Raw genomic sequence first — 115,343 nt, 5'->3', positions numbered from 1 at the left:
AAATCATTGTCAGCCAGCTTTTAGAAGTAAAGGGATGAATCCTGAATTTTTTAAATACAATAAAAATTTTAGATGTATTGTAAGCTGCAAAAGCTATAAAACTTGCAATCGCTGCTCCCTCAACTCCAAATTGAGGTATAAAATATAAATTAAGAACAAAGGCCACAATAACCAGGATCACTCCTACTCCCAATACAATTCTATAATAATCTGAATTAAATAAAATACTGTTGTTATTCCCTAAGAAATTATCGTAAAGTTTGACTAAAGAGATAAGTAGAACTACTAAAATGCTAACGCTATATTCCTCGGGAATCAATTCATACAAAGAATTCACATTGGTGATGATCCAGATAAAAATGAGTCCGCTAATTATAAGAAGATTCAAGGAGCTCTTTTCATAGAGTTCTTTCAGGCCAGACCTGTCCTTTTTATTAAGCATTTCAGCGGTAAGAGGATTCGTAATCTGGTGCATTGCTTTTTGCGGAACAGAGATCACTGTAGCGATATAAACAGCGATTCCATAAATTGCGACATTCTCTATTGGCAAATAATGCTCAATCATTACTTTATCCAGGTCTAACAGAACGGTAGCTACAGATGCTGCCAAAAGAATGAGTGAAGAGTATTTTACAACGGGAGCTATATTTTTAGGGAATTTGAAGCTGAATTTTGGCCTGTGCAGGGAAAAAGCATACATAGCCATTAGTATGGTTCTAATAACAAATACCGCAGAGATTCCATAAATAAAAAACTCTACACTAATCCATCTAAAATAAACTCCAAATAATAGAATACTAATACATAATCTATGAAAAACTTCCTTCATCAAATTTCCGAAAGCGCTTTTATAATAGATCTTTGACCATGAAAAGAAGACTTCAAAATACGAGGTAGCCATGGCAATTAAAAATATCAACCAGATAAAGGGTTGTACGAGGTCATTTTCACCTTTGAAATATTCGAGCAGATAATTGTAAAATAACAGACCAAAGACACCAATAATCAGTCCTGCAATTGCAGGTGTGATCAGAGCAAAATTCAGGAGTCTATCCTGGTCTCCCCGGGTTTTATAGGATGTAAAGAATTTAATCAAAGTACTATGAACACCAAATACCAGGAATGGCCAGATAAGATTTGCTGCTGATAATAGGTAACTAACCAGACCATAATACTCCTTCTCAAGGAAATAAGTAAACAGGAATAGTGTATTAACCGCCCCAATCCCGAACCCGATATACGTGGTCACCATGTTCTTGAAGGACTGATTTATTATGATTCCCATTTAGACCTGCTTAATAAGTTGTGCCAAAGTTTCTGAAAGTGACTTACGATGATATTTTTCAATATGATGAGAGGTATTCGCTGGAATATTGTCTTTAAATTTCTGAAATAGTCCTTCTATATGGCTTTTAATTCCTGAAGTATCATTATAAGCAAAGAATTTTCCAGATTCGGTTTCTGAAATTATTCTTTCTGCATCCCAGTTTTCGGGACCAATCGCTAAAATTGGTCTTTTCGCGGCCAGGTATTCAAAGATCTTACCGGGTATAATACCTCTGGTCTCTTCAGCATCTATCTCAATCAATAATAACAGGGAAGCTTGTCTTTGTAATTTCACTGCCTTTGAATGACTCACATATCCCTCATTCCTCAAATATTTATGAAGCCCATATTTTTTAAGGCTCTCTAATACATCTTCACTAAGCTTTCCGGCAAGTCTTAATTTAAAATTACTCCTGAATTCTTCCTGCTCTTCTATAAGTTCACTTAAAACCCTCCAAAGATTTTCAGGATTTCTACCAGATAATAAAGAACCTATATGGGCAAGTTCAAATTGTTTGTTTTGGTATGTCTTTTCCGTTAATTCGGTGTCAAAACCATTAGTGATTACGGTTATTGGTTTTGTGGTCTTTTCTTCAAACTCTTTTTTCGTAGTAAAACTGGTAGTAATAATATGATCTGCAGTGTTTAAAACTTTTTTTTCAAGAGCCTCATGTTTTTTTCGTGACTTCTTATTCAATTTCAGTTTTTCATGATAACCTATCTGCGTCCAGGGGTCACGAAAGTCTGCTATCCAATTTACTTGCAAACTTTGTTTTAACTTTAATCCAATTAAATGAAGACTATGCGGAGGACCGGTAGTAATAATAGCATGATAGTCTCCTTTTTCAATTTCTTTTTTTAAAAATTCTACGGAAGGTTTGATCCAGAATTTACGTGCATCCGGGATAAAATAATTCCCGCGAATATAAAGCATTGCCTTTTGAAGTATGCTCTGATTTTCTTCCTTCTGAATTATTCCCGAACTAATAGTTTCAGTATCCTTTTTAGAGAAAATCTGGGCAATTGAATAAGGCTCAAAGATATTCTGTTTAATCACTTCTATCCCCTCTGGAATCTCCTTTTCAAAACTTTTATCGATAATTGGGTAACTAGGGTTCTCAGGAATATATACTACCGGCTCAATATCAAAACTCCCTAAATATTTAACAAATTTAAGCCAGCGTTGAACACCCGGGCCTCCGGCCGGTGGCCAGTAATATGTTATAATAAGAACTTTCTTCATTCAATAATAAATGACAGGATCATTTTCTTTTTTTCAATTCATAACCAACTCCTCCAATAATAACAAGTCCTATTAAGATTGAACTTATCAAGGCGATCCTACTTCCGGTTTTTACTACTTCAGGTTCAAATTTAAAAACAACCTCGTGATCTCCTGCTGGAACGTTCATCCCTCTTAGTACATAATTTACCTGAACATGAGGAACAGCTTCACCATTAATATAAGCCTGCCAGCCTGGTTGATAATAGTTTTCAGAAAAAACTACAAACTGATTAGAAGCCGCTGAAAATTCATATTTCAATTTATTTGGCTGGTATGTTACAAGTTCAATTTTAGCCGTTTCATCAAATTTAAATTCTTCTGAAACATCTGCTCTAAACCCAGAATTAACTACAGCGGTAGTCCTAAGATCGGTATCCTTAAGGCTTAGAATTTCTTCATCCTGATTCTCCACCCATTTTATGTCTTTTACCAACCATGCATTTCCAAAGGCTTCAGGGTTTTGCTGTGCCTGCACGCCATTCTCTGTAGGAACAATGAAATACTTCACATTCAACATGCTCAATATTTTCATATTATTCTGAGAAATATAAAAGTCGAATAAATCCTGGATTCTACCAGGTTTCGCGGCATGATATCCTCCAATCGCATTATGATAATAAGAGGTTCTACCAGTATTAAAAGGATCTCCGGAAACATCAAACACCCTATAATGGGTCTTATCTTCGAGAATAGCAGCATCAGCTTCCAGTTTTTGAAAAGGCTGTTCCATTTCTCTGGCCTGAACAAAGTCATCTTCATTTACGTAACGCTTATCAACCCCAATAAGATCCACTAAAATTAAAATTATCAATCCTCCAATAACCATATTCCGGTTCACTTTAGACTTTAAATAGGCCAAAATTAACCCGGCAGCGATTAGGACAAATATTAATGATCTTATTACGTCTGATGTGAAAATACTTTTTCTATCCTCTTCCAGTGCATTCATAAAATCCATCCCGAATTGTTTGCTATACGTAGCATCACTTGCCCCAGCAAAATCAAAAAGCACAGACTTAAAGAGAAAAAAAACTAAAAGTAATCCTCCAGTAATGATCGAGGACCATTTTAAAGCATACAGTTTTTCTTCAGATTTAATTTCTTTCAGAAATAATTTATAAAGTCCGAGTACAGCTAGTAGCGGTAAGCAAAGTTCAAGTATAACCTGTATAGAAGTAATCGCTCTAAACTTATCATATAATGGCACGAATTCTATAAAAAAACGTGTTAGAAATTCGAAGTTTTTACCCCAGCTTAATACTAAAGCCAAAATACTTCCGCCAACGATCCACCATTTTAATCGTCCCCGTATTAAAAAGAGTGCGAATACAAAAAGAAAAATTACAGTAGCTCCTATATATGCCGGAGCTCCAACATAAGGTTGATCACCCCAATAAGTCGGAGCATTTTCCGTAAAACCGGCTGCCTGGGTTGGTGATGCACCAATTTCTATCAATGCATCATAAATATTCGAATCTTTTCCTATATTTTCAGAACTTCCACCTCCCATAAACCTGGGAACCATGAGATTAAAACTTTCTAAAATTCCATAGCTGTAAGAAGTAATGTATTCATAGCCTAAACCTGATTTTTCTTTTGGACCTCCATTTGGCTGAATGCTTAATTCTGATTCTCCTCTTGTACTGAATTGTGCATATTCACTGGTAGCCATAAGATTTGTAGCATTCGCAGCAATGGCAATAATTACGGCCACAACCATCACTCCTAGTGATTTGAAATACTTTGGAAGTAACTTTTTTTGATAAGCATCAACCAGATATGCGATTCCCAGAATGATTACTAATAGCAATAAATAATAGGTCATCTGAAAATGATTCGCCTGAATTTCGAGGGCCATTGCCACTGTTAGCAATAAAAAACTCCAGATATTCCTGTTTCTGAAAATTGAAATGATCCCCGCGAGAACCATCGGCATATATGCTATCGCATGTGCTTTGGAATTATGTCCTATTCCCAGGATGATGATAAGATAGGTAGAAAACCCAAATGCTATAGATCCCAGAAATGCCAGTTTATAATCTACCTTCATACATAGAAGAAGAATATAAAAACCTATAAAATAAAGGAATAAGTAATCTGCCGGTCTGGGTAAGAACCTTAATAAACTGTCCAGTTCTTTAACGTAATTATGAGGATAGTATGCCCCTAATTGATAGGTTGGCATACCGCCAAAAGCTGCATCTGTCCAGTAGGGCTCCTCCCCGGTTTCAGCTCTAAAATCTTTTTGTTCCTGAGCCATCCCGATATATTGAACAATATCGCTCTGGAAAATCTCTTTACCCTGTAGTACGGGATTAAAATAAAATAATGATAATAAAATAAAACCTGCCAATACAAGCAGATGAGGTAAGAATTGCTTCAATTTAGCCATTAATCGGATCTTTGATTTTAACCACAATTTTGTGCGAAACAAAGCCAAAATAGTAAGCTTTGTTAAAATCCGAAATTAATCAATTTCTTCGTAATCGATATATTCACCAACATTTTTATTGGATCCTTTATTCCCCTTAGGTTTCTTGTCTATACTTACTTTTCCTTTTTTTTCCTGAGTACTTTGATCACCTCCAAATTGCTGATTGAATTGCTTTTCAAACTTACGCCCCATTTTTCTCATAAAATATTTCAAAATAAGCGGTCCGAAGTAGCGGAATAATATTTTCAAACCAAAGTATACTAATAAAACGATGAGTACCGTTTTTAATACTCCAGATAATGATGCTTCTAACATTCTTAAGCTTTTTGCAAAAATAAAAATAAGCCGCCACAATCAGGGAAGCTTCAGCTATAAAATTATAATAAATCTTATATCTTTGAGACAATCAACCCGAATTAGCATGCGTAGATCAGCGATATTTAGCCTATTACTATTGGTAATAACCTCAAGTCTTCATGCTCAGTATACTGAAACTATCAACTCAAACAGGCCAGGACAATCACAGGGTGCTTTTGCGGTAGGTACGAATGTTTTGCAGGTAGAAACCGGCCCTTATTTTGGTAATGATGATCATGCCGGCCTGGGTACTGATACCGATATATGGGGAATAGATTATCAATTACGTTATGGCCTTCTTTTTGAAAGACTAGAGCTTAATATCTCAGGTTCTTTTGAAAATCAAGATATCACCAGAAATTTTCTTGGAGTCACCAGTGAAGGAACCATTCGAAACTTTAAAACCAATAGCATAGGTGCAAAATACCTGGTATTTGACCCTAATGTTAGTCTGGCAGAAGATAAACCTAATTTATATAGCTGGAAAGCCAATCAGCGTTTCAAATGGAAAACTCTAATTCCTGCAGTTTCTATCTATGCAGGTGCCAACTTTTCTTTTGGTGACAATCCTTATCTATATGAAGGTGAAGGAAAATTTAGCCCAAAAGCAGCGATTATCACTCAGAACAATTGGGGAAGATGGGTGCTGGTTTTGAATCTTATAGCAGATAAGCTTACTGAAGACTTTAGAAGTTATGTAGGCATCGCTACCGTAACCCATACTGTATCCCAGAATTTTGCGGTTTTTGGTGAGTACCAGGCAATTAAAGGCGATATTTATGTTGATGATCTTGCTCGGGCAGGAGCTGCTTATTTAGTTGGTAAAAATCTACAATTTGACGTTTCAGGTCTTGTTAATTTTAAAGAAACACCTTCGAGGTGGCAAGTTGCCGCCGGAATTTCATATAGACTGGATTTACATAAAGTAGATGAGTTTTTAGAAGAATCTAACGAAGGAAATAAAAGAAGACAAAGAAGTAAAAGACTGGATGATAAAATTGAAGAAGGAGATACTGATGATGGGGGTGGTTCTAATTAATAGTAGAGTATAAAAAAAGGCCGGTTTTGAACCGGCCTTTTTTTATGATATAAGTTAACTTTACTATTTATTAGACATCGCTGCTTCAACAGAAGCAGATAGTCTTTTATAAGTTCCGTTTTCAAGTCTTTCACGAATCGCTGAAAATGCTTTTACTGTATCCTCAACATCCTGAATTGTGTGAGTAGCTGTAGGGATCATTCTTAAGAGAATCAAACCTTTTGGAATAACCGGATAAACAACGATGGAACAGAAAACTCCATGATTCTCACGTAGATCTTTCACCAAAGCCATTGCTTCAGGAATACTTCCTTTTAAATATACCGGAGTTACACAACTTTGTGTGGTTCCAATATCAAAGCCATTATCCTTTAATCCGTTTTGAAGTGCATTCACATTTTCCCAAAGCTTTTCCTTAAGCTCTGGCATGGTTCTTAGCATTTCAAGTCGCTTTAAAGCTCCCACAACCAATTGCATTTGCAGTGATTTTGCAAACATTTGAGATCTTAGATTATATTTGAGATAATCCATGATCTCTTTATCTCCTGCAATAAAAGCTCCTGTGCTAGCCAGTGATTTGGCAAAAGTTGCAAAATAAACATCTATCTCGTCCTGAACCCCCTGTTCCTCACCTGCTCCGGCTCCTGTTTTACCAAGCGTTCCAAAACCATGAGCATCATCTACAAATAATCTAAAATTATATTTTTTCTTAAGCTCTACAATTTCTTTAAGTTTACCCTGCTCACCTCTCATTCCAAAGACGCCTTCAGAAATTAAAAGGATACCACCGCCAGTCTGTTCTGCAATCTTGGTAGCTCTTTTAAGGTTCTTCTCGATACTTTCCAAATCGTTATGCTTGTAGGTAAACCTCTGACCTAGATGCAATCTTACTCCATCAATAATACACGCATGTGCATCTACATCATAAACGATTACATCCTGTTTAGAAACCAAAGCATCTATGGTAGAAACCATTCCCTGGTATCCAAAATTAAGGAGATAAGCAGATTGTTTATGTACAAAGGAAGCAAGTTCATCCTGCAGCTTTTCATGAAGATCTGTATGACCGCTCATCATTCTTGCACCCATTGGATATGCAGAGCCATATTCTGCTGCTGCTTCTGCATCTACTTTACGAACTTCAGGATGATTGGCCAATCCCAGGTAATCGTTAATACTCCATGTAATTACTTCTTTCCCACGAAATTTCATTCGGTTAGAAATTGGTCCTTCAAGTTTTGGAAAAACGAAGTATCCTTCTGCCTGCTCGGCCCATTTACCTAGTGGTCCTTTGTCTTTGTAAATTTTATCAAATAAATCCTTCATCGGTCATTTTTTAGACGAGCCGCAAAAATACTGAAATTTGGCTCAATTCTACAAAGTAAATTATAAACATCGAAATCTAGTAAAAACAAAAGCATCCTACAAAAAATAGGATGCTTTTGTTAATAAGTGTTAACAAAGTATTATTTAATTACTTCGATAGTTTGTGATGTAGTTTCCTGTTCTGTATCAAAGAATCCTTGCTCATTCATCCAATCATCGCTATAGATCTTACTCATATATCTGGAACCGTGATCTGGAAAAACTATAACTACATTCGAATTTTCATCAAATTCTCCTTCTTCCTGGTATTGTTTCAAGCCCTGCATTGCCGCTCCACTGGTATAACCAACGAAAAGACCTTCCGTTCTTGCAATTTCCCTTGCAGTATGCGCTGCATCTTCATCAGAAACCTTGGTGAATTTATCTATGACATCAAAATCTGTAGCCGACGGGATAAGATTTTTCCCCAAACCTTCAATTCTATAGGGATAAATCTCCGCTTTATCCAACTCACGGGTTTCGTGATATTTTTTTAAGACTGAACCAAATGCATCTACTCCAAGAATTTTAATCTCGGGATTCTTTTCTTTTAAGAATCTAGCAGTTCCAGAGATAGTACCCCCTGTTCCGCTACACGCCAGTAAATGTGTGATTTTTCCTTCAGTTTGTTTCCAAATTTCAGGACCTGTAGTATGAAAATGGGCGTCTATATTCAATTCATTGAAATACTGATTGATATAAACGGAACCTTTTATTTCTTTATGTAATCTTTTAGCAACTTCGTAATAAGATCTAGGATCGTCTGCGGGAACGTTGGCCGGACAGACATACACCTTAGCTCCCATTGTTTTCAGCATGTCTATCTTATCTTTTGAAGATTTCGAGCTTACCGCTAAAATACATTCATACCCCTTGATACAACTCACCATTGCTATACTGAAACCAGTATTCCCAGAAGTGGTTTCAATAATGGTATCTCCGGGTTTTAAGATGCCTTTACTCTCAGCTTCTTCTATTATATGAAGTGCTATTCTATCTTTGGAGGAGTGACCAGGATTAAAAGCTTCTACTTTTGCAAAGTATTGTCCCTTAAAAGTACTGGTAATCTTATTTAGGTGAATTAACGGAGTATTACCAACTAACTGTAATACGTTGTCATATACCTTCAAATCTTCTCTCATAAATCGAAGTTCTTTTATAAAATAATTTTAAAAGTAGTACTCTCAAAATCGTTCAAATTTAAGGCAAATTTTTTAATTATTCGTGAATGCCTTCCAATTCCAATAAGAACGCGTATTCTTCAGCTACTTCTTTTAAAGCTTCAAATCTTCCAGAAGCACCTCCATGCCCTGCATCCATATTAGTATGTAAAAGCAAAATATTATCATCGGTTTTCAGTTCCCTTAATTTGGCTACCCACTTTGCAGGTTCCCAGTATTGTACCTGGGAATCATGAAGGCCTGTTGTAACTAACATATTAGGGTAGTCCTGTGCTTTTACATTATCATAAGGTGAATAAGATTTCATGTACTCGTAATAATCTTTGTTATTAGGATTTCCCCATTCATCATATTCTCCTGTAGTTAGTGGAATGCTATCATCAAGCATTGTAGTAACCACATCTACAAATGGTACTGCGGCGATCACTCCGTTATATAAATTGGGAGCCATATTAACAACCGCTCCCATAAGTAGCCCTCCGGCTGATCCGCCCATGGCATAAAGGTGGTTGGCTGAAGTATAATTTTCTTTGATGAGGAATTCTGAAACATTCACAAAATCTGTAAACGTATTCTTCTTTCTAAACAATTTTCCGGCCTCATACCACTCTCTTCCAAGATACTCACCCCCGCGTATATGGGCTATTGCGTAAATAAATCCTCTATCCAGCAAACTCAGCCTTACAGTTGAGAAATAGGGGTCTATCGTGGAACCGTATGAACCATAGGCATATTGAAGTAAAGGACTACTTCCATCTTTTTTGGTGCCCTTTTTATAAACTAAAGAAATCGGGATCCTGGTTCCATCATTGGCAGTTGCCCAAAGTCTTTCAGAAACATAATTATTCTTATCAAAATTCCCTCCCAGGACTTCCTGCTCCTTCAGCACATTCTTATCTCCTGTCTTCATGTTATACTCCACTACTGAAGTTGGTGTAGACATGCTGTTATAGGTATACCTCAACAGGTCAGTTTCAAAGTCCGGATTTATAGAAGTATATGCCGTGTAGGTCTCATTATCAAAAGGAATATAAAATTCCTTGTTATCGTTCCATTTTATGATCCTTATTTTATTAAGACCATTGGTTCGCTCACTAACTACAAGGTACTCCTTAAAAATATCTATGTCTTCCAGTAAAAAATCCATTCTATGCGGAATCACATCTACCCAGTTTTCCATACCGGTATTATCTACCGGTGTTTTCATTAACTTAAAATTGGTCGCTTCATCTTTATTCGTAACCACATAGAAATGTCCGTCAAAATGGGATATACTGTATTCCAATCCTCTCACTCTGGGCTGAAACACTTTAAAGCCTTCCTCCGGCTTATTAGCGTCCAGGAAACGATATTCCGTAGTTAAAGTACTGTGAGAGCCAATAATGATATATTCCCTGGACTTCGATTTATAAACGTAGGTATTAAATGTCTCATCTTCTTCTTCATACACCAGCTGATCTTCTTTTTGATCGGTACCAAGAATATGCTTATAGATTCTGAAAGACCTTAAAGTTTGGGGGTCTTTCTTGGTATAATAAAGTGTTTTGTTATCATTGGCCCAGGTAGAACCTCCCGTGGTATTTTTTATTTCCTCATCATAGATCTCTCCTGTTTCGAGGTTCTTGATCCTGATCGTGTATTTTCTTCGGCTTAACGTATCTGTTCCAAATGCTACCAGTTTATTATTGGGCGTAACATTAAGGCCGCCAAGGCTATAATAATCAAAACCTTTCGCCATTTCATTTACATTGAACATGATCTCCTCTGGCGCATCCTGAGTTTCCCTTTTTCGGGAATAAACAGGATAATCAAATCCTTTTTCAAACCGGGTTATATACCAGTAACCGTTCAATTTATAAGGAACAGATTGATCATCTTCCTTTATTCGTGATTTCATTTCTTCAAACAAGGATTTCTGAAATTCCTTCGTATGCGAAGTCATCTGATCATTATAGTCATTTTCGGCCTTCAGATAATCTATCACCTCCTGATCTTCACGTTGATTCATCCAGAAATAATTATCTAGACGCACATCACTATGCATCTCGAGTTTTTTGGCGATTTTCTTTGCTTTCGGGGCTTGAATGTCTTTTTTCAAATTCTTATTATTTTGAGCGGTTGCAAATGTAACGCATCCTAATAGAATAAGGAATACTCTTTTCATAATGACTGGTTTGATCTGGTAATTTAGTAAATTTGAAGTCATAATTTTAAAATTGAAAATAATATGTTTGGAGATATGATGGGCATGATGAATAAATTGAAGGAAGCCCAGGAAAAAGTAGAAGCTACAAAAAAGAGAATGGACACGGTTCTTATAGATGAACAATCCAATGACCGATTATTAAAAGTAACCATCACAGCGAATAGGGAAATAAAAAATATCTCTATAGATGATCAATTACTTGAAGATAAAGAACAGCTGGAAGATTACCTGGTTTTAACCATGAATAAGGCTATTGAAAAAGCTACGGGTATTAATGAAGCTGAAGTTGGCGCTGCCGCTAAAGATGGAATGCCAGATATTCCTGGTATCTCAGATATGATGAAATAATTTTTTTTAGAAAAAAACAAAGCCCGGAAAAATGATTCCGGGCTTTTTTATATTTAGAGCTTAAAGTTTAACTTTAAGCTTCTCCCCTTGCGGGATAATCCTCTTTTAATACAAAAGAGATCGACTTAAGCAATTCATCAAACTTGGGTCTGGCAAACGGCATAGACTGTATACTCGAGGAATATAAGGTATTATCAGGCCTTATGAGAAACAAGGCTGGTTCTAAGAACACATCCGGTTCAGCATCCTTTATACCTTCAGAAACGAATAGATCCCATTTCCTACCATCTTCAATACTAAAATCATAACCAATATTTAGATTTTGAATATCCCACTCTTCTACTGTTTTTTGAGCAAGCTCTTCTTTGTTGGAACTCACACAAATAACATTAACTCCTTTATCTTTGAAATCCTCGATCTTAGTGTTTAATTCTTCCAGATATTTTTTACATACGGGGCAATGAATTCCGCGATAAAAAATCAGCATGGTAAAATTCTTAGGTTCGTTATCGCGAAGATTCCATTTCAAACCTTTTGTGGTTTTTACAATTAATTCTGGAACTTCCTGTCTCGGTTTTAAATTCTTCATAATTCAGTTTTTCTGAAAATTAAATGAATTTAAACCCAACCCGTATTAAAGACCTGCCAATATTTAGTTAAGCTTTTTTTAATTACAGGTCTATATTCTGAAGTGTTTTCAGGAAATATTGATGCATCTCTTCAGAATAGTCCAGATGCGTCACAATCCTTAATTTACCCTGCCCCATATTGCTTATTCTTATATTATTTTCTGACAGCTGATCCATAAATTCTGGTTCTTTATCAGCATCGTTCAAATAAAAGATAACTATATTGGTCTCTGTAGGCTCTACTCTTTTAACATACGCCTGATTTTTTAGAAAATTTGAAATTTCCAATGCTCTTTCATTATCCTTCTTAAGTTTTTCCAGGTGATTATCCAGCGCATAAATACCGGCTGCAGCCATAAATCCTACCTGGCGCATTCCGCCACCCAGAACTTTTCTTACTCTAATTGCATTTTTCATAAGTCGGCTATCACCAATTAATACAGATCCCATTGGTGTGCCCAGCCCCTTGGACAGACAAACTGATATGGTATCGAAAAGCTTACCATAATCCTTTGGACTCTCGCCCGTCTTAACCAGCGCATTAAAAAGTCTTGCACCATCCAGATGAAATCCAAGTTCATTTTGGTTGCAAACCTGTCTTATCTTCTTAACTTCTTCAAGATCATAACAGGCACCTCCTCCTTTATTGGTCGTGTTTTCAAGACAAACTAAAGTTGTTAACGGACTATGATAAAAGTCTGGAGGATTAATGTTTTCTTCCACCTGTTCAGCAGTGATCATTCCCCGGTCTCCATCTACCAGTTTACAGGAAACACCGCTATTAAAAGAAACTCCCCCGCCTTCATAATTGTAAACATGGGCCCATTTATCACAAATCAACTGTTCTCCCGGCTGTGTATGAAGTTTTATAGCCGCCTGGTTTGCCATACTTCCTGTTGGAAAAAACAAGGCTTCGTCTTTCCCGAACATTTCTGCAAGTTTCTTCTCCAGCTTATTAATCGTTGGATCCTCTTTATATACATCATCACCAACTTCCGCAGACATGATAGCCTGCAACATTCCTTTAGTTGGCCTGGTAACCGTATCACTTCTAAGATCTATCTCTTTCATTCTAAAAAAATTTACTGAACGCTAAGGTAAAAACTTAAAGATTCTTTTCTCTATTCCAGATTCAATAATATTTCTCAGTATTTACGAGTAAAAAAATCACTAAGGACATATTTAGAATTCAATATAATTCACAATGTTTTGTTTAAATGAATGAATTCCAGTGGATTAATTTGTATTTTAATACAAATCATATTCATGAAAAACTCCAGTGAAAATCCCACTTTTAGATCTTATAACCGTGACCCTAAACTTTATGACGAAATCTTTGATGAAAATGATAACGTAAGGGAAACCTATAAAACCTTATTCGATCTTTATAGTGAACATTCTGCTCGGGATTTTGGCAGATTAAATAATAAAGCCAAAGCCTCTTTTTTCAATCAGGGAATTACGTTTCAAGTTTATGGAGATCATGAAATCAAAGAGAAAATTTTTCCTTTCGATCTATTCCCGCGAATTATTGATTCAGAAGAATGGGAACTGATTGAAAAAGGTGTACTCCAGAGAAGTAAAGCTTTAAACGAATTTTTACGCGACCTCTATCACGATAAAAATATTATTAAAGAGGGAATCGTACCTTTAGATCTTATTAGTTCTTCGGTGAACTATCTGGATCAAATGAACGGATTTAATCCCCCTGGAGGCATCTACAACCATATTTCCGGAACCGATCTCATCAAGCATTCTGACGGTAAGTATTATGTGCTGGAAGATAACATTCGATGCCCATCTGGAGTAAGTTATGTGGTATGCAATAGAACAGCCTTAAAAAGAGCACTTTTTGGTGTTTTTAATCATTACCAGGCGTACTCGGTGACCAATTATGCTGAAAATCTGCTGGAAATTCTGGAAAGTGTGAAGCCACAGGGTGTTGATGTGCCTAATTGCGTGGTAATTACTCCCGGTATTTATAATTCAGCATATTACGAACATTCTTATCTCGCGAAAGCCATGGGAGTTGAGTTGGTTGAAGGAGGTGATCTTTTTATTAAAAATGATTTCGTCTATATGAAAACCATCAACGGGCCCCAAAAGGTAGATGTTATTTACAGACGTATAGATGATCAATTTTTAGATCCATTAGAGTTTAAGCCAGACTCTGCGCTAGGTGTTCCCGGCCTAATGGCCGCTTATAAAAAAGGTCATGTTTGTCTTGTGAATGCACCGGGAACGGGGGTAGCCGATGATAAAGCCATTTACACCTATATGCCAGAAATTATTAAGTATTATCTTAATGAGGAACCTATTTTAAACAATGTTCCTACCTATCATTGCAGTAGGCCTGATGAGTTAAAATATGTTCTTGAGAATATTTCAAATCTCGTGATCAAACCTGTAGATGAAGCCGGCGGATATGGGATTTCCATAGGAAACCGACTTATACCGGAAGAAATTGAAGAAGTAAGGGAAACAGTTAAAGCAAGTCCCAGAAAATACATAGCTCAGCCCATCATGTCACTTTCGGTTCATCCCACTTATATAGAGGACAATGAGTGTTTCGAGCCAAGACATGTAGACCTAAGAACATTTACGTTATTGGGTGCAGACAAAGATTTTGTACTTAAAGGAGGGCTCACCAGAGTAGCTCTCAAAAAGGGAAATTTAATCGTTAATTCTTCTCAGGGTGGAGGTTCCAAAGACACCTGGGTTCTAAAAAACAATAAATAGTTTATGTTAGCACGAGTAGCCAATAATTTATTTTGGATGGGGAGATATATAGAACGTTCAGAGCATATAGCCAGATATTTAAACGTGAATTATTTTGCGTCCCTGGACGCTCCAAATGAACTTTCTCAAAACCGTCAATTTGTTCTTCAGTCTATGCTTTTCATGGCTGATGATTTTAGCCGAACAGAAGCTGAGCTTAAAGAAGCAGAGGTATTATACGATATTGGCCTGAATCCGGAGAAATCTTTTTCTATTATTAACTATGTAAAGCTCGCCCGGGAAAATGCAAATAGCGCACGAGATCTCATTTCTACGGAATTATATGAATCTATTAATAAATTCTATCATTTTGTACTCAACTATCCAGTTGATAATTTTCTTAAAAGAGGCCTCTATGATTTTACGGTTCAGGTAGCCGAAAGTACTTCGGTTTTGAGAGGTAAAATTAGAGGCACCTTACTACATGATGAAGTTTATGCCATTATTATGTTGGGAATTAATATTGAAAGAGCTACACAGATCATCCGGATCATAAATTCCAAATTCAAGGATGCGGTAATTGCGCAGGGAAGTTATGGAGATACCCTTAAGAATAGTTACGAATGGACTACCCTTTTGAAATGTGCAGAATCTTACGATATGATGAGAAGATTCTACAGGCAAACTCCCACCAGCATTACTACCCTGGAATTTTTAATTTTAAATACAGATTGCCCAAGATCTGTAATGAATAGTTTGAACGAAGTTTGCAAACATATTATGGTGCTCAGTACTGAAAAACATCCTTCTAAACACTCCTCCGCCTTTTTAATAGGAAAAGTAAGAGCCAAATACCAATATAAAGTCATCGAAGAAATTGAAAGTGACCTGCAATCGTTTATTGAAAATATTCTGGACGATCTAAATAACATTGGCCTTAAGCTACAAACCGAATATTTTAATTATTAATTCATGAAAATGGACTTAATTTGAAGCTCTTAAATTTCTGTGATGAATCTGGACTATAAAATAAATTATACGGCAAAAAACACCTATGAAAATCAGACCAGTGGTGCTCTTTGGCAGTTTTTGATCATTCCGGAAGATAATGAATCTCAGGAATTGATAGCAGACAACTTCAGTAATTCCTTAAATATCCCTGTTGAAAATTCTATTAATGGCTATGATTTTAGAACCTACAGAATTAGAACCAGGGCAGCTTTTGAAGAAATAGAATTCACTGCCAACTTTCATCTTACAAAAAAAGTAGTGAACATCTTTGAAAAGCTTACTCAAGGGTTTTCAGAAACCGAATATCAACACTTAAGGTCACTGGAATTTATGGCTGGCAACGATGTGTTTCTTCGCCAAACCGATTTAACCACCTTGCATCAAAAAGTAGATTTTCAGTTTGATGAAAAAATTAGCCTGTTGGAAAATCTGCAAAATTTGAATTCATGGATAAAAAATGAATTCACTTTTAAAGCGAACGTTACCGACATTGATACCGATTTGAATCATATTCTTGAAATTAAACAGGGAGTTTGCCAGGATTTTACACATCTGTTTATCGCCATAGCTAAACAATTCGGAATTCCTTCCAGGTACGTATCAGGTTATTTGCATCAGGGGAACGGTTATTTTGGAGACTCACAAATGCATGCATGGGTGGAATGCTGCCTGCCCGATAGCGGATGGGTAGGATTTGATCCTACAAATAATCTAATTGCGGCTGAAAACCACATTAAAGTAGCTCACGGAAAAGACTATTCAGATTGTCCACCACTAAAAGGTGTGGTTTTTTCTTCTGGCAAGAACGAAACCGAATATACTGTATCGGTTTCTGCACAGCAACAACAACAGCAATAATTAACGATAGGTTCCAATGGGTGAACCATCGGGAATCTTTGGAACATTCAACTCCAACTTAAAATCCTCCGGCTTTTCCCTGAACATTTTTATAGTTCTATACATTTCTTTTGAAACTACATCCCCTTTCCCTTTTAACCAGTTAGACAGTTCGTCAATTTTCTCATTGGTAATAGCCCTTACTAACGGAGTGGATTTTTCATTAATAGCCAAACTCAAAAGATGCTTAAAAACAATAAAATTGATCGTATTCTGAACATTTGATTTATAATTTCCAGTCACATTCGCTTTTATAGTTTCTGAAACAATATTATCCAAAACATACTCTAACCCTGGTAAATTAGTATTTAAACTATGTTGCTGGATAAGTCTTTCTGCTCTTGCCGGGTGCATTAGAAAGGTGAGTGTCATCTCACTTGCTGTTGCAGGAGCTCCCATTGCATCAAAAGCTACATCGGTATTACTTTTAAAAGATTCTCTGTCCCTTGAATAACCAAAAGCACGTGGAGGGAATAATTCTAATTTATCCTCTGGAATAGCAAGCTCTTCAGCAGATAAAGTTTTTAAAATAGTCTTTAATGCCTTTTCCTGCATTTTCCCATCAACGTGTTCTACGATCTTATTGCTTCCGCCTTTTACGGCATATTCATATTGGAGTCCGCCAACTAATTTCACAGCCGCTTCGGTTTGATAACGATGGAAAAAATAAAGCGGCACAAACACATCTTCCAAAACAGAATAAGCTTCACCAGTCCTGATATTTTCGACTGAAAAATTTTCAATCGCCTTTTTTCTAATCTTTAAAATATTTTCAAGCTCTTCCATTGCATTCTTCCCATTATCCCACAAATGAGCCAGTGCATTCGCTCCTCCTGATGCTCGAGCATCTGAATCTGTAATAAAAATAAGGCCCTCAGTTCTCGCTTCTTCCAAAATCGAATTAAGATAATCCTTTTCATTTCTGTCTTCAGGAATATCGCTATAACTATAATTAACCGTAACCTTATCCCATTTGCCAATTCCTGTATCATAAGCATTGGAAAATTTAATTTCACCATTATCCAGTTCAAACTGAGGATGGGGATAATCCATTACCGAAGCCCTATCTTCTGTACTGGCAGCAAAATTATGTGCAAATCCAATGGTATGGCCTACTTCGTGTGCCGATAATTGACGAATTCTGGCCAGAGCAAGTTCCATCATGGGGTCATGATTTAAATCACTTTCGGCAAACGGCCTATTCATCATAGCCTGGGCGATCATAAAATCCTGACGAATTCTCAAACTGCCAAGACTTACGTGACCTTTAATAATTTCACCAGTTCTTGGATCTACCACACTGGCTCCATAACTCCAGCCTCTAGTAGATCTGTGCACCCACTGTATCACATTGTATCTTACATCCAGAGGATCTGCATCTTCCGGTAACATTTTCACCTGAAAAGCATTTTCATAACCTATTTCTTCAAATGCCCGATTCCACCATTTCGCACCCTCCAGTAATGCCGATCGTACCGGTTCCGGAGTACCGGGATCCAGGTAATAGACAATAGGTTCTACAGCTTCGCTAATTTCGGCTTCAGGAGCTTTCTTCTCTAAACGATGCCTTATAGCATAACGCTTTTTAATGGGTTCATATACTGGAGAAGCATAATCCATATAAGAAATAAAGATGGCGCCGCTTCTGGGATCGAATACTCTCTTCTTATAATTATCATCGGGTAATTTCACGAAAGAGTGATGCTGGGTGACACTAATATTTTTAGCATCGGGTACGACTGAATTTATAGTTCTGCCCTTGGGATCTCCTTCAAAAGTTAGCATTGCTTCAAATTCCACATTTTCAGGAAAAGCCTTGGTTCGGTTTAACGCTAAAGCACTTTTTGATTTTTCCAGCTTATAAGTTCCATATTCACCTTTTTTCAGTTTATCTGACACAGCATGTGCATCCTGCATTAGAAATGGTGTGAAATCAATAATATAAGTATCGTCTTTTGTTTCTTTGATCTCAAATCCGAACAATACAGATTTTGCAAAAGCTTCAGAAACACTTTCCTTTTCAGCTTGATTTTTAGTGATCGCCCTGTAGTCCTGATTTGGCTGAACCAGCAGTAATTTATTCCCGGCTTTCTGAAATTTCACCACCGCGGTACCTCCAAGCTGTCCTCTATCCAAACCAATGTCGTTCGAGCCAATCCCGGTAGTAAGAAAATGAGTGTATAAAAATTCCTGATCCAGACTATCTACTTCCAGGTAGATTTCATCTTCTTTTTCGTTATAATGAAAATTGAAGTAGCCATCATATTTTTTTAAATCCTCCTTTTTTTCCAGAAATTGAGCATTTGCAACAAGGGAAATACTGATTGCCAGAATTATAAATAGATTAGTGCGCATTTAGTTAGTTTTTAAAGCTTTCTAAAACTATAAAATAATCGTTAAATACTTTTCCGAAACTCCCTTTAATTCTATTTTTACGACAAATCGACCAAGAATGATTACAATAGAAAATATACGAGATCTTAAAGAGCGCCTGGTTGCGTTAAGGAGGTATCTTTGACATTGATGCCAAAAAGATTGAAATAACCAATATGGAGGAGAAAACCTTTGCTCCTGATTTCTGGAACGACCCAAAAAAGGCCGAACAGATCATGAGAGAGGTGAATTCTGAAAAAAGTTGGGTTGGAGATTATGAAAAGGCTGAAACTCTTGTGGAGGACCTTGAAGTGATCTATGAATTTTACAAGGAGGAAGAAGCAAGCGCTGAAGACGTTAAGCAGAGACATAAATCTTCAGTAGATCTTATTGAAGACCTTGAATTCAAAAATATGCTATCAGAAGAAGGTGATAGTATGAGCGCTGTTCTTCAAATAACAGCGGGTGCCGGTGGAACTGAAAGCTGTGACTGGGCAGAAATGCTTATGAGAATGTATCTCATGTGGGCTGAAAAGCGAAAATATAAGATTCGTGAACTCAATTACCAGGCTGGTGATGTCGCTGGTATTAAAACCGTAACCCTCGAAATTGAAGGAGAATATGCTTTTGGCTGGTTAAAAGGTGAGAATGGAGTTCATCGTTTGGTGAGGATTTCACCATTTGATTCTAATGCGAAAAGACACACTTCTTTTGCTTCGGTATATGTCTATCCTTTAGTGGACGATAGTATAGAAATAGATATCAATCCATCAGATCTTAGTTGGGAGACCATGAGATCTTCTGGTGCCGGAGGGCAAAATGTGAATAAAGTTGAAACCGCCGTAAGATTACGTCACGCCCCTACGGGAATTGTCATAGAGAATTCTGAAACCAGATCGCAGCTTGAGAATAAGAATAAGGCCATGCAGCTTTTGAAGAGTCAATTATTTGAGATCGAGCTTCAAAAGAGACAGGCTCAACGCAGGGAGATAGAAGATTCTAAGATGAAAATAGAATGGGGATCACAAATTCGAAATTATGTGATGCATCCCTACAAACTTGTAAAAGATGTTAGAACTGCTGAAGAAACGGGGAATGTAGATGACGTTATGAATGGTGATATTGATGCTTTTCTAAAATCTTTTTTAATGATGATGGGCCAACGGAACGAAGATTGATAAGTTTATCTCTCGACTTTTAAAATTTGATTTAATTGATTATTTTAAAAACGAAAAAATTATAGCATGTTAAAGATCTATCATAACGCAAGATGTACAAAATCCAGAGAGGGATTGGAAATTTTAAAAAATTCTGGTAAGGAATTTGAAATAATAGAATATCTTAAAGAACCTGTTGATGAGAAAGAATTGGAAGATCTAATTAAAAAACTGAAAATCACCCCAATTCAATTGGTTCGTAAAAATGAAAAAATCTGGAAAGAGGAATATAAGCATAGAGACCTGAGTGACCGTGAAATAATTACGGCAATGGTTAAAAACCCTAAGCTTATTGAAAGGCCCATAGTCGAGACCGACAACGAAGCCGTAATAGGCAGGCCACCTTCAGATATTCAAAAACTGCTTTAAAGGAAAAAGAATGAAACTTCAACACAGAATTGCTTTGATGAGTGTCGCAGCCGCTGCTGTGGCTGGTTTCGTCTATTCACAAATACACATTCACGAAAAAAACCGCAAAGAGATACGGGATGTAGCCAGGGAGCTGGCTCTTACCTGGAAATCTCAACTTGATCTTAATCCTGAACAAACAGAACTTCTTGAGGACTCAATTATTGAGTATACCATTAAGAAAAATGAGATCATCAATTCTAGTTTAGGTAATATGCAACAGATCAATAAATTGAAAACAATTCAGAAGAATGAGCATAGAAATTTAAAAAAGTTCCTGGATGACCTACAATTTGAAAACTATGTTCTCCTAAACAAAGAAATCACAAGAAAGTCTTGATTTACGGAGGTTTAGGTGCGCATAAAAATTCCCTGTCATATTCATTAACATACTATTAACCTGGATAGGTTAAACCATTTCAATTCCCATTGGTCATAAAAATAAAAATTGATAATGACCATCCGAAAAATCTATGCGTTTAGCCTAATTCTGAGTTTTCTCAGTATTTTTACTTTTAACACCTACGCTCAGGCACCTGCTGAGGTTGTAAAATATACAATTACGGGAAAAGTAATTGATGATGAGCTGGAAGTTCCTCTGGAATATGCTACTATCTCTGTAGAAAATGTAAATGACCCTTCAATGATCAATGGAGGGGTTACCGATATTAATGGAGAATTTGCTGTAGATGTAAAAGAGGGAACCTATAATATCGTTGTAGAGTTCATATCCTATGAATCGAAAGAATTCAATAATAGAAAAATAAGTGGTGATTTAAATTTAGGAACCATTAAGCTGGGGATGGGTTCAGAAAACCTGGATGAAGTTGTGGTGCATGCCGAAACTACACAGGTAGATGTTAGACTCGACAAGAAAATATATAATATTGGAAAAGACCTTACTACCGCCGGTGGAACCGTTAGCGATGCATTAAACAATGTACCCTCTGTTACTGTAGATATTGATGGAGCTATTAGCTTAAGAGGAAATGAAAACGTAAAAATTCTTATTAATGGAAAACCTTCAGCGATGGCAGGTTTTGGAGATACTAATGTCCTGAACAATCTTCCGGCAGATGCTATTGAAAGGGTGGAAGTAATCACCTCTCCTTCTGCCAGATATGACGCCGAAGGTACGGCAGGTATCTTAAACATTATTTTAACACAGAAGAAAACACTTGGTTTTAATGGTTCTCTTACGCTTAATGCCGGTACTCCTGCGAATGCTGGCGCTACCGCGAATTTAAATTATCGCACTGAAAAATTTAATCTATTTACGACCACAGGGGTACGATATTTTGATGCTCCCGGTGGCGGATTCTTTGATACCCGTTATTTTGAAAATAGCCAGACTGAATATTCAAGAATCTATGAAGACAGGGATATTGAGCGTTTGAACAGGAACTTTAACACCAATTTCGGGATGGAATATTTTCTTAATGATCAGTCTTCCATTACAGGTACCATATTTTATCGTGGTGGTGAAGATGTAGATCTTACTACAAATACTACAGACTACTATACCCTGGAAGACGGACTCGCCTTACAAACTACTCGTAGGGAAAAGGAAACTGAAAACGATAATTCCTGGCAATTTGCTCTTAATTATATCAATAATTTTAATAATAAAGGCCATAAACTTACGGCAGATTTTCAGTATGAAATTGATAGTGAAACGCAGTTTACTACTATTAATGAAGAAATAGATTCAAATTCTGGAAATATTGATTACCCCCTTATTGGAGAAAATATTAATACAACAGAAGACCAGAAAGAATATTTAATTCAGGCAGATTACGTGTTGCCAATTAATGAAGATTCTCAGTTTGAAGCCGGCTATCGAGGAAATTTTGAAAACGAAATCACTGACTATACTTTATTCCAGGAAGATGTCACCACGGGAGAATTTGTTTTCAACGAAACACTTTCCAACGTATTTGATTATACTGAAAATGTAAACGCTGTTTACACACAGTACGGGAGTAAATTTGGAGATCTTTCTTTCCTTCTGGGCCTTAGACTGGAAAACACGCAATTAAAGGGAGATATAGAAAGTGAGTTAACCGAGGCTCAACTTGAAGAAGCTTTTGGAATCCCAATAGACACCAATTTTGATAATAATTATTTAGGCCTGTTCCCTACCGTAAATCTTATTTATGAAGTTGCAGAAGAAGAAAACATCACCCTGGGATACAATAGAAGGATCAACAGGCCAAGAGGTTGGTTTATTAATCCATTTCCTTCCCGTAGCAGTACAAATAATGTTTTTCAGGGGAATCCAAACCTTACACCGGCCTACTCAAACGCTTTTGATCTTGGTTATCTGAAAAGGTGGGAAAAACTTACCTTAACATCTTCAATTTATTATCAGCATGAGACAGATTCATTTGAAAGAATTGAAGATAACGTTGCAGGAACTAATGTTGTGAGAACCATTCCTGTAAATTTATCAAGCAATGATCGTACTGGAGCTGAGCTGGGGATATTATACAATCCTGAAAAATGGTTAAGGCTTAATAGTAGTTTTAACTATTTTAGATTTAAAACCGAAGGAGATTTTAATGGTCGAAGTTATGATGCTGAAAACAATAGTTGGTTTGCACGATTTAGCTCCAAAGTAACCCTACCAGCAAAAATAGATTGGCAAACCAATGCATTTTACCGGGGTGCCTATGAAAGTGTACAGGGAAACCAAGAAGGAATCTTTACCCTTGACTTGGCATTCAGTAAAGATATTTTTAATGAAAATGCGACGCTCTCACTTAATGTAAGAGACTTGCTTAATTCTAGAAGAAGAGATTCATACACCTTAACCGATACTTACGAGAGAGATAGTGAGTTTCAATGGAGACAGGGACAAAATTTCACGGTTTCATTGATCTATAGATTTAACCAACAGAAACAACGTGAGAACAGAAGAGGCGATAGTGAAGATTTTGAAGAAGGAGAATTCTAATTTCTGAAAATATAAAGCATAAAAAAAGGGACTAAAAATAGTCCCTTTTTTTATGCTTTTTCCGCTTTAGCTTTCTTTCGAGCTTCGCGTTTTTCTTTAATCAACTCTCCAACAGAACCACCTATCCAGTAAGGAAGGAATGCCATTAAAAAGATCATAAGCCAGAAACCCATTGTTAATATTGCTAGAAAAGCTAAGAAACCAAGGTATTGATCGAATTCGAACATAACAGTCAAAGTTTGATTTGAATCTGGCCAAAGATATGAAGTCTACCCCGCTTATCACAAAAAATCACTTAGTTTTTTATGCATTTTTACGGAAGTTGTTAATTCCTTAATTATAATGAGTTGTGAATTATGGCCTGTAAACGAGCCTGAAATCTCCCTCAATAGCTCCAAAAATTTCTGCTAAAGTATTCCTGAGCTCCTTACAGGAAATTCTACCTTCTATAAACTTATCTTCATTAGAGGTAATTTCGATGAAATTTGAATTGAGATTCAGTGCCCCTTTCGGCTGAACCATCCATTGTTCAGAAACAGAAGGTCTTTCATATTTAATCCAGCTGTTATTATAAATATGGTCGCCAATATAGTATTTCCCCACTCCGGTATAGTTCTCTACCAGGAATTCCATAACATCCCCCTCTGTAGAAATTACCCTAACATACAGGTTCACACTACCTGCGGTTCCAAATCCTCTTGTAAAATGCAGAGAAGCAATATTCTCATCTGCATTAAAATCCAATCCATTTACATTTGCTGTCAGGTATTGACCTGATGATTCTATCCCGTCGTCATTGGTATTACAACTTATAATTCCGAAGAAAAACACCATTGAAACGAGATAGTAAAAATATTGCTTTTTCATCCCTCTATTTATTTAGTTAAAAGTTCTACAAAATTAAGTTTTTTCATCCCTCAACAGTAAGGGTTTTTCCCCCTAATTTTTACATAAAAAACTTATTATTAATATTTTACATAACTAAAGTTGTTTAATTCACTATTTATAGTAACATTAATATTTTACGCCTTTAAAGTGGTTTTTTAAATTTTCCATGCTTATATAAAAGAACTTTTAACCGTTTTAATTTTAAAGATTTTTTAGTTTAAAGAAAAATGCTAAACCTTAACTTTGCGCAACAATCAACTTTTGTATTATGGATTACAGAATAGAAAAAGATACGATGGGGGAAGTAAAAGTTCCTTCAGATAAATTATGGGGAGCGCAAACCGAACGTTCAAGAAACAATTTTAAAATTGGTCCCGCCTCTTCTATGCCTTTAGATATTATATATGGTTTTGCCTACCTTAAAAAAGCAGCTGCATATACTAATTGTGAACTGGGAGTTCTGCCGGTAGATAAAAGAGATCTTATTGCTCAGGTTTGTGATGAAATTCTCGAAGGGAAGCATGATGATCAATTTCCGTTAGTGATCTGGCAAACAGGTAGTGGTACTCAAAGTAATATGAATGTGAATGAGGTTATCGCCAATAGAGCGCATCAAATTGCCGGTAACACCATTGGTGAAGGAGATAAGACATTGCAGCCAAATGATGATGTAAACAAATCCCAATCATCTAACGACACTTTCCCTACAGGTATGCATATCGCGGCCTATAACAAGGTAACTAAAGTGACACTTCCGGGACTTCGTAAACTAAGGGATACTTTAAAGAAAAAATCGGATGAATTTAAAAACACCGTTAAAATAGGTCGTACCCATTTTATGGATGCCACTCCCCTAACCCTGGGTCAGGAATTTGGCGGTTATGTTGCTCAGCTTGATTTTGGAATCAGAGCTTTAGAAAATACACTTCCGCATCTGGCTGAACTTGCTTTAGGAGGTACTGCGGTGGGTACTGGTTTAAACACTCCAAAAGGTTATTCTAAAAGAGTCGCTGAATTCATTGCAAAATTTACAGATATGCCTCTGGTTTCAGCTGGAAATAAATTTGAAGCATTAGCAGCTCATGATGCTTTTGTTGAAACTCACGGAGCACTAAAACAGTTGGCGGTTTCTTTAAATAAGATTGGAAACGATATAAGAATGCTGGCTTCCGGACCTCGAAGCGGAATTGGGGAAATAAATATTCCTGCAAATGAACCTGGATCTTCAATTATGCCAGGAAAAGTAAATCCAACACAGTGTGAAGCTTTGACCATGGTTTGTGCTCAGGTAATGGGTAATGACACAACTATTAGCGTTGGTGGAATGCAGGGTCAGTTTGAATTGAATGTATTTAAACCGGTTATGGCAAATGCCTTATTACAGAGTGCTGAATTATTAGGCGATGCATGTATGTCTTTTGAAGAGCATTGTGCAGCAGGAATTGAGGCTAATGAGAAAAGAATCAAAGAACACCTGAATAATTCTTTAATGCTTGTAACTGCCCTCAATACTAAGATCGGGTATTATAAAGCGGCTGAAATAGCCAATACAGCCCATAAAAACGGAACTACGCTTAAAGAAGAAGCTGCAAATCTTGGTTATGTAACCAATGAACAGTTTGATGAATGGGTAGACCCTAAAGATATGGTTGGGAATTTGAAATAGTTTTCTTACCTATTTGATAAGAAAGCTCTGCAATATGCAGGGCTTTTTTTATGTTGATAAGCAAACAAAAATTTAAATATGTCGCTTTTTTACAATTAATATTACTGTATAAAAGATAATTTTAAAGTTAGTAAGTATTAATTAAAAATAAGCTTTATGAAAATCACAGAAATTGCACCAGACCTTTTTAGAATCTCCATCTATATTAAAGAGTTGAACCTACAATTCAACCATTTTCTTATAAGAGATGAACAACCTATGCTTTATCATGCGGGAATGAAGCAATTATTTCCAATTTTAAAAGAAGCGGTTTCGACATTAATAGAACCTAAAGAAATAAGATGGATTGGTTTTAGTCATTTTGAAGTGGATGAGTGTGGAGCCTTGAACGAGTGGTTGCAAATTGCGCCTAATGCACAACCGGTTTGCAGTGAAGTTGGGGCGCTAGTAAACATGAGTGATTTCTCTTTAAAGCCAACCCATGCTATGGCAACAGATGATGTTCTTAGTACTGGTAAATACAGCTATCGTTTTATACGGACTCCTCACCTACCGCATGGATGGGACGCGGGAGTACTATTTGAAGAAACAAACAAGACTCTTTTGTGTTCAGATTTATTCCATCAGAACGGTGATCAAAAGGCTCTCACAAATAACGATATCCTGGGATTACATAAAAACTCCATGCTTGAATTTGACAACGGACCTTTAATGGGATATACTCCGTATACCAAACACACCAAGGGAATTATAGAAACCCTGGCCCACTTGCAGCCAAAGACTCTTGCAACCATGCATGGCTCCTCATTCAATGGTAATTGTGAACAGGCATTGTTGGATCTGGATTCAGTATTGAGGGAGGTTTGGGAAGATGATAAGATTCCGAGTCAAATGAAATAATATGTTTTTTGTAATTTACAACTAACTAACTGATCTTTAGATATATGATTTCTGTAAAAGAAATAAAACCTTCGCCGAGTCTAAGACCCTACGTGGAGTGTTATTCCTACGGAACTTACAATACAAATGCAGAGCCGGAAGCCTCCCTTCAAATTGTACCCAATGGATGCCTGGAACTTATAATTCATTTGGATGATAAACATTGCCAGATGATGACTTCAGAGCATAGTTGGGATATGTCTCCAGATTATATGCTTATTGGATTATTAACTAGGGTTTATGAAGTTAAATTTCCGCATCCTGTTCAGGTTTTTACTATTAGGTTTAGACCTGAAGCTCTTTATAACCTCTTCGGAATTCAAGGTGTAGAAATGACCGATAGCTATCAGGATACAAATCTTTTATTCGGACAGGTATTCAAAGAATTCTGTCACCGGATTAGAGAAGAAAAAAACCTCAATCTGTTAGTGCAAAGAACTGATAAGTTTTTGAATAATATGCTGGAACGTTCTATAGCCAATTCAGATTATATCCTTAAAGCAGCTAATATTTTACGCCACTCTCAAATTCCCAATATAAAAGAACTCTCCGGCAAGGTCTATATAAGTCAGAGACAATTGGAAAGAAGATTTAAGGAAGTGATCGGTATAAGTCCAAAGAAATATTTGAAAATCATCAGGATCAATCGGGTCATGAAATTAATGGAGGAAAATGTACCCATGGATCTTACCAGCATGGCTTATCATTGTGGGTATTATGATCAGTCCCATTTTATCAAAGACTTTAGACAAATCACCCACCTAAACCCAAGCATTTTTCGCAAAGAGCGCAAAGATTACATCGTGCTAACCAGTAGGAAAAGCAGTTAAACTTTAATTTATCAGGCCGAATTCAAATTTTTTAAATAGTCCCCGCATTTTTTTCAATTTCTTTCTTAGCTTTTTTAGCGTAATGTTTCTGGTATTTCCAATAAGATACAGCCCCAAGAATCGCAACACCTCCAAGTGTATAGTAAACAAAAGTTGGCGTAATTACCTTATCTCCGCTCGCGTAGGAATGTAGTCCACTTAGATAGAAATTTACCCCGAAATAGGTCATCATTATGGATGCATAAGCAATGACCGACATAAAGTTGAAAGTCCATCTTCCTCTCAAGCCTGGTACTAATCGCATATGAATTACAAAAGCATATATCATAATACTAATTAGTGCCCAGGTTTCCTTTGGATCCCATCCCCAATAGCGACCCCAACTTTCGTTAGCCCACTGTCCTCCCAGGAAGTTTCCAATGGTTAACATTACCAAACCAACGGTCAAAGCCATTTCGGTAATAATTGTGATCTCACGAATATTTAGTAAAATTTTCTTTTTGTTGGATTCGGTGGTAAGCGTCATTAGTAATAGAGACACTACTCCTAATATCATTCCCAGGGTTAACGGGCCATAGCTCCCTACAATTACAGAGACATGTATCATTAACCAGTAGGAATCCAGCACTGGCTGCAAATTGGCAATTGCTGGATCTGTCCAGTTCTGGTGCGCGCTCCACAAGACCATAGCGGTTACAAAAGCGGTAGAGGCAATTGTTAAATTAGATTTTCTTCCGAAAGCCAGACCAAAGAACATAGTAGCCCAGGCTACATAGATCATAGATTCGTAAGCATTACTCCAGGGAGCGTGTCCGGATATATACCATCTTACTCCTAGACCAGCAGTATGCAGTGTAAACAAGATGGCAATAATTGCGATGCTCACGTAAATTAAACTCCGGATAAATTTATTATCCTTGAAAATTCTGGTAATTACGAATATGAGCATGAAGATCCCCGCCAGCATATACATCCAGTAGAGATTTTTAAAAATATTATACTTGTTATAAGTAATCTCCGCATCTATTTTTTCTTCGGAAGGCATTACCTCCGCACCAAATTTTTGCTGATAGCTTTTAATACTTTCCAGATATTGATTGGCTTTAGAATAATCACCTGTTTCGCGTCCTGAACGCAATGCATTGATGTACAACGGAAGGATCTGTTTCGTATAGACAGAATCCATGCCCTTTAAATTGGCCTCATCAACTTCTTTATACGAAACCCATTTATTATTCTCATCTCCAGGAACAGGAAATATCTTCAACACTTTACCTTGAAGGGCCCGATAAAATAGAGTTACTTTTTTATCCGTATTAATAAAATCCTTTTGAAATTTATTCGGAACAGCGGCTCTGTATGCTTTATCCAAGTGCCCTGAAAGCTTATATTCCCCGGTATTGGTAAAGAAATCGGTTAAGGAAAGATATTTTCTTCCTTCTTCCACTCCAAGCAGCTTATGAAGACTATCATTATGTTTCTCTACAAATATGATTGGAACATTGTACCATACTGTAGGGTTTTCTGTAATGGAAATCAGTACCTGATCTGAGCTTAATCCTTCATATTTATCAGATTTACTAAGTTTCCGAAGCAATTCTGAAGAATAGGTATTTGCAGGTTTCATTCTTCCTCCGGCATCCTGAATAATCAGTCTTCCGAATTGAGCGGCGTGCTCTTCACTTGCAACATTAGCTTTAATGATACTATCCATTTGAGCCTTGGCGGTCTCATCATGCATATGATTATCATCCTCCTGAGCATAGATTCCTGAAGAAAGTGATAAAAATACAGCGATCAGGCTTAGCGCTTTTTTCTTCGCTTTTACTTTATCCAGCATCTTTTTAAGATTTCCAAATCGTGAGCCTTTATCAAATAGAATAAGCATTAATCCTAAATATAAAAGAGTATAACCTATATAAGTGACCCAGGTTCCCCAGTAATCATGATTTAAAGAGAGCACCGTTCCTTTTTCATCAGGATCAAAACTGGACTGGAAAAATCGATATCCTTCTTTATCCAGAATATGATTCATATAGATCTCGTAAGGTTCAGGCTGTTTTCCCTCTTCAATAATTTCAACCTTACTTTTGAACGATGCATAACCGGGAGTTTCCCTGTCGGCAGTTCCGGGATATTTTTCTGCAATAAAATCATTAAGTTTTAATGCAAATGGCAATTCTTTCTCAATAGAACCGTACTTCAAAAATATTTCCAGGTCTCCAAGGTTAATTTGAGCCGGATCGGCAACTGTTCCCATTCCCCCTAATAAAGTCACAGTTTCAGATTCTCCATTGGCAGTGACCTTCAAGGTAACCGCATCAAGATCCTGTTTGGTCTTTGGATTGGTAGGCACCACATCATATTCTCCTTTAATTACAGGCTCTGGAATTACGAACTGCATCGCCCCAATATTATAAAGAGATCTCAGCATTAAGGCCTGGGTAGAATCTTTTACCAGCTCGCCCTGCTTTTGATCTGCCATACGCATATAAGTACCTTCAAAAGGAGAATCAATTATATACTTACCTTCATCATCAACCTGAATATTAATAGCTCCGTCCTGAGGACTATTCAGCGTGAACAGTGTATTATGTATATTACTTACCTCACCTTCCTTAAGATAATGATCATGTCTTTGACCTTCTCCCGCTTCTACAATCTTCAGGTAATTCTCTCCGTCTTCGGTTGGAACCAAAGCTTCTTCAGCTCCATGGATAAAATTAATTACTTCAAACTTCACCGGATTTCCATTAAAATCGGTATTCAGTACATAATCATTCTCCACTTCCGGCCCGAAAAGCACATCCTCTTGCAGTACCCTTCTACGCGGCTGCCCATCAATCTCACCATCTACAAAAAAGGTAAGATAGCTTTCAGTACTCAAATAAATATTAGTGGTCTCGCCTTCCCTAATGGGCATAATACCTTCATAACTGATATAACGGGTAATAAATGCACCAATTAGGATAAGGATGAATGAAAGGTGCAATAGTAAACTACTCCACTTTTCCCTTTTATGAAGGTTATATCTTTTAATATTCCCTATGAAATTTATTAAAAGAAAAAGCATAATGGCTTCAAACCACCACGTATTATAAATTAAGATTCTTGCCGTTTCAATACTGTACCAGGTTTCTATAAGTGTCCCCATGGCCATGGCAATTGCAAAAAGGATAAATAAGACGGCCATTATTCGGGTAGAAAAAAGGATAGAGGCTATTTTTTTCTGCATGGAAGAAGTGTCATTTTAACGGCTGCAAATTTAACGATTTATTATCAGTTTTAAAGGCTAATCTCAATTCATTCTGAAGTCTACAAATGTTAATTTTACCTGCTTGAAATTTTTGGTATTTTAGCCGCATGATCAAAGTGGTAATTATTGGTGCTGGCAATGTTGCAACTCACTTGTACCAAAGCTTTTCAAAATCCAAGCAACTGGATGTCATTCAGGTTTTTAACCGAAATAAACAGCATCTGTATTTTGTGGAAGATCCTACAAAAAGAGTATCATCTTTAGAAGCGATCCAGGAAGCAGATCTTTATCTAATTGCTATTAGAGATGAGGCCATTGAAGAAATCGCTGAAAAACTTGATTCAAAAAATGGAATTGTTGCTCATACTTCAGGTAGCCAACCTCTCACTATATTATCAAAATTTGAGAACTATGGCGTTTTTTACCCCCTCCAAACTTTTTCGAAAAACAAAGCTGTTAATTTTCGAGAAATCCCACTTTGCCTGGAAGCCAATTCAGAAAAGAATTTAAATTTTCTAAAAAAGATCGCATCCAGAATAAGCGATCGGGTTTTTGAAGTAAATTCAGACCAGCGTAAGGCACTTCATGTTTCCGCCGTTTTTATTAATAATTTCAGTAATCACCTATTTACACTGGCTGCCGATTTCTGCAAAAAAGAAGAACTTCCATTTGATATTTTAAGACCACTTATAAAAGAGACGGTAAATAAGCTGGAAAGCCTGGATCCATATTCAGCTCAAACAGGGCCTGCCCTTAGAAATGATCAAAAAACAATAGCGGCACATCTGGAAATGCTGGATGAAGACCGAAAAAAAATCTATACTATTTTAACCGAATCTATTCAGAACTTACATGGAAAAAAGCTATAAAGAACACCTAAATCAAATAAATACATTTGTTTTCGACGTGGATGGAGTATTAACTGACGGATCCATACAAATTTCTACAAAAGGAGAACTTCTTAGAACCATGAATACAAAAGATGGTTATGCCATGAAAATGGCTCAGAATGCTGGTTATACCGTATGCATTATCAGCGGGGGGAAAAATGAAGGCGTGAGACAACGTCTTCGTGATCTTGGAATCACCGATATTTATCTTGGAATTAGTGATAAAGTAGAGCAAATGGATGAATTCTTTGATATTTACAATATAAAACCGGAGCAGGTGCTATATATGGGAGACGACATTCCAGATTACTACCCCATGAAACTGGTTGGATTGCCATGCTGCCCGCAGGATGCGGTACCTGAAGTGAAAGATGTTTCTTTGTATGTATCCCACAAAAAAGGCGGTGAAGGATGTGTTCGTGATGTTATCGAACAGGTGATGAAAGTTCAGGGAAAATGGATGGATAAAAATTCCTGATTGAATGCTACATTATCTTAAGCTTATTAGAGCGGGCAATCTCATTTTTATCGCGCTTACCATGTTTCTTATCAAATATGGATTATTTGAACCTTTTGGAGTTGCGATCACTTTAAACCTTTTCGGTTTCTCTATGCTAGTGCTGGCGGTAGTTTGTGTAGCTGCATCAGGTTATGTGATCAATGATATTTATGATATCCCGGCAGATCTTGAAAACAAACCTTCTCGTGCTATTATAAATCACCATATTTCAGAAAAGACTGCCTATAGATTATTCTTTATTCTGAATATTATTGGAGTTGGATTAGGTTTCTACCTTTCAAATATGATAGGTAAACCTGGGTTTTCAGCATTTTTTATCCTGGGTTCTGCCGCATTATATATTTATAACTCTCAGCTTCAGCAAACGGTTCTAGTTGGTAATATTCTGGTAAGTCTAATTGTAGGGCTTATTCCTGTTGGTGTTGGCCTTTATGACCTTTTACCCGCAATCACGCCGCAAAATCAGCAAACCCAGTCGGTGATATTTTCAATTTTAATAGACTATTCCATTTTTGCTTTTTTGGTGAATTTATTGAGAGAGATCATAAAAGATCAGGAAGATATAGACGGCGATTACAATGCAGGTTATAAAACACTTCCTATAACCCTTGGCAAAAAGCGAACAAACAGGATTCTTCTTATTCTTGGACTTGCGCCATTGATTTTTTTAATCTATTATATCTATCAATACCTTTTCGAAAATATAGCAGCGGTGGTTTATGCGCTTTTTTTATTGGTAGCTCCACTCCTTTTCTTTCTGGTGAACATTTGGACTGCTGAAAAAAAATCTGAATATACCAGGCTTAGTCTTATTCTGAAATTCGTTCTTTTCTTCGGGTTAATCTCCATTGGTTTACTGCAATTCATTTTACTCTAAATATATGCTACAAGAACTACTGAAAGATCACGAAATCATCCTGGCATCGGGATCACCAAGAAGACAACAATTTTTTGAAGATCTTAATATCCCGGTAAAAATAGACGTTAGACCTGTAGATGAAGTGTTTCCCGAACATTTAAAAAGGGAGAAAATCACAGATTTCCTTTCGGCACTTAAAGCGGAAGCTTTTAAAAATGAACTTAAAAAACATCAAATTTTGATCACGAGCGATACTATCGTTTACAATGATGGCGAGGCGCTGGGAAAACCTAAGGATCATGCTGAAGCCGTAAGAATAATCAGTTCTCTTTCAGGAAAAAGACATGAAGTGATCACCTCCGTTTGCTTTACTTCAAAAGATTCACAGAAGATCCTGAACCATACCACCAAAGTTTATTTTTCAGAATTGAGCATTGAAGAAATTGAATATTATGTTACCAACTATAAACCATTTGACAAAGCTGGAGGCTACGCAATACAGGAATGGATTGGACTTATTGGTATAAGAAAAATTGAAGGCAGTTATTTTAATGTGGTAGGACTTCCTACGTACGAAGTTTATAAGACTTTAAAAGAAATGCTTAACTCCTGAAATTTGTAACTTTAATAAAAAATATGTTTCGGTTTCTTACTATTTGTCTTTTTGCTGCACTTTGTTTTTCCTGTGGAAATCCTTCCGAAGAAAAAACCGAGCTAAAACTTTCTACTGAATTTAAAGATTACTGGTATTCAGGCGAAGCCGAAATCACTTCGTATGATCTGGAACAGGCAAGATACGGTGAAATAAGAGAAGGTGAAGCAGTACTCATTTATGTAACGGAAGATTTTCTACCAGATGAACAGGTAAAAGCCAATACTAAAAACGAGGAGAACATTTCTGTATTAAAATTAAACGCAACCAAAAATTTTATCACAGGGATATATCCTTATAGTGTTATGCAAAGCAGTTTTTATCCTCTAAATGGGGAAGAACATGCTTTAAAAGTTTCAACATCTATACAGGAATGGTGCGGACAGGTTTATATGCAGCTCAACAATCGCAAGAATTTTAATTTAACCAGTCATTCTTATTTTGCAGGAGAAGCAGACCAGGAAATTGAAATTGAGAAAATTCCTCTGGAGAATGAGATATGGAATCGTCTTAGAATTGAACATGACAAACTCCCAACGGGAGAATTTAAAATGCTTCCATCTTTTGAATACCTGCGATTTAGCCATCAGCCAGTAAAAGCATATAGCGCTTCAGGAGAATATTTTACTACAGATGAATTTAATGTGTACCAATTGACCTATCCTGAATTAAAGAGGGAACTTAAAATATACTATAGCAGGACCTTTCCGTTTACTATAGAAAAATGGGAAGAATCCTATCCTTCTGGATTTGGTGAGAACGCCCAGGTTTTAACAACAAAAGCAATCAAAAAACAACGTCTAAAAAGTGATTATTGGAATAAAAATTCTAATAAAGACCTACCTTTACGGCAAAAATTAGATTTAAATTAATGTACGAGATCCTATTTTCTTACAGGTATGAATTGAGTTATACGGCAGGTATACTTATTCTTCTTTCGGTCATTCAGTTCCTTCTGAAAAAAGCAGCTAATAAGGTTGGTAAAAAAAGTGAAATCAGCCTTACCAGGACGCGGCTTATGTTTAAATATATCAACATACTCATCCTTCTAGTAGCGGCATTCCTTTTGGCTATTGCCTGGGGAGTTGGTTTAACCGAATTATCCCTGATATTTTCTTCGGCCTTTGCAGTAATTGGGGTTGCCCTATTTGCAATCTGGTCTATTCTTAGCAATATCACCTCAGGGGTGATCATGTTCTTTTCATTTCCCTATAAAATTGGAGACACCATTAAAATTCATGATAAAGATATGCCCATTGAAGCAGAAATTGAAGACATTAAGGCGTTTCACCTCCATCTAAGAACCTCAGAAGGAGAATTAATTACCTACCCCAACAACCTTATTCTTCAAAAAGCTGTTTCACTGGTTCAGGTTCAGGGAAGACATGATGATGGCAAGGAAGCTCTTTAAAATTAAAAGAAGCCGAAAATATTCACCGGGGAGCATTGAAAGTTTTTATATTTGGGAAAACCGTAAGTTCATGCGCAAGTTATTTTTTGTCCTGTTTCTTCTATGTTTTTGTGTTGGAAAAGCACAGGCACCGGAAAAATGGAGTTCTTCTGAAATTTACAACCATATAAAAAAACTGAACTTTTTGGGTTCAGTTCTCTATATCGCCGCGCATCCGGATGATGAAAACACCAGGCTTATTTCCTATTTTTCTAATGAAAAGAATGCAAGAACTGCTTATTTATCTTTAACCAGAGGCGACGGCGGTCAAAACCTCATCGGTCCGGAATTAAGGGAGCAATTAGGTTTAATTAGAACACAGGAGTTGCTTGCAGCCAGAAAAATAGATGGAGGGCAGCAATTTTTTACGAGAGCTAATGATTTTGGGTATTCAAAAACTCCGGCAGAAACTCTGGAGATATGGAATAAAGATGAAGTTTTAAGTGATGTGGTATGGATTATAAGAAAATTCAGGCCAGATGTAATCATTAACCGATTTGATCACCGCACTCCCGGCAGTACCCATGGTCATCATACTTCTTCGGCAATGCTCAGTTTTGAGGCCTTTGAAATGGCTGGAAACAAGGATGCCTATAGCTCACAATTTGAATATGTTGATGCATACCAGCCTCAACGCTTGTTTTTTAACACTTCACCCTGGTTTTATGGTGGCGATGAAGCATTTCAGGAAGCAGATAAATCTAACTTTTTAAGCTTTGATACCGGAACCTATTTTCCTATCAGAGGTTTATCAAATCCTGAAATTGCATCCCTAAGTAGAAGTCAGCATCGTTCGCAGGGGTTTGGGAGTACGGGAAGTCGTGGAAAACAGATGGAATATCTGGAATTACTAAAAGGTGATTTACCGGAGAAAGATTCTGGCATATTTGGAGGCATAGATACTTCCTGGAATCGTATAAAAGGCGGAAAGGCAATTTCCGAAATTTTAAAAAGTGTGGAAGATAATTTTAATTTTGAACAGCCTTCCAAACATCTACCGCAATTATTAAAGGCATATAGTCTAATTCAGGATCTTGAGGACGATCACTGGAGGGAGATCAAAACTGAAGAAATAAAAGATATCATCTATGCTGCATCGGGGCTGTATCTTGAGGCTATAGCTGAAAAAGCAACGACAACACCTTCCGAAGATTTACAAGTACGACTGGAAGCCATAAACAGGAGCGATGAAAACATCCAGTTAAGCTCTGTTGAATTGACTCCTAATAATTCTAAAATTCAACCTGACGCAAACCTATTAAACAATGAAGGTTGGGATAGCAATATGATTTTCAGAATCCCTTCTTCCGCAGAGTTTACAACTCCATACTGGTTGAAGGAAAAAGGAAGCATGGGAATGTATGCAGTGAAAGATCAAAATTTACGGGGTCTTCCAGAGACACCGCTAAACACTAAGGCAACCTTTAATATCAACTTTAATGGTGTGAAAATTGATTTTCATAAACCGGTAGTTTATAAATACAATGACGAGGTGTTTGGTGAAACCTATAAAAACTTTGAAATAGTCCCTGCAATTACACTGAATTTCAAGGAAGATGTATTGATATTCAATAATTCTGAAACAAGGCTTGTAGAGGTGCTGATTACTTCCAACAAAGCGAATATTAATGGTGAACTGAATTTACAAGCGGGTACAGGCTGGAAAATAGAACCTGTTAAAACAAATTTTTCTATAGCTCAAAAAGGAGGTAATGCCAGTCTTACGTTTAAGATAACACCTCCCAAAACTCAGAGTGAATCCAGTCTTACTACCGTAGCCACTGTAAATGGCGAAAAGTATAAAGAAAAACTGGTCGAAATAAATTATGAGCATTTTCCTGATCAAAATATTATTATGCCCGCCAGTCTAAAACTGGTAAAGCTTGATATCGAAAAGAAAGGTAAGAATATAGCATATATTGAAGGCGCTGGCGATGTAGTACCAGAAAGTTTGGAACAAATTGGATACGATGTAACAAAAATATCTCCGGCCTCCATTTCAAGTGATTACCTGAAAAGTTTTGATGCCGTAGTGATTGGGATCAGGGCTTATAACATCGTTGAAGAATTAAAATTTAAACAAAATATTTTATTCGATTACGTAAAACAAGGCGGAACGATGATCGTTCAATATAACACCAGTCGCGGATTACTTCTGGATAATCTAGCTCCATATCCCTTAGATCTTTCAAGAGATAGAGTCACTGAAGAAAATGCAGAAATCACTTTTCTTCAACCCGATCATATGGTATTAAATTCACCTAATAAATTAACTAAAGCTGACTTTGATGGATGGGTACAGGAACGCGGACTCTATTTTCCCGACAGCTGGGATGAAAACTTCACCCCTATACTTAGCATGCATGATAAAAATGAATCTCCTAAGAATGGTAGCCTTTTGGTAACTAAATATGGTGATGGCTTTTATATTTATACAGGCATCAGCTTTTTCAGGCAGTTTCCTGAAGCTGTCCCAGGGGCGTTTAGACTATTTGCTAATCTAATCTCAATAGGTAAATAATGGATACACCAGAAAAGTATCATTGGAAGAAAAGTTATAGCCTTGTACTAATCGCAAACGCACTTTACATTCTGGCGTTTTATTTAATAATGAATTTTTTCGCCTGATATGCAATTAATAGACTGGATAATCCTTACAGGAACCATTGCCTTTATTGTTTGGTATGGCGTTTATAAATCTCGTGGTAGTAGAAATGTAGAAGATTATATTGGAGGTGGTAAAAATGCGAAATGGTGGACAGTTGGATTATCTGTCATGGCTACACAGGCCAGTGCGATCACCTTTCTTTCCACTCCTGGCCAGGCCTTTCATGATGGGATGGGCTTTGTACAATTCTATTTTGGATTACCCATTGCCATGGTCATTATATGTATGGTCTTTATTCCTATTTATCACAGGCTTAAAGTATATACTGCCTACGAATATCTTGAAACCAGATTCGACAGAAAAACCAGGACACTTACTGCCATCTTATTTCTTATACAAAGAGGGCTTGCAGCCGGGATCACCATTTTCGCACCGGCAATAGTCCTTTCTGCTGTTCTGGGCTGGAACCTCACCTATCTTACTGTAATAATAGGAGTTTTAGTGATCATATATACCGTTTCCGGCGGAACCAAAGCGGTTAGTGTGACCCACAAACAACAAATGGCTGTGATCTTTACGGGAATGGTCGTGGCATTTTTTATTATTCTAAGTTATTTACCAGATTCTGTAGGATTTACCAATGCGCTCGAAATTGCCGGCGCCGGCGGTAAAATGGACATTCTTGATTATTCCTTTGATTTTGAAAACCGTTATACCCTGTGGAGCGGTCTTATAGGAGGAAGTTTTCTTGCCCTCTCCTATTTTGGGACAGACCAAAGTCAGGTGCAGCGATACCTCACCGGTGCTTCTGTAAGGGAAAGTCAGATGGGAATGATCTTTAACGGATTATTAAAAGTGCCACTTCAGTTTTTTATACTTCTGGTTGGAGTAATGGTATTTGTATTTTATCAGTTTAATACCGCTCCTTTAAATTTTAATCCCGCGGCCACAGAAACGGTTCTCAACTCTAATTATGCCGAACAGTATAAAGATCTTATGCTTCAGCATGAGGAGATTCAACTGGAAAGACAAAATCTTGGGTTAAATTATGCCGAGAATAAATCTCAAATGAGCCAGTCTGAAATTGCAGATTTCGAAAAAGAATATAACAGGCTGGATAAAGAACAAAATGAAATAAGGGAGCGTTCAAAAGAATTTATAGACGCTTCAGATGAAGAAGCTGAAAGTAATGACAAAGATTATGTGTTCATACACTTTATTCTAAACAATCTTCCTAAAGGATTTATTGGACTTTTACTTGCAGTAATTTTATCTGCAGCCATGTCTTCAACTGCTTCAGAATTAAATGCGCTGGCATCTACTACAGTAATTGACCTTTATAGAAGAAACCATAAAGAAGCAAGGACCGAAGAACATTATCTAGCCGCTTCAAAATGGTTCACTTTAATGTGGGGGCTTATTGCTATAGCATTTGCAAGTCTCGCAGATCTCTTTGACAATCTTATTCAGCTGGTCAATATCATTGGAAGCCTTTTCTACGGTAATGTTCTGGGAATATTCCTGCTGGCATTCTTTATTAAAACTGTAAAAAGCAATGCAGTATTTATAGCAGCCATTATTACCCAGGCAGTCGTCCTCCTGGTATTTAAACTTGACCTTATGCCTTATTTATGGCTTAATGTTCTTGGCTGCCTGTTGGTGATAGCACTGGCATTTTTAATACAATTATTTAAATCTGGAAATTCTGATTTACGTAAAATATGAAGAAAATAAAATGGGGTATTATAGGTCTTGGAAAGATTGCAAATAAATTTGCTGAAGGACTCACTTCGGTTGAAAATGCTGAATTATATGCCGTGGCAAGCAGAGATATTAAAAACGCACAGGATTTTTCAAAAACATATCAAACTAAAGTAGCATACGGGTCTTATGAAGAGTTGATGAACGATGAAAATGTAAATGTGATCTATATTGCCACTCCGCATGCATTTCATCGTGAGCTTACTTTACGATGCATCAACCACGGGAAGGCGGTACTTTGTGAAAAGCCTTTTGCTATGAATGCTCAGGAAACTGAAGAAATGATAGCTCTTTCCAGGGTAAAAAAAGTCTTTTTAATGGAAGCGCTCTGGACCAAGTTTTTACCGCATTTTCAATATGTTTCTAAAAAAATAGAATCGGGTGAATTTGGGAAAGTACTATCAGTTAAAGCAGACTTCGGATTTCCTGCAAAATTTGATAAGTCCAAAAGACTGTTCAACAAATCCCTTGGAGGTGGAAGCCTTCTGGATATTGGGATCTACCCGGTTTTTATGGCTTACAGTATTTTAGGGAAACCCATTAATATCAAAGCCAATGCTCAATTTGCTGAAACTGGTGTAGATACAGAATGTAGTATCACCTTCAACTATCCCAATGGAGTGAAAGCAGATCTTTTTTCGACATTTAAAGAGAAAACTCCCACTATTGCTGAAATAAAACTGGAAAAAGGAACGATTATTCTTAATTCAAGGTTTCATGAGCCTACCACAGTTACAATTATTTCTAAAGCTAAGAGTGAGTTAAAAGAATTTGGAGTCGAAGCCAATGGCTATAATTTTGAGGCGGCTCACGTTACTGAAATGCTTCAGCAAAGAAAAATCGAGAGTGATATTTGGAGCCTTGACAAAACTAAAGGTCTTGCAAGTTTACTGGATAGTATTCGTAACGAAATAGGTTTAGAGTACTAAAGAAAAAAGGTTTTCTAAAATCTGTTACGTCATCCTGAACTTGATTAGGATCCCAAGAGAAGCTGAATTAAATTCAGCTTGACGATTTGAGAAATTAGAAAACCTTTCTGTATAAGTGATTTTAGAAATTATTTACTTCCTCCCCACTCTGCAATAGATTCTTTATTCATTTTCACGTAATCAGCATTATTAGCTTTTTCAGCTGAAGCCATAGACTTTTTAGCCGTCGCAATCGCTTCCTGCTTCTTGCCCATTTCAGCTTCGATCAAAGATTTTCTTCTTAACATCCAGAAAGCCTGGTCACCAGCCATTTCTGTAGCTTTAGACACCCATTTATAAGCCTTTTCAAGATCTTTTCCTGCTTCATGATAATATGTACCCGCAGCAAAATAATCGTTGGCATTAGGGCCGTTCATTACTTTCTCAATACTAGCCATTGTTTTAGTATCTGTGGGGACTTCCATTTTCAACATGGCAATAGTACTTTCCCAAATAAAGTTCAAGCTTGCTGAATCATTTTTAAGATCGTCAACAACAATAGTAAAAGTTTCCATTGGCATTGGCATTTCCATAGTTTCTGCAGTTGCTTTTAATGCAACTTTGCTTTCATCCCATTTTTGTGGTGCTCCCCAATTATCTGTTGCAGAATAGAACATTACCTCCCATGAGTCTTCAGAAGGAACCGTATATATTGCGTACGAGCCTTTTTTTAGTTCCTTGCCATTAATTTTCACATCGTCACTAAATGTGATCTTTGTATTAGCATTGGCACCTGTTCTCCAAACTTCTCCGTAAGGCACCAGGTCTCCAAAAATAGTTCTGCCTCTCATTCCCGGTCTGGAATATTCGATCGTAACATCGGTAAGTCCAACTTTTTGTTCGAGCTTTCCAAAAGGACTTGGCTGCGGAGCTTCAATTTGAGCGTTTACTGAAAATGAAAGGCAAAGAATGACTGCCAGTGATAGTAGTTTTTTCATGTTATTTAATTTAAGTTCTGGTAAATATAACAAGAAGCAATGTTATTAAATACTATTATTAAAATTTCAATCTTATCAGTTTATATTTTGTTTAACTATTTTAATTTTACTTTAAACAAAATGAACTGTAATTTTACATCAAAGCAATAAAATGAAGATCTACACATTACGAAGTGTGCAAAAACTACCTATCAGCCCGAAGAAAGCCTGGGATTTTCTTTCAGATCCTGAAAATTTAAAAGTGATAACTCCAGATTATATGGGTTTTGAAATACTTTCAGGAGCTGACAGACCAATGTTTCAGGGACAGATAATCCAGTATATCGTTACTCCCGTAGCCGGTATTAAAACCAAATGGGTTACAGAAATAACCCATGTGAGAGAGGGAGAATACTTTGTAGATGAGCAAAGGTTTGGGCCTTATGCACTTTGGCATCACAAACATTTTATTAAACCCGTCCCCGGCGGAGTGGAAATGGAAGATATTATAGATTACAAATTACCTTTTGGAGTTTTAGGCCAGATGGTCCATCCTTTCATGGTTAAACCAAAGCTTAAAGAAATTTTTGATTATCGAAGACAGAAACTCACAGAGCTTTTTGGAGAGTTTAAAGAGGAGTCAGATAGTTCAAAAACTTTAAAACAAGATATATTAAATTAAGAACGATGAAAAAGAATATTTTATTAATAGGTGGTTCTACCGGAATTGGTTATCAGATTGCAGAATTGCTAAATGATAATAATAATATTTTTATCGCTTCCAGAAGCAATGCAAATCTGGATGCTAAAAAAGTAACGCACTTAGAATTTGACGTTTTGAAAGATAATATTGCTGATCTTGACTTACCAGATACTATAGACGGACTGGTTTACTGCCCGGGAAGCATTGACCTTAAACCTTTTAAAATGATGAAACCACAAGATTTTGAAAAGGAAATGAATCTGAATTTCTTCGGATTGGTGAGAAGCGTCAAAGGTGTTCTCGAGAAATTGAAAAATTCTAATCAGGCAAGTCTTGTTTTCTTTAGTACAGTTGCCGTAAAAGTGGGAATGCCTTTCCATACTAATGTGGCAGCGGCCAAAGGAGCTATAGAAGGATTTGCAAAATCTTTGGCTGCTGAATATGCTCCGAGTTTTAGAGTGAATGTGATCGCCCCTTCTCTAACCGATACCCCTCTTGCAGAAAAATTATTGTCTAACAATGATAAGAGACAAAAAATGGACCAGAGACATCCTTTAAAAAGAGTTGGCGAACCTAAAGATATCGCCAATTTAGCAGCGTTCTTATTGAGTGATAACAGCACATGGATCACAGGGCAGGTTCTTGGTGTTGATGGAGGACTTTCAACTATAAATAGTAATTAATGAGCAAGAACGTAAATGTTTTCTGGTTTAGAAGAGATCTTAGGCTGGATGATAATGCAGGTTTTAAAGCGGCACTTCAGGATAGTTTACCAGTCTTACCTATTTTCATATTTGATCCTGAGATCCTTGAAAAATTACCCGAAAATGATGCACGGGTAACTTTTATTTTCGATGAACTTCAGAAAATGAGAAATGAACTTCAGGATAAATATGGAAGCTCTATCGCTATATTCCATGGGAATCTCGAAAGAATATTCAAGTCACTAATTTCGGATTATAGGATTGAAAAGGTTTTTACAAATAGAGATTATGAACCTTATGCTAAGGAACGCGACAAGAAAATAGCGCAACTTTTATCAGAAAATAATATCGATTTTCTTGATTTTAAAGATCAGGTGATATTTGAAAAAGACGAAGTGGTAAAAAAAGATAGTGATCCCTATGTAGTTTATACACCATACAAAAATCTATGGAGGGATAAATTCAGTAAAATAGATCTGGATTTTCACTATACGAAAAGGTATATGGACAATCTTTATGAGAATTCAAGATTGCCAAATTTGAGCTTAGCCGATATAGGTTTCAAAAAATCTTCACTAAAAGTACCGGATTATAAGTTAACACCTGGTCTTATAAAAGATTATAAGGATAAACGAGATTATCCAGCGGTAGAAGGTACTTCCCGTTTAGGACCTCACTTAAGGTTTGGAACGGTGAGTGTGCGCCAAATGGTTCGGGATGCGAATAAAGAGCAAAACAAAACTTTTCTGGACGAACTAGTATGGCGGGAATTTTTTATGCAAATACTTTTTCATTTTCCAGATACGGTCACAGATGCTTTTAAAAAAAAATATGACCGTATAAACTGGAGAAACAATAATGAGGAATTTGAATTATGGAAACAGGGTAAAACAGGTTATCCTCTAGTTGATGCCGGAATGCGCCAGTTAAATGAATCAGGTTTTATGCATAACAGGATCAGAATGCTCGTTGGGTCATTTCTCTGCAAGCACCTGTTGATAGACTGGCGTTGGGGAGAAGCTTATTTTGCTGAGAAATTACTGGATTATGAAATGTCATCCAATGTTGGAAACTGGCAGTGGGTGGCTGGTAGCGGTGTAGATGCTGCACCTTATTTCAGGATTTTTAACCCAACCACGCAAATTGAGAAGTTCGACAAGAATAAAGATTATATTAAGGAGTGGGTTCCGGAATATGGCACTGATGACTATCCTGAAAAAATGGTAGATCACAAAGAAGCCAGGGAAAGAGCACTCAAAACCTATAAAGAAGCTGTTAGTAATTAACTAAGTAGCTTCCTTGCTTTTTCAAGATCTTCGGGAGTATCTATCCCAATACTTTTTACACTGGTTTCTACCATCTTTATCTTTTTACCATATTCCAGGTACCTTATGCATTCTATCTTTTCCGCAGCTTCCAAAGGCAGCATTGGTAAACGGTAAAAATCCATCAAGGCTGATTTTCTGAAAGCATAAATCCCGATATGCTTGAAATAAGTGACATTCGCGGAAGTATCTCTGGGATACGGAATTGGAAATCTCGAAAAGTAAAGTGCAAAATCATCTTTCCCGGTAATCACCTTTACATTATTAGGGTTGGTAATATCGTCGCTATCTTTCAATGGTGTTTTCAAAGATGCCAGATCTATTACTTCAGCCCCTTCCTGTTCAAAAACCTCGAGCAATTTTGCCAGACTATTTTTATCTATAAATGGTTCATCTCCCTGAACGTTCACCACAATATCTATTTCCATTTTCTCAACAGCTTCAGCAATACGATCGCTTCCGCACTCATGCTCTTTATTACTTCTTATTACCTGTCCGCCTTCGTTTACTATCTCATCAAAGATCTTATTACTATCTGTAACCACATAAACTTCATCAAAAAGACCTGTATTTACCGCAGCTTCATAAGTACGTACAATTACCGTCTTACCATTAAGATCTTTCATTAATTTCCCCGGAAATCTGGAAGCTTTATAACGTGCAGGGATCATGGCTATGATCCGGTTTTTAGAAGTTTCTTTCATTTCAATTTTTCAGTAAAAATAGTAATTAGTTAGCTGTGAAAAAATCATCTCCAAAACCTATGAGATATAATTTATCCTGTGCTCTTGTCATGGCGGTGTAAAGCCATCTCAAGTATTCCTTTCCTACGCCATTTGGCAAATATGGCTGCTCGATAAATACATTTTTCCATTGTCCCCCTTGTGATTTATGGCATGTGATCGCATAGGAAAATTTTATTTGAAGCGCATTAAAGTATTTATTATTCTTAATATTCATAAACTGCTTGTACTTAGAACGCTCATTAGCATAATCCTTCTTTACCTCTTCGTATAATTTATTTGATTCATCATAAGTAAGCGAAGGTGTATTGCTGGTTAAAGTATCCAGCATGATCACAGTTTCAAAAGGTCTCATTTTTGGATAATCTACCATTTGTACCTGAACTTCAGCAAACCGGAATCCATAAAGTTCCTTGAATCCGAAGATCTCCAGAACCTTCACAATATCTCCATTAGCAATAAACCCAGCTTCACTGGTAGGTTTTACCCAGAAATAATTGTTCTTCACCACCATTAAATAATCACCAGCGGAAAGTTCTTCTTCCTGAAAAAGGATCCTGGATCTAATTTGCTGATTGTACATATTCGCTCGTTTATTAGAACGAACAATAATACTTGTATCCTCATGCCCGTCTGAAGTATAACAATCCTGGATGGCGTCCATGATTTCATATCCGTCTATCAGCCTAATTACATCTTTATTCTGAGTAAGTTCAAATTGAAAACTTTCATAGAACTCTTCCTGCAAACTTTCCCGGATAAGAGTCGCATTATGCAAAATATCGCTTTCTTCACTCTGCCTAACTACTTCATCCAGTTCAATAAAAGATACCTGCTTATTGTAATTGAATTCAAGCTTTTGTTCTTCCAGCGCCGGGCTCAGATCCATCTTTACCGGAGGTAACTGCGCAGTATCTCCAATAAGGATTAACTGGCAATTATGTCCCTGATACACATATTGAATAAGATCATCCAGCAAAGAGCCATTTTCAAATAATTTTGAATTTCCCCCATCGTCTGAAATCATCGATGCTTCATCGACAATAAACAATGTGTTTTTATGTTTATTTGGCTGAAGTGTAAATTGAACCCCTCCTCCACTCGATTTCTTAGGAAAATATATTTTTTTGTGAATAGTAAAAGCTTCTTTTTTAGAGTAATTAGAGATTACCTTGGCCGCCCTACCCGTAGGTGCCAGTAAGACACCAGATTTCCTTATCTTCCATAGATTCTTCACCAGCGTACTTATGATGGTTGTTTTTCCAGTTCCGGCGAATCCCCGGAGTAAAAAGAGCCTGTCTTTCCCTCCACTAACTACAAATTCAGATAACATTTGCAAAGCGACATCCTGTTTATCTGTAGCTTTAAATCCTAGATCTTCGATTAATAATTTAAAAAAGGAATCTGGAGTGATTTTTTCCATAGAAAGTGCATAAAATCTCAAAGATAAGAATGGATTTTTATGGCAGAAACTTTTACGAATAAAAAAAAGTTGTAGATTTGCGTGTAACCAATAACCTTCAAATTAAAACATAAACTATTAAAGCATGAGATTTGTAATACAGATACTTCTTTGGTTGGTGATTATCTTCCTGGCATATCTTACTTTCAACGCGGTTTACGAACCACTTCAATTTAACAAAGTAAAGGAGAAAAGATACACTAAGGTGATTAAAAACCTTAAAGACATCAGAAACGCCGAATTAGCACATCAGGAAGTAACCGGGCAATTCCAGGGAGACTGGGATAAGCTGGTAAGGTTCCTTGATACGGCAGAATTTGCTATTACTCAACGTCGTGATACTACACTTCTTGATGAAGAATACAAAAAGACCTATGGTGTAGATCAATACATAGAAAAAGTGATCATTGATACGCTTGGATTCGTTCCAGTAAAAGATTCTTTATTTAAAGGAAATGAAGAAAGATATCGTACAATGATGAATGTACCAGTAGAAGGTGTAGATGAGAAATTTGAACTTAAAGCAGGTACGATCACTAAAGGAGAAAATAAAATTCCGGTGTTTGAAGCCCGAATCGCCAAAGCTGTTGTTCTTGGAGACCAGGATAGAACACTAGTTCTTCAGGAAAACGAAGTACAGTCTGTTGACGATGTTAACGGTCGTTATATTAGTGTTGGTTCCATGACCGAAGTTAGTACCAGTGGTAATGGATTTGACAGGTATGGTGGAGAAAGAGACAACTAGAGAAAATACACACAATAAGAAATTGTCCATTCAGGTTAGCTTGAATGGACTTTCTTTTTGTATGCTGGATCTACAGGATAACACGATAAGTTATTTTAAAAAGGTCCAATTTGAAAAGCAACTGGATCCTGTTAAAGTATTATCCAGAATAGAGCTTGCTTATGAGCAAGAGGAGAAATTGAATCAACCTGTAGACGAAGTTAAACTTCTGTATACCAACAGCCTTTTTACGCTGGTACCAGAAGAATTATTTGATGAAGACCATGCTGCAAGCTTTCTAAAATTCAATACAAAAATTCTTAAGACCGATTTTATTGCTTTTGATAAGATTCAAAAGGATATTGTGAATGTCTATATTCCATACGCGAATATCAACAACTATTTTTTTGATAAATACGGAGAATTTGAATATCGTCACAGTTTAAGTGTCCTTATTGATTCTCTACTTAGTATTCCAAACCAAAATTCTGCACCAAAAGTCTATTTACATTCCCATCTTAATACTTACCAATTGGTAGTTATTGAGCATAGTAAACTAATCTTTGCAAATAGTTTTGAATACGATACCAAAGAAGATTTTCTTTATTATCTGTTATTTACTGCGGAACAGCTTAATTTAGATCCACATGAATTTGAACTGATCATGTTTGGGGATATCTCGAAAGATTCTGAAGAATATAAAATGGCCTGGAATTACATCAAAAATATTTCATTTATGGGGCCATTTCATTCTTTTCAATTTAACACTGAAAACAAACCGGAAGAAGAACGCTCTGAGTATCTTTTAATCCAATCTCTATAATGCGAATTATCTCAGGAACTCATAAAGGAAGAAGAATAACAGCTCCGTCAAAATTACCTGTACGGCCTACTACAGATGTTGCCAAGGAAGCTTTATTTAATATCCTGAATAACCACTATCATCTTCAGGATCTCAGCATTATTGATCTTTTTTCGGGTACAGGAAACATCGCTTATGAATTTGCTGCCCGGGGTGCTAAAACTATTACTGCTGTAGATGCCAATTTTGACTGTGTGAAATTTATCAAGAAAACTTCTGCAGAACTTGACTTCCCTATCACCACCATCAAAAGTGATGTATTTAAATATCTTGAAAAAGTATCAGTAAAAGCGGATATCATATTTGCAGATCCTCCTTATAATTTTGATGATAAGAAGTTTGCTAAAATAAGTGAGCTGGTTTTTCAAAATAATATGCTAAATGAAGATGGACAGTTAATTATTGAACATTCTAAACACACCGATCTTTCAGAGCTTGAAAACTTCAGGGAAAGTCGCAAATATGGTGGTTCTGTCTTTAGTTTTTTCGAATAATTGACTATCTTCAGTTATGACCCAATCTACTAAAGAACTTGAACTAAGTTTCACAAATCTTGTTTTCTATGAATCGATGGTTATTTCAACCATAAAAGAAGATCTAATCATTGAAAAGGAGCATATCGAAAAACTCCGTGAGATCTGTATCAGTCATTTTAAAGATAGAAGCTTTGTTTACATTACTCACAGGAAGTATAATTATAATGTGAACCCTGTGGTGTATATTGATCTTATTCAAATAAATAAACTGAAAGGCATCGCAGTAATTAGCGATAAAATTGAGAAATTAAAGACTGCTAATTTTGAGAAGAACTTCTCCCCCGTTCCTTATGAGTTATTTCAAAACAAGGAAGAAGCAATTATTTGGGCAAATGGCATCATTTCTGCTAATTGAAGTTAGATGAAATATTTCCCAATTATTTTTAGCTGCTTTTTTATTTTACAATCCTTTCAAATGCTTAAAGCCCAAAATTATCAACTGGTTTGGAGTGATGAATTTCTCGATACCGGAAAACCCGATCCTGAAAAATGGAATTATGAAACAGGATTTATAAGGAATCTGGAGGAACAGATCTACACCAAAAGAAAAAAGAATGTTCTTATCAAGAACGGAAAGCTGGAATTAATTGCCAAAAAAGAACATTTCAAGAATAAAAGATTTGATCCTAACATAAAAAACTATCGCATAAATACTGAATCTTCCAACTACACCTCTGGCAGCATCAACACTAAAGACAAATTTGAATTCAAATATGGACGTGTAGAGGTACGTGCAAAATTACCTGAAGGCAATGGGGTATGGCCTGCTATCTGGATGCTGGGAGCAAATTTTGAGGAAATTGAATACCCATACGCCGGGGAAATTGATATTATGGAACATGTGGGTGTAGAACCCAATGAGATCCATGCGACCGTACATTACCCCTGGGACAATCCTCAGGGAATCAAATCTAGCGGGGGAGTTAAAGCAATAAGCAATCCTTCAAAGAAATTTCATGTGTATTCTGTTAACTGGACTTCAGAAAAAATTGAGTTTCTTATTGATAATTCCCTGTACTACAGTTTTGATATTGACCAGGCAGGTAGTAAAAACAATCCTTTTAGAAAGCCATTTTATCTTATTTTAAATCTTGCCCTGGGCGGTAATTGGGCGGGAGAAGTAGACAAAGAGATCTTTCCTCAAAAATTCCTTGTAGATTACGTGCGGGTTTATAAACAAATTGAAGAATAAAAAAGCAGGCCTGTAAGCCGGATTCTGTCATCCGATAATTGATCGGACTCCTTATCATTTATCTGAAATTAGCGTTACCGCTAATTTTTAGCTGCCTACCCTCCGGCAACGGACGAGCGATCCTTAGATACCGGTATACATGGCATTGCACCGCATAGAGTTTACCTGGTTTCACTACAGCTTAACCTGTACATTCTTTCTGTTGCACTTGTCCTGATCTCACGACCGATGGGCGTTACCCACTATGCTGCTCTACGGTGTCCGGACTTTCCTCTCCGAAATAATGTCGGAACGATAAGGCGGCCTGCTTCCCGACAAATGTAAGTTAATTTATGTTGATTTCTTCCCGTATTTGTTCATAAATAAGCATCTCTACACTGGCGTTTAGACTTGTGATTTTTATATTTGTAATTCAAATCTTTTGGATGGAGCATTTCGTAGTATCGGCAAGAAAATACAGGCCGCAAACCTTTAAAGATGTTGTTGGCCAACAGGCAATCACAAATACCCTGGCAAATGCCATAAACAACAATCACCTGGCCCAGGCACTGTTATTTACAGGTCCGCGTGGGGTTGGTAAAACTACCTGTGCCCGTATTCTTGCGAAAATGATCAATCAAAAAGAAACGCAGGATCCAGATGAAGATTTTGCATTCAATATTTTTGAACTGGATGCCGCTTCCAATAACTCTGTAGATGATATTCGTAATCTAATAGATCAGGTACGAATTCCGCCTCAGGTTGGGAATTACAAGGTCTATATTATAGATGAGGTTCACATGCTTTCAGCTTCCGCGTTTAATGCCTTTTTAAAAACTCTGGAAGAGCCGCCAAAACATGCGATCTTTATTCTTGCAACTACAGAAAAACATAAAATTATACCAACGATACTCTCTCGTTGTCAGATCTTCGATTTTAAGAGAATCACCGTCACCGATGCTAAAAATTATCTAGGACACATCGCCCAGCAGGAAGGTGTAAATGCCGAAGATGACGCATTGCATATTATCGCGCAGAAAGCTGATGGTGCTATGAGGGACGCTCTTTCTATCTATGACAGAGTGGTTAGTTTTAGCGGAAATGATCTTACAAGACAGGCCGTAACCGAAAACCTGAATGTGTTGGATTACGACACCTATATGCAGGTAACAGACCTGATTTTGGAGAATAATATCCCACAGTTACTCGTAAATTACAATGATATTCTCTCCAGTGGTTTTGATGGTCATCATTTTATAGCCGGGCTTGCCTCGCACTTTAGAGATTTATTGGTTTGCAAAGATCAAAAGACCATTGCCCTACTGGAAGTTGGGGATCAAACAAAAGCTAAATATTTTGAACAGTCTCAAAAAACTTCACATCAATTTTTACTGGAAGCTATAGAACTTGCAAATTCCTGTGATCTAAAATATAAGAGCAGTCATAATCAAAGATTATTGGTAGAGCTTTGCCTGATGCAACTTGCATCGATTAGCTTTGATTCAGAAAAAAAAAAGTCTGATCGCAAGATAGTTCCTGCTTCAAACTTTGAACAGGAAGCTGTGAGTATTCCTACAGAGAAAAAAACTCTCGTCAGAGAAAATGAACATGATAATTCTTCTCCTTCAGAAGAAATTCCACTTCCTAAACCAGATGTTTCAAAGGAAAGCTGTACTGATGAGAAAGAAGATATTTACTATTCAGAAGACCGTCCCGCAGATACAAGCACAATAGCACAAAATATTCAGGATACTGAAGCGGCAGATGATTCTAAGACATCCATCCCTCATGAAAATGAAATTCACGAACCGAAGAATGAAGTCTTAGCCAAAAATGAATCAGTTCCAGACAAGCAAAACAAGAGTAAGGAAGTAAAAACTTCAGCAGAAAAAGAACCGGAACAAAAAGCTTTTCCTGAGATTAAAAGAGAAAAAGTTTCCGGGCTATCTATGAAGAGTATTGGCAAGAAAAAAGAACTTGCTGAAAAGCAAAAGGCGATGATGCCTGTAGAAAAAGTGATGGATGATTCTTTTAGTGAAGAAGATCTCGTACTCCAATGGAAAAATTATACCGATAAATTAAAGAGGAAAGGAGAAAAGATACTTGCATCTATTTTTGAATCACAAACTCCTACACTTCAAGGAAAAGATATTCATCTTACTTTTCCCAATGAGACCATGAAACTGGATCTTGAAAGAGAAGAAAACAGGCTCATGGCGTATTTGAAAGCCCATTTAAGAAACACGCATATTCGTCTACATATCCACGTAGATGAAGCAACTTCCAGGAAATACGCTTTTACACCACAAGAGAAATACGAGAAACTTAAGGAGGCAAATCCCCTTTTAGATAAACTTAGGGCAACTTTTGATTTAGACGTTTAGATATGTTAGGACTAAAATTACCTACAGACCCAAGATGGGCTGATATTGCTGAAAAAAATATTGAAGACATCCTTGTAGATCATGCTTATTGTGAGCAAAAAGCAGCATCAACCGCAATTTCCTTGATTGTCACTTACCCTGAATATTCAGAATTAGTAACTGCTATGACTGCGTTAGCCCGAGAAGAGATGGGGCATTTTAAAATGGTTCATGATCGCATTCTCAATATGGGCTTCACCATGGGACGTGACAGGAAAGATGAATATGTATTGAAATTACGTGATTTCTTTCCAAAAGGTGGGAGTCGAACCACACAAATGGTTCATCGTTTATTAATTGCAGGTTTAATTGAAGCCAGGAGTTGTGAACGCTTTAGACTTCTATCTGAAGAACTGGAAGATAAAGAACTTGCAAAATTTTACCGTGATCTTATGGTGAGCGAGGCAAACCATTATACGATGTTCCTCAAATTTGCCAGGCAGTACGGAGATCGCGAGATCGTAGATCAAAAATGGCAGGAACTCTTAGAGTTTGAAGCAAAGATCATGAAAGATCTTGGAAAAGACGAAAGCATTCACGGTTAGGCCTTCTTTTTCCTATTTGATTCGTTGTATAAAGATTTTATGATCCCATCTGCAAGACCAATTTGAGGGACATGTATCCAATTTGCTTTGGCCCATTTCATAGAATTAACATAGATCCTGGATGCAGGAATAATTACATCTGCCCTATCATTCTTTAAGTCCAACTCTGTAATTCTCTCTTCATAAGTGTAAGAATTCAACTTCTCATCGTAATCTTTAAGATATTTGAGGCTTAAGGGTTTCCCTACCTTTTTTCCGCTCGTTTTGAAAATATTGTTGATGTTTCCTCCGGAACCAATCAGATCTATTTCTTCAAAATTTCTGGTGGTTTCCTTTACCCATTGCTGCATCTCTTCCCAGGTCTTATGTTCTACAAGATCTTCCATCATCCTTACGGTACCCACCTTAAAAGATCTTGAGGCCACCGTTTTACCATTGCTGTACATGGTATACTCGGTACTACCTCCCCCCACATCTACATAGAGATAATTACAGTCATTTTGAATAAGCGCATGAAGATCTGTTGCTGCAATAATAGCGGCTTCGTGACTTCCATCGATGATCTCAATATCTAACCCAGATTTCTTCTTAATAATTTGCGCAATTTCATCCCCATTTTGTGCTTCTCTCATTGCTGAAGTGGCACAGGCCTTATATTTTTCAACACCATGAGATTTCATAATTAAATTAAAAGCATGCATGGTATCTATCATTCTTGTGGTATTCTTTTCAGATACCTTCTTTTTTAAGAATACATCTGCTCCCAACCTAATTGGAACCCTAACAAGAGAAGTCTTTCTAAAGTTAGTTTCCATACCTTCTTTTTCTGTAATGGTAGACACTAAAAGTCTAACGGCATTGGAACCAATATCAATTGCGGCGTATGTTTTTTGTTTTATCATTACTCGTTAATATCAATTTTTTTTAAATAATAATCATATAAAGCGAACTGTGAGCGCAGTTTTGGTTCTTTGTTATCCCTGTATGGATTTTCCATACCACGGCAATGGTTTCTTGCTTTCACGTTATCGCTCCAGCTAATTTCAAATGTTTCCATAAGTTCTTGCTTGATATCTTCATCATAAATAGGGCAAGAAATCTCTACTCGCTGGTCAAGGTTTCTCGTCATAAAATCTGCGGAAGAAATATAAACCCGGGAATCATCATTATTCTCAAATATAAAAACTCTGGGATGCTCCAGAAATTTATCCACGATGCTTATAGCTTCAATATTTTCACTTAAGCCTTCAACACCGGGAACCAGACAACATATACCACGAATAATTAGTTTTATCTTCACTCCCGCTTTACTGGCCATATATAGCTTATCTATTACGCCATTATCTGAAAGACTATTCAGTTTTAGACGAATCCCAGATGGCTTGCCATTTTTAGCATTATCAATCTCATTTTGAATAAGATTATAAATTACATTCCTGGTATAGTGAGGAGAAACAATAAGATGTTTGTATTTATTTACCTTGTAATTGGTTTCAAAAAAGTCAAATACCATATTGACTTCCTTCAGAATAGAAGGATCGGCAGTAAATAAAGTATAATCTGTATAAACCCTGGAAGTATTTTCATTAAAGTTCCCGGTACTTATAAAGCCATATCTTTTAAGTTTACCTTCTTCTTCCCTTTCAATAACGCAGGTCTTACAGTGAACTTTGAGACCGGGAACTCCAAAGATAAGTTTTACACCCTCCTCCTGCATCTGTTCTGCATACCGAATATTTGCAACTTCATCAAATCTTGCTCTAAGCTCGATTTGAACAGTAACTTTTTTACCATTTTTAACCGCATTAATAAGCGAACTGGCGATATGTGATATTTTTGCGAGCCGGTAAATCGTGATTTTTATTGTCTTAACCTTAGGATCTAAAGCTGCTTCTCTCAAAAACTTAACAACATAGGCAAAGCTCTGGTAAGGTGTATAAAGCAAATAATCCTTTTCGGCAATTCCTTTTAATACACTTGTTTGAAGAATTAACCCGGGAATGGGCAATGGCTCCCTCACTTCATAATAAAGATCTTCTTTTCCTATACTTGGAAAATCCATATAATCCCTGCGGTTATGATATCTACCGCCAGGTATAATACTATCAGTAGAATCAATCCCCATCTTATTCATAAGGTAGGTGAGCGTATCACTGTCTATGTTCTTATCATAAACAAATCTAACAGGGTCACCCTTTATCCTGTCTTTTACACTATCTGAAATCTTCTCGATGAAACTTTTACTAAGATCACTATCCAGGTCCAGCTCTGCATCTCTCGTAATTTTGATCATATGAGCCGAAAGGCTTTCATATTTGAAAATATTGAATATGGTATTTAGATTATACCTAATGAGATCATCTAATAGTATTATAAACTGTTCTCCATTTTCTTCCGGCAATACCACAAAGCGTTCTATATTTCTTGGGATTTCAATTAAGACATACCTTTTTTCTTTTGGTGGTTTATTAAGGATTTTTGCAATTCCCTGGGCAGGCTCGGTTTCATCTGTCATAACCATTTTTACCGCTAAATAGGCCGCGCTATCCTTTAATGAAGGCATTTCAGGAAGATCATTCAAAATTATAGTTACCAGAGCCGGACTCACCTTACTAAGGAAAAAGTTTTTAATGAATTCCTGCTGACTTCCGGTTACCTCATTTTCCTTTATAATATTTATGTTATGACCTCGTAGCTTAGTTTGAATGTCTTCAAGAATTTTTAAACTTTCAGACTGCTGATCGATCACAATTTTGGTAATCGCTTCAAGAAGTTTACTGGCTTTTATTCCGCCTAAAACACTTTTCCCAGCTTTTCCGGCAAGGTCAATACGTTTAACCGTGGCATATCTAACCTTGAAAAATTCATCAAGATTATTGGAAAATATTCCGAGAAACCTAAGCCTTTCAATTAAGGGGACTGTTTCATCTGCGGCTTCCTGTAAAACTCTGGCATTAAAAGATAACCAGCTTAACTCTCTGTTTATATAACGTTTCTCGGCCATAAAGGTCTATCGAAGATTTTTAGGCAATAAGGTTAAAATTGTTTTTCCCTTGCGTATCTGGTCCCAGGAGTCTACTTCAAAATCTATCACGCACAAACCTGTGGTAGGAAGATTATCCAGCTTTTTATCTCCCAGAGAATTCACAAGAATTGTCATGGCAGGATTGTGCCCGAATACAATTAGTTTATCTCTGCTATTATCACAGGTCTTAATTTCAGACAGTAATTCGTTTTGATTGAAAGTATACAGGTCTTCCTTTACTTTAAAATCTATATCTTTAATTTTCAATCGCTCTTTGAACAATTTAGCTGTTTCGTGTGCTCTTACCGCATAACTGGTCCAGAAAAGCGCACCAGGTTGATAAAAATGCTGAAATGCACTTAAAACAAGCTCAGCATCATTATAAGCCCTTTTCTTTAGTGGTCGCTTATGATCTGGAAGGTTATTATCCCAGCTGGATTTACCATGTCTAACTAAAATTAATCTTTTCATAATTACGGTGCCAGTCTTTCAATTTTCCAATTATTTTCTTCTTGAGTAAACAGTATCCTGTCATGTAAGCGATTTGCTCTACCCTGCCAGAATTCAAAACTTACTGGTTTAAGTAAAAAACCACCCCATTCCTTAGGTTTAGGGATTTGTTTATTTTCATATTCTTTTTCCAACCTGGTAAGTTTATCTTCAAGATAATCCCTTGATGGAATAACCGAGCTTTGATTAGAAGCAAGAGCTCCTAACTGACTTCCTCGCGGTCTGGATTGAAAATATTCCTCAGACTTTTTATCTGAAATTTTCTCGACTATCCCCTGTATGATAATTTGTTTTTCTAAAGAAGGCCAGAAAAATGAGATACAACATTTGGGGTTTTCTAGTAGATCCTTTCCTTTGCTAGAATTATAGTTTGTAAAAAAGGTAAAACCATCAATCCCGTAACCTTTAAGCAATACCACCCTGGCTTTAGGAAAACCATTTTTATTAACAGTAGAAATACTCATGGCATTGGCTTCTTCTACATGAGAAGATGTATCGGCTAAATGAAACCATGATTTAAATAAATCATTTGGATTCGCAGGAATATCTTCTTCAAGAAGTTTTCCTTTCTCATAAGATTTACGATAAGCTTTTAAATCCTTTTGCATTTGATCAAGGTAAGTTTACTGCAATTTACAAGTTTAAATTTCAAGGCAGAAAAAAACTATAAGATACTTAAAGATAAAATATTCCATTTTTCCATACTATTCTATAAAACAATTAAAAAAGTAGTCTTTTAACTACCAATTTTATCGTATAAAAAATCCTGTACGAATTGACCTCATTTTTACATTTTCTAGGGGAAATCCCTTATTTAAAATTGTAATTTCCTACAAAATTAACAAACTTTATAAGTATATTTCCTTCAAATTGAGGTATTTACAAGTATAACACTATGTTTCTCATCGACTTTTAATTGAAATTCATCTAATATTAATTCAGAAAATCCTTTGAAACATTTATTTATGATAATTTTACATCATAACACTAATTAAAAGTTACCCCCCCACTTCTAATGGTAATCTATATTTATTACCAGTTTTTATAACCTACCTTTTTTACGATTCCCCCCCGGATCTTATTTATCGCCAAAAGCGGTATCTCTTAAACTTTCCTATAAAACTATGTACCTCAGGTACATTGGTATATGTTGTTCCCAAATCACATTATCGCTAATATGACGATGGTATAAAATTATTTAAAAGTCTAAACATTATAGATATGATTTGGAAAACTACTATTACATTTTTAGCTGCATTATTTCTTTCTATAGGAATTTATGCCCAGACCTGCCCTCAGAACAATGTAAACGTTCTTAGCGTTGAGTTCAGGAAATCTGATGGAACTCCTTTTACACCTAGTGATGACTATCCAATAGGTACAGAAGTGGATGGCCAGATATTTGCGACCTTTGGAGGAAGCACCACAAACGCATACTCCCTAGGTGTTAAATATAAAATTTACGTCAATGACATTGTTGATACTGAAGTCGAAGAGTGTCTTTTTGAGAAAGAAGAAGTGATAAAAAACACACCAGTTTTTATTAGCAATTTTACCTGGAGTTGGGGTGATAAACTTGAGATTAAGGACATTTTTATGAGATGGCAAACTGGTAACTCATTAAATAAAACTTGTCCGGATCTAGGTCCTGGAGGAAGTAATTCTCAGTGTTATGGAAATGATCCTGGCTTTTTAGTTAGAACGCCACTTGTTGCGAATTTCTCTTATAATCAGGACTGTAACTCAGAAATAGTTTCGTTTACCGATTTAACCACTGGAGGTTATCCTCCTGCATCGGGTTACGAATATACGTGGATATTCAAAGATGAAACTGGGACTATTATTTTAGGAGAAATTGAGGACGAACAAAATCCTTCGTTTGATTTTGAAGCCTCAGGAACTTATGAAGTTACTTTAGAGGCCTATGATGGTAATCTTACTAAAACTGAAACTAAAACTGTTATTGTATTTGAACCAGGTGATGCTTCAATCTCCTATGAGGATTCTCCATATTGCTCTATTGATGGTACCGCTTCTGTAACTCAAACAGGCGTTAGTGGTGGAACTTACGAAGGTTCTTCGCCTAACCTAATTATTGATTCAACAACTGGGAAAATTAATCTTTCTTCCAGTTTAGCTGGAACTTATACCGTTACTTATTACTTTAGTGATAATGACTGTGATTATTCAACAAACACCTCCATAACAATACAAGATCCTAGTGCTCCTACTGGAGAAGCAACTCAGGATTTCTGTGCTATCGACACTCCAACTGTAGCTGATCTTTCAGCTACCGGAACCAATATTAAGTGGTATGCAGAACAAGGTGATGAGAACGCACTTGATGCTACTACCGCTCTTGTAGACAATGAAGATTATTTCGCTACACAAACTGTTGAGGGTTGTGAGAGTGATGAGTATCTGCAAGTAATTGTTGATATTGCGGATCCTAGTGCTCCTACTGGAGAAGCAACTCAGGATTTCTGTGCTATCGACACTCCAACTGTAGCTGATCTTTCAGCTACCGGAACCAGTATTAAGTGGTATGCAGAACAAGGTGATGAGAACGCACTTGATGCTACTACCGCTCTTGTAGACAATGAAGATTATTTCGCTACTCAAACTGTTGAGGGTTGTGAGAGTGATGAGTATCTGCAAGTAATTGTTGATATTGCGGATCCTAGTGCTCCTACTGGAGAAGCAACTCAGGATTTCTGTGCTATCGACACTCCAACTGTAGCTGATCTTTCAGCTACCGGAACCAATATTAAGTGGTATGCAGAACAAGGTGATGAGAACGCACTTGATGCTACTACCGCTCTTGTAGACAATGAAGATTATTTCGCTACACAAACTGTTGAGGGTTGTGAGAGTGATGAGTATCTGCAAGTAATTGTTGATATTGCGGATCCTAGTGCTCCTACTGGAGAAGCAACTCAGGATTTCTGTGCTATCGACACTCCAACTGTAGCTGATCTTTCAGCTACCGGAACCAATATTAAGTGGTATGCAGAACAAGGTGATGACAATGCCCTTGATGCTACTACCGCTCTTGTAGACAATGAAGATTATTTCGCTACTCAAACTGTTGAGGGTTGTGAGAGTGATGAGTACCTGCAAGTAATTGTTGATATTGCGGATCCTAGTGCTCCTACTGGAGAAGCAACTCAGGATTTCTGTGCTATCGACACTCCAACTGTAGCTGATCTTTCAGCTACCGGAACCAATATTAAGTGGTATGCAGAACAAGGTGATGACAATGCCCTTGATGCTACTACCGCTCTTGTAGACAATGAAGACTATTTCGCTACTCAAACTGTTGAGGGTTGTGAGAGTGATGAGTACCTGCAAGTAATTGTTGATATTGCGGATCCTAGTGCTCCTACTGGAGAAGCAACTCAGGATTTCTGTGCTATCGACACTCCAACTGTAGCTGATCTTTCAGCTACCGGAACCAATATTAAGTGGTATGCAGAACAAGGTGATGAGAACGCACTTGATGCTACTACCGCTCTTGTAGACAATGAAGATTATTTCGCTACACAAACTGTTGAGGGTTGTGAGAGTGATGAGTATCTGCAAGTAATTGTTGATATTGCGGATCCTAGTGCTCCTACTGGAGAAGCAACTCAGGATTTCTGTGCTATCGACACTCCAACTGTAGCTGATCTTTCAGCTACCGGAACCAATATTAAGTGGTATGCAGAACAAGGTGATGACAATGCCCTTGATGCTACTACCGCTCTTGTAGACAATGAAGATTATTTCGCTACTCAAACTGTTGAGGGTTGTGAGAGTGATGAGTACCTGCAAGTAATTGTTGATATTGCGGATCCTAGTGCTCCTACTGGAGAAGCGGTTCAAACTTTCTGTTTTGATGGAGGCGCAACCGTGGCTGATTTATCTCCTTCTGGTAATAATATCATGTGGTATATGAACGATGCTACTGATATTTCTCTGGATTCTGATATTGTTCTAACAGATGGTGAAGATTATTATGCTTCCAAAATTATAGATGGTTGCGAAAGTGTAGAGAGATTAATGGTTGTGGTTGAAATACTTCCAGAAATTGAACTTTCTGCTGAAGCAACTTCAGTAACCTGTAATGGTGAGGCTGATGGAATGATTACAGTTACCAAAGATGATTCCGTAACTTTCGAAATTTTCAGTTCTGAAAATCAGAATGTAACCGATAACAATGGTTCACTTGAAGCAGGATTTTATACCATAGTTGGTTCATTAGCCAGCGCACAAACAGATGTAGTTTGTACCAATGAAATAATTGTGGAAATCGAAGTTCTAAATAATGTTGATCCTGAAATCACTGTACCTGAAACTTTAACTCTTGAAATCTGTACTTCTGAAGAAATTACTACTGAAAATGCAAGATTTCCACTAGATACTGATGGCTCTGAAGATATTAAAGATGTATTTGGAGCTACAGGATATACCGCTAGCGATGACCAGGAATTGGTTAGCGTCACGTATACTGATAATATTCAGGATAATGGAGGATGTTTTCCAACCGTTATCAGAACTTTTTATGCTACCGATAATTGTGGTGGTCAGGCATCAGCTTCCATAACACTAATTCTTGAAGATAATACTGATCCAACGTTCAACGAAACACTTCCTGCTGAGACTTTAACTGTAGAATGTGATAGTATCCCTGAGGCTGCTACCTTAACAGCTAATGATAATTGTTCTGGTGAAATTGAAGTTACTTATTCTGAAACCTTTGAAGGACGTGATGATGAATGCGCAAATGAGTATACTATTATTAGAAACTGGTTCGCTAAAGATTGTTCAGGTAATGATGTTTCTTTTACGCAGACGATTACTGTAGAAGACACTGTTGCTCCGGAATTCAACCAGGAAACTTTACCTGCTGCGGAACTCACAGTAGAATGTGATAATGTTCCAGCTGCAGCAACTTTGACTGCAACCGATAATTGTTCAGGCGCTCTTAATGTAACTTATACTGAAGAATTTTCCGGACAGGATGATGAATGTACTAACGAATATATTATTACAAGAACATGGTTCGCGTCTGATTGCGCAGGTAATGAATTAGAACACGTTCAGGTTATAGCTGTTGAAGATACAGTTGCTCCGGAATTCGATCAGGAAACTTTACCAGCTGCAGAACTAACAGTAGAATGTGATAACATTCCAACAGCAGCAACTTTGACTGCAACCGATAATTGTTCAGGCGCTCTTAATGTAACTTATACTGAAGAATTTTCCAGACAGGATGATGAATGTACGAACGAATATACTATTACAAGAACATGGTTCGCGTCTGATTGCGCAGGTAATGAATTAGAACACGTTCAGGTTATAACTGTTGAAGATACAGTTGCTCCGGAATTCGATCAGGAAACTTTACCAGCTGCAGAACTAACAGTAGAATGTGATAACATTCCAACAGCAGCTACTCTTACTGCAACCGATAATTGTTCAGGCGCTCTTAATGTAACTTATACTGAAGAATTTTCCGGACAGGATGATGAATGTACTAACGAATATACTATTACAAGAACATGGTTCGCATCTGATTGCGCAGGTAACGAACTGGAATACGTTCAAACTATTACCGTAGAAGACACTATTGCTCCGGAATTTAATGAAACAATTCCTGCGGATATGACAATGGAATGTGAAAACCTTCCTGAGGTACCATCCATTACGGCAACCGATAATTGTGCAGAAAACGTAGAAGTTAAATTTTCAGAAATTTCTACAAAAGAGAACGAAACAGATAAAGAATATACAGTGACTCGTACCTGGATCGCTACCGATTGTGCTGGAAATGAAACTTCTGAGAATCAAATTTTTACAATCCAGAATACTGGTGCACCATCGTTCAATGAGAACCTTCCTTCTGATGTAACAGTGGAGTGTGATGCTGTTCCGACTGCTCCTGTTCTTACTGCTTCAGATAATTGTGTTAGTGAGGTTACGGTAGATTTTACTGAAGAAATTTCAGGGAAAGATGACAATTGTCCAAATGAATATACTATCACCAGAACCTGGACTGCTACAGACGATGCGAATAATGAGATTAGCCATATACAGACGATCAATGTGATAGATACCGATGCGCCGGAATTCAATGAAGAATTGCCATCAGAAGAACTAACTGTAGAATGTGATGCTGTTCCTGCTGCGGTAACTTTAACTGCTTCAGATAACTGCTCGGGATCACTAGAAGTATCTTTTGATGAACTAATTTCTGATAAAGATTCTGACGCTGATAATAACTATACAATCACAAGATCTTATATCGCTACTGATTGTGCTGGTAATGAAGTTTCTTTTATACAGATAATCACTGTTGAAGACATTTCTGCACCCGTAATAACTGCATGTCCAGAAGCTATAACAGTTTTTGCTGATATGGGTGTTTGTTCAGCTTCTGAAGTTGAACTTGGAATGCCAACAGCTACCGATAATTGTGATACTGAATTAACTTATGAAAATGATGCTCCTGAAGTATTCCCGTTAGGTCAAACAACGGTGACCTGGACTATTACAGATGCTTCTAATAATTCTGTTCAGTGTGAACAAATTGTAAATGTAACTGATGATGAGGCTCCGGTAATTACCGAGTGTGCTTCAGAAGTAAATATATCAGCTGATGCTGGTGTATGTGATGCCTCTGAAATTGATCTTGGAATGCCTACTGCTACCGATAATTGTGATACTGAATTAACTTTCGAAAATGATGCTCCTGAAGTATTCCCATTAGGCCAAACAACGGTGACCTGGACTATTACAGATGCTTCAAACAATTCAGTTCAATGCGAACAACTTGTAAATGTTTCTGATGATGAAGCTCCTGTTATTGAAACTATTGCTGATATTAATATTGATAGTGATCCTGCTGTTTGCGGAGCTGTGGTAGAATTTGAAAGTATTATCGCTACAGATAACTGTGAAGTAGATACTATAGAAGTAACTGAAGGTCTTGAATCTGGTTCAGAATTTCCAATTGGGACTACCACGGTAACTATTACCGTGACAGATATGTCTGGAAATACCACTACTACAAGTTTTGATGTCACCGTTACCGATGCCGAAATGCCGGAAATATCATGTCCTACTAGTATTACTGCCACCACTGAAACTGGAGAGTCTTACGCCATTGTAAACTTTGATAATGCAACGGCAACTGATAATTGTGAAGTAAGTGTGGAACAAACTGGCGGACCGGTTTCCGGATCACAGTTCCCAATTGGGACTACAACGGTAACATTTACTGCAACTGATGCCTCTGGAAATAGTACGGAGTGTAGTTTTACAGTAACTGTAGAAGATAATGAAGATCCAAGCCTTGACTGTCCATCAGATATTGATGAAGGAGTAGATGGTGGAGTATGTGGTGCTATAGTTGAATTTGAAACTCCTGCTGGTTTTGATAATTCTGGTGATGTAACCGTAACTCAAACAAGTGGCCCTGCTTCAGGGGAACAATTTCCTGTTGGAGCAACTACTGTAGAGTTCACTGCAACAGATGCCGCCGGTAACTCTGCTACCTGTAGCTTTACCGTTACAATTGCAGATGATGAAGCTCCGCAGATAAGTGACATGGATGATATCACCGTGAATAATGACTCTGGTGTTTGTGGTGCTGTTGTAAACTTTGAAGATGCTACAGCTACCGATAATTGCGCAGTGGAAAGTATTGTGATGACTGAAGGCCTTATTTCAGGATCTGAATTTCCGGTTGGAGAAACTATTGTTACTTATACCGCTACAGATACTGCAGGTTTAACTGCAACAACTAGCTTTACCGTTACAGTAGTAGATAATGAAGCTCCTTCCATAGAATGTCCGGAAAGTTTTACAGTGAATGTTGAATTCGGAACAACTTCAACAATTGTTACTTATGATGCCTTAACGATCACAGATAATTGTGGAGAAACTACCACAACCATGACCAGCGGAATCGCTTCAGGTGAAGAGTTCCCTGTTGGAGAAACAGTGATCTCTTATACAGTGACTGATTCTAATGGAAATGAAGCAACCTGTCAATTCACCGTAACGGTTGAAGAAGACCCTGCTCCTGCTCCTCCGGCTGCTCCGTCGGTGAATGTTGCTCAGGCTACTTGTAGCGAACCAACGGGAACTATTACTGTAGATACACAGGAAGGCCTTTCTTATAGTATTGATGGAGAGAACTACCAGACTGAAGGGGTGTTTACTAACCTTACACCTGGCACCTACGATGTAGTTGCTCAGGATGAATTTGGTCAGTTATCAGATCTTACTACGGTAGTTATCGAAGAGCCTGTTGCTCAGGAAATAACTACAGTTCAAGGGGAAAGCATTTGTGATGACCAGGGAGAATATGACCTATTCGACCTTCTAACCGGTGATTATGATGAAAGCGGAACCTGGATAGATACAGATAACTCTGGTGCTTTAAACGGTAATATATTAGATCCGTCAGTGCCTGCACCTGGCTTCTACACCTTTAAATATGAAATTGAAGGAAACTGTCCTTCGATTACCACAGTAACTTTAGAAATAGATGATTGTATCGTATTACAATGTAGCGTGCAGGATGTTAGAGATAGTATTTCTAAAGCGGTAACTCCAAACGGAGACAATAAGAATGACTTTTTTACCGTAGATCTTGATACTGGCTGTGGATTCACTTACGATGTTAAGATATTCAACAGATGGGGAGCTAAAGTCTTTGATGCTCAGAATTATCAGAACAACTGGGATGGTTATTCAGATTCATCTTTCACAAGCTCAAATCAATTACCTTCTGGAACATACTTCTATGTTCTGGAGATCAGAGAAGGAAACTTCGAGCCAATTCAAGGTTATATTTACTTAGGAACTAAATAAAAAAGGGAAACCATGAAAAAAGTTTATCTAATTATACTAATACTATTTGTTGCGGCTCCAGGTTTTTCGCAACAGCTCCCTCAGTTTACGCAGTACATGTACAATACAATCTCTATAAACCCGGCATATGCAGGTAGCAGGGATGGATTTTCTATCACAGCATTGAATAGAAATCAATGGGTTGGTGTAGATGGAGCTCCGGTCACTCAAACCTTATCTATTAACTCTCCTTTGAGAAATGATAAGATAGGTCTTGGGCTATCTGTAATAAACGATAAAATTGGAGATGAAAACACCACCTTTGTCTATGGAGATTTCTCTTATAGAGTAGATCTTAGTGCCGATTTAACCTTAAGACTTGGTTTAAAAGCCGGCGCATACTATTATGGCCTGGATGATCCTACTTTAGGAGATGATCCCTTCTTTTCTGATGAGTTTAATCGCTGGACTCCAAATTTTGGAGCCGGTGCTTACCTTTCATCTCAGAACTGGTATCTTGGATTTTCTGCCCCTAAGTTAATTAATAAGGATAATAACCGTCAGGAAGAGTTCAAGGCTCTGGAACAGGTTCATTATTACTTAACTTCGGGCTATGTGTTTGACCTGAGCGACAGTTTCAAGCTAAGACCTTCAACACTGGTTAAAGCTACAAAAGGGGCTCCGCTTTCAGTAGATCTAACAGCGACAGCCATTTTCAATGAAAAGTTCTTTTTAGGTGCCAACTATAGAATTGATGATGCGGTTGGAGCTTTTCTGGATATTCAATTATTCCCGGGTTTCAGAGCTGGGTATGCCTATGAGTATTCAATATCAGACATACAACCATACACCTCTGGATCGCATGAATTCCTGCTAATCTATGAGTTTAGATTTAAGAATACCAGGTACAAATCACCCCGTTTCTTTTAACTTAAAGCCTGTTCATTATGAAAAATTTTTACTATCTATTTTTAATACTTCTTTCCTGTTCGCTTAGCGTACAGGCACAGAGTGGAAAGCAAAAAAAGGCTGATAGACTTTACAAGGATTTTGCCTATTTAGAAGCAACCGACGTCTACAAGGAACTTATCGAGAATGAATACAATATCACCTATAATTCAACCAAATTAGGGGATTCTTATATGATGCTTAGAAGTCCGGAGAATGCGGTTCATTACTACGGCGATGTGATTGAAGATACCACCATCTCTCCTGAATATTATTATAAATATGCTCAGGCACTTCGGGGAGTTAAGCGATATGACGAATCTAAACAATGGCTTAGAAAATATCTGGAAAGTGGCAAAGGATCTGACCAGATCCAGACCATGCTTAATAAAGACGAATATAAAAGTAGAGCTACTTACAAAGTTCAGCCTTCAGAATTTAATTCAGAAGTGAGTGACTTTGGTGTTTTTGTGAAAGATGAACAGGTTTACTTTGTCTCTGCCAGAGCCAAGGATGAAGCTGTAAAAGAGAAAACTTATAGCTGGAATGGAGAACCATTTCTTGATATTTATGTGATGGACAAGTCCTCTGGAAATGTAAGTCCTATTGGTGGCGATGTAAATACAAAGCTACATGACGGTCCTGCCGTGATAAGTCCGGACGGGAGTACTATCTATTTTACCAGAAATAATTACCTGGACAATAAAGAAGGGAAAAGAGATAAAGAAAAAACCAATCACTTAAAATTATATTCAGCGAAAAGTGCCGGAAATGGATGGGCAGATGTTAAGGAACTGAGCTTTAATAGCAGCGATTATTCAGTAGGGCATCCTTCCCTTTCTCCAGATGGAAAAACACTTTATTTTACATCAGACATGCCAAATGGCAATGGAGGGACTGATATTTACAAAGTTTCTGTTGATGAAAACGGGAACTTTGGAACTCCTGAAAATTTAGGTGAACCTGTAAATACCGAATTTGACGAGACATTTCCATTTATGGATACAGACGGTACATTATATTTTTCCTCTAATGGACATGCTGGTTTAGGCCTGTTCGATATCTTCAGATTTGAAGATGGGGAAGTTGAGAACCTTGGGGAACCGGTGAACAGCAGCATGGATGATTTTGCATATTTCCAGGTATCAGATTCCAGAGAAGGATTTATCTCTACCAACCGTGGTGGAGGTAGTGATGATATCTATGTTTTCAATAAACTAAATCCCTTAATTGTTAAGGGGCAGGTAACTGACGCCGTAAATGGAAAGCCGATTTCAGCGGCAACGGTAAGGGTAATGAATAAGGAAAATGAACAGATCGCTTTTCTTGAAACGGATGAAGAAGGAAATTACCAGACTGAAGTTGCCAGGGATAAAATTTTCCCGCTCGAAGCCAAAGAAATAAAGTATAAAACCTTTAATGGAGAGTTGAGCACAATGAACACCGATGAAAAAGATGAAATGATCTATGACATTCAGTTAAATCCTATAGAAGATGTAGAATACCTTGCTGAAATTGATAATATCTATTTCGACTTTGATAAATCTGCCATAAGGCCAGATGCCGCAAAGGAGTTGGATAAGCTGGTAGACCTTATGCAAAATCAATATCCAGAGCTGGTCATTGAAATTGGTTCCCATACAGATCGCAGAGGAACCAATGCGTATAACGAGAAACTTGCTGAAAGAAGAGCTAAAGCTACCTACGATTATCTACTTTCTAAAGATATTTCAGAAGATAGAATAAGCACCTATAAAGGCTACGGAGAAACTAAGCCGGCTATAGATTGTGAACGCTGTTCTGAAAAAGATCATCAATTAAACAGAAGATCTATGTTTAGTGTAGTGAAAATGGATTAAAATTCTAACTAACCCAGGAAAGAGGCTATTAGAAAACAGAATAATTATTAAGATTAATTTAATCGACCCCAACAAATCGATTGAAAAGAAAAAGGTTCAGCCTCTAGCCTGAACCTTTTTCGATTTAGAACATGTCGTTCCTTCATAAGATATAAGAGAAATATCTCAAAAAAATTATCCATCCTACCTGATTAAAGTAAATTGTATTCTATCGAATAAAAACTCCAAAACCTTCTGAAAAACAGCAAAAAACAGGGGATTACCCCTATATATCCAATTCAATTCCTACAAATTTATCTGCTTTTTTGTAGGACAAGACATCAATTTTCAATCACCTGTGTTTAAAAAAACATGCCTTTTGTCGATTAATAAGGTGTTTTGCCTAATATTTTACAAAACAGCCATTTATAAGTATTTTTTGAAATAGTTTTACCTACATAACGTCCTTGTAGAGTCACCCCCACGCTTCTCTAGGTAATCCCCTCTTTTTTACCCGATGTTATTATCCCCATATTTTTAATGGAAGAAGTATGTTCTATCCCCAAAGGAATTGAACAATGTAAGCAGGAATCCCCACGGTCTTTTTGCTTACAGCAAAATCGAAATTAATTACCCCCGCAAGGGATTTTAAAAAATAAATGTTTAATAATAAACATTAGCATATGGTTGGAAAAATTACTTCGAAAATTGGAAATCACGCAAAGTTTGCCAGGTTTTCAGAAACTATTTTTATAACTGCACAAAAGAAATATTCAATTCTTATTGTGTTTTTAATGATTTTTTCTGTTTCCAATGCCCAGCTAATACCAGTATTAACTCCAGATGGAGGAGTAAATATTGATGGAAAGTTAACTGCTGGCCTTATTTCGGGAGATTGGGTTCCCAACTACAATACTATAACCAATTCTTATAATCCGGATCTCAATAATTATATTTTCAATACCGATGGTACCGCGGTAAATCCCGCTACTACTCGTTTATTCCGAGATTCATATAACGATAGATATGACAATATATTTCAAAGTACTAAAGTGCAGGAAAATCCTGCTATATGGAAAAGAACTACATCTGAGATCCAGAACAAAAGTGATATCCATAATGCTTTTTATCATATTGCCACAGACATTACTGGCCAGGACTGGTTATTTGTAGGTAGCGATAGACTTGGTACAACTGGTACTGGATATATAGATTTTGAGTTTTTCCAGAAACCTGTATATGAAGATCCCGATAATGCAAATAAATTTGTTACCGAAGGACTGGATGGTGGAAGAACAGTAAATGACATACTTTTATCTATATCATATGACAATGGTGGAAACAGTCCTACAGTAGATGTATACATCTGGTTACCTGACGGGTCTGGGGGGTTTAATTATGTAAAACAAGCAGTAAATAGCTTAGAGGCTTATGGTGCTACCAATGCTTCTGAAGTAAAAGTGCCTTTTGGTGCTTTTAGTACATTAAATTACCAGCCCTACCAGTTCGTGGAAGCAGCAATTAATATGACTGCAATTATGAGTAAGGTAGTTACGAACGGTCCATGTATAGGGGTGACAGTAGAATCTTTAATAGTAAAAACAAAATCTGCTTCTGAACTTACTGCTGATGCTAAGGATTATATAGGGCCAAAACCGGTGGACCTTGTATTTGGCGGAGCCAAAATTGAGTACAACCCCCTTGTAGTTTGTAATTATTATGATAAAGTATTACCCGACTTTTCTGGTGTCGAGGGAGGGATATTTTCAGCGAATTCCCCCGATTTAAAGATAAACGAAGAAACCGGAGAAATTAATGTTCAAAAAAGTACACCCGGTGATTATATTATTACTTATAGTTTTATCAGTTATGGTTGTCCTAAAACAGTAACCGCACCATTTACGGTCGTACCTGTACCGGCAGAAAAACCTACGATTACTAGTGTAACTCAACCATCTTGTGAATCTACAACTGGCCAACTTCGTGTTGAAAATCCAGACTCAGAACTTACCTATTTTATCAGAGATGAAGATGCCGCTAATCCTGAAGTAGCAGGTTCTAATGGTGAGTTCACCAATATTGAACCTGGGAAATACCACTTATACTCCAAGACTTCTTATGGTTGTGTTTCAGACACTGAATCATTTGAAATCAAAGCTTTTACCGATGGGGAAGATCCTGCATTCAATACTATTTCAGATAATATTAAGAAAGAAAATGATCCAAAAAATTGCGCTGCTTTAATTGAAGTTATAGATGTAGAGTTTAGTGATAACTGTCCAGGCACTACCCTATCCTGGACCTTGGTCAATGATGCAGATAAAGTATTAATTGCACAGGGCACTGGGCAATTTGGAACCTACAATTTTCCAGTAGGAAAAAGTGTTTTAGAATATACCCTTACAGATAAAGCAGGAAACACCAAAACAGATAAATTAAATATTGAAGTTGTAGATACTGAAATCCCTGTGATTTCATCTGAAAACATAGAGCAAAATGCTGAGCCCGATAGTTGCCAGGCTATTATAAATATGCCGTCAGTTGCTGCAACAGACAACTGTGAAATAAAAGAATTGAAAGGTACCAGGGATGATGGACAAGCTCTTTCTGCACCCTATCCAGTAGGTACAACCACAATCACCTGGGAAGCAGAAGATATACATGGAAATAAGGCTGATCCAGTAGACCAAATTATCGAAGTAATTGCCACAAAACCGGAAGATATTGTTACCAATAAAACGATTTGTTCAGGAGAGACCTTTACATGGAACGGGGTTGATTACACCACAAATCAAACGGGTACTAGAGTCGCGGGTGCTAATGAATGTACTGCTGATCAGGTATTGAACCTTACGGTAACTCCGAAACCTGAAACGGTAACCACTACAGAGACTATCTGTTCCGGGGAATCGTATACATGGGCAGCTAATAATGAAACTTATACAACAGATCAAAACATCACCATCTCCAATGACGGGTGTACTGCTGATCAGGTATTGAATCTTACGGTAACTTCAAAACCGGAAACGGTAACCACTACAGAGACTATCTGTTCCGGGGAATCGTATACATGGGCAGCTAATAATGAGACTTATACAACAGATCAAAATATCACCATCTCCAATGATGGGTGTACTGCTGATCAGGTATTGAATCTTACGGTAACTTCAAAACCGGAAACGGTAACCACTACAGAAACTATCTGTTCCGGGGAATCGTATACATGGGCAGCTAATAATGAGACTTATACAACAGATCAAAATATCACCATCTCCAATGATGGGTGTACTGCTGATCAGGTATTGAATCTTACGGTAACTCCGAAACCGGAAACGGTAACCACTACAGAAACTATCTGTTCCGGGGAATCGTATACATGGGCAGCTAATAATGAGACTTATACAACAGATCAAAATATCACCATCCCCAATGATGGGTGTACTGCTGATCAGGTATTGAATCTTACGGTAACTTCAAAACCGGAAACGGTAACCACTACAGAAACTATCTGTTCCGGGGAATCATATACATGGGCAGCTAATAATGAGACTTATACAACAGATCAAAATATCACCATCTCCAATGATGGGTGTACTGCTGATCAGGTATTGAATCTTACGGTAACTCCGAAACCGGAAACGGTAACCACTACAGAAACTATCTGTTCCGGGGAATCGTATACATGGGCAGCTAATAATGAAACTTATACTTCGGATCAAAACATCACCATTAACAATGATGGGTGTACTGCTGATCAGGTATTGAATCTTACGGTAACTCCGAAACCGGAAACGGTAACCACTACAGAAACTATCTGTTCCGGGGAATCGTATACATGGGCAGCTAATAATGAGACTTATACAACAGATCAAAATATCACCATCTCCAATGATGGGTGTACTGCTGATCAGGTATTGAATCTTACGGTAACTCCGAAACCGGAAACGGTAACCACTACAGAAACTATCTGTTCCGGGGAATCGTATACATGGGCAGCTAATAATGAGACTTATACAACAGATCAAAATATCACCATCTCCAATGATGGGTGTACTGCTGATCAGGTATTGAATCTTACGGTAACTTCAAAACCGGAAACGGTAACCACTACAGAAACTATCTGTTCCGGGGAATCGTATACATGGGCAGCTAATAATGAGACTTATACAACAGATCAAAATATCACCATCTCCAATGATGGGTGTACTGCTGATCAGGTATTGAATCTTACGGTAACTTCAAAACCGGAAACGGTAACCACTACAGAAACTATCTGTTCCGGGGAATCGTATACATGGGCAGCTAATAATGAAACTTATACTTCGGATCAAAACATCACCATTAACAATGATGGGTGTACTGCTGATCAGGTATTGAATCTTACGGTAACTCCGAAACCGGAAACGGTAACCACTACAGAAACTATCTGTTCCGGGGAATCGTATACATGGGCAGCTAATAATGAAACTTATACTTCGGATCAAAACATCACCATTAACAATGATGGGTGTACTGCTGATCAGGTGTTGAACCTTACGGTAACTCCGAAACCGGAAACGGTAACCACTACAGAGACTATCTGTTCCGGGGAATCATATACCTGGAGTGCCAATGGAGAGACTTATACTTCGGATCAAAACATCACCATTAACAATGATGGGTGTACTGCTGATCAGGTATTGAACCTTACGGTAACTCCGAAACCGGAAACGGTAACCACTACAGAGACTATCTGTTCCGGGGAATCGTATACCTGGAGTGCCAATGGAGAGACTTATACTTCGGATCAAAACATCACCATTAACAATGATGGGTGTACTGCTGATCAGGTATTGAACCTTACGGTAACTTCAAAACCGGAAACGGTAACCACTACAGAGACTATCTGTTCCGGGGAATCATATACCTGGAGTGCCAATGGAGAGACTTATACTTCGGATCAAAACATCACCATTAACAATGATGGGTGTACTGCTGATCAGGTATTGAACCTTACGGTAACTTCAAAACCGGAAACGGTAACCACTACAGAAACTATCTGTTCTGGGGAATCATATACCTGGAGTGCCAATGGAGAGACTTATACTTCGGATCAAAACATCACCATTAACAATGATGGGTGTACTGCTGATCAGGTATTGAACCTTACGGTAACTTCAAAACCGGAAACGGTAACCACTACAGAGACTATCTGTTCCGGGGAATCGTATACATGGGCAGCTAATAATGAGACTTATACAACAGATCAAAATATCACCATCTCCAATGATGGGTGTACTGCTGATCAGGTATTGAATCTTACGGTAACTTCAAAACCGGAAACGGTAACCACTACAGAAACTATCTGTTCCGGGGAATCGTATACATGGGCAGCTAATAATGAAACTTATACTTCGGATCAAAACATCACCATTAACAATGATGGGTGTACTGCTGATCAGGTATTGAATCTTACGGTAACTCCGAAACCGGAAACGGTAACCACTACAGAAACTATCTGTTCCGGGGAATCGTATACATGGGCAGCTAATAATGAAACTTATACTTCGGATCAAAACATCACCATTAACAATGATGGGTGTACTGCTGATCAGGTATTGAATCTTACGGTAACTCCGAAACCGGAAACGGTAACCACTACAGAGACTATCTGTTCCGGGGAATCATATACCTGGAGTGCCAATGGAGAGACTTATACTTCGGATCAAAACATCACCATTAACAATGATGGGTGTACTGCTGATCAGGTATTGAACCTTACGGTAACTCCGAAACCGGAAACGGTAACCACTACAGAGACTATCTGTTCCGGGGAATCATATACATGGAGTGCCAATGGAGAGACTTATACTTCGGATCAAAACATCACCATTAACAATGATGGGTGTACTGCTGATCAGGTGTTGAACCTTACGGTAACTTCAAAACCTGAAACGGTAACCACTACAGAGACTATCTGTTCCGGGGAATCATATACCTGGAGTGCCAATGGAGAGACTTATACTTCGGATCAAAACATCACCATTAACAATGATGGGTGTACTGCTGATCAGGTATTGAACCTTACGGTAACTCCGAAACCGGAAACGGTAACCACTACAGAGACTATCTGTTCCGGGGAATCATATACCTGGAGTGCCAATGGAGAGACTTATACTTCGGATCAAAACATCACCATTAACAATGATGGGTGTACTGCTGATCAGGTGTTGAACCTTACGGTAACTTCAAAACCTGAAACGGTAACCACTACAGAGACTATCTGTTCCGGGGAATCATATACCTGGAGTGCCAATGGAGAGACTTATACTTCGGATCAAAACATCACCATTAACAATGATGGGTGTACTGCTGATCAGGTATTGAACCTTACGGTAACTCCGAAACCGGAAACGGTAACCACTACAGAGACTATCTGTTCCGGGGAATCATATACCTGGAGTGCCAATGGAGAGACTTATACTTCGGATCAAAACATCACCATTAACAATGATGGGTGTACTGCTGATCAGGTATTGAACCTTACGGTAACTCCGAAACCGGAAACGGTAACCACTACAGAAACTATCTGTTCTGGGGAATCATATACCTGGAGTGCCAATGGAGAGACTTATACTTCGGATCAAAACATCACCATTAACAATGATGGGTGTACTGCTGATCAGGTATTGAACCTTACGGTAACTTCAAAACCGGAAACGGTAACCACTACAGAGACTATCTGTTCCGGGGAATCATATACCTGGAGTGCCAATGGAGAGACTTATACTTCGGATCAAAACATCACCATTAACAATGATGGGTGTACTGCTGATCAGGTATTGAACCTTACGGTAACTTCAAAACCGGAAACGGTAACCACTACAGAAACTATCTGTTCTGGGGAATCATATACCTGGAGTGCCAATGGAGAGACTTATACTTCGGATCAAAACATCACCATTAACAATGATGGGTGTACTGCTGATCAGGTATTGAACCTTACGGTAACTTCAAAACCGGAAACGGTAACCACTACAGAGACTATCTGTTCCGGGGAATCGTATACATGGGCAGCTAATAATGAGACTTATACAACAGATCAAAATATCACCATCTCCAATGATGGGTGTACTGCTGATCAGGTATTGAATCTTACGGTAACTTCAAAACCGGAAACGGTAACCACTACAGAAACTATCTGTTCCGGGGAATCGTATACATGGGCAGCTAATAATGAAACTTATACTTCGGATCAAAACATCACCATTAACAATGATGGGTGTACTGCTGATCAGGTATTGAATCTTACGGTAACTCCGAAACCGGAAACGGTAACCACTACAGAAACTATCTGTTCCGGGGAATCGTATACATGGGCAGCTAATAATGAAACTTATACTTCGGATCAAAACATCACCATTAACAATGATGGGTGTACTGCTGATCAGGTATTGAATCTTACGGTAACTCCGAAACCGGAAACGGTAACCACTACAGAGACTATCTGTTCCGGGGAATCATATACCTGGAGTGCCAATGGAGAGACTTATACTTCGGATCAAAACATCACCATTAACAATGATGGGTGTACTGCTGATCAGGTATTGAACCTTACGGTAACTCCGAAACCGGAAACGGTAACCACTACAGAGACTATCTGTTCCGGGGAATCGTATACATGGAGTGCCAATGGAGAGACTTATACTTCGGATCAAAACATCACCATTAACAATGATGGGTGTACTGCTGATCAGGTATTGAACCTTACGGTAACTCCAAAACCAGAAGATATTATCACAAATGCAACCATCTATTCCAATGAAACCTATACATGGTTAGCTAATGGAGAGACTTATTCAACTAATCAATCAGGACTTAAATTAGTTAATGATGGATGTACAGCAGATGAAATCTTAAACCTTACCGTAAAATATATTCCAGTAGCTAACAATGATTTAACCAGTACTACTGAAGACAATCCTGTAACTATAACTGTTTTGGGTAATGATACTGATCTTGATGGTGATGAGCTAACTGTGGTTAGTGTAACTCAACCTAAAAATGGTTCGGTTGTGATCAACCAGGATGGAACGGTAACTTATACTCCAGATCCAAATTTTGTAGGGGAAGATGAATTCACTTATACTATTGAAGACGAAGACGGATTAAATGATACTGCAACGGTAACCGTAACTGTGAATCCTGTAAACGATGCGCCGATAGCTAATGATGATTCGGCTGAGACAGACGAAGATACCGAAGTAGTGATCGCTGTGCTTGACAATGATACTGATCTTGATGGTGATGAGCTAACTGTGGTTAGTGTAACTCAACCTGAAAATGGTTCGGTTGTGATCAACCAGGATGGAACGGTAACTTATACTCCAGATCCAAATTTTGTAGGGGAAGATGAATTCACTTATACTATTGAAGACGAAGACGGTTTAACCGATACTGCAACGGTAACGGTAACTGTGAATCCTGTAAACGATGCGCCGATAGCTAATGATGATTCGGCTGAGACAGACGAAGATACCGAAGTAGTGATCGCTGTGCTTGACAATGATACTGATCTTGATGGTGATGAGCTAACTGTGGTTAGTGTAACTCAACCTGAAAATGGTTCGGTTGTGATCAACCAGGATGGAACGGTAACTTATACTCCAGATCCAAATTTTGTAGGGGAAGATGAATTCACTTATACCATTGAAGACGAAGACGGATTAAATGATACTGCAACGGTAACCGTAACTGTGAATCCTGTAAACGATGCGCCGATAGCTAATGATGATTCGGCTGAAACGAATGAAGATACCGAAGTAGTGATCGCTGTGCTTGATAATGATACTGATCTTGATGGTGATGAGCTAACTGTGGTTAGTGTAACTCAACCTGAAAATGGTTCGGTTGTGATCAACCAGGATGGAACGGTAACTTATACTCCAGATCCAAATTTTGTAGGGGAAGATGAATTCACTTATACCATTGAAGACGAAGACGGTTTAAATGATACTGCAACGGTAAAAGTAACTGTGAATTCTGTAAACGATGCTCCGGTAGCTAATGATGATTCTGCTGAGACGGACGAAGATACCGAAGTAGTGATCGCTGTGCTTGACAATGATACTGATGTGGATGGTGATGAGCTAACTGTGGTTAGTGTAACTCAACCTGAAAATGGTTCGGTTGTGATTAACCAGGATGGAACGGTAACTTATACTCCAGATCCAGATTTTGTAGGGGAAGATGAATTCACTTATACCATTGAAGACGAAGATGGTTTAACCGATGCTGCAACGGTAAAAGTAACTGTGAATCCTGTAAACGATGCTCCGGTAGCCAATGACGATTCGGCTGAAACGAAAGAAGATACCGAAGTAGTGATCGCTGTGCTTGACAATGATACTGATGTGGATGGTGATGAGCTAACTGTGGTTAGTGTAACTCAACCTGAAAATGGTTCGGTTGTGATTAACCAGGATGGAACGGTAACTTATACTCCAGATCCAGATTTTGTAGGGGAAGATGAATTCACTTATACTATTGAAGACGAAGATGGTTTAACCGATACTGCAACGGTAAAAGTAACTGTGAATCCTGTAAACGATGCTCCGGTAGCCAATGACGATTCGGCTGAAACGAAAGAAGATACCGAAGTAGTGATCGCTGTGCTTGACAATGATACTGATGTGGATGGTGATGAGCTAACTGTGGTTAGTGTAACTCAACCTGAAAATGGTTCGGTTGTGATTAACCAGGATGGAACGGTAACTTATACTCCAGATCCAGATTTTGTAGGGGAAGATGAATTCACTTATACTATTGAAGACGAAGATGGTTTAACCGATACTGCAACGGTAAAAGTAACTGTGAATCCTGTAAACGATGCGCCGATAGCTAATGATGATTCTGCTGAGACGGACGAAGATACCGAAGTAGTGATCGCTGTGCTTGACAATGATACTGATGTGGATGGTGATGAGCTAACTGTGGTTAGTGTAACTCAACCTGAAAATGGTTCGGTTGTGATTAACCAGGATGGAACGGTAACTTATACTCCAGATCCAGATTTTGTAGGGGAAGATGAATTCACTTATACTATTGAAGACGAAGATGGTTTAACCGATACTGCAACGGTAAAAGTAACTGTGAATCCTGTAAACGATGCGCCGATAGCTAATGATGATTCTGCTGAGACGGACGAAGATACCGAAGTAGTGATCGCTGTGCTTGACAATGATACTGATGTGGATGGTGATGAGCTAACTGTGGTTAGTGTAACTCAACCTGAAAATGGTTCGGTTGTGATTAACCAGGATGGAACGGTAACTTATACTCCAGATCCAGATTTTGTAGGGGAAGATGAATTCACTTATACTATTGAAGACGAAGATGGTTTAACCGATACTGCAACGGTAACCGTAACTGTGAATCCTGTAAACGATGCGCCGATAGCTAATGACGATTCTGCTGAAACAGATCAGGATGTACCGGTTGAGATCACAGTACTTGAAAATGATTCAGACGTTGACGGTGACGACCTAAAGGTAATAAGCGTAACTGACCCGGAAAATGGTTCAGTTATGATCAATGAAGACGGAACTGTAACTTATAGTCCGGATGATAGTTTTACTGGTGAAGATTCGTTTGAGTATACAATTTCTGATAGTAATGGAGGAACTGATACTGCTATAGTAACTGTAAATGTAAATGATACTGAAGGCCCTGAGATCTCTTGTCCAAATAACATGAATCTGAACAACGATCCTGGTGTATGTGGAGCTATTGTAGCATTCACTATCCCGGAATTTACTGACAACTCTGGCTCTGCGACCATAGAACAAACAGCTGGACCAGCTCCTGGAGAGCTATTCCCGGTTGGAATTACAACGATAACTTTTGTGGCGACAGATGGCTCTGGAAATTCTACGATCTGTAGCTTCGACGTTATAGTGATAGATAATGAAGCTCCGGTTCTTGAAGAGATAGCTGATATCACTATGGATAATGATGATGGAGTTTGTGGTGCTATAGTTAATTTCGAAAGTGTAAAAAGTACAGATAATTGTGAAATTGGAACAATAGCAATTACTGAAGGTCTTGAATCTGGTTCAGAATTTCCAATTGGAACTACCACGGTAACTTATACTGTCGCTGATATTAATGGTAATATTTCTACTGAAAGCTTTACAGTAACTGTAAACGATAATGAGGCTCCAGTAATTAGTTGTCCGGTTAGTAAGATCGTGAGCACTGAAACTGGAGAGTCTTACGCCATTGTAAACTTTGATAATGCAACGGCCACCGATAATTGTGAAGTAAGTGTGGAACAAACTGGCGGACCGGTTTCCGGATCACAGTTCCCAATTGGGACTACAACGGTAACATTTACTGCAACTGATGCCTCTGGAAATAGTACGGAATGTAGTTTTACAGTAACTGTAGAAGATAACGAAGATCCAAGCCTTGACTGTCCATCAGATATTGATGAAGGAGTAGATGGTGGAGTATGTGGTGCTATAGTTGAATTTGAAACTCCTGCTGGTTTTGATAATTCTGGTGATGTAACCGTAACTCAAACAAGTGGCCCTGCTTCAGGGGAACAATTTCCTGTTGGAGCATCTACTGTAGAGTTCACTGCAACAGATGCCGCCGGTAACTCTGCTACCTGTAGCTTTACCGTTACAATTGCAGATGATGAAGCTCCGCAGATAAGTGACATGGATGATATCACGGTGAATAATGACTCTGGTGTTTGTGGTGCTGTTGTAAACTTTGAAGATGCTACAGCTACCGATAATTGCGCAGTGGAAAGTATTGTGATGACTGAAGGCCTTATTTCAGGATCTGAATTTCCGGTTGGAGAAACTATTGTTACTTATACCGCTACAGATACTGCAGGTTTAACTGCAACAACTAGCTTTACCGTTACAGTAGTAGATAATGAAGCTCCTTCCATAGAATGTCCGGAAAGTTTTACAGTGAATGTTGAATTCGGAACAACTTCAACAATTGTTACTTATGATGCCTTAACGATCACAGATAATTGTGGAGAAACTACCACAACCATGACCAGCGGAATCGCTTCAGGTGAAGAGTTCCCTGTTGGAGAAACAGTGATCTCTTATACAGTGACTGATTCTAATGGAAATGAAGCAACCTGTCAATTCACCGTAACGGTTGAAGAAGACCCTGCTCCTGCTCCTCCGGCTGCTCCGTCGGTGAATGTTGCTCAGGCTACTTGTAGCGAACCAACGGGAACTATTACTGTAGATACACAGGAAGGCCTTTCTTATAGTATTGATGGAGAGAACTACCAGACTGAAGGGGTGTTTACTAACCTTACACCTGGCACCTACGATGTAGTTGCTCAGGATGAATTTGGTCAGTTATCAGATCTTACTACGGTAGTTATCGAAGAGCCTGTTGCTCAGGAAATAACTACAGTTCAAGGGGAAAGCATTTGTGATGACCAGGGAGAATATGACCTATTCGACCTTCTAACCGGTGATTATGATGAAAGCGGAACCTGGATAGATACAGATAACTCTGGTGCTTTAAACGGTAATATATTAGATCCGTCAGTGCCTGCACCTGGCTTCTACACCTTTAAATATGAAATTGAAGGAAACTGTCCTTCGATTACCACAGTAACTTTAGAAATAGATGATTGTATCGTATTACAATGTAGCGTGCAGGATGTTAGAGATAGTATTTCTAAAGCGGTAACTCCAAACGGAGACAATAAGAATGACTTTTTTACCGTAGATCTTGATACTGGCTGTGGATTCACTTACGATGTTAAGATATTCAACAGATGGGGAGCTAAAGTCTTTGATGCTCAGAATTATCAGAACAACTGGGATGGTTATTCAGATTCATCTTTCACAAGCTCAAATCAATTACCTTCTGGAACATACTTCTATGTTCTGGAGATCAGAGAAGGAAACTTCGAGCCAATTCAAGGTTATATTTACTTAGGAACTAAATAAAAAAGGGAAACCATGAAAAAAGTTTATCTAATTATACTAATACTATTTGTTGCGGCTCCAGGTTTTTCGCAACAGCTCCCTCAGTTTACGCAGTACATGTACAATACAATCTCTATAAACCCGGCATATGCAGGTAGCAGGGATGGATTTTCTATCACAGCATTGAATAGAAATCAATGGGTTGGTGTAGATGGAGCTCCGGTCACTCAAACCTTATCTATTAACTCTCCTTTGAGAAATGATAAGATAGGTCTTGGGCTATCTGTAATAAACGATAAAATTGGAGATGAAAACACCACCTTTGTCTATGGAGATTTCTCTTATAGAGTAGATCTTAGTGCCGATTTAACCTTAAGACTTGGTTTAAAAGCCGGCGCATACTATTATGGCCTGGATGATCCTACTTTAGGAGATGATCCCTTCTTTTCTGATGAGTTTAATCGCTGGACTCCAAATTTTGGAGCCGGTGCTTACCTTTCATCTCAGAACTGGTATCTTGGATTTTCTGCCCCTAAGTTAATTAATAAGGATAATAACCGTCAGGAAGAGTTCAAGGCTCTGGAACAGGTTCATTATTACTTAACTTCGGGCTATGTGTTTGACCTGAGCGACAGTTTCAAGCTAAGACCTTCAACACTGGTTAAAGCTACAAAAGGGGCTCCGCTTTCAGTAGATCTAACAGCGACAGCCATTTTCAATGAAAAGTTCTTTTTAGGTGCCAACTATAGAATTGATGATGCGGTTGGAGCTTTTCTGGATATTCAATTATTCCCGGGTTTCAGAGCTGGGTATGCCTATGAGTATTCAATATCAGACATACAACCATACACCTCTGGATCGCATGAATTCCTGCTAATCTATGAGTTTAGATTTAAGAATACCAGGTACAAATCACCCCGTTTCTTTTAACTTAAAGCCTGTTCATTATGAAAAATTTTTACTATCTATTTTTAATACTTCTTTCCTGTTCGCTTAGCGTACAGGCACAGAGTGGAAAGCAAAAAAAGGCTGATAGACTTTACAAGGATTTTGCCTATTTAGAAGCAACCGACGTCTACAAGGAACTTATCGAGAATGAATACAATATCACCTATAATTCAACCAAATTAGGGGATTCTTATATGATGCTTAGAAGTCCGGAGAATGCGGTTCATTACTACGGCGATGTGATTGAAGATACCACCATCTCTCCTGAATATTATTATAAATATGCTCAGGCACTTCGGGGAGTTAAGCGATATGACGAATCTAAACAATGGCTTAGAAAATATCTGGAAAGTGGCAAAGGATCTGACCAGATCCAGACCATGCTTAATAAAGACGAATATAAAAGTAGAGCTACTTACAAAGTTCAGCCTTCAGAATTTAATTCAGAAGTGAGTGACTTTGGTGTTTTTGTGAAAGATGAACAGGTTTACTTTGTCTCTGCCAGAGCCAAGGATGAAGCTGTAAAAGAGAAAACTTATAGCTGGAATGGAGAACCATTTCTTGATATTTATGTGATGGACAAGTCCTCTGGAAATGTAAGTCCTATTGGTGGCGATGTAAATACAAAGCTACATGACGGTCCTGCCGTGATAAGTCCGGACGGGAGTACTATCTATTTTACCAGAAATAATTACCTGGACAATAAAGAAGGGAAAAGAGATAAAGAAAAAACCAATCACTTAAAATTATATTCAGCGAAAAGTGCCGGAAATGGATGGGCAGATGTTAAGGAACTGAGCTTTAATAGCAGCGATTATTCAGTAGGGCATCCTTCCCTTTCTCCAGATGGAAAAACACTTTATTTTACATCAGACATGCCAAATGGCAATGGAGGGACTGATATTTACAAAGTTTCTGTTGATGAAAACGGGAACTTTGGAACTCCTGAAAATTTAGGTGAACCTGTAAATACCGAATTTGACGAGACATTTCCATTTATGGATACAGACGGTACATTATATTTTTCCTCTAATGGACATGCTGGTTTAGGCCTGTTCGATATCTTCAGATTTGAAGATGGGGAAGTTGAGAACCTTGGGGAACCGGTGAACAGCAGCATGGATGATTTTGCATATTTCCAGGTATCAGATTCCAGAGAAGGATTTATCTCTACCAACCGTGGTGGAGGTAGTGATGATATCTATGTTTTCAATAAACTAAATCCCTTAATTGTTAAGGGGCAGGTAACTGACGCCGTAAATGGAAAGCCGATTTCAGCGGCAACGGTAAGGGTAATGAATAAGGAAAATGAACAGATCGCTTTTCTTGAAACGGATGAAGAAGGAAATTACCAGACTGAAGTTGCCAGGGATAAAATTTTCCCGCTCGAAGCCAAAGAAATAAAGTATAAAACCTTTAATGGAGAGTTGAGCACAATGAACACCGATGAAAAAGATGAAATGATCTATGACATTCAGTTAAATCCTATAGAAGATGTAGAATACCTTGCTGAAATTGATAATATCTATTTCGACTTTGATAAATCTGCCATAAGGCCAGATGCCGCAAAGGAGTTGGATAAGCTGGTAGACCTTATGCAAAATCAATATCCAGAGCTGGTCATTGAAATTGGTTCCCATACAGATCGCAGAGGAACCAATGCGTATAACGAGAAACTTGCTGAAAGAAGAGCTAAAGCTACCTACGATTATCTACTTTCTAAAGATATTTCAGAAGATAGAATAAGCACCTATAAAGGCTACGGAGAAACTAAGCCGGCTATAGATTGTGAACGCTGTTCTGAAAAAGATCATCAATTAAACAGAAGATCTATGTTTAGTGTAGTGAAAATGGATTAAAATTCTAACTAACCCAGGAAAGAGGCATTCCGGACTTATTCCTGTCTCCCCCTATTGCTAGTTGTTTTTAGCTCAGAAGTGGACAGGAGGTTTTCAGATAGCCTCTTTCTATATTACCATAAAAATTAACCAGAATCGATAAGGGATAATTATTAGAAGACAGAATAATTATTAAGATTAAATTAATCGACCCCAACAAATCGATTGAAAAGAAAAAGGTTCAGCCTCTAGCCTGAACCTTTTTCGATTTTATTACGTAGGTATTAGCAGTATACGTTTCAATATTAGCTCATTAGTGATTTAACACCTTTTGGCATAGTTCCTGAACCTTATACAAAAAACTTGACAATTTTCCCCGGAAAGTCCTGCTAAAACTATAGAATAATGAAATTGAAAAAATTATTGATCCTGAATATCGTTCTGTTATTTGTTCTTACCGCCTGCACCAAAGATGAGGATGTAATTGAGAACACTCAAACGAGCACTGACAACACAACCAGTTCAACAGAGAATGGAGAATTAGAGGTAGAAAGTTTTATCTATAACGGATTGAATGAAATTTATTTATATAAAGCTGATGTTCCGGAACTGACCAATAACTACTTTGATTCTGCAAGTGATAAAAACGAGTTCCTGGCAGGTTCTTCTTCTCCGGAAGATCTTTTTGATAATCTCACCCCCTCTTTCGATCGGTTTAGTTTTATAACCGATGATTATAATAGTCTGGAAGAACGTTTCCAGGGGATGAGTGGAGCTACTGGAATAAAATTTGGTCTTGGGCAAATCTCCGGTACCTCAAATGTTTTTGGAATCATAAGATATGTGTTACCAAATACCTCTGCTTCTGAAGCTGGCTTAAAAAGAGGAGATATTTTCACTGAAGTCAATGGACAAAAGTTAACCTCCTCCAATTTTTCAAGGCTTATCGATAATGAAAGTTTTACCATAAATGTAGGATCTGTAGAGAATAATCAAATTGTACTTACAGATAAGCAAGTGACACTGACTGATAATGTTTATACCGAAAATCCCGTATATATTTCAAAGACATTCGAAATCTCAGGGAAGAAGATCGGCTATCTCATGTATAATAGTTTTATTGCTAATTTTGACGGGGAGCTGAATAATGCTTTCGGAGACTTTAAGTCGAATGGAGTAACCCACTTAGTACTGGATCTAAGATATAACGGCGGTGGTTCTGTAGAATCTGCAAAAGCTCTTTCTAGCATGATCACCGGCCAGTTTAATCAAAAGGTTTTTATAAAAGAACAGTGGAACTCTAAATATCAGCAGTTCTACGAAAACCAGAATCCTGAAGCATTAATTAACCGTTTTAATGATAAATTAAGAACTGGTGCAGTTATTAATAGTCTGGAACTTTCAGAGGTTTACATACTCACCTCGGCTTCCAGTGCCTCTGCCAGTGAGCTTATTATTAACGGGCTGGAACCTTACATAAACGTAATACAAATTGGAGATCGTACGGTAGGAAAATTTCAGGCATCTGTCACACTATATGATAGTGATGACTTTGGAAAGGAAGGAGCCAGTAAAAATCATAACTACGCCATGCAGCCACTGGTCTTTAAATCTATTAATGCGGAAGGAAAATCAGATTATGTAAATGGTCTTGAACCAGATATCACTTATATAGAGAATTTAAATGATTTTGGAGTATTAGGTGAACCTACTGAACCTTTATTAGAAAAAGCTATCAATGATATTCTTGGACGTTCTCAAAGTAATAAATCTTCTATCCAGAGGTTAGATTTTAAACCTTTAGGCGAAAGCGGAATGAATTCAATAGAATACCAAAGAATGTACATAAACGAGCTTCCTGATGCGGGTATTTAAATAGAGGAACGAAAAACCATTGAAAGTTCAGGTTTAATGCCTGGACTTTTTTATGCTTATTAAATTCTAAAGATCATTTCTAAAATTCAGGGCTGTTTTATTGACTTACCTTTAAGTCTTAAATTCTCAAATGCCAATTTTGTTAAGTAGATTTAAAATTACAAGGCAGTCTGAATACAGTATAAAAAAAAAAGGGTCAGCCTCTAGCCTGAACCCTTTCTTTCAATTTGGGGGGAAAACAAAACTTAACGTTACTATTTTTTGATGAACATATTGGTGAAATAATTTTTTCCATCTGCATCCTGTCTAACAGAAATTCCAAAATGTGAATAATCACCTTCTACATTCTCTCTGTGTCCTTTACTTTTTAACCAGGCGTTAACTACCGCTTTTGCATCTTTGTAGCCATATCCTACATTTTCTCCAACTGTTTTAGCTCCAACCTCCTGTATTAAAAATGATGCCCTCTCAGAAAAATTATCGTGACTTACCACACCTTCCTCAATCATATACTCATTGTGCCCTTCAGATTCAATAGAAATATTCGGTATTACTTTTAGCTCTCTTAGCCCAATCGCTTTTCTATAAAGGTTTAGCTCCTCTAAGATCTCTATTTCAATGGTGCTATAAGTATAATCTGCTCTCTCTGTAACAACTTGGTCGTAAGAAGAGATTTCTTCTCCTAGGCTATCTTTTGAACACGATGTAAGAAACAACGCACACATGATTAGCATGGATCCTGTTAAAGTAATTTTTTTCATAGGTTGAAATGTTAGATTCAGGGAAGATAAATCTACATCTTTTATCGATTAAAAACATATTCAACACAATAATTACTTAATATTTTGCTATTTTTAACATATTCTGTAGGAATTTACGTCCTTAGTCTTGATTCTTAGCAGATTAAAGACATTTATATTTAAGAATTAAATGGTGTTATTCAACGACTATTTCCTTTCCATCATCGGCTAAAATGATATCCTGAAAAATTTCTGAAGCTTCGATACGGAATAATTCGATATTCTCATATCTCGTTGAATAATGACCAAGAATAAGCTTCTCAGCCTTTGCGGCTTTAGCGATGGTCGCAGCCTGTTTTGCAGTGGAATGTTTGGTAGGAAAAGCAAGTTCTGCCTGATCTTCCAGGAATGTAGACTCGTGATATAAAACCGTGATGTTCTTTATTAAGGGTACAAGCTCCATATCAAATACCGTATCGCTGCAGAAGGCGTATGATTTTGGAGGTGGGGGATCTGCAGTTACCAATTGGTTCGGAATAAGCTTTCCGTCTTCTGAAATGACATCTTTACCTTTTTTAAGACTTTTAAAAAGACTAAAATCAATATTATGTTCTTCGGCTCTATCTATTAATAATTTCCGGTCTCCTACTTTCTCCTTAAAAAGAAAACCATTTGTATAAACCCTATGTTTAAGAGGTAGTGTGCTAACACTAACCTTGGAATCTTCAAATAAAACTTCCGGTTCTTTAGAAGTTAGTTCGTGAAAAATAAGCGGAAAATTAGTCCAGGAATTTGCCAGCTTTAACTGTAGCGTTATAATCTCTTTAATTCCTTTAGGACCATAAATATGCAATTCAGAATCCCGGTTAAGCAATCTAAACGTTGATACCAGACCAATCAGACCGTAAAAATGATCACCATGAAGATGAGAAATAAAAATATGCTTGATTTTTGAAAATTTCACTTTATTACGCCTCAGCTGAACCTGCGTGCCTTCACCACAATCTATCAGGAATAAGTGATTTTTAATTTCCAGGATTTGGGAAGTTGGATTGGTAAAACTGCGGGGCGTGGCTGCATAACAACCCAGAATGGTAATTTTCATTCAATCTACATTTTCAATTTTAGGGCAAAACAGATCTTTAAAACCCAAGGTCTCTCTGGATCTCATCCATCTGGATCATATCTTCAGCTTCAAGCAGTGTAGGTACCACAACCAGTTCCTCTGGTAATTCATCTATGCCAATAACATCACTCACCAGCACAAAACTTTTGTTTTCCTGTCTGTGAATATTCGAGATTTCAAGAAAAGCTAATAAATGGTCTCCTTCAATATCTCTATACTCTCGAAGATCTATCACCACATTGTCATTCTTAAGATCATCATGATTCTTTGTGAGTTCTGAAGAAAACACAGCTAAAGAATCAGTATCATTTTCAATAAGCAGAAAATTTTCTTTTTTGGAAGTCTTCATATATAAATACTTAATTATACTTCTCTTTTAGAGGATGTCACTATTGTTTGATCTTAGAGGCTAACAGATAAATTACAGCCATTCTAACTGCTACGCCGTTTTGAACCTGATCTAATATGATCGCATGATCTGAGTCTGCAACATCACTAGTGATCTCCACTCCCCTGTTTATGGGTCCGGGATGCATTACTACTATTTCCTTATTCAGGTTATCCAATAAGCGTTTATTCAAACCAAACTGCTTTACATATTCGCGGGTACTTGGAAAGTAGCTGATATCCATGCGCTCATTTTGCACCCTAAGCATGTTGGCAACATCACACCATTCTAAAGCAGATTTTAAATTCATCTCCACTCCTACTCCCAGGGATTCAATATGTTTTGGAAGTAACGTTTTTGGGCCACAAACTTTCACTTCAGCTCCCTGAAGTTTTAAGGCGAAAATATTAGAAAGCGCTACCCGGCTATGTAAAATATCTCCCACAATCACGACTTTCTTCCCTTTTACATCCCCTAATCTTTCCCTGATAGAATAAGAATCAAGTAAAGCCTGCGTAGGATGTTCATGCGCTCCATCACCTGCATTAATGATACTTGCGTTTACATGTTTAGAAAGAAAAATACCTGCACCAGGATTAGGATGGCGCATTACCACCATATCCACCTTCATAGAAAGGATATTATTAACAGTATCAATAAGGGTTTCCCCTTTCTTTACAGAAGAGGAGGCCGCAGAAAAATTAATAACATCTGCACTCAAACGCTTTTCTGCAAGTTCAAAAGATAACCTCGTCCTGGTACTGTTTTCAAAAAATAAGTTGGCAATGGTAATATCTCTTAATGAGGGTACCTTTTTAATAGGCCGGTTGATGACCTCCTTAAAATGATCGGCTGTTTTGAAGATAAGCTCTATATCTTCAGGTTTCAGGTATTTAATTCCCAATAAGTGATCTACACTTAATTCACTGCTCATTTCTCTTTTATTTTGAAATAAGGTAAACGGCATCTTCGCCATCGTTCTCCTTCCAGCTTACCTTTACTTTTTCTTCATTAATGGCATCTACCTGCCTCCCATTGTAATCTGGCTGAATGGGTAAATGTCTGCTAAACCTTCTGTCTATTAAACTTAAAAGCTCTATTTCACTCGGTCTTCCAAATGACTGAATTGCTGTCAAGGCTGCGCGAATACTACGCCCGGTATATAAAACATCATCAATAAATACCACGCGTTTATCTTCTACCACAAAATCGATTCTGGTTTTATTAGCTTCTAAGGGCTTTTCGCCTCTTCTAAAATCGTCCCTGTAAAAAGTAATATCTAACTGGCCGGTCAAAATATTTTCCAGACCATATTCCTCTTTTAGTATTTTTTCTATTCTATTTGTCACAAAGATCCCTCTGGGTTGGATACCAACGAGCACGGTATTATTGAAATCTGTGTGTTTTTCTACCAATTGACAAGCCAAACGATGTAGAATAATGTTGAGTTGGGTAGCGTCTAGTAGTACTTTCCGGCTCATAAGACTATTTGTAGATTGCAACAAAAGTAATGTTTTTTTTGGATTGATTTATAAAGCCCGACTCCCATCTCAGGTAAATTCAACTTTCTGCTACGAGCTATCATTCGAAAATCATAATAACTAATTTCAGGACTTAACTTGCACCTTCACTTTATCTCTTAAAAAGGTAATTATTTCTTTTTCAACTATTTTAGTATCCTTAGATTTTATATCACTACCAATAAAATGAGTGCCTGGTGTTTCCAGAGGTTTTAAAACTTTTAAAGAATCTGGTGTTGAAAACAACGTATGAGCGGCTTCATAAACGCTAACTTCTACATGCTGATCTTCTTCTATAAAATTTTTATGATAATATAATGTAAGAACAGGGCATTTCACATTTTTGAAAGTTTCTGGTAGCATTGTGGTCTCTACCAGAACCTGAAGATCTACTAAAGCTTTAGAAGGGTAAATAGTGTCCCAGTATTGTTTAGCTATTTCCTGCTCATGCTCAATTTTTTTGTTTTTTCCGAACGATATGAGATTCGCTATCTCATATCCCCAGGATGTATTTAAAACAAAGGTGCCAGGCTGATCGTCTTCCATGTTTGGGGATAGATTAATTAGGGCATGTACCATTTCTGGAAATTCTGCAGCCAGTTTTAGTGCAAGGGTCCCGCCCGTAGAAGTACTCATAATAATAACTTTATCTCCAATTTTTCTGCCAATTTCAAGAGCTTCTTTCGCCGATTCCCATGCGTGTTCTCCTGAAAAATTATCTAAAGAAGCCGGTGGTTTTAATCCATGTCCGGCCCATCTTGAATAGAAAATATTGGCGTGAAGAGAATCGGCTATATTTTTATTTACAGGATAACCATCTTTATAACTTCCAGCGAAACCGTGTAAATAAACGATGCTATATGTCGTTTTCACCGGGACGTTATTCTGCCAAACAATTCTTGCCCGATTGTCATTTCTTACTGGCATAGAATCTTCAGTCTCAGCAATAAATTGCTCTAAATCCTTAAGATTAGAAGGCAAATCTGGCAATTCATTAGTATACTTTGGTGTTGGAGGCACAGGACCAGAGAAATAGGTGATTGTTAGTGCCAGGATCAGGAATAATATTATCCAGTATCTTTTTTTCATACGTCAATGATAGGGAATTTATGACCCTTCGCAACCAAACTTTTGTGAAAACGGCTATTTCAGTAAAATACCTTGAAATAATAGAGAAAACTTGAAGTGAGTAGTGAATCGGAATTTATAGACTTTATTAAGTCTTTCTAATTTTAAATAGATTTAGGTTTAACCCAGTAACTTAAATATGACGCTATGGTGAGCCATTTCATGTATGGATAAGTCCTACAAATACTTCTGAATTTCTTAATGAAAGCTCTGCGCTCAACGGTGATCAAAATGATCCAGCTTCTTCTTTTAACCCTCAATCAACAGATTAGAAATAGTAGTCAAAATAATCATTTTCAGTACTTAGTCTGAAATATTAAATGAGATGGCCATCGACCCTTGCCTTACCCATTTCAATATATTTTCAGTTTAAAAATAAAAGAACACATATTTTAAACTCTTAGAAGAATTCAATTTTATGAGAGCTGGAAAGATTAGAAAAAAAATAGACCCGCAGTAAGTGCGGGTCCATTCAGTTTTCAAAGCAATTATTCCTCCTGGTTAATAAATAAACTTGCAATAGCAACAGCCGTTTCTCCGGAAATAGGTTCATCAAAAGACTGAGAAGCTGCAATTGCATCAAAAGCAGTTATTGCAGTTAAATCCACCCCGGCTTGAACAATTAATTCTTCCCCATCATAAACCGGTTGAGTTGCTAAAGGCATATCCTCTCCTCTCTGATCCAGAGTTATCCAACCTTCCAGACCTCTAAGCCTCCTTATTTCTGAAGCATGTCTGGCTTCTACAGAATGTATTTGCAATGCTGGTTCTAAATAGGGTGTTCCCTGTAAGTTACCCGCCTGGCCCTTGTATGCCCGCACACCGGTATCTTCAAATGCCTGTGCTAAAGCCAGTAATTGTGCATAAGCATTTGGATTATCCTGATTAAAAGGATCAAACATACCGCCTGCTGTAAAATCAAAAGTCGGAGAAGAAGTGTCTACTCCGGAATCGTCAAGAACAGATTTTAGCAAAGCCACATGAGCATCTTCATGTTTTGAAATTTGCATATATATATTTTCAGGTTTTCCAGAGGGCAATATGCCAGATTCTAATGCCAGCATATAAAATTCTGCTTCCAGATACTCTAATGTGAGTGCTAGTCGTAATGGTGGGCCATGCTTTTTAGTTCCCTGAGCATAGGAAGTACTGGTTGCCATTCCAAAGGGCACTGAAGCTAAGGCCGCCTTTTTTCCTAACGAACCTAAAGTTCCTAACATATATCTACGTGATGACTTACCTGTCGAAAGGCTTTCTGTGGTAAAACCTTCTAAAAAATTTATAATATTCATAATTTGTTTTTTAATGTTACTAGATTATTTCTTTGGTAGTGCACTCGCCACTATTTTATCTACAATAAATCCTGTAGCGTTTACTTTGGAAATCACATCCTTTGGTTCAGCAGCAAGATCAAGTCCGGTTACGGGATCTACTACATCATCCCCTGCGAATGCAAAATCATCCATTAGATATACCGAACGAACTGCAGAAGCATGCCTGGCTTCTACCGAAACAATTTTCCCCGCTATAAGTAAATAATCTGTATTTTCAATAAGATCTCCAGCGCCATTATAAGCCGAAACTCCCGTATCTTCTAAAACAATACTGGTACCCAGAACTGAATCCCTATCACTGAAATCTACCGAAGAAAAATCGAACTCCAATTCAGGAATTCTTTTACTTGGTTGAATATCAAAAGAGCTTAGCACGGTTTGAAAAAATTCCCTGTGAATAACTTCATGCTTATAGATATCTTCCAACATTTTCTTCTCTATCATGGATGCGCTTGCCCAATAGGCCCCGTCCAGAACCTGAGTGTAGAACTCAGCTTCTAATTGCTCTAGCACATAAGCATAATTAAGAATACCTATATCCCCTTTCCCAAGATTGTAGACCTTTTTATTTTCAAATCCTTTGGCGTCGGCAACATTTAAAATTTCCGCATCCTCTGCACTATCCGGGTCGCAAGCATAAAATAATACACTGGAGCCCGCAATTAAAAGGCTCCCAGTCTTAAGAAATTTTCGTCTGGAATTTACCAACTGGAAATCGGTTTGTGTAAGCCCGTTAGAATTAACTGGTTTTTTCATAATTAAAATATTTAGTGGTTAATAATCTCATCTATATAAATACTTACGAATCAATCAGTTAAAAAGTTTTTGAATATTCATTATTTAACTTTTTTTAATAAAAAATATGCGTTTTAAAAGTGAATATTGTACTACATCTTCAAAACCAAGACTTCACTGACAACTTTTTCTTACGTGAATTCGGAAATCTAATTTGGAGCATAACCAATATTTTAATTGTATTTTAAATAGATTTCGTTTTACTTGTAGAACAATAAGATGCCCAAATCTTAAAACTTACAGAATGACTTATGACGTTATGGATAGGGTTTTCTCCTTAATTAGGGAAAACCAGGATTTATTTGAGTTTACTCAAGTAAATGCAATGGATGGTTTTTTAATCTTTCAACCTTCTTCTCCCGATAGAATCTGGTTAAATCCAAAATTACGTTCGGTATTGGGGTATTCTTCAAAAGATTTTGAGAAAGAAGAATTCACTTCAGATTTTCTCGACAAAGAAACTACAGCCTTAATCAATAATATTGAAAAAGGAAAAACCCGATTATTCTTAAAACACAAACAGGGATTTAAACTTCGGCTCTCTGTAAATGTGCAGAAGATTCAAGATCAGGATTTCCAGTACTTGATATTAGGCTTCAATCAAACAAATCAATCTCCAGAGTTAAAATATAACCTCCTTCGAAAAATTAATCGATATGAGAAAATAATTGAAGGGGCTGAATTAGGCAACTGGCAATGGAATATTCAAACTGGTGAAACCATATTTAGCGATAAATGGGCAGAAGTGCTGGGTTACAACATTGATGAGCTGAGGCCTACTTCCATTAAAACCTGGGAAAGTCTTAGCCATCCTCAAGATCAGGAAAAATGTAACAGGGAACTTCAAAAACACTTTGAAGGTAAAACCGACTACTATCTTACCGATGCCAGAATGAGGAATAAACAGGGAAATTGGGTGTGGGTAAGAGATAAAGGCAAAGTGGTTAGCTGGACCAAGAATGGCGAACCAGAGTGGATGACAGGGTTTCATACTGATATAACTGAAGAAAAAAACCGCCTTGAAATTAAAAGATTATTTATAGATCAGGCTCCCAGTGCAATAGCCATGTTCGATAGGGAAATGGAATACATTGCAGCTTCTAACAAATGGCTGGAAGATTATCATATTACTGACAGACAGGTTATAGGAAAATGTCACTATGATATTTTTCCAAATATCTCAGATGAATGGAAAGAAGTACATCAAAAATGTATGCTTGGGGAAATTCACAGTAAAGATGAAGATTGCTATTTCTATCCAGATGGCACAGAACAATGGATAAGCTGGGAAATAAGACCATGGTATACAAGCGATCATAAGATTGGCGGTATTCTAATGCATACTGCAGATATTACCCCTATGAAACTTGCCGAAAGAGAAATGTTTAAAAGGCAACAACTAATAGAAACAGTCCTGGAAAGTATAGATGTTGGTATTGTAGCGTGTGATCAAAATGGCAGCCTGAGCCTATTTAACAGAGCAACAAAAGACTGGCATGGATTACCCTTAAAACCTATTCCTCAAAATGAATTATCAGAATATTATGGGTTATTCAATATAGAAGGCACCAAGGCTTTAGATCACTCTGAAATCCCATTATTGAAAGTTTTGAATCATGGTAAGCTTGAAAATGATGAAATCATGATCAAGCCTAAAATAGGAAAAGCACGAAAGGTTTCAGTAAACGGGTCTCAACTATTCGATGAAAATGGAAAAATTGCAGGTGCAGTTATTGCCATGCACGACATCACTAAAAGAATTGAAGCAGAAAACAAACATAAAATTAGTCAGGAATCCTTCCGGGGAAGTTTTGAACATGCGGCCATAGGAATGGCTATTGTGAATCCCGACGGAAAGTGGGTTCAGATAAACAACAGAGTTTGTGATATTGTAGGGTATAGCGCTACTGAGCTAAAAGAACTAAATTTTCGTGACATTACACACCCCGAAGACCTGGACCTGGATCTAAAACTTCTCAATGAGCTAATAGAGGGTAAGAGAGAGTTTTACCATATGGATAAACGCTATTACCATAAGGATGGGCATCTCGTTTATATTAATCTGGCAGTTTCACTTGTGAGAAATGATAAAAATAAGCCTCTGTTTTTCGTATCACAGATCACAGATATTTCAAATGAAAAAATTGCGGAGGCTAAGCTTAGAAAAACGCTTGCAGAGCTTGAAGGTCTTTTAGACTCCAGTACCCGGGTTAGCATGATAAGTATAAATCCCGAAGGGACTATTACAGCTTTTAATAAAGGAGCTGAAAACCTTTTAGGATATTCCAGAGAGGAAATGATCGGGAAGCGTACCACAGAAGTTGTTCATTCAAAAAAAGAATTAAAAGCCAGGTCTTTAGAATTTGAAGAAAATTATGGTGAGCGATTTGAAGGAGTAGAACTTTTAAAAGCAATGGCTTTAAAGGGTGGTTTTGACACCAGGGAATGGCTATATAAGCCGAAAAATGGTGCTATGTTTCCGGTACAATTAACGCTAACAGCCATTAAAGATCAAAATGAGATCATAGGGTATCTAGCAGTTGCCACGAATATTTCCAAATTAAAGAATGCAGAAAGAGAACTGTCAAATATCTTAGAATTGACCAAAGATCAAAATGACAGGTTAAAGAATTTTGCTCATATCGTCTCACATAATTTAAGATCTCATTCCGGTAATTTTGGAATGCTTCTGGACCTCTTTGTAGAAGAATATCCCGACCAAAAGCGAAACCAGATCATTGAGATGCTCTATAAATCTTCTGATGGTCTTAAAGAAACAATAGAACACCTAAACGAAGTCACTGTAATTAACACTTCTGTAAGTGAAACACTTGTAAAAATAAATCTGCGGAAAGAAGTAGATAGAGCATCAAGCTCTGTTGCTGGATTGATCAATAATGCTCATCTGGAAATTATAAATAAGGTCCCTGCCGACTGTAACATTTTAGGAGTTAAAGCTTACATGGAAAGTATTTTGTTGAATTTCACAACAAATGCAATCAAGTATAGGTCTACAGATAGAGATAGCTTTATAAGTTTCAGCATACAGAAAAGGAAACAACATATTCAGCTAATTATTGAGGATAATGGTCTTGGGATCGATCTGAAAAAACATCGCCAGAAACTATTCGGCATGTATAAAACCTTTCATAAGCATAAAGACTCCCGGGGTATTGGTTTATTTATCACTAAAAATCAAATTGAAGCTATGGAAGGCAGCATTGAGGTAGAAAGTGCTGTAGATCAGGGAACTAAATTCATTATAAATCTAAAGAAAGGATGAGAAAAGTTGATATTGCATGTATTATTGATGATGATCCAATATTTGTATTTGGAACAAAGAAGATCATGAAACTAGCTAATTTTTGCGACAATTTTATGGTATTTCATAACGGTGAAGATGCCATTAAACATTTAGAGCCTATAATTAAATCTAACCAGCCTTCTTTACCAGATGTAATTCTTCTGGATCTAAATATGCCTATTATGGATGGCTGGCAATTTCTGGATGAATTTACAGCAATTCCATGTACAAAAGAAATAATCATTTATATAGTTACTTCTTCCATAGACCCTCATGATGTAGCGAAAGCCAGTGAATATGATAAAGTAAGCAATTACCTAATTAAGCCTATTAGTTCCCAGAAACTTCAAGAACTTCTTGTAGAGGCAGAGTAATTATAATACCAAAAACAAAAAAACCTCCTTAGTTTCCTAAGGAGGTTTTTACTTTATAAATATCAGGGAAGATTACTTCTTTCCTTCCATTTTGTCTTTCAACGCTTGAAGATCAGCATTAACATCACCAATAGTAGTGGCGTTATCTTTGTTCTGCGAAGCTGATTTCTTAGCAGCCTGCTTAACAATTTTTTGCTCTTCTTCTTTGTGAATTACCATGTGAGAAGCTACCACTCTCTTAAATTCTTTATTGAATTCAATAATCTGGAATTCTGCTTCTTCACCTTTTCCTAGCTTGCTTCCGTCTTCTTTTTCAAGATGTCTCTGCGGAATGAATGCTGTAATATCTTCATTGAAATCTATAGTAGCACCTTTGTCTACGATCTCAGTGATCGCTGCAGTATGCTTAGTTCCAACTCCAAAATCAGCTTCATACTTATCCCACGGATTATCCTCGATCTGCTTATGTCCAAGAGAAAGTTTTCTTCCTTCAACATCAAGTTCAAGAACCACTACTTCAAGCTCATCACCTACGTTAGTAAATTCTGATGGGTGCTTGATCTTCTTAGTCCAGGAAAGATCAGAAATATAGATAAGTCCGTCGATTCCTTCTTCTAGCTCTACGAATACACCAAAGTTAGTGAAGTTACGAACAATACCTTTATGCTTAGAACCAACAGGATATTTAGTAGTAATATCTGTCCATGGATCCTGGCTCAATTGCTTGATACCAAGAGACATTTTTCTATCTTCTCTATCTAAAGTAAGGATCTGTGCTTCTACCTCATCACCAACATTTACGAAATCCTGAGCCGAGCGCAAGTGCGTACTCCAGGACATTTCAGAAACGTGGATAAGACCTTCAACACCTTCAGCAACTTCGATAAATGCACCGTAATCTGCAATTACAACTACTTTACCTTTTACATTATCACCTACTTTAAGTTCTTCGCTAAGTGCATCCCATGGGTGCTGGCTCAATTGCTTAAGACCTAACTGAATTCTAGACTTAGACTCATCAAAGTCAAGAATTACTACGTTCAATTTCTGATCAAGTTCAACGATCTCATTTGGATGGTTGATTCTAGACCAGCTAAGATCTGTAATGTGTACAAGCCCGTCAACACCTCCAAGGTCAACGAATACACCGTAAGAAGTAATGTTCTTAACAGTACCTTCAAGTACCTGACCTTTTTCAAGCTGACCGATGATCTCTTTCTTCTGCTCTTCGATATCTGCTTCGATAAGCGCTTTGTGAGATACCACAACGTTTTTGAATTCATGGTTAATTTTAACCACTTTGAATTCCATGTTCTTACCAACGTAAGCATCGTAATCTCTAATTGGCTTCACATCGATTTGCGATCCTGGAAGGAAAGCTTCGATACCAAATACGTCTACGATCATACCTCCTTTGGTACGACATTTAATGAATCCATTCACTACAAGACTTTCATCGTGTGCTGTGTTTACTCTTTCCCACGCCTTGATCACTCTCGCCTTACGGTGAGAAAGGATCAACTGCCCGGTAGAATCTTCGCGAACGTCGATTAACACCTCAACATCATCTCCTTCTTTAAGGTCTGGATTGTAACGAAATTCATTTAGAGAAATTACACCTTCACTTTTCGCATTGATATCGATAATTGCATCACGATCTGTAATATTAATTACTTTTCCTGTTACAACTTCATCATCTAAAGTGTCAACGAAATTTTCTTCAACTAGCTTTTCAAATTCTTCCAGCTTCTCATCGTCGATAGGATCAATTCCTTCTTCGTAATTGTGCCAGTTAAATTCTTTAAGAAATTTTTCAGGATTGTCCTGTTGTTTTTCTTGTTCAGGTTGAGATTGAGAATCCATACCTGCTACGTCCTGAACATCAACATTCTCAGTGTTGTCCTGAACTTCTTTGTTTTTTGTTTCTTCAGCCATTACTGACTTTAAATTTGTATTCTGAGTTTCTTCGGAAATCTTTCAGCAAAACAGAAACTACAGAAGTTGTTTATAGTTTTGATTTTCAATCCTTTTTGGATTTCCGGTGTTCTGCCAAAAAGGAGTGCAAAAATACGTAACTAAACAAAAATCCGCAACTAATAATTAAATTAATTGCGGATCCTAATTTATGGATATAAGATTCTAAGAATTAACCTCTTTAATCCTTTTCTTTGCAATCTTTAAAATTTCTTCAAACTGGTCATCTAAACCTATATTTGAATTATCAAACTCCATCGCATCATCAGCCATTCTCAAAGGTGAATCTTCTCTTGTAGAATCCATAAAATCTCTGTCTTTAACGTTTTGGAGGACCTCGTCATATTTCACATCGTCACCCCTACCCATTAATTCATCATACCTTCTTTGAGCTCGTTGTTCGGTAGAAGCGGTCATGAATAATTTCAATTCAGCATCTGGAAATACCACGGTACCAATATCACGGCCATCCATCACCACTCCTTTGCTTTTTCCCATTTCCTGTTGTTGCTCTACCAGCATTTTTCTAACCTCGGGAATCGCAGATACCTTACTTACCTGCTGGGAAACCTCCATATATCGTATTTCTTTCTCTACATTTTCATCATTCAAATACATATGACCATAACCAAGGTCTTCATCAAATTCAAATCGTAAACTAATAAACGGTAAATGTCTAACAATAGCTTCTTTATCTATATTTCCTTTAGAAACAAATATTTTCCGCATCATATATAGGGTAACTGCCCTGTACATCGCTCCTGTATCTACATAGATATATCCCAGTTCTTTTGCGAGGCGTTTGGCAACCGTACTTTTTCCTGTTGATGAAAATCCATCTATAGCAATTGTGATCTCTTTATCCATGTAATTTAATTTCTAATGCAAAAGTAAATTTTTATAAAATCAATTCTATGTATTCATAAAAAAGCCCCTTATCGGGGCTTAGTTTTATAAATCCTTGGCATTTTTAACGCTTTGATCTGTAATTGCGATATCTATCACATCGCTCATCTCTTTCACGTAATGAAAAGTTAGACCTTTAACGTATTCCTCTTTGATCTCTTCAATATCACGTTTATTATCTTCACAAAGAATGATCTCTTTAATTCTTGCTCTTTTCGCCGCAAGTATCTTTTCCTTGATTCCTCCAACAGGCAATACTTTTCCTCTAAGGGTGATTTCCCCTGTCATAGCAATACTTTTTTTCACCTTCTTCTGAGAAAAAAGTGAAACTAAAGAAGTAAGCATCGTGATACCTGCGCTGGGACCATCTTTTGGTGTGGCTCCTTCCGGCACGTGAATATGTACATTATACTGGTCAAAAATGGATGGAGTAATTCCAAGTCTCTCTGCATTGGCTTTTATATATTCCATCGCGATGGTAGCAGACTCCTTCATCACCTTACCAAGATTTCCGGTAATACTCAGGTTTCCTTTTCCTTTAGACAGGATAGATTCTATAAAGAGAATATCCCCTCCTACCTGTGTCCAGGCCAATCCGGTAACTACGCCGGCAACGTCATTATTTTCATACTTATCACGCTCCATTTTAGGACTTCCTAAAATTTCAATAATATCTTCATCGCTGACCTTGATACTATACTCCTCCTCCATCGCAATATTCTTAGCTGCATAGCGCACCACTTTTGCGATTTGTTTCTCCAGGGCACGAACCCCGGATTCACGGGTATATCCTTCAACTATTTTTTCCAGTTGCTTCTTTCCTATTTTTAGGTGATCTGAATTTAGACCATGTTCCTCAAGCTGCTTAGGCAATAAATGTCGCTTAGCGATTTGTACTTTTTCTTCAATAGTATACCCCGTAACGTTAATGATCTCCATACGATCTCTTAATGCAGGCTGAATAGTACTTAAAGAATTACAGGTTGCTATAAACATTACCTTGGAAAGGTCAAACCCCATTTCCAAAAAGTTATCGTGGAATTCAGAATTTTGTTCCGGATCTAATACTTCCAGCAACGCAGAAGACGGATCTCCTGCATTACCAACACTTAGCTTATCAATCTCATCCAATACGAAAACAGGATTGCTGGTCCCCGCTTTCTTAAGACTCTGGATAATTCTACCAGGCATCGCACCTATATAAGTCTTTCTATGTCCTCTTATTTCAGCTTCATCACGAAGTCCACCAAGAGAAATTCTAACATATTCTCTACCCAGTGCTTCTGCCACAGACTTACCTAAAGAGGTTTTACCAACTCCCGGAGGTCCATAAAGACAAAGAATAGGAGATTTCATATCATTTCTCAGCTTTAATACAGCGAGGTATTCTATGATACGCCTCTTTACATCATCTAAACCATAATGATCCCGGTCCAGGATCTTTTTAGCCCTTTTTAGATCAAACTTATCCTTGCTGAACTCATTCCATGGAAGATCCAGAAATAAGTCCAGGTAATTTCTTTGGATAGAATATTCAGCCACCTGCGGATTCATTCGCTGCATCTTAGCGAGTTCTTTCTCAAAATGATTCTGAACATCTTCACCCCATTGCTTATCCTTAGCTCTATCGCGCATTTCAACAATCTCTCCTTCATGCGAAACACCACCCAATTCTTCCTGTATGGTTTTCATTTGCTGATGCAGAAAATACTCTCGTTGCTGCTGGCTCATATCGCTCTGCACCTTACTCTGAATATCATTCTTGAGTTCCAGTTTCTGGTTCTCGGTATTCATATGTTTCAGTGTAGAAAGGGCACGTTCCTTAAGATCGTTCATCTCCAGAAGCTTCTGTTTCTCTTCTACACTAAGATTCATGTTAGAAGAAACGAAATTGATCAGGAAAGAATTACTTTCTATATTCTTAATAGCGAAAGACGCTTCCGAAGGAATATTCGGGCTCCCCTTTATAATTTGCAAGGCTAGATCTTTTATAGAATCGATAATTGCAGAAAACTCAGCGTTATCCTTTTCCGGTCTATTGTCCGGTACTTCAGTGATCGTAGCATTCATATAAGGTTGCTCCGTCACCACCTCAGTGATCTGGAAACGTTTTTTTCCCTGAATAATCACCGTAGTATTCCCATCAGGCATTTTTAACACCCTAAGAATTCTCGCCACTACCCCAACCTTATTGATATCTTTAGAAGTTGGATTCTCAACCTCCTCGTCCTTTTGAGATACCACTCCAATGGTCTTACTTCCATTGTTTGCTTCATTAATCAACTTAATAGAAGCATCGCGACCTGCAGTAATAGGAATTACCACACCAGGAAACAACACAGTATTTCTAAGGGGAAGTATAGGTAGGGTTTCAGGCAGATTTTCTCGATTTATTTCCTCTTCATCTTCAGGTGTCATTAGAGGGATCAATTCAGCATCTTCATCAATTCCCTGTAGTGACAAACTGTCAATATTACCAAACTTTGTTTTTGCCATAATTATTTTTAAGTCAAACTGTCATCAAAATTAATATTCGTTAATTTTGAGTAGTTATTTAAAAGCCCTGATAAATAAGGCTTTCAGTTTTATTTCAGATTTTCTATTTCAATGATTCAATTCCTATGCCACGCTGAAAAACAAAATAATTCCTGAAAAGTGTAACATTTATAAAACAAGTCCATCTTTATTACAGAAACCAAGTTTTAATTGACACCAACCATCATACATATTAAAGACCTGGTAGATCGTTGTCGTCATGGCGACCAGCGAGCTCAAATGGAAATTTATGATCGTTATTACAAAGCTATGTATAACACAGCTTATCGCATAACGGGTCATTCTGCTGAGGCGGAAGATATTATGCAAGAATCTTTTCTAAATGCTTTTACCAAAATTGAAAGTTTTAAGGAAAATTCAACTTTCGGGGCCTGGTTAAAACGAATTGTTGTTAACGAGAGTATTACGGCTTATAATAAGATTGGGAAACTGGGAGAAGTAAGTTATAATGACGAATTAAAAAATGAAGTTGATGATATCCCCGCTTTAAATGACGATGATAAAAACAATGCTAAAGTTCGATTAATCCTGAAAAAGATCAAGTCTCTTAAAGAGAATTACAGGCTTGGTTTAACCTTGCATCTTATTGAAGGATACGATTATGAAGAAATTTGTGAAATAATGAATATTTCTTACGCCAATTGCAGGACGATGATTTCCAGGGCGAAGGAGAGCTTAAGAAAGAAATTACAGGATCATGAAAAATAATGACTTTGACAAACTTTTCGATCATTTGAATTTTGATATCGAAGAGCCACATGCCGGCCACAATGAGCGTTTTTTCAAAAAGCTTGACAATTCGCATTCCAGGCTGAGTGAATCAGAAGGAAAAATAAGAAAGCTCTGGACACCAATTATAGCTGTTGCTGCAAGTTTTCTCCTGGCATTCTTTTTACTAGGTGATTTTATTGGCCAGGAAAATTCTGCTAAAAACTCAAACCTAGCAAGTATTTCGCCTGAAATGAAACAAACCCAGGAGTTCTATACAGGTTTAATATCTAAAGAGCTCAATGCTTTAGACGCTGAAAAAAGTCCTGAAACAGAGGTCATTATCAACGATGCCTTATTACAAATGGATAAACTGGAAAAAAGATATGAAGCTCTTAGAAAAGATCTGGTAAACAGCGGAAAAGATAACCGGGTTATTCAGGCAATGATCCATAATTTTCAACAACGTATAGATCTTTTAAACGATGTTTTGTCCCAAATTGAAAATATTAAAACACTAAAGAACCAAAATCATGAAAGCACTATTATCTAGTATATTAATCTTTGCGGTGCTGGCACCCGGCTTACCTTATTTTGATAGCAATAAGACTGCCAAAACCTGTATAGTAACTAATAATGAGTTTAAAGGCAAACACACGAAAGAGAAAAAGATTAAAAAAGAATTCAATGTAAGTGCCAACTCAAATCTTAGCATAGATAACGCCTATGGAAATGTAGATATTACCACCTGGGATGAGAATCGTGTTGTTATTGAAGTTATTATCAAAACGAATGGTAATGACAAGGATAAAGTCGAAGAAAAGCTGGAAGAGATCAATGTAGATTTTGATCAGTCTTCTTCTGGAGTTAGTGCGAAAACCAAATTTTCTAAAGAGGAAAAATCCTGGTGGAAAAGTTTAACCGGTGGTTTTGATAATGTGAACATGGAGGTAAATTATATTATTAGAGCTCCTATAAAAAACAACCTGGATATCGACAATGACTATGGCGGCATTTATATTGATAAAACTACCGGAAATGCTAAAATCTCCTGTGATTATGGGAAAATGGATATTGGCGAATTAAGAGGAAGATCTAATTATTTAAATTTCGACTATACCAGAAGCAGCCATATTGGATATGTAACCAATGCTGAAATCAACGCCGATTATTCAGATTATGAAATTGAGGAAGCGGAACAATTGATCATCAGTGCAGATTACTCTAAATCTAAGATCGGGAAAGTTTCAAAAATGACTTTCAACTGTGATTATGGAAGTATTGAAATTGACAAGGTAAAAGTACTGGAAGGAAATGGGGATTATCTTACTACAAAGATCAATCGTGTTTTTAGTGCTTTAGATGTTAACTTAAATTACGGTTCACTTTCCGTAGAAAAGTTAATTAAAGGAATTCGTAAAGTAGAGATCCATACAGATTATGCCGGGGTTAAGATTGGGTATGACAGGGAAATGAGTTTTCAGTTTGATGTTAGAACATCTTATGGCGGAATTAACGGTCTGGACGAGCTCGAGGTTGAGAAAAGAGATCAAAAAAATAGCAGCAATTCAGTTTCCGGATATTATGGATCTCAGAATAGCGATTCTCAAATCAATATTTCTACCAGTTATGGTAGTGTAAATTTTAGTAAACAATAATCATCCATCAAATAATCCAATTATGAAAAAATTATTTTTATTTCTAACGGCTTCTCTACTATTTATAACTACTGCCTGTGCGCAATGGAATAGTGAAAGAATAAGAGGAAACGGAGACATGGTCACAAAAACCAGAAACGTAGGTTCCTACGATGGTGTGCAACTGGTAGGCTCCATGAACGTTGAGTTAATCTCTGGAAGTGAAGGGAATATCAAAGTTCAGGCTGAAAGTAATCTTCAGGAATTTATTACAACTGAAGTGAAGAACGGAAGACTTAAGATCTCTACCAAAGAAGGTTTTAATCTTAATCCAAAGGATGATATTCTTATTATCGTACCCGTAGAAAGTATAGAAGAGGTTTCAGTTACTGGTTCTGGAGATATATGGACCAAAAACAAGCTTAAGGCTTCCAACATGAAAGTACAGGTAACCGGTTCTGGAGATCTGGTTCTTGACCTTGAAGTTAAAGATCTAAAAGGAATGGTCACTGGTTCTGGAGATGTGAAATTAAGAGGAAAGAGTCAGAATTTTGAATGTACCGTCACTGGAAGTGGAGACTTTGAAGCTTATGATCTACAGGCAGAAAATGTGGAAGCCAGAGTTTCAGGTTCAGGAGACATAATGGTGTATGCCAGCAATTCTTTAAAAGCATCTGTTTCAGGCTCAGGAGATATCGTATACAAGGGAAATCCTGCAAAACAAGACTTTAAAACTCATGGGTCTGGAAGTGTATCTTCCCATTAATCAAATTGAACAGTTCTAAGAGGCTGTGTGAAAGGTTTAATTATCGTCAGGCTGAACTTGTTTTAGTTGATAAACAAGTTTAGTAAATTAAATAAATAGATCCTGAAATAAATTCAGGATGACGATTAACTAATTTCATACCGCCTTTTCTTATCCCTGAACTGTTCGCTTTGGCACTCTCATTAATAAGATTACCCCTGCGATAAAGAAGATTACCAAAAATAAAATTGCATTTCTAACGCTGCCGGTTACCTGGGCTACATAACCATATAAGGACATTCCTATTACAATTCCAATTTTTTCAGCTACATCATAAAAACTAAAATAACTTGCAGTATCCACGGCATTTTCAGGCAACATTTTTGAGTATGTAGAACGAGAAAGCGACTGTATACCTCCCATTACTAATCCTACTGACGCTGCTGCAAAATAAAATTGCACCGGTGTTGTAATAAAATAGGCATAACCACAAATTGCAATCCAGATAAGATTGATGAAAATAAGGACTTTTACATCTCCATATTGTACCGCCAATCTTGAAGTTAAAGTGGCCCCGGCCACAGCAACTAACTGTATTAAAAGAATACTTACAATAAGGCCGGTGGTTGGGTCCTGATCTCCCCATTCCAGCTCTTCGATTCCAAAATAAGTAGCGATAAGCATAATTGTCTGTACTGCCATACTATATACAAAGAAGGCAAGTAAATATCGCTTCAGGGTTTTGTTATGTTTAATAGATTTCCAAATACCTCTAAGCTCTTTGAACCCATTAAACAACACATCATTAGTAAGCTTAGCCTTCTTATTTCCTTTTGGCAGGTAATAATAGGTATACTGACTAAATACGATCCACCAGATACCCGTCAATACAAAAGATAACCTGGTTGGCAGACCTTCATCTTCAAACCCGAACCAGTCATATTTCAGAATCATTAACAAACATAAAATAAGCAAAATAACGCTTCCAACATATCCAAGGGAAAAACCTTTTGCGCTGGCCTTATCCTGCTGTTCTGGATAAGCTATATCTGGCAAATAAGAATTATAGAACACAAGGCTAGACCAAAAACCGATAAGGGCTAAAAAGTAACAAAGAAGACCAAACCATAAGTAATCAAGGCTGAACCAAAACAAACCTATGCAGGAAAAAGCACCTAGATAGCAAAAGAACTTCAAGAAGTTTTTCTTATTTCCAATATAATCTGCAATCCCTGATAAAAACGGACTCAAAAAACTAACAACCAGAAAAGCTCCAGCCGTAACATAACTTATAAGCGAATCATTGTTGAAATCGATTCCGAGAAAAGTAACTGTATCACTTACTTTATTACCATCACTATCTTTAATAATGGTAAGGGCTCCATAAAATATTGGAAAGATGGCGGAAGATATAACTAAACTATAAACTGAATTTGCCCAATCATAAAAAGCCCATGCATGAATAAGCTTTTTACTTCCTTTTGGTAGTTGCTTCATGCACTAAAAATAAAAAAAGCCACCGGATTTGGTGGCTTTTCATTCTTATTTTTAAGATATCTTATTTAAAACTAGTAGTACCGTATTTTTTTGCTTCTGCAATAGCCTCTGGTGCCCATTTTGTAAGATTATTGATTCTTGTTTGAGTTGAAGGGTGAGTACTTAAAAACTCAGGTGGAGCCTGTCCGCTGCTATTTGCCTGCATTCTTTTCCATAATTCAGGAGCTTCTCTTGGATCGTAACCTGCAATGGCCATCATGGTAAGACCAACTCTATCAGCCTCAGCTTCATGACTTCGGCTAAATGGTAACATTACCCCAACCGTAGTTCCCAAACCATATGCCTGTGCAAATATCTGTTGTGTTTGCTGGCTTCTACCGCTAACAGCAACAGATCCTGCAACAGCACCAAGTTGCTGTAATTGTGCTGCACTCATACGTTGAGCACCGTGATCTGCAAGGGCATGAGCAATCTCATGAGCCATAATAGTTGCAAGTCCATTTGTATTCTTAGCTTCATCAAGTATCCCGGTATATACAACTACTTTTCCTCCTGGCATGGCAAATGCATTTGCCTGATCGTCTTTCACAAGATTAAATTCCCATTTAAAATCATTCATAAATCCCTGATAACCGTTAGCGTTCAGGTAACGTTCGGCAGCCACTACAATATCTTCTCCAAGCTTTTTAACCTTTCTTGAATCTTCGGTACCGCGTACTACTTCGGCTTCATCTAAAAATTGATTGTACTGTTCAAAAGACGCAGGGAATAACTGGTCATTAGATACAAAATTCAGGTTCTTCTCCCCGGTAAACGGATTGGTTTTACATGCTACTACTAAAAGAAGCACACTTAACCATAAAAAGGTATTTCTAATTTTCATGATCTATTGGTTTTAGGTACATAAAAGTACAAAAGCAGGAAGTATCTCTGCTGATGGTTTAAGTATGATTTAACACTAAACAGATATTCAAAAACGATACCATTGTTGATATTTGCAGTATTAACAAGGCTTAGAAAGCTTACTTATACTTATGTTATAAAAATTAAAATAAATTGAGGAATTCTTAAATATGACTAAAAAAACTAAAGATAACACCCCTGTACAAAGACTTCTGGTGCCTTCTTACATCTTAGCAATTTCAAAATTGCTAACTAAAGTATCTCCATTCCTGGCTAGTAGATTCGCTGCCAGACTTTTTTTAACTCCCTTCAAATACCAACTTCCAGAAAGGGAAAGAAATATGGATTCCAGTTCTATTCAGGAAAAAGTAATGGTACCCTCAATGAACCGTGAAATTGTTACTTATGAATATGGAAGTAGTGAGAAGAAAATATTGCTTGTACACGGCTGGAGTGGCAGAGGAACTCAATTAGCAAAAATCGCTGAAGAATTAGTGGTCAAAGGCTACAAGGTTATTAGTTTTGATGCTCCTGCGCATGGTAAAACAGAAGGTAAAATAAGTATGATGCCATTCTTCATTAAAGCCGTTCACTTTTTAGACGATAAATATGGACCTTTTGAAGCAATTATTGGACACTCTCTGGGAGGCATGTCTTCTCTAAAAGCTATTAGTAATGGATTACAAACAAAAAAACTGGTAATAATTGGAACTGCAAATAATATTACAGAGATCACCAGACATTTTGCTGATAACATGAAAATGAATCATAAAGTAGCTGCAAAAATGAAAAAATACCTTGATGAAAGATTTGATGAAGATATGGATTCGTTATCCGGAGCCATATCTGCAGAAAATGTAAAAACTCCAACACTTGTTATTCATGATAAAAGCGATGTAGATGTTAAAATAAATTCGGCTTATGAAATACATGAGGCGTTGGAAAATAGCGAATTATATATAACCGAGGGACTGGGACATAGACGTATTTTAGGAAACCCGGATGTAATTAACAAAATATCAACTTTTATCACGGCACAATCTTTGTAATTTTAAGAAAAAGAATATTATGAAAAAGTTATTGCTATTTACCTTCCTCTCAGCTTTTTTAATTAGTTGTAATGGAAATGCGCAAAAAAAATCAAATAAGGATTCCGCAGAAAATTATGAAGTAAATAAAACAGAAGCAGAGTGGAAAGAAGAATTATCTTCAGAAGAATTTGCTGTGCTTAGAAAAGCAGGAACTGAAAGGCCTTTTTCCAGTGAGCTTAATGATATTAAAGAACCGGGAACTTTTGTTTGTGCCGCCTGTGGAAATGAACTTTATGAGACAGAACATAAATTTATGAGTGGAACCGGATGGCCAAGTTTTGACAGGCCAATTGAAGGTGGTGTTGCTTATGGCAGTGATACTAAATTAGGCTACCAGAGAGATGAAGTACATTGTAGTAGATGTGGAGGGCACTTAGGTCATGTATTTAATGATGGTCCCCGGGAAACTACTGGAAAAAGACATTGTATTAATGGTGTCGCGATGAATTTTATTCCTCAAAAAAAATAGAATGAAAAAATACAAAATAGAAAAATCTGAAGAAGAATGGAAAAAGGAACTTTCTCCAGAGCAATATAGAGTATTAAGAGAGAAAGGTACCGAAGCTCCAAATTCAGGAAAATACAACCTTCATTTCGAAAAGGGTGAGTATAAATGTGCAGCCTGCCATGAAAAACTTTTTGAAAGTAACTCTAAGTTCGAAAGTGGTTGTGGATGGCCCAGTTTTGATGATGCTATAGAAGGTAAAGTAGAATATATTCAGGATAAAACTTTCGGGATGATACGTACAGAAATACTTTGCTCCAATTGCGGAAGTCATCTTGGCCACGTTTTTGATGATGGTCCTACAGATACCGGTCAACGCTACTGCGTAAACTCGGCAAGTATAGAATTTAATAAATAACTTAATCTAAATTATTATGAAAAGAATATTATCCCTAATAGTACTAACAAGTTTGTTTTTTATCTCATGTTCTTCAGATGGTGAACGAGGCCCTCAAGGCCCTCCGGGAGAAGATGGAGTGAATATTGTTGGGCAGGCTTTTGAAGTAACCGATGTAAATTTCAATGCACCTGAATATTCAATTTTTGCTGAATTTCCTGCAAGTATAGAAGTACTTCCTTCAGACAGTGTGTTGGTTTACTGGCTGGAAGATGTAGATGATAATGGAAATGATATCTGGAGTTTGATCCCTCAAACCATTTATTTTGATGACGGTCAATTCCAGTATACTTACAATCATACAGATTTTGACGTTAATATATTTTTACAGGGAAACATTGACCTTGCAACACTTGGAGATCGTTATGCACAAGATCAGGTTTTTAAGGTGGTAATTTTGCCTGTAGATTATACCGCAAATGCAACTATTGATGTTAGTAGCTACCAAAGTCTTAAAAACACTGTAAACATTAAGGAATCCAATATTAAAGCAACAGCTCGACAATAATTCCTTATGCTAATCAATAAAAAGTCTGTATCTAAAAAATACAGGCTTTTTTTTATCTCTTTATCCTGTCTATGTAACTTTCAGTTTAGCCTTAAATTCCTTAAATTCGCAAACTCTATAACCAGATTCAAAATATTCCGAATATGAGTAAATATGATATTATTGTTTTAGGTAGTGGCCCGGGTGGTTATGTAACTGCAATCCGCGCTTCTCAATTAGGTTTTAAAACCGCCATTGTTGAAAAGGAAAGTCTTGGAGGAGTTTGCCTTAACTGGGGTTGTATTCCTACGAAAGCACTATTAAAAAGTGCCGAGGTTTTTGATTACCTGAAACATGCTGAAGATTATGGTTTGAAACTTGAAAAAGCCGATAAGGATTTTGGCGCAGTTGTAAAGCGAAGCCGTGATGTAGCCAATGGTATGAGCAAAGGTGTTCAGTTTCTTATGAAGAAGAACAAAATTGATGTTCTGGAAGGATTCGGAAAATTGAAATCTGGAAAGAAAATAGAGGTTACCGATAAGAAAGATAAGAAAACAGAATATCAGGCAGATAATATCATTATTGCCACCGGTGCTCGATCCAAAGAGCTTCCAAATCTTAAGCAGGACGGTAAAACTGTAATTGGTTATCGTGAAGCAATGACGCTGGAAAAGCAACCAAAGAAAATGATCGTAGTAGGATCTGGAGCTATTGGTGTTGAGTTTGCTCATTTCTATAATGCGATGGGAACAGAAGTAACCGTGGTAGAATTCCTTCCTAATGTGGTGCCCTTAGAAGACGAAGAGGTTTCCAAGCAATTTGAAAGAAGTATCAAAAAGGCGGGAATTAAAGTGATGACCAATTCTTCTGTAGAGAGCGTTGAAAAGAAGGATGGAAAAGTTATTGCGAAGGTAAAGACCAAAAAAGGAGAAGAAAAGCTTGAAGCTGATGTAGTACTTTCTGCAGTAGGTATCAAAACGAATATTGAAAATATAGGTCTTGAAGATCTTGGGATCAAAACAGAAAAAGATAAGATCGTAGTTAACGATTTTTACCAGACCAACGTTTCGGGAGTTTACGCTATTGGAGATGTAGTGCATGGCCCAGCTCTTGCTCACGTAGCTTCTGCTGAAGGTATCCTTTGTGTTGAAAAGATCAAAGGCATGGATGTCCAGGCATTGGATTATGGAAATATCCCGGGATGTACCTACGCTACTCCAGAGATCGCTTCCGTTGGAATGACTGAAAAGCAGGCGAAAGAAGCCGGCTACGAACTTAAGGTTGGAAAATTCCCTTTCTCTGCCTCTGGTAAAGCTAAAGCTGCTGGAAAATCTGACGGATTTGTAAAAGTAATCTTCGATGCTAAATACGGTGAATGGTTAGGTTGCCATATGATTGGTGCCGGCGTAACGGATATGATCGCTGAAGCTGTTCTGGGTAGAAAACTGGAGACGACAGGTCATGAAGTATTAAAAGCAGTTCACCCTCACCCAACCATGAGTGAAGCCGTTATGGAAGCTGTTGCTGCTGCCTATGATGAAGTGATTCACTTATAGTAGACAATAGACGTTAGACAAAATAAAAAATCCTGCACTCTTTTAAGTGCAGGATTTTTTATTTTTTGTCATTTCGACCTTAGGGAGAAATCTCTTCTGTAAGTAGCTCTAAATACATTCTGTAATCATGTATAGATATATAATTAGATCTCTCAGTCGCCATGCTCTTTCGAGATGACAACTCAAAATACATTCTATAATTTCGGGATTAGATCACAAAAACAAAATTCTGTATCCCAGGATTCTTTATCACCTTGAAAACAGTTATCCTCCTCCTTCTCTGCCGGTTTGTAGGATTTCTTTACCTTCTCCCCTATTTCAAATTCAACAGGCGAATTAAATATGGGTCCGTCAAAAACAAAGGTGTGAAACTCACCATTTTCACCACAGGGGTCAACATCTGTCGGGAGTTCATTCACAAAGTCAATATCTATTATTCTGCCGCAGAAAGAATCTTCAAGATATTTAGAATTCGTGCAGACCACAATCGCCTTAAAACCAAGATCTATAAATTCTTTAATAAGCCCTTTCGTATCTCTTCCCCATAGTGGGAACACCGCATTAAGGCCTACCAATGCTAATTGTTCTTCCCGGTAATTTTTGAGGTCTTCTAGAAAGATATCTCCAAAAACACTATGCGAAAAACCATCGGCTTTGAAAGAATCTGTGGCTTCTTTCATTTTTTGGTTATAGTCCTCCATACTGGTTTCTGACCCTAATTCAGAAATTTCAATAGGCAAGCCTAATTTTTCTGCCTGTTTTAGAAGGAGCTCTTTTCTCACTCCATGCATGGTCACTCTGCCTACATCTTTATTTAACGTTGTAAGCAGTTTTTCAACCTTATACTCATCCTGACTATTGGTGTAATAAAGTGCCAGAGCAGCATCTTTTCCGCTGCTCCAGTTTAAGTAAGCCTTATTCATTCTTATCATTTAAAAAACTCTGAATGGCCAGATCATAACTTTGTAACCCAAAACCAACGATAATTCCTTTAGCAACTGCTGAAATATAAGATTTATGACGAAATTCCTCGCGGGAAAAGGTATTGGAGATATGAACTTCTACCACTGGGGTCTCCACTGCTGCAACAGCGTCACCAATACCAACCGAGGTATGAGTATATGCGGCAGCATTCAGGATAATTCCATCAAAATCTTCGCGAGCATTGTGAATCATATTGATCAATTCTCCTTCAATATTAGTTTGATCATACGACAGCTCAATATTTCTGAATTTGAACTGCAATTCAGAAAAATAGTTCTCAAAACTTTTATTTCCGTATTTCTCTGGCTCGCGTGTTCCCAGAAGGTTTAGGTTTGGCCCGTTGAGTATTAGTAGTTTCATAAGGTAAATGTATTAAAATTGAAATGAAAAATATAGAGCTCAAAACTGGATATAAAAAAAGCGAAGAATTCATCTCCGCTTTTTTCAGTTATACTCTTGAATATTTTCTAGAACTGAAATCCAACACCCAATTGAATTCCATTATTCTTAATAGCATCATCATCAAAATTATCGCTATCAAACGCATCGGTAAATCCAAGCACGTATCTACCATTTAAAAAGAATCCGTTATTGAATTTATATGAAGCACCTACCGCTCCGCCAAATTCAAAAGTACTGGCAAATTCAGAATCTGTTTCGAAATCTAAAGTATTGCTTTCAAAATCATATTCTTCCTGTACAAGAAAGTTAAAAGATGGTCCGGCTTCAAGCGCCAATCCATCGATCAAATAAAATTTTGCAATCAGAGGCACCTGTACATAATCTAACTGGTACTCCCCTTCCAGACGGTCACCTGCAAAAACTCTCGTTGCTTCCGTTCCCTGTGTAGAGTACAATACCTCAGGCTGAACCGAGAAACGATCGCTTACCGGTATCTCTGCTAACACCCCCAGGTGAAAACCTGTTCTACTGTTATTATCTTCAAAACCATCAGAAGTCATATTAGTGAAATTCACTCCACCCTTAACTCCAAAATTCCAATATTCCTGCGCATTAGAAGATGTGCTTAATCCAATAATCGCAATTGCTACTAATAAAAATGTCTTTTTCATCATTTTCCGTTTTTGTTTGGGTCAAAAGTAGGATACAGCCTGTTAAAAAAAAGTTAGCCAAACTTAAAGTATTATTAAGACTGCTACTTTCGAATTAGTATCTTTAACATATGAAATGGGAAATGGCGCTAAAGGACTATCAGAACTACCTAAAGCTTGAACGCGGACTTTCAGCAAATTCTATTGATAATTACAGCCTCGATGTCACCAAACTGATCAATTATCTTCATGTTAATAATATTGAAGTAAGTCCGGTAAAAATTTCAGATAAAAGTATTCAGGAATTTATATACAGTGTTTCAAAAAATATAAATGCAAGGTCCCAATCCAGACTAATTTCTGGCCTTAGAAGTTTTTTCAGTTTCCTGGTATTTGAAGATTACAGAAGTGATAATCCGTTAGAATTAATGGAATCTCCAAAAATTGGACGAAAATTGCCAGATACTATTTCAATTGACGAAGTAGACCGGATCATCGCTGCAATAGATCTGAGTAAAAATGAAGGTGAGAGAAACAGGGCAATTATTGAAACCTTGTACGGATGCGGGCTCCGGGTTTCAGAGTTAATAAATCTGAAGATTTCAGACCTATTCTTTCAGGAAGGTTTTATAAAAGTAACTGGAAAGGGTGACAAACAACGATTTGTGCCAATTTCTGAATACACTGTAAAATTTATCAATATCTACAAAAATGAAGTTAGAAATCATCAGGACATTAAACCTGAAGCAACAGACACACTTTTCTTAAACCGAAGAGGAAACGGACTCACAAGAGCCATGATCTTTACCATCGTTAAAAGACTTACTGAAGTGGCTGGTATCAGGAAAAAGATAAGTCCGCATACTTTTAGACATTCTTTCGCTACTCACCTTTTGGAAAATGGAGCCGATCTGAGAGCGATTCAACAAATGTTAGGTCATGAAAGCATTACAACCACCGAAGTTTATGTTCATGTAGACAGATCGCATCTTAAAGAGGTCATGGAAGAGTTTCATCCCAGGAGATAGGCTATTAAAATTCTGCTAAATCAATCTCGTTCTTTTTACTAGAGTATCTTAATTCTTAACTTCATAAAAAATTAAATTATGAAGAAATTGAAATTTGAGAATGGTGATACTTTAGATGCCATAGGTCTTGGAACCTGGAAATCTGAAAAAGGAGAAGTTACCAAAGCTGTAAAAATAGCACTAAATAATGGTTATAAGCATATTGACTGCGCTGCAACCTACGGAAATGAAGCTGAAGTTGGTGAAGCCTTTTCTGAAGTATTTAAAAAAGGAGATATAAAAAGAGAAAATATATGGGTGACTTCCAAGCTTTGGAACAATGCCCATAAGAAGGAGGACGTGATTCCTGCTTTGAAACAAACCTTAAAAGACCTGCAACTGGATTACCTGGATTTATACCTCATTCACTGGCCTGTTGCATTTAAGCCGGATGTTTCTGCACCTGAAAAAGCAGAGGATTTTCTTTCGCTTGAGGAGGTTCCAGTAATTGAAACCTGGAACGAAATGATAAAAGCTAAAGAGCAGGGATTAGTTAAACATATTGGTGTTTCTAATTTTAGTATCCCTACGTTAGAGGATTTATTAAAGAAGACAGATCATGCTCCCGAAATGAACCAGGTAGAACTTCATCCATATTTACAGCAAAATAAATTGTTAGAGTTCTGTAGTAAAAATAGTAT

Annotated in this window: 87 protein-coding genes and 1 other RNA gene (2 of these 88 cut by a window edge); 51 read left to right on the top strand and 37 right to left on the bottom strand. The window is 37.3% G+C overall.

The features are described from left to right. The 4 genes from BLT95_RS02735 to BLT95_RS02720 all read right to left on the bottom strand — a co-directional run. Nucleotides 1–1,285, bottom strand: the 5' portion of a protein-coding gene (locus BLT95_RS02735; protein WP_089664530.1) for a polysaccharide biosynthesis C-terminal domain-containing protein. 173 nt of this gene lie to the left of the window's left edge; the window shows 1,285 of its 1,458 coding nt (coding positions 1–1,285); its start codon is at nucleotides 1,283–1,285; the stop codon falls past the left edge of the window. Next, nucleotides 1,286–2,569 (bottom strand): glycosyltransferase family 4 protein, encoded by a 1,284-nt coding sequence (locus tag BLT95_RS02730; RefSeq protein ID WP_089664529.1) that lies wholly within the window; start codon nucleotides 2,567–2,569, stop codon nucleotides 1,286–1,288. It abuts the gene before it with no gap. A 19-nt stretch (nucleotides 2,570–2,588) separates the two neighbouring features. Beyond that, the gene (locus BLT95_RS02725; protein WP_089664528.1) at nucleotides 2,589–5,003 is read right to left on the bottom strand and encodes a YfhO family protein; all 2,415 of its coding nucleotides are present in this window, start codon (nucleotides 5,001–5,003) and stop codon (nucleotides 2,589–2,591) included. 75 nt (nucleotides 5,004–5,078) lie between these two features. Then, nucleotides 5,079–5,360, bottom strand: coding sequence for a DUF4834 family protein (locus BLT95_RS02720; protein ID WP_089666827.1), 282 nt, complete (start codon nucleotides 5,358–5,360; stop codon nucleotides 5,079–5,081). A gap of 106 nt (nucleotides 5,361–5,466) precedes the next feature. Here BLT95_RS02720 and BLT95_RS02715 point away from each other — a divergent pair, with 106 nt between their 5' ends. After that, nucleotides 5,467–6,441, top strand: a complete 975-nt coding sequence (locus BLT95_RS02715) for a transporter (protein WP_231896400.1) — start codon at nucleotides 5,467–5,469, stop codon at nucleotides 6,439–6,441. Nucleotides 6,442–6,504: 63 nt separating this feature from the next. Here BLT95_RS02715 and BLT95_RS02710 read toward each other — a convergent pair whose 3' ends face one another. The 3 genes from BLT95_RS02710 to BLT95_RS02700 all read right to left on the bottom strand — a co-directional run bounded on the left by BLT95_RS02710 (nucleotide 6,505) and on the right by BLT95_RS02700 (nucleotide 11,151). Then, entirely contained in the window at nucleotides 6,505–7,767 is a 1,263-nt protein-coding gene (locus BLT95_RS02710; RefSeq protein ID WP_089664526.1) for an aminotransferase class I/II-fold pyridoxal phosphate-dependent enzyme, read from the bottom strand. 140 nt (nucleotides 7,768–7,907) lie between these two features. After that, a complete protein-coding gene (locus BLT95_RS02705) occupies nucleotides 7,908–8,948 on the bottom strand; it encodes a pyridoxal-phosphate dependent enzyme (protein WP_089664525.1) in 1,041 nt (346 codons plus the stop codon). Between the two features lie 76 nt (nucleotides 8,949–9,024). Then, the gene (locus BLT95_RS02700) at nucleotides 9,025–11,151 is read right to left on the bottom strand and encodes a S9 family peptidase (protein ID WP_089666826.1); all 2,127 of its coding nucleotides are present in this window, start codon (nucleotides 11,149–11,151) and stop codon (nucleotides 9,025–9,027) included. A gap of 63 nt (nucleotides 11,152–11,214) precedes the next feature. Between BLT95_RS02700 and BLT95_RS02695 the strand changes: the two genes are divergently transcribed. Further along, entirely contained in the window at nucleotides 11,215–11,541 is a 327-nt protein-coding gene (locus BLT95_RS02695) for a YbaB/EbfC family nucleoid-associated protein (RefSeq protein WP_089664524.1), read from the top strand. Between the two features lie 73 nt (nucleotides 11,542–11,614). On the opposite strand, the gene BLT95_RS02690 is transcribed toward BLT95_RS02695, so the two are convergent. Together BLT95_RS02690 and BLT95_RS02685 are read right to left on the bottom strand one after the other, a co-directional pair. Next, on the bottom strand, nucleotides 11,615–12,130 hold the full coding sequence (locus tag BLT95_RS02690; protein ID WP_089664523.1) for a redoxin domain-containing protein: 516 nt from the start codon (nucleotides 12,128–12,130) through the stop codon (nucleotides 11,615–11,617). Nucleotides 12,131–12,212: 82 nt separating this feature from the next. Further along, nucleotides 12,213–13,241 (bottom strand): GntG family PLP-dependent aldolase, encoded by a 1,029-nt coding sequence (locus BLT95_RS02685; RefSeq protein ID WP_089664522.1) that lies wholly within the window; start codon nucleotides 13,239–13,241, stop codon nucleotides 12,213–12,215. Nucleotides 13,242–13,436: 195 nt separating this feature from the next. Here BLT95_RS02685 and BLT95_RS02680 point away from each other — a divergent pair, with 195 nt between their 5' ends. From BLT95_RS02680 to BLT95_RS02670, 3 genes are read left to right on the top strand one after another with little or no spacing between them, the layout of a single operon-like run. Continuing rightward, nucleotides 13,437–14,909, top strand: coding sequence for a circularly permuted type 2 ATP-grasp protein (locus BLT95_RS02680; RefSeq protein WP_089664521.1), 1,473 nt, complete (start codon nucleotides 13,437–13,439; stop codon nucleotides 14,907–14,909). 3 nt (nucleotides 14,910–14,912) lie between these two features. Next, nucleotides 14,913–15,857: an alpha-E domain-containing protein gene (locus BLT95_RS02675; protein ID WP_089664520.1), complete on the top strand. Its 945-nt coding sequence runs from the start codon at nucleotides 14,913–14,915 to the stop codon at nucleotides 15,855–15,857. 42 nt (nucleotides 15,858–15,899) lie between these two features. Continuing rightward, on the top strand, nucleotides 15,900–16,757 hold the full coding sequence (locus tag BLT95_RS02670) for a transglutaminase family protein (RefSeq protein WP_089664519.1): 858 nt from the start codon (nucleotides 15,900–15,902) through the stop codon (nucleotides 16,755–16,757). Here BLT95_RS02670 and BLT95_RS02665 read toward each other — a convergent pair whose 3' ends face one another. Then, the gene (locus BLT95_RS02665) at nucleotides 16,758–19,151 is read right to left on the bottom strand and encodes a zinc-dependent metalloprotease (protein ID WP_089664518.1); all 2,394 of its coding nucleotides are present in this window, start codon (nucleotides 19,149–19,151) and stop codon (nucleotides 16,758–16,760) included. Between the two features lie 97 nt (nucleotides 19,152–19,248). On the opposite strand from BLT95_RS02665, the gene prfB reads away from it, so the two are divergent. From prfB to BLT95_RS02645, 4 genes are all read left to right on the top strand, one after another. Further along, a protein-coding gene (prfB, locus tag BLT95_RS02660) for a peptide chain release factor 2 (protein ID WP_157718005.1) occupies nucleotides 19,249–20,347 on the top strand; the annotation gives its coding sequence in 2 pieces (ribosomal slippage) (nucleotides 19,249–19,311 and nucleotides 19,313–20,347; 1,098 coding nt in all). Between the two features lie 66 nt (nucleotides 20,348–20,413). After that, a complete protein-coding gene (arsC, locus tag BLT95_RS02655) occupies nucleotides 20,414–20,755 on the top strand; it encodes an arsenate reductase (glutaredoxin) (RefSeq protein WP_089664516.1) in 342 nt (113 codons plus the stop codon). A gap of 10 nt (nucleotides 20,756–20,765) precedes the next feature. Further along, the gene (locus tag BLT95_RS02650; RefSeq protein ID WP_089664515.1) at nucleotides 20,766–21,134 is read left to right on the top strand and encodes a hypothetical protein; all 369 of its coding nucleotides are present in this window, start codon (nucleotides 20,766–20,768) and stop codon (nucleotides 21,132–21,134) included. Between the two features lie 114 nt (nucleotides 21,135–21,248). Next, complete coding sequence (locus BLT95_RS02645; protein WP_089664514.1) at nucleotides 21,249–23,750, top strand: TonB-dependent receptor; 2,502 nt, start codon at nucleotides 21,249–21,251, stop codon at nucleotides 23,748–23,750. Nucleotides 23,751–23,800: 50 nt separating this feature from the next. Here the strand turns inward: BLT95_RS02645 and BLT95_RS14380 are convergent, their stop codons facing one another. Both BLT95_RS14380 and BLT95_RS02635 read right to left on the bottom strand, forming a co-directional pair. After that, a complete protein-coding gene (locus tag BLT95_RS14380) occupies nucleotides 23,801–23,977 on the bottom strand; it encodes a hypothetical protein (RefSeq protein ID WP_026934940.1) in 177 nt (58 codons plus the stop codon). Between the two features lie 127 nt (nucleotides 23,978–24,104). Continuing rightward, nucleotides 24,105–24,617: a hypothetical protein gene (locus BLT95_RS02635; RefSeq protein WP_089664513.1), complete on the bottom strand. Its 513-nt coding sequence runs from the start codon at nucleotides 24,615–24,617 to the stop codon at nucleotides 24,105–24,107. Between the two features lie 289 nt (nucleotides 24,618–24,906). Between BLT95_RS02635 and fumC the strand changes: the two genes are divergently transcribed. From fumC to BLT95_RS02620, 3 genes are all read left to right on the top strand, one after another. After that, nucleotides 24,907–26,304: a class II fumarate hydratase gene (gene fumC / locus BLT95_RS02630; RefSeq protein ID WP_089664512.1), complete on the top strand. Its 1,398-nt coding sequence runs from the start codon at nucleotides 24,907–24,909 to the stop codon at nucleotides 26,302–26,304. A gap of 156 nt (nucleotides 26,305–26,460) precedes the next feature. Continuing rightward, nucleotides 26,461–27,204, top strand: a complete 744-nt coding sequence (locus BLT95_RS02625; RefSeq protein ID WP_089664511.1) for an MBL fold metallo-hydrolase — start codon at nucleotides 26,461–26,463, stop codon at nucleotides 27,202–27,204. A gap of 44 nt (nucleotides 27,205–27,248) precedes the next feature. Beyond that, nucleotides 27,249–28,073: a helix-turn-helix domain-containing protein gene (locus BLT95_RS02620; RefSeq protein WP_089664510.1), complete on the top strand. Its 825-nt coding sequence runs from the start codon at nucleotides 27,249–27,251 to the stop codon at nucleotides 28,071–28,073. 31 nt (nucleotides 28,074–28,104) lie between these two features. On the opposite strand, the gene ccsA is transcribed toward BLT95_RS02620, so the two are convergent. Then, nucleotides 28,105–31,308, bottom strand: coding sequence for a cytochrome c biogenesis protein CcsA (gene ccsA, locus BLT95_RS02615; protein ID WP_089664509.1), 3,204 nt, complete (start codon nucleotides 31,306–31,308; stop codon nucleotides 28,105–28,107). 128 nt (nucleotides 31,309–31,436) lie between these two features. Between ccsA and BLT95_RS02610 the strand changes: the two genes are divergently transcribed. From BLT95_RS02610 to BLT95_RS02570, 9 genes are all read left to right on the top strand, one after another. Beyond that, nucleotides 31,437–32,198 carry a Rossmann-like and DUF2520 domain-containing protein gene (locus BLT95_RS02610; RefSeq protein WP_089664508.1) on the top strand — a complete coding sequence of 254 codons (762 nt, stop codon included), beginning with the start codon at nucleotides 31,437–31,439 and terminating at the stop codon, nucleotides 32,196–32,198. Continuing rightward, on the top strand, nucleotides 32,182–32,697 hold the full coding sequence (locus BLT95_RS02605; protein ID WP_089664507.1) for an HAD-IIIA family hydrolase: 516 nt from the start codon (nucleotides 32,182–32,184) through the stop codon (nucleotides 32,695–32,697). The genes BLT95_RS02610 and BLT95_RS02605 overlap by 17 nt, the downstream gene beginning before the upstream one ends. A gap of 4 nt (nucleotides 32,698–32,701) precedes the next feature. Beyond that, nucleotides 32,702–33,616 (top strand): geranylgeranylglycerol-phosphate geranylgeranyltransferase, encoded by a 915-nt coding sequence (locus BLT95_RS02600; protein ID WP_089664506.1) that lies wholly within the window; start codon nucleotides 32,702–32,704, stop codon nucleotides 33,614–33,616. Nucleotides 33,617–33,620: 4 nt separating this feature from the next. Beyond that, nucleotides 33,621–34,211: a Maf-like protein gene (locus BLT95_RS02595; protein ID WP_089664505.1), complete on the top strand. Its 591-nt coding sequence runs from the start codon at nucleotides 33,621–33,623 to the stop codon at nucleotides 34,209–34,211. A gap of 23 nt (nucleotides 34,212–34,234) precedes the next feature. Beyond that, nucleotides 34,235–35,122 carry a septum formation inhibitor Maf gene (locus BLT95_RS02590; protein WP_089664504.1) on the top strand — a complete coding sequence of 296 codons (888 nt, stop codon included), beginning with the start codon at nucleotides 34,235–34,237 and terminating at the stop codon, nucleotides 35,120–35,122. Next, nucleotides 35,122–35,661, top strand: a complete 540-nt coding sequence (locus tag BLT95_RS02585) for a mechanosensitive ion channel domain-containing protein (RefSeq protein WP_089664503.1) — start codon at nucleotides 35,122–35,124, stop codon at nucleotides 35,659–35,661. The genes BLT95_RS02590 and BLT95_RS02585 overlap by 1 nt, the downstream gene beginning before the upstream one ends. A 70-nt stretch (nucleotides 35,662–35,731) precedes the next feature. After that, nucleotides 35,732–38,221, top strand: coding sequence for a PIG-L family deacetylase (locus tag BLT95_RS02580; RefSeq protein ID WP_089666825.1), 2,490 nt, complete (start codon nucleotides 35,732–35,734; stop codon nucleotides 38,219–38,221). A 108-nt stretch (nucleotides 38,222–38,329) separates the two neighbouring features. After that, the gene (locus BLT95_RS02575) at nucleotides 38,330–40,033 is read left to right on the top strand and encodes a sodium:solute symporter (protein ID WP_089664502.1); all 1,704 of its coding nucleotides are present in this window, start codon (nucleotides 38,330–38,332) and stop codon (nucleotides 40,031–40,033) included. Further along, nucleotides 40,030–40,998 (top strand): Gfo/Idh/MocA family oxidoreductase, encoded by a 969-nt coding sequence (locus BLT95_RS02570; RefSeq protein WP_089664501.1) that lies wholly within the window; start codon nucleotides 40,030–40,032, stop codon nucleotides 40,996–40,998. Before BLT95_RS02575 ends, BLT95_RS02570 begins: the two co-directional genes overlap by 4 nt. Nucleotides 40,999–41,126: 128 nt before the next feature. On the opposite strand, the gene BLT95_RS02565 is transcribed toward BLT95_RS02570, so the two are convergent. Then, nucleotides 41,127–41,975: a DUF2911 domain-containing protein gene (locus tag BLT95_RS02565; RefSeq protein ID WP_089664500.1), complete on the bottom strand. Its 849-nt coding sequence runs from the start codon at nucleotides 41,973–41,975 to the stop codon at nucleotides 41,127–41,129. A gap of 151 nt (nucleotides 41,976–42,126) precedes the next feature. On the opposite strand from BLT95_RS02565, the gene BLT95_RS02560 reads away from it, so the two are divergent. Genes BLT95_RS02560 through BLT95_RS02550 form a run of 3 tightly spaced genes read left to right on the top strand, consistent with a single transcriptional unit; the run spans nucleotide 42,127 to nucleotide 44,647 of the window. Continuing rightward, a complete protein-coding gene (locus BLT95_RS02560) occupies nucleotides 42,127–42,636 on the top strand; it encodes an SRPBCC family protein (RefSeq protein WP_089664499.1) in 510 nt (169 codons plus the stop codon). 5 nt (nucleotides 42,637–42,641) lie between these two features. Then, the gene (locus BLT95_RS02555) at nucleotides 42,642–43,340 is read left to right on the top strand and encodes an SDR family oxidoreductase (RefSeq protein WP_089664498.1); all 699 of its coding nucleotides are present in this window, start codon (nucleotides 42,642–42,644) and stop codon (nucleotides 43,338–43,340) included. After that, entirely contained in the window at nucleotides 43,340–44,647 is a 1,308-nt protein-coding gene (locus tag BLT95_RS02550; protein WP_089664497.1) for a deoxyribodipyrimidine photo-lyase, read from the top strand. The genes BLT95_RS02555 and BLT95_RS02550 overlap by 1 nt, the downstream gene beginning before the upstream one ends. Here the strand turns inward: BLT95_RS02550 and kdsB are convergent. Both kdsB and BLT95_RS02540 read right to left on the bottom strand, forming a co-directional pair. Then, entirely contained in the window at nucleotides 44,644–45,390 is a 747-nt protein-coding gene (gene kdsB / locus BLT95_RS02545; protein ID WP_089664496.1) for a 3-deoxy-manno-octulosonate cytidylyltransferase, read from the bottom strand. The genes BLT95_RS02550 and kdsB overlap by 4 nt on opposite strands. A 25-nt stretch (nucleotides 45,391–45,415) precedes the next feature. Further along, nucleotides 45,416–46,852: an AAA family ATPase gene (locus BLT95_RS02540; protein ID WP_089664495.1), complete on the bottom strand. Its 1,437-nt coding sequence runs from the start codon at nucleotides 46,850–46,852 to the stop codon at nucleotides 45,416–45,418. Nucleotides 46,853–46,976: 124 nt separating this feature from the next. Between BLT95_RS02540 and BLT95_RS02535 the strand changes: the two genes are divergently transcribed. Genes BLT95_RS02535 through BLT95_RS02515 form a run of 5 tightly spaced genes read left to right on the top strand, consistent with a single transcriptional unit; the run spans nucleotide 46,977 to nucleotide 50,205 of the window. After that, nucleotides 46,977–47,636, top strand: a complete 660-nt coding sequence (locus tag BLT95_RS02535; RefSeq protein ID WP_089664494.1) for a hypothetical protein — start codon at nucleotides 46,977–46,979, stop codon at nucleotides 47,634–47,636. Beyond that, nucleotides 47,599–48,438 (top strand): DUF3822 family protein, encoded by an 840-nt coding sequence (locus BLT95_RS02530; protein ID WP_089664493.1) that lies wholly within the window; start codon nucleotides 47,599–47,601, stop codon nucleotides 48,436–48,438. The genes BLT95_RS02535 and BLT95_RS02530 overlap by 38 nt, the downstream gene beginning before the upstream one ends. Next, nucleotides 48,438–48,971 (top strand): RsmD family RNA methyltransferase, encoded by a 534-nt coding sequence (locus BLT95_RS02525; RefSeq protein WP_089664492.1) that lies wholly within the window; start codon nucleotides 48,438–48,440, stop codon nucleotides 48,969–48,971. The genes BLT95_RS02530 and BLT95_RS02525 overlap by 1 nt, the downstream gene beginning before the upstream one ends. Before the next feature lie 16 nt (nucleotides 48,972–48,987). After that, on the top strand, nucleotides 48,988–49,368 hold the full coding sequence (locus tag BLT95_RS02520; protein ID WP_089664491.1) for a hypothetical protein: 381 nt from the start codon (nucleotides 48,988–48,990) through the stop codon (nucleotides 49,366–49,368). Between the two features lie 60 nt (nucleotides 49,369–49,428). Beyond that, nucleotides 49,429–50,205, top strand: a complete 777-nt coding sequence (locus BLT95_RS02515) for a glycoside hydrolase family 16 protein (RefSeq protein WP_231896399.1) — start codon at nucleotides 49,429–49,431, stop codon at nucleotides 50,203–50,205. Here the strand turns inward: BLT95_RS02515 and rnpB are convergent. Next, nucleotides 50,203–50,516: RNase P RNA component class A (rnpB, locus tag BLT95_RS02510), an RNA gene on the bottom strand. The genes BLT95_RS02515 and rnpB overlap by 3 nt on opposite strands. Before the next feature lie 114 nt (nucleotides 50,517–50,630). Here rnpB and BLT95_RS02505 point away from each other — a divergent pair. Further along, nucleotides 50,631–52,568, top strand: a complete 1,938-nt coding sequence (locus BLT95_RS02505) for a DNA polymerase III subunit gamma/tau (protein WP_089664489.1) — start codon at nucleotides 50,631–50,633, stop codon at nucleotides 52,566–52,568. Between the two features lie 2 nt (nucleotides 52,569–52,570). Next, nucleotides 52,571–53,152 (top strand): tRNA-(ms[2]io[6]A)-hydroxylase, encoded by a 582-nt coding sequence (locus BLT95_RS02500; protein ID WP_089664488.1) that lies wholly within the window; start codon nucleotides 52,571–52,573, stop codon nucleotides 53,150–53,152. On the opposite strand, the gene BLT95_RS02495 is transcribed toward BLT95_RS02500, so the two are convergent. The 4 genes from BLT95_RS02495 to pdxH are packed head-to-tail and all read right to left on the bottom strand — an operon-like array spanning nucleotide 53,149 to nucleotide 57,295. Further along, complete coding sequence (locus BLT95_RS02495) at nucleotides 53,149–54,054, bottom strand: rod shape-determining protein (protein ID WP_089664487.1); 906 nt, start codon at nucleotides 54,052–54,054, stop codon at nucleotides 53,149–53,151. The two genes, BLT95_RS02500 and BLT95_RS02495, sit on opposite strands and share 4 nt — an antisense overlap. Beyond that, nucleotides 54,054–56,156, bottom strand: coding sequence for a polyphosphate kinase 1 (ppk1, locus tag BLT95_RS02490; RefSeq protein ID WP_089664486.1), 2,103 nt, complete (start codon nucleotides 56,154–56,156; stop codon nucleotides 54,054–54,056). Before ppk1 ends, BLT95_RS02495 begins: the two co-directional genes overlap by 1 nt. A 6-nt stretch (nucleotides 56,157–56,162) precedes the next feature. Next, entirely contained in the window at nucleotides 56,163–56,648 is a 486-nt protein-coding gene (locus BLT95_RS02485; RefSeq protein WP_089664485.1) for a histidine phosphatase family protein, read from the bottom strand. A gap of 2 nt (nucleotides 56,649–56,650) precedes the next feature. Beyond that, nucleotides 56,651–57,295: a pyridoxamine 5'-phosphate oxidase gene (pdxH, locus tag BLT95_RS02480; RefSeq protein WP_089664484.1), complete on the bottom strand. Its 645-nt coding sequence runs from the start codon at nucleotides 57,293–57,295 to the stop codon at nucleotides 56,651–56,653. A gap of 613 nt (nucleotides 57,296–57,908) precedes the next feature. On the opposite strand from pdxH, the gene BLT95_RS02475 reads away from it, so the two are divergent. From BLT95_RS02475 to BLT95_RS02445, 7 genes are all read left to right on the top strand, one after another. Next, a complete protein-coding gene (locus BLT95_RS02475) occupies nucleotides 57,909–65,549 on the top strand; it encodes an HYR domain-containing protein (RefSeq protein ID WP_089664483.1) in 7,641 nt (2,546 codons plus the stop codon). A 12-nt stretch (nucleotides 65,550–65,561) separates the two neighbouring features. Next, complete coding sequence (locus BLT95_RS02470; RefSeq protein WP_089664481.1) at nucleotides 65,562–66,458, top strand: type IX secretion system membrane protein PorP/SprF; 897 nt, start codon at nucleotides 65,562–65,564, stop codon at nucleotides 66,456–66,458. A gap of 17 nt (nucleotides 66,459–66,475) precedes the next feature. Continuing rightward, nucleotides 66,476–68,335: an OmpA family protein gene (locus tag BLT95_RS02465; protein WP_089664480.1), complete on the top strand. Its 1,860-nt coding sequence runs from the start codon at nucleotides 66,476–66,478 to the stop codon at nucleotides 68,333–68,335. A gap of 662 nt (nucleotides 68,336–68,997) precedes the next feature. Further along, entirely contained in the window at nucleotides 68,998–81,288 is a 12,291-nt protein-coding gene (locus BLT95_RS02460; protein ID WP_089664482.1) for a tandem-95 repeat protein, read from the top strand. A gap of 12 nt (nucleotides 81,289–81,300) precedes the next feature. Beyond that, the gene (locus BLT95_RS02455; protein ID WP_089664481.1) at nucleotides 81,301–82,197 is read left to right on the top strand and encodes a type IX secretion system membrane protein PorP/SprF; all 897 of its coding nucleotides are present in this window, start codon (nucleotides 81,301–81,303) and stop codon (nucleotides 82,195–82,197) included. A gap of 17 nt (nucleotides 82,198–82,214) precedes the next feature. Beyond that, nucleotides 82,215–84,074 carry an OmpA family protein gene (locus BLT95_RS02450; RefSeq protein WP_089664480.1) on the top strand — a complete coding sequence of 620 codons (1,860 nt, stop codon included), beginning with the start codon at nucleotides 82,215–82,217 and terminating at the stop codon, nucleotides 84,072–84,074. Between the two features lie 384 nt (nucleotides 84,075–84,458). Next, nucleotides 84,459–85,928, top strand: a complete 1,470-nt coding sequence (locus BLT95_RS02445; RefSeq protein WP_089664479.1) for a S41 family peptidase — start codon at nucleotides 84,459–84,461, stop codon at nucleotides 85,926–85,928. 254 nt (nucleotides 85,929–86,182) lie between these two features. Here the strand turns inward: BLT95_RS02445 and BLT95_RS02440 are convergent, their stop codons facing one another. From BLT95_RS02440 to BLT95_RS02405, 8 genes are all read right to left on the bottom strand, one after another. Continuing rightward, the gene (locus tag BLT95_RS02440) at nucleotides 86,183–86,689 is read right to left on the bottom strand and encodes a CAP domain-containing protein (RefSeq protein ID WP_089664478.1); all 507 of its coding nucleotides are present in this window, start codon (nucleotides 86,687–86,689) and stop codon (nucleotides 86,183–86,185) included. A gap of 175 nt (nucleotides 86,690–86,864) precedes the next feature. After that, nucleotides 86,865–87,773 carry a ribonuclease Z gene (locus tag BLT95_RS02435; RefSeq protein WP_089664477.1) on the bottom strand — a complete coding sequence of 303 codons (909 nt, stop codon included), beginning with the start codon at nucleotides 87,771–87,773 and terminating at the stop codon, nucleotides 86,865–86,867. A gap of 37 nt (nucleotides 87,774–87,810) precedes the next feature. Beyond that, on the bottom strand, nucleotides 87,811–88,143 hold the full coding sequence (locus BLT95_RS02430; RefSeq protein WP_089664476.1) for a ribonuclease Z: 333 nt from the start codon (nucleotides 88,141–88,143) through the stop codon (nucleotides 87,811–87,813). 40 nt (nucleotides 88,144–88,183) lie between these two features. After that, a complete protein-coding gene (locus tag BLT95_RS02425; RefSeq protein WP_089664475.1) occupies nucleotides 88,184–89,116 on the bottom strand; it encodes an aspartate carbamoyltransferase catalytic subunit in 933 nt (310 codons plus the stop codon). A 7-nt stretch (nucleotides 89,117–89,123) separates the two neighbouring features. After that, nucleotides 89,124–89,663 carry a bifunctional pyr operon transcriptional regulator/uracil phosphoribosyltransferase PyrR gene (gene pyrR, locus BLT95_RS02420; RefSeq protein WP_089664474.1) on the bottom strand — a complete coding sequence of 180 codons (540 nt, stop codon included), beginning with the start codon at nucleotides 89,661–89,663 and terminating at the stop codon, nucleotides 89,124–89,126. Nucleotides 89,664–89,789: 126 nt separating this feature from the next. After that, on the bottom strand, nucleotides 89,790–90,791 hold the full coding sequence (locus BLT95_RS02415) for an alpha/beta fold hydrolase (protein WP_089664473.1): 1,002 nt from the start codon (nucleotides 90,789–90,791) through the stop codon (nucleotides 89,790–89,792). Between the two features lie 527 nt (nucleotides 90,792–91,318). Further along, nucleotides 91,319–92,122: a ferritin-like domain-containing protein gene (locus tag BLT95_RS02410; RefSeq protein ID WP_089664472.1), complete on the bottom strand. Its 804-nt coding sequence runs from the start codon at nucleotides 92,120–92,122 to the stop codon at nucleotides 91,319–91,321. A 24-nt stretch (nucleotides 92,123–92,146) separates the two neighbouring features. After that, on the bottom strand, nucleotides 92,147–92,920 hold the full coding sequence (locus BLT95_RS02405) for a ferritin-like domain-containing protein (RefSeq protein WP_089664471.1): 774 nt from the start codon (nucleotides 92,918–92,920) through the stop codon (nucleotides 92,147–92,149). A gap of 283 nt (nucleotides 92,921–93,203) precedes the next feature. Here BLT95_RS02405 and BLT95_RS02400 point away from each other — a divergent pair, with 283 nt between their 5' ends. Together BLT95_RS02400 and BLT95_RS02395 are read left to right on the top strand one after the other, a co-directional pair. Then, entirely contained in the window at nucleotides 93,204–96,242 is a 3,039-nt protein-coding gene (locus BLT95_RS02400) for a PAS domain S-box protein (protein WP_089664470.1), read from the top strand. Beyond that, nucleotides 96,239–96,637 (top strand): response regulator, encoded by a 399-nt coding sequence (locus BLT95_RS02395; protein WP_089664469.1) that lies wholly within the window; start codon nucleotides 96,239–96,241, stop codon nucleotides 96,635–96,637. The genes BLT95_RS02400 and BLT95_RS02395 overlap by 4 nt, the downstream gene beginning before the upstream one ends. Before the next feature lie 72 nt (nucleotides 96,638–96,709). On the opposite strand, the gene rpsA is transcribed toward BLT95_RS02395, so the two are convergent. The 3 genes from rpsA to lon all read right to left on the bottom strand — a co-directional run bounded on the left by rpsA (nucleotide 96,710) and on the right by lon (nucleotide 102,013). Further along, nucleotides 96,710–98,572, bottom strand: coding sequence for a 30S ribosomal protein S1 (gene rpsA / locus BLT95_RS02390; protein ID WP_089664468.1), 1,863 nt, complete (start codon nucleotides 98,570–98,572; stop codon nucleotides 96,710–96,712). Nucleotides 98,573–98,776: 204 nt separating this feature from the next. Next, entirely contained in the window at nucleotides 98,777–99,478 is a 702-nt protein-coding gene (cmk, locus tag BLT95_RS02385; protein WP_089664467.1) for a (d)CMP kinase, read from the bottom strand. Between the two features lie 84 nt (nucleotides 99,479–99,562). Next, entirely contained in the window at nucleotides 99,563–102,013 is a 2,451-nt protein-coding gene (gene lon, locus BLT95_RS02380) for an endopeptidase La (protein WP_089664466.1), read from the bottom strand. Nucleotides 102,014–102,223: 210 nt separating this feature from the next. Here lon and BLT95_RS02375 point away from each other — a divergent pair, with 210 nt between their 5' ends. From BLT95_RS02375 to BLT95_RS02360, 4 genes are read left to right on the top strand one after another with little or no spacing between them, the layout of a single operon-like run. Continuing rightward, the gene (locus tag BLT95_RS02375; RefSeq protein WP_089664465.1) at nucleotides 102,224–102,781 is read left to right on the top strand and encodes an RNA polymerase sigma factor; all 558 of its coding nucleotides are present in this window, start codon (nucleotides 102,224–102,226) and stop codon (nucleotides 102,779–102,781) included. Further along, nucleotides 102,771–103,334 carry a hypothetical protein gene (locus tag BLT95_RS02370; RefSeq protein ID WP_089664464.1) on the top strand — a complete coding sequence of 188 codons (564 nt, stop codon included), beginning with the start codon at nucleotides 102,771–102,773 and terminating at the stop codon, nucleotides 103,332–103,334. The genes BLT95_RS02375 and BLT95_RS02370 overlap by 11 nt, the downstream gene beginning before the upstream one ends. Further along, on the top strand, nucleotides 103,315–104,439 hold the full coding sequence (locus BLT95_RS02365) for a hypothetical protein (RefSeq protein WP_089664463.1): 1,125 nt from the start codon (nucleotides 103,315–103,317) through the stop codon (nucleotides 104,437–104,439). The genes BLT95_RS02370 and BLT95_RS02365 overlap by 20 nt, the downstream gene beginning before the upstream one ends. 22 nt (nucleotides 104,440–104,461) lie before the next feature. After that, the gene (locus BLT95_RS02360) at nucleotides 104,462–105,184 is read left to right on the top strand and encodes a head GIN domain-containing protein (RefSeq protein WP_089664462.1); all 723 of its coding nucleotides are present in this window, start codon (nucleotides 104,462–104,464) and stop codon (nucleotides 105,182–105,184) included. Nucleotides 105,185–105,334: 150 nt separating this feature from the next. Here the strand turns inward: BLT95_RS02360 and BLT95_RS02355 are convergent, their stop codons facing one another. Both BLT95_RS02355 and BLT95_RS02350 read right to left on the bottom strand, forming a co-directional pair. Then, nucleotides 105,335–106,660 (bottom strand): MFS transporter, encoded by a 1,326-nt coding sequence (locus tag BLT95_RS02355; protein WP_089664461.1) that lies wholly within the window; start codon nucleotides 106,658–106,660, stop codon nucleotides 105,335–105,337. A gap of 61 nt (nucleotides 106,661–106,721) precedes the next feature. Continuing rightward, complete coding sequence (locus BLT95_RS02350; RefSeq protein ID WP_172822560.1) at nucleotides 106,722–107,543, bottom strand: M48 family metallopeptidase; 822 nt, start codon at nucleotides 107,541–107,543, stop codon at nucleotides 106,722–106,724. A 190-nt stretch (nucleotides 107,544–107,733) separates the two neighbouring features. On the opposite strand from BLT95_RS02350, the gene BLT95_RS02345 reads away from it, so the two are divergent. From BLT95_RS02345 to lpdA, 5 genes are all read left to right on the top strand, one after another. Next, nucleotides 107,734–108,612, top strand: a complete 879-nt coding sequence (locus tag BLT95_RS02345; RefSeq protein WP_089664459.1) for an alpha/beta hydrolase — start codon at nucleotides 107,734–107,736, stop codon at nucleotides 108,610–108,612. 19 nt (nucleotides 108,613–108,631) lie between these two features. Beyond that, the gene (gene msrB, locus BLT95_RS02340; protein ID WP_089664458.1) at nucleotides 108,632–109,123 is read left to right on the top strand and encodes a peptide-methionine (R)-S-oxide reductase MsrB; all 492 of its coding nucleotides are present in this window, start codon (nucleotides 108,632–108,634) and stop codon (nucleotides 109,121–109,123) included. Nucleotide 109,124: 1 nt separating this feature from the next. Continuing rightward, nucleotides 109,125–109,517 carry a peptide-methionine (R)-S-oxide reductase MsrB gene (gene msrB / locus BLT95_RS02335; RefSeq protein ID WP_089664457.1) on the top strand — a complete coding sequence of 131 codons (393 nt, stop codon included), beginning with the start codon at nucleotides 109,125–109,127 and terminating at the stop codon, nucleotides 109,515–109,517. Nucleotides 109,518–109,533: 16 nt separating this feature from the next. Then, nucleotides 109,534–110,064 carry a hypothetical protein gene (locus tag BLT95_RS02330; protein ID WP_089664456.1) on the top strand — a complete coding sequence of 177 codons (531 nt, stop codon included), beginning with the start codon at nucleotides 109,534–109,536 and terminating at the stop codon, nucleotides 110,062–110,064. A gap of 143 nt (nucleotides 110,065–110,207) precedes the next feature. Then, nucleotides 110,208–111,599, top strand: coding sequence for a dihydrolipoyl dehydrogenase (lpdA, locus tag BLT95_RS02325; RefSeq protein WP_089664455.1), 1,392 nt, complete (start codon nucleotides 110,208–110,210; stop codon nucleotides 111,597–111,599). Nucleotides 111,600–111,793: 194 nt separating this feature from the next. Here lpdA and BLT95_RS02320 read toward each other — a convergent pair whose 3' ends face one another. The 3 genes from BLT95_RS02320 to BLT95_RS02310 all read right to left on the bottom strand — a co-directional run bounded on the left by BLT95_RS02320 (nucleotide 111,794) and on the right by BLT95_RS02310 (nucleotide 113,659). Further along, nucleotides 111,794–112,522 (bottom strand): diphthine--ammonia ligase, encoded by a 729-nt coding sequence (locus BLT95_RS02320; protein WP_172822559.1) that lies wholly within the window; start codon nucleotides 112,520–112,522, stop codon nucleotides 111,794–111,796. Beyond that, the gene (gene aroQ, locus BLT95_RS02315; RefSeq protein ID WP_089664453.1) at nucleotides 112,515–112,943 is read right to left on the bottom strand and encodes a type II 3-dehydroquinate dehydratase; all 429 of its coding nucleotides are present in this window, start codon (nucleotides 112,941–112,943) and stop codon (nucleotides 112,515–112,517) included. Before aroQ ends, BLT95_RS02320 begins: the two co-directional genes overlap by 8 nt. Nucleotides 112,944–113,050: 107 nt before the next feature. After that, nucleotides 113,051–113,659, bottom strand: a complete 609-nt coding sequence (locus tag BLT95_RS02310; protein WP_231896398.1) for a porin family protein — start codon at nucleotides 113,657–113,659, stop codon at nucleotides 113,051–113,053. A gap of 107 nt (nucleotides 113,660–113,766) precedes the next feature. Between BLT95_RS02310 and xerD the strand changes: the two genes are divergently transcribed. Both xerD and BLT95_RS02300 read left to right on the top strand, forming a co-directional pair. Beyond that, the gene (xerD, locus tag BLT95_RS02305) at nucleotides 113,767–114,663 is read left to right on the top strand and encodes a site-specific tyrosine recombinase XerD (protein WP_089664452.1); all 897 of its coding nucleotides are present in this window, start codon (nucleotides 113,767–113,769) and stop codon (nucleotides 114,661–114,663) included. 78 nt (nucleotides 114,664–114,741) lie between these two features. After that, nucleotides 114,742–115,343: the 5' portion of an aldo/keto reductase gene (locus BLT95_RS02300; RefSeq protein WP_089664451.1), read on the top strand. 346 nt of this gene lie beyond the right edge of the window; only the first 602 of its 948 coding nucleotides appear in the window; it begins with the start codon at nucleotides 114,742–114,744; its stop codon lies off the right edge, out of view.

Origin of the sequence: Gramella sp. MAR_2010_147 (assembly GCF_900105135.1) — a bacterium.
In the GTDB taxonomy this organism is placed as follows: Bacteria; Bacteroidota; Bacteroidia; order Flavobacteriales; family Flavobacteriaceae; genus Christiangramia.
This window is presented reverse-complemented; position numbering and strand designations above follow the sequence as displayed.

Bases quoted from the DNA above. Each gene is read 5' to 3' on its own strand.
- BLT95_RS02330 (WP_089664456.1), top strand. From the start codon at position 109,534: ATGAAAAGAATATTATCCCTAATAGTACTAACAAGTTTGTTTTTTATC.
- kdsB (WP_089664496.1), bottom strand. From the start codon at position 45,390: ATGAAAGAAACTTCTAAAAACCGGATCATAGCCATGATCCCTGCACGT.
- pdxH (WP_089664484.1), bottom strand. From the start codon at position 57,295: ATGCAAAAGGATTTAAAAGCTTATCGTAAATCTTATGAGAAAGGAAAA.
- BLT95_RS02505 (WP_089664489.1), top strand. From the start codon at position 50,631: ATGGAGCATTTCGTAGTATCGGCAAGAAAATACAGGCCGCAAACCTTT.
- BLT95_RS02635 (WP_089664513.1), bottom strand. From the start codon at position 24,617: ATGAAAAAGCAATATTTTTACTATCTCGTTTCAATGGTGTTTTTCTTC.
- lon (WP_089664466.1), bottom strand. From the start codon at position 102,013: ATGGCAAAAACAAAGTTTGGTAATATTGACAGTTTGTCACTACAGGGA.
- BLT95_RS02720 (WP_089666827.1), bottom strand. From the start codon at position 5,360: ATGTTAGAAGCATCATTATCTGGAGTATTAAAAACGGTACTCATCGTT.
- BLT95_RS02710 (WP_089664526.1), bottom strand. From the start codon at position 7,767: ATGAAGGATTTATTTGATAAAATTTACAAAGACAAAGGACCACTAGGT.
- BLT95_RS02600 (WP_089664506.1), top strand. From the start codon at position 32,702: ATGCTACATTATCTTAAGCTTATTAGAGCGGGCAATCTCATTTTTATC.
- BLT95_RS02470 (WP_089664481.1), top strand. From the start codon at position 65,562: ATGAAAAAAGTTTATCTAATTATACTAATACTATTTGTTGCGGCTCCA.
- msrB (WP_089664457.1), top strand. From the start codon at position 109,125: ATGAAAAAATACAAAATAGAAAAATCTGAAGAAGAATGGAAAAAGGAA.
- BLT95_RS02695 (WP_089664524.1), top strand. From the start codon at position 11,215: ATGTTTGGAGATATGATGGGCATGATGAATAAATTGAAGGAAGCCCAG.
- msrB (WP_089664458.1), top strand. From the start codon at position 108,632: ATGAAAAAGTTATTGCTATTTACCTTCCTCTCAGCTTTTTTAATTAGT.
- BLT95_RS02320 (WP_172822559.1), bottom strand. From the start codon at position 112,522: ATGAATAAGGCTTACTTAAACTGGAGCAGCGGAAAAGATGCTGCTCTG.
- BLT95_RS02495 (WP_089664487.1), bottom strand. From the start codon at position 54,054: ATGATAAAACAAAAAACATACGCCGCAATTGATATTGGTTCCAATGCC.
- BLT95_RS02360 (WP_089664462.1), top strand. From the start codon at position 104,462: ATGAAAAAATTATTTTTATTTCTAACGGCTTCTCTACTATTTATAACT.
- BLT95_RS02430 (WP_089664476.1), bottom strand. From the start codon at position 88,143: ATGAAGACTTCCAAAAAAGAAAATTTTCTGCTTATTGAAAATGATACT.
- BLT95_RS02645 (WP_089664514.1), top strand. From the start codon at position 21,249: ATGACCATCCGAAAAATCTATGCGTTTAGCCTAATTCTGAGTTTTCTC.
- BLT95_RS02605 (WP_089664507.1), top strand. From the start codon at position 32,182: ATGGAAAAAAGCTATAAAGAACACCTAAATCAAATAAATACATTTGTT.
- BLT95_RS02530 (WP_089664493.1), top strand. From the start codon at position 47,599: ATGGATTTGACAGGTATGGTGGAGAAAGAGACAACTAGAGAAAATACA.
- lpdA (WP_089664455.1), top strand. From the start codon at position 110,208: ATGAGTAAATATGATATTATTGTTTTAGGTAGTGGCCCGGGTGGTTAT.
- arsC (WP_089664516.1), top strand. From the start codon at position 20,414: ATGTTAAAGATCTATCATAACGCAAGATGTACAAAATCCAGAGAGGGA.
- cmk (WP_089664467.1), bottom strand. From the start codon at position 99,478: ATGGATAAAGAGATCACAATTGCTATAGATGGATTTTCATCAACAGGA.
- pyrR (WP_089664474.1), bottom strand. From the start codon at position 89,663: ATGAGCCGGAAAGTACTACTAGACGCTACCCAACTCAACATTATTCTA.
- BLT95_RS02620 (WP_089664510.1), top strand. From the start codon at position 27,249: ATGATTTCTGTAAAAGAAATAAAACCTTCGCCGAGTCTAAGACCCTAC.
- BLT95_RS02575 (WP_089664502.1), top strand. From the start codon at position 38,330: ATGCAATTAATAGACTGGATAATCCTTACAGGAACCATTGCCTTTATT.
- BLT95_RS02440 (WP_089664478.1), bottom strand. From the start codon at position 86,689: ATGAAAAAAATTACTTTAACAGGATCCATGCTAATCATGTGTGCGTTG.
- BLT95_RS02500 (WP_089664488.1), top strand. From the start codon at position 52,571: ATGTTAGGACTAAAATTACCTACAGACCCAAGATGGGCTGATATTGCT.
- BLT95_RS02370 (WP_089664464.1), top strand. From the start codon at position 102,771: ATGAAAAATAATGACTTTGACAAACTTTTCGATCATTTGAATTTTGAT.
- BLT95_RS02685 (WP_089664522.1), bottom strand. From the start codon at position 13,241: ATGAAAGAGATAGATCTTAGAAGTGATACGGTTACCAGGCCAACTAAA.
- BLT95_RS02455 (WP_089664481.1), top strand. From the start codon at position 81,301: ATGAAAAAAGTTTATCTAATTATACTAATACTATTTGTTGCGGCTCCA.
- BLT95_RS02410 (WP_089664472.1), bottom strand. From the start codon at position 92,122: ATGAATATTATAAATTTTTTAGAAGGTTTTACCACAGAAAGCCTTTCG.
- BLT95_RS02365 (WP_089664463.1), top strand. From the start codon at position 103,315: ATGAAAGCACTATTATCTAGTATATTAATCTTTGCGGTGCTGGCACCC.
- BLT95_RS02595 (WP_089664505.1), top strand. From the start codon at position 33,621: ATGCTACAAGAACTACTGAAAGATCACGAAATCATCCTGGCATCGGGA.
- BLT95_RS02570 (WP_089664501.1), top strand. From the start codon at position 40,030: ATGAAGAAAATAAAATGGGGTATTATAGGTCTTGGAAAGATTGCAAAT.
- BLT95_RS02460 (WP_089664482.1), top strand. From the start codon at position 68,998: ATGGTTGGAAAAATTACTTCGAAAATTGGAAATCACGCAAAGTTTGCC.
- BLT95_RS02730 (WP_089664529.1), bottom strand. From the start codon at position 2,569: ATGAAGAAAGTTCTTATTATAACATATTACTGGCCACCGGCCGGAGGC.
- BLT95_RS02625 (WP_089664511.1), top strand. From the start codon at position 26,461: ATGAAAATCACAGAAATTGCACCAGACCTTTTTAGAATCTCCATCTAT.
- BLT95_RS02700 (WP_089666826.1), bottom strand. From the start codon at position 11,151: ATGAAAAGAGTATTCCTTATTCTATTAGGATGCGTTACATTTGCAACC.
- BLT95_RS02445 (WP_089664479.1), top strand. From the start codon at position 84,459: ATGAAATTGAAAAAATTATTGATCCTGAATATCGTTCTGTTATTTGTT.
- BLT95_RS02435 (WP_089664477.1), bottom strand. From the start codon at position 87,773: ATGAAAATTACCATTCTGGGTTGTTATGCAGCCACGCCCCGCAGTTTT.
- BLT95_RS02355 (WP_089664461.1), bottom strand. From the start codon at position 106,660: ATGAAGCAACTACCAAAAGGAAGTAAAAAGCTTATTCATGCATGGGCT.
- BLT95_RS02680 (WP_089664521.1), top strand. From the start codon at position 13,437: ATGAAAAACTCCAGTGAAAATCCCACTTTTAGATCTTATAACCGTGAC.
- rpsA (WP_089664468.1), bottom strand. From the start codon at position 98,572: ATGGCTGAAGAAACAAAAAACAAAGAAGTTCAGGACAACACTGAGAAT.
- BLT95_RS02650 (WP_089664515.1), top strand. From the start codon at position 20,766: ATGAAACTTCAACACAGAATTGCTTTGATGAGTGTCGCAGCCGCTGCT.
- BLT95_RS02715 (WP_231896400.1), top strand. From the start codon at position 5,467: ATGCGTAGATCAGCGATATTTAGCCTATTACTATTGGTAATAACCTCA.
- BLT95_RS02425 (WP_089664475.1), bottom strand. From the start codon at position 89,116: ATGAGCAGTGAATTAAGTGTAGATCACTTATTGGGAATTAAATACCTG.
- BLT95_RS02580 (WP_089666825.1), top strand. From the start codon at position 35,732: ATGCGCAAGTTATTTTTTGTCCTGTTTCTTCTATGTTTTTGTGTTGGA.
- BLT95_RS02670 (WP_089664519.1), top strand. From the start codon at position 15,900: ATGAATCTGGACTATAAAATAAATTATACGGCAAAAAACACCTATGAA.
- BLT95_RS02350 (WP_172822560.1), bottom strand. From the start codon at position 107,543: ATGAAAATTAGAAATACCTTTTTATGGTTAAGTGTGCTTCTTTTAGTA.
- BLT95_RS14380 (WP_026934940.1), bottom strand. From the start codon at position 23,977: ATGTTCGAATTCGATCAATACCTTGGTTTCTTAGCTTTTCTAGCAATA.
- ppk1 (WP_089664486.1), bottom strand. From the start codon at position 56,156: ATGGCCGAGAAACGTTATATAAACAGAGAGTTAAGCTGGTTATCTTTT.
- BLT95_RS02560 (WP_089664499.1), top strand. From the start codon at position 42,127: ATGAAGATCTACACATTACGAAGTGTGCAAAAACTACCTATCAGCCCG.
- BLT95_RS02585 (WP_089664503.1), top strand. From the start codon at position 35,122: ATGTACGAGATCCTATTTTCTTACAGGTATGAATTGAGTTATACGGCA.
- BLT95_RS02405 (WP_089664471.1), bottom strand. From the start codon at position 92,920: ATGAAAAAACCAGTTAATTCTAACGGGCTTACACAAACCGATTTCCAG.
- BLT95_RS02310 (WP_231896398.1), bottom strand. From the start codon at position 113,659: ATGATGAAAAAGACATTTTTATTAGTAGCAATTGCGATTATTGGATTA.
- BLT95_RS02400 (WP_089664470.1), top strand. From the start codon at position 93,204: ATGACTTATGACGTTATGGATAGGGTTTTCTCCTTAATTAGGGAAAAC.
- BLT95_RS02705 (WP_089664525.1), bottom strand. From the start codon at position 8,948: ATGAGAGAAGATTTGAAGGTATATGACAACGTATTACAGTTAGTTGGT.
- BLT95_RS02535 (WP_089664494.1), top strand. From the start codon at position 46,977: ATGAGATTTGTAATACAGATACTTCTTTGGTTGGTGATTATCTTCCTG.
- BLT95_RS02555 (WP_089664498.1), top strand. From the start codon at position 42,642: ATGAAAAAGAATATTTTATTAATAGGTGGTTCTACCGGAATTGGTTAT.
- xerD (WP_089664452.1), top strand. From the start codon at position 113,767: ATGAAATGGGAAATGGCGCTAAAGGACTATCAGAACTACCTAAAGCTT.
- BLT95_RS02540 (WP_089664495.1), bottom strand. From the start codon at position 46,852: ATGGAAAAAATCACTCCAGATTCCTTTTTTAAATTATTAATCGAAGAT.
- fumC (WP_089664512.1), top strand. From the start codon at position 24,907: ATGGATTACAGAATAGAAAAAGATACGATGGGGGAAGTAAAAGTTCCT.
- BLT95_RS02345 (WP_089664459.1), top strand. From the start codon at position 107,734: ATGACTAAAAAAACTAAAGATAACACCCCTGTACAAAGACTTCTGGTG.
- BLT95_RS02610 (WP_089664508.1), top strand. From the start codon at position 31,437: ATGATCAAAGTGGTAATTATTGGTGCTGGCAATGTTGCAACTCACTTG.
- BLT95_RS02690 (WP_089664523.1), bottom strand. From the start codon at position 12,130: ATGAAGAATTTAAAACCGAGACAGGAAGTTCCAGAATTAATTGTAAAA.
- BLT95_RS02450 (WP_089664480.1), top strand. From the start codon at position 82,215: ATGAAAAATTTTTACTATCTATTTTTAATACTTCTTTCCTGTTCGCTT.
- BLT95_RS02465 (WP_089664480.1), top strand. From the start codon at position 66,476: ATGAAAAATTTTTACTATCTATTTTTAATACTTCTTTCCTGTTCGCTT.
- BLT95_RS02520 (WP_089664491.1), top strand. From the start codon at position 48,988: ATGACCCAATCTACTAAAGAACTTGAACTAAGTTTCACAAATCTTGTT.
- BLT95_RS02565 (WP_089664500.1), bottom strand. From the start codon at position 41,975: ATGAAAAAACTACTATCACTGGCAGTCATTCTTTGCCTTTCATTTTCA.
- aroQ (WP_089664453.1), bottom strand. From the start codon at position 112,943: ATGAAACTACTAATACTCAACGGGCCAAACCTAAACCTTCTGGGAACA.
- BLT95_RS02525 (WP_089664492.1), top strand. From the start codon at position 48,438: ATGCGAATTATCTCAGGAACTCATAAAGGAAGAAGAATAACAGCTCCG.
- BLT95_RS02665 (WP_089664518.1), bottom strand. From the start codon at position 19,151: ATGCGCACTAATCTATTTATAATTCTGGCAATCAGTATTTCCCTTGTT.
- BLT95_RS02725 (WP_089664528.1), bottom strand. From the start codon at position 5,003: ATGGCTAAATTGAAGCAATTCTTACCTCATCTGCTTGTATTGGCAGGT.
- BLT95_RS02395 (WP_089664469.1), top strand. From the start codon at position 96,239: ATGAGAAAAGTTGATATTGCATGTATTATTGATGATGATCCAATATTT.
- BLT95_RS02475 (WP_089664483.1), top strand. From the start codon at position 57,909: ATGATTTGGAAAACTACTATTACATTTTTAGCTGCATTATTTCTTTCT.
- BLT95_RS02415 (WP_089664473.1), bottom strand. From the start codon at position 90,791: ATGAAAAAAAGATACTGGATAATATTATTCCTGATCCTGGCACTAACA.
- BLT95_RS02550 (WP_089664497.1), top strand. From the start codon at position 43,340: ATGAGCAAGAACGTAAATGTTTTCTGGTTTAGAAGAGATCTTAGGCTG.
- BLT95_RS02485 (WP_089664485.1), bottom strand. From the start codon at position 56,648: ATGAAAAGATTAATTTTAGTTAGACATGGTAAATCCAGCTGGGATAAT.
- BLT95_RS02675 (WP_089664520.1), top strand. From the start codon at position 14,913: ATGTTAGCACGAGTAGCCAATAATTTATTTTGGATGGGGAGATATATA.
- BLT95_RS02515 (WP_231896399.1), top strand. From the start codon at position 49,429: ATGCTTAAAGCCCAAAATTATCAACTGGTTTGGAGTGATGAATTTCTC.
- BLT95_RS02590 (WP_089664504.1), top strand. From the start codon at position 34,235: ATGTTTCGGTTTCTTACTATTTGTCTTTTTGCTGCACTTTGTTTTTCC.
- ccsA (WP_089664509.1), bottom strand. From the start codon at position 31,308: ATGCAGAAAAAAATAGCCTCTATCCTTTTTTCTACCCGAATAATGGCC.